The organism is Roseovarius sp., from assembly GCF_040223625.1.
Classification (GTDB): Bacteria; Pseudomonadota; Alphaproteobacteria; order Rhodobacterales; family Rhodobacteraceae; genus Roseovarius.
Map to the genome: position 1 here is coordinate 1 of NZ_JAVKFX010000013.1, position 96,415 is coordinate 96,415.

88 protein-coding genes and 1 pseudogene are annotated in these 96,415 nt (G+C 63.2%); 46 read left to right on the forward strand and 43 right to left on the reverse strand.

Annotation, left to right across the window (positions count from 1 at the left end; all coding sequences use genetic code 11):
• Nucleotides 1-774: BapA/Bap/LapF family prefix-like domain-containing protein (locus tag RLN94_RS03650; RefSeq protein ID WP_502949477.1), on the reverse strand; the 774-nt coding region annotated here is incomplete at its 3' end.
• 564 nt (nt 775-1,338) lie between these two features.
• Here RLN94_RS03650 and RLN94_RS03655 point away from each other — a divergent pair.
• From RLN94_RS03655 to RLN94_RS03670, 4 genes are all read left to right on the forward strand, one after another.
• Nucleotides 1,339-2,835, forward strand: coding sequence for an ATP-binding response regulator (locus RLN94_RS03655; RefSeq protein WP_350132034.1), 1,497 nt, complete (start codon nt 1,339-1,341; stop codon nt 2,833-2,835).
• A 211-nt stretch (nt 2,836-3,046) separates the two neighbouring features.
• Nucleotides 3,047-3,682: a LuxR C-terminal-related transcriptional regulator gene (locus tag RLN94_RS03660; RefSeq protein ID WP_350132037.1), complete on the forward strand. Its 636-nt coding sequence runs from the start codon at nt 3,047-3,049 to the stop codon at nt 3,680-3,682.
• Between the two features lie 175 nt (nt 3,683-3,857).
• Entirely contained in the window at nt 3,858-5,021 is a 1,164-nt protein-coding gene (locus tag RLN94_RS03665) for a hypothetical protein (protein WP_350132040.1), read from the forward strand.
• A 184-nt stretch (nt 5,022-5,205) separates the two neighbouring features.
• A complete protein-coding gene (locus RLN94_RS03670; RefSeq protein WP_350132043.1) occupies nt 5,206-5,331 on the forward strand; it encodes a hypothetical protein in 126 nt (41 codons plus the stop codon).
• Nucleotides 5,332-5,521: 190 nt separating this feature from the next.
• On the opposite strand, the gene RLN94_RS03675 is transcribed toward RLN94_RS03670, so the two are convergent.
• Both RLN94_RS03675 and RLN94_RS03680 read right to left on the reverse strand, forming a co-directional pair.
• Nucleotides 5,522-6,148 (reverse strand): exopolysaccharide biosynthesis protein, encoded by a 627-nt coding sequence (locus RLN94_RS03675; RefSeq protein WP_350132046.1) that lies wholly within the window; start codon nt 6,146-6,148, stop codon nt 5,522-5,524.
• Between the two features lie 5 nt (nt 6,149-6,153).
• Nucleotides 6,154-7,152: a TerC family protein gene (locus RLN94_RS03680; RefSeq protein ID WP_350132049.1), complete on the reverse strand. Its 999-nt coding sequence runs from the start codon at nt 7,150-7,152 to the stop codon at nt 6,154-6,156.
• Nucleotides 7,153-7,463: 311 nt separating this feature from the next.
• Here RLN94_RS03680 and secD point away from each other — a divergent pair, with 311 nt between their 5' ends.
• Together secD and RLN94_RS03690 are read left to right on the forward strand one after the other, a co-directional pair.
• On the forward strand, nt 7,464-9,983 hold the full coding sequence (gene secD, locus RLN94_RS03685; RefSeq protein WP_350132567.1) for a protein translocase subunit SecD: 2,520 nt from the start codon (nt 7,464-7,466) through the stop codon (nt 9,981-9,983).
• Between the two features lie 444 nt (nt 9,984-10,427).
• Nucleotides 10,428-11,510, forward strand: coding sequence for a hypothetical protein (locus RLN94_RS03690; protein WP_350158482.1), 1,083 nt, complete (start codon nt 10,428-10,430; stop codon nt 11,508-11,510).
• A 265-nt stretch (nt 11,511-11,775) separates the two neighbouring features.
• On the opposite strand, the gene RLN94_RS03695 is transcribed toward RLN94_RS03690, so the two are convergent.
• Genes RLN94_RS03695 through RLN94_RS03710 form a run of 4 tightly spaced genes read right to left on the reverse strand, consistent with a single transcriptional unit; the run spans nt 11,776 to nt 15,421 of the window.
• The gene (locus RLN94_RS03695) at nt 11,776-12,582 is read right to left on the reverse strand and encodes an NAD-dependent epimerase/dehydratase family protein (RefSeq protein WP_350132055.1); all 807 of its coding nucleotides are present in this window, start codon (nt 12,580-12,582) and stop codon (nt 11,776-11,778) included.
• A gap of 12 nt (nt 12,583-12,594) precedes the next feature.
• Entirely contained in the window at nt 12,595-13,872 is a 1,278-nt protein-coding gene (locus tag RLN94_RS03700; protein ID WP_350132058.1) for a TRAP transporter large permease, read from the reverse strand.
• Nucleotides 13,873-14,388, reverse strand: a complete 516-nt coding sequence (locus RLN94_RS03705) for a TRAP transporter small permease (RefSeq protein ID WP_350132061.1) — start codon at nt 14,386-14,388, stop codon at nt 13,873-13,875.
• A gap of 58 nt (nt 14,389-14,446) precedes the next feature.
• On the reverse strand, nt 14,447-15,421 hold the full coding sequence (locus RLN94_RS03710; RefSeq protein WP_350132063.1) for a TRAP transporter substrate-binding protein: 975 nt from the start codon (nt 15,419-15,421) through the stop codon (nt 14,447-14,449).
• A 152-nt stretch (nt 15,422-15,573) separates the two neighbouring features.
• Here RLN94_RS03710 and RLN94_RS03715 point away from each other — a divergent pair, with 152 nt between their 5' ends.
• The 4 genes from RLN94_RS03715 to RLN94_RS03730 all read left to right on the forward strand — a co-directional run bounded on the left by RLN94_RS03715 (nt 15,574) and on the right by RLN94_RS03730 (nt 19,293).
• Nucleotides 15,574-16,305, forward strand: a complete 732-nt coding sequence (locus tag RLN94_RS03715) for a FadR/GntR family transcriptional regulator (protein WP_350132065.1) — start codon at nt 15,574-15,576, stop codon at nt 16,303-16,305.
• Between the two features lie 77 nt (nt 16,306-16,382).
• A complete protein-coding gene (gene kdgD / locus RLN94_RS03720) occupies nt 16,383-17,288 on the forward strand; it encodes a 5-dehydro-4-deoxyglucarate dehydratase (protein ID WP_350132068.1) in 906 nt (301 codons plus the stop codon).
• Nucleotides 17,285-18,439 (forward strand): mandelate racemase/muconate lactonizing enzyme family protein, encoded by a 1,155-nt coding sequence (locus tag RLN94_RS03725; protein ID WP_350132071.1) that lies wholly within the window; start codon nt 17,285-17,287, stop codon nt 18,437-18,439. The genes kdgD and RLN94_RS03725 overlap by 4 nt, the downstream gene beginning before the upstream one ends.
• Nucleotides 18,440-18,441: 2 nt before the next feature.
• Nucleotides 18,442-19,293, forward strand: a complete 852-nt coding sequence (locus RLN94_RS03730; RefSeq protein ID WP_350132074.1) for an amidohydrolase family protein — start codon at nt 18,442-18,444, stop codon at nt 19,291-19,293.
• A gap of 155 nt (nt 19,294-19,448) precedes the next feature.
• Here RLN94_RS03730 and RLN94_RS03735 read toward each other — a convergent pair whose 3' ends face one another.
• Genes RLN94_RS03735 through RLN94_RS03745 form a run of 3 tightly spaced genes read right to left on the reverse strand, consistent with a single transcriptional unit; the run spans nt 19,449 to nt 22,450 of the window.
• Nucleotides 19,449-20,486: a TRAP transporter substrate-binding protein gene (locus RLN94_RS03735; RefSeq protein WP_350132077.1), complete on the reverse strand. Its 1,038-nt coding sequence runs from the start codon at nt 20,484-20,486 to the stop codon at nt 19,449-19,451.
• Between the two features lie 60 nt (nt 20,487-20,546).
• Nucleotides 20,547-21,872, reverse strand: coding sequence for a TRAP transporter large permease (locus RLN94_RS03740; RefSeq protein ID WP_350132079.1), 1,326 nt, complete (start codon nt 21,870-21,872; stop codon nt 20,547-20,549).
• On the reverse strand, nt 21,872-22,450 hold the full coding sequence (locus RLN94_RS03745; RefSeq protein WP_350132082.1) for a TRAP transporter small permease subunit: 579 nt from the start codon (nt 22,448-22,450) through the stop codon (nt 21,872-21,874). Before RLN94_RS03745 ends, RLN94_RS03740 begins: the two co-directional genes overlap by 1 nt.
• Before the next feature lie 376 nt (nt 22,451-22,826).
• Between RLN94_RS03745 and RLN94_RS03750 the strand changes: the two genes are divergently transcribed.
• A complete protein-coding gene (locus RLN94_RS03750; protein WP_350132085.1) occupies nt 22,827-23,690 on the forward strand; it encodes a MurR/RpiR family transcriptional regulator in 864 nt (287 codons plus the stop codon).
• 26 nt (nt 23,691-23,716) lie between these two features.
• Here RLN94_RS03750 and RLN94_RS03755 read toward each other — a convergent pair whose 3' ends face one another.
• Genes RLN94_RS03755 through RLN94_RS03770 form a run of 4 tightly spaced genes read right to left on the reverse strand, consistent with a single transcriptional unit; the run spans nt 23,717 to nt 27,973 of the window.
• Entirely contained in the window at nt 23,717-25,039 is a 1,323-nt protein-coding gene (locus RLN94_RS03755) for a TRAP transporter large permease (RefSeq protein ID WP_350132087.1), read from the reverse strand.
• A complete protein-coding gene (locus tag RLN94_RS03760) occupies nt 25,039-25,539 on the reverse strand; it encodes a TRAP transporter small permease subunit (RefSeq protein ID WP_350132090.1) in 501 nt (166 codons plus the stop codon). Before RLN94_RS03760 ends, RLN94_RS03755 begins: the two co-directional genes overlap by 1 nt.
• A gap of 60 nt (nt 25,540-25,599) precedes the next feature.
• A complete protein-coding gene (dctP, locus tag RLN94_RS03765) occupies nt 25,600-26,640 on the reverse strand; it encodes a TRAP transporter substrate-binding protein DctP (RefSeq protein ID WP_350132093.1) in 1,041 nt (346 codons plus the stop codon).
• 25 nt (nt 26,641-26,665) lie between these two features.
• A complete protein-coding gene (locus RLN94_RS03770; RefSeq protein WP_350132096.1) occupies nt 26,666-27,973 on the reverse strand; it encodes a hydroxymethylglutaryl-CoA reductase, degradative in 1,308 nt (435 codons plus the stop codon).
• 112 nt (nt 27,974-28,085) lie between these two features.
• Here RLN94_RS03770 and RLN94_RS03775 point away from each other — a divergent pair, with 112 nt between their 5' ends.
• A complete protein-coding gene (locus RLN94_RS03775) occupies nt 28,086-29,426 on the forward strand; it encodes an aminotransferase-like domain-containing protein (RefSeq protein ID WP_350132098.1) in 1,341 nt (446 codons plus the stop codon).
• A 171-nt stretch (nt 29,427-29,597) separates the two neighbouring features.
• On the opposite strand, the gene RLN94_RS03780 is transcribed toward RLN94_RS03775, so the two are convergent.
• On the reverse strand, nt 29,598-30,521 hold the full coding sequence (locus tag RLN94_RS03780) for an AraC family transcriptional regulator (RefSeq protein ID WP_350132100.1): 924 nt from the start codon (nt 30,519-30,521) through the stop codon (nt 29,598-29,600).
• A 502-nt stretch (nt 30,522-31,023) separates the two neighbouring features.
• Between RLN94_RS03780 and RLN94_RS03785 the strand changes: the two genes are divergently transcribed.
• The 14 genes from RLN94_RS03785 (at nt 31,024) to RLN94_RS03850 (ending at nt 44,883) form a co-directional block, all read left to right on the forward strand.
• The gene (locus RLN94_RS03785; protein WP_350132103.1) at nt 31,024-31,860 is read left to right on the forward strand and encodes an alpha/beta fold hydrolase; all 837 of its coding nucleotides are present in this window, start codon (nt 31,024-31,026) and stop codon (nt 31,858-31,860) included.
• A 119-nt stretch (nt 31,861-31,979) separates the two neighbouring features.
• Nucleotides 31,980-32,372 (forward strand): RidA family protein, encoded by a 393-nt coding sequence (locus RLN94_RS03790; RefSeq protein WP_350132107.1) that lies wholly within the window; start codon nt 31,980-31,982, stop codon nt 32,370-32,372.
• Nucleotides 32,373-32,440: 68 nt separating this feature from the next.
• Entirely contained in the window at nt 32,441-33,136 is a 696-nt protein-coding gene (locus RLN94_RS03795; RefSeq protein WP_350132110.1) for a hydrolase, read from the forward strand.
• A gap of 287 nt (nt 33,137-33,423) precedes the next feature.
• Nucleotides 33,424-35,277 carry an amidohydrolase gene (locus tag RLN94_RS03800; protein WP_350132113.1) on the forward strand — a complete coding sequence of 618 codons (1,854 nt, stop codon included), beginning with the start codon at nt 33,424-33,426 and terminating at the stop codon, nt 35,275-35,277.
• A 13-nt stretch (nt 35,278-35,290) separates the two neighbouring features.
• On the forward strand, nt 35,291-35,533 hold the full coding sequence (locus tag RLN94_RS03805; protein WP_350132115.1) for a XapX domain-containing protein: 243 nt from the start codon (nt 35,291-35,293) through the stop codon (nt 35,531-35,533).
• Complete coding sequence (locus RLN94_RS03810) at nt 35,530-36,348, forward strand: efflux RND transporter periplasmic adaptor subunit (RefSeq protein ID WP_350132118.1); 819 nt, start codon at nt 35,530-35,532, stop codon at nt 36,346-36,348. The genes RLN94_RS03805 and RLN94_RS03810 overlap by 4 nt, the downstream gene beginning before the upstream one ends.
• 82 nt (nt 36,349-36,430) lie before the next feature.
• Complete coding sequence (locus RLN94_RS03815; protein ID WP_350132121.1) at nt 36,431-37,396, forward strand: pirin family protein; 966 nt, start codon at nt 36,431-36,433, stop codon at nt 37,394-37,396.
• A gap of 52 nt (nt 37,397-37,448) precedes the next feature.
• Nucleotides 37,449-38,117, forward strand: a complete 669-nt coding sequence (locus RLN94_RS03820) for an MOSC domain-containing protein (RefSeq protein ID WP_350132124.1) — start codon at nt 37,449-37,451, stop codon at nt 38,115-38,117.
• 471 nt (nt 38,118-38,588) lie between these two features.
• The gene (locus RLN94_RS03825; protein WP_350132126.1) at nt 38,589-40,178 is read left to right on the forward strand and encodes an MFS transporter; all 1,590 of its coding nucleotides are present in this window, start codon (nt 38,589-38,591) and stop codon (nt 40,176-40,178) included.
• A 63-nt stretch (nt 40,179-40,241) separates the two neighbouring features.
• Nucleotides 40,242-40,862 (forward strand): glutathione S-transferase family protein, encoded by a 621-nt coding sequence (locus tag RLN94_RS03830; protein WP_350132129.1) that lies wholly within the window; start codon nt 40,242-40,244, stop codon nt 40,860-40,862.
• A gap of 27 nt (nt 40,863-40,889) precedes the next feature.
• The gene (locus tag RLN94_RS03835; protein ID WP_350132132.1) at nt 40,890-42,410 is read left to right on the forward strand and encodes a VOC family protein; all 1,521 of its coding nucleotides are present in this window, start codon (nt 40,890-40,892) and stop codon (nt 42,408-42,410) included.
• Nucleotides 42,411-42,691: 281 nt separating this feature from the next.
• Nucleotides 42,692-43,459 (forward strand): amino acid ABC transporter substrate-binding protein, encoded by a 768-nt coding sequence (locus tag RLN94_RS03840; protein WP_350132135.1) that lies wholly within the window; start codon nt 42,692-42,694, stop codon nt 43,457-43,459.
• A gap of 3 nt (nt 43,460-43,462) precedes the next feature.
• Nucleotides 43,463-44,137, forward strand: coding sequence for an amino acid ABC transporter permease (locus RLN94_RS03845; RefSeq protein ID WP_350132138.1), 675 nt, complete (start codon nt 43,463-43,465; stop codon nt 44,135-44,137).
• A complete protein-coding gene (locus RLN94_RS03850) occupies nt 44,134-44,883 on the forward strand; it encodes an amino acid ABC transporter ATP-binding protein (protein WP_350132140.1) in 750 nt (249 codons plus the stop codon). The genes RLN94_RS03845 and RLN94_RS03850 overlap by 4 nt, the downstream gene beginning before the upstream one ends.
• Before the next feature lie 129 nt (nt 44,884-45,012).
• Here the strand turns inward: RLN94_RS03850 and RLN94_RS03855 are convergent, their stop codons facing one another.
• Both RLN94_RS03855 and RLN94_RS03860 read right to left on the reverse strand, forming a co-directional pair.
• The gene (locus tag RLN94_RS03855) at nt 45,013-46,476 is read right to left on the reverse strand and encodes a catalase (RefSeq protein WP_350132143.1); all 1,464 of its coding nucleotides are present in this window, start codon (nt 46,474-46,476) and stop codon (nt 45,013-45,015) included.
• Between the two features lie 582 nt (nt 46,477-47,058).
• Complete coding sequence (locus RLN94_RS03860) at nt 47,059-47,685, reverse strand: TetR-like C-terminal domain-containing protein (RefSeq protein WP_350132146.1); 627 nt, start codon at nt 47,683-47,685, stop codon at nt 47,059-47,061.
• A gap of 274 nt (nt 47,686-47,959) precedes the next feature.
• Here RLN94_RS03860 and RLN94_RS03865 point away from each other — a divergent pair, with 274 nt between their 5' ends.
• Nucleotides 47,960-48,901 carry a helix-turn-helix domain-containing protein gene (locus tag RLN94_RS03865; protein WP_350158691.1) on the forward strand — a complete coding sequence of 314 codons (942 nt, stop codon included), beginning with the start codon at nt 47,960-47,962 and terminating at the stop codon, nt 48,899-48,901.
• Nucleotides 48,898-49,803, forward strand: coding sequence for a helix-turn-helix domain-containing protein (locus tag RLN94_RS03870; RefSeq protein ID WP_350132152.1), 906 nt, complete (start codon nt 48,898-48,900; stop codon nt 49,801-49,803). Before RLN94_RS03865 ends, RLN94_RS03870 begins: the two co-directional genes overlap by 4 nt.
• 242 nt (nt 49,804-50,045) lie before the next feature.
• Here the strand turns inward: RLN94_RS03870 and RLN94_RS03875 are convergent, their stop codons facing one another.
• Both RLN94_RS03875 and RLN94_RS03880 read right to left on the reverse strand, forming a co-directional pair.
• Nucleotides 50,046-50,678 carry a LysE family translocator gene (locus tag RLN94_RS03875; protein ID WP_350132155.1) on the reverse strand — a complete coding sequence of 211 codons (633 nt, stop codon included), beginning with the start codon at nt 50,676-50,678 and terminating at the stop codon, nt 50,046-50,048.
• A gap of 106 nt (nt 50,679-50,784) precedes the next feature.
• Complete coding sequence (locus RLN94_RS03880; protein WP_350132157.1) at nt 50,785-51,435, reverse strand: hydrolase; 651 nt, start codon at nt 51,433-51,435, stop codon at nt 50,785-50,787.
• A 331-nt stretch (nt 51,436-51,766) separates the two neighbouring features.
• Between RLN94_RS03880 and RLN94_RS03885 the strand changes: the two genes are divergently transcribed.
• The 6 genes from RLN94_RS03885 to RLN94_RS03910 all read left to right on the forward strand — a co-directional run bounded on the left by RLN94_RS03885 (nt 51,767) and on the right by RLN94_RS03910 (nt 59,156).
• Entirely contained in the window at nt 51,767-52,750 is a 984-nt protein-coding gene (locus RLN94_RS03885) for a zinc-dependent alcohol dehydrogenase family protein (RefSeq protein WP_350132160.1), read from the forward strand.
• 102 nt (nt 52,751-52,852) lie between these two features.
• Nucleotides 52,853-53,185 carry an antibiotic biosynthesis monooxygenase family protein gene (locus RLN94_RS03890; RefSeq protein WP_350132162.1) on the forward strand — a complete coding sequence of 111 codons (333 nt, stop codon included), beginning with the start codon at nt 52,853-52,855 and terminating at the stop codon, nt 53,183-53,185.
• Nucleotides 53,186-53,390: 205 nt separating this feature from the next.
• Entirely contained in the window at nt 53,391-55,046 is a 1,656-nt protein-coding gene (locus RLN94_RS03895; RefSeq protein ID WP_350132165.1) for an acetolactate synthase large subunit, read from the forward strand.
• 52 nt (nt 55,047-55,098) lie between these two features.
• Nucleotides 55,099-56,481: an aldehyde dehydrogenase family protein gene (locus RLN94_RS03900; RefSeq protein ID WP_350132167.1), complete on the forward strand. Its 1,383-nt coding sequence runs from the start codon at nt 55,099-55,101 to the stop codon at nt 56,479-56,481.
• An 86-nt stretch (nt 56,482-56,567) separates the two neighbouring features.
• Nucleotides 56,568-57,584, forward strand: coding sequence for a zinc-binding alcohol dehydrogenase family protein (locus tag RLN94_RS03905; RefSeq protein WP_350132570.1), 1,017 nt, complete (start codon nt 56,568-56,570; stop codon nt 57,582-57,584).
• Between the two features lie 210 nt (nt 57,585-57,794).
• A complete protein-coding gene (locus RLN94_RS03910) occupies nt 57,795-59,156 on the forward strand; it encodes an MATE family efflux transporter (protein WP_350132170.1) in 1,362 nt (453 codons plus the stop codon).
• Between the two features lie 11 nt (nt 59,157-59,167).
• On the opposite strand, the gene RLN94_RS03915 is transcribed toward RLN94_RS03910, so the two are convergent.
• From RLN94_RS03915 to RLN94_RS03945, 7 genes are all read right to left on the reverse strand, one after another.
• A complete protein-coding gene (locus RLN94_RS03915) occupies nt 59,168-59,875 on the reverse strand; it encodes a sugar phosphate nucleotidyltransferase (RefSeq protein ID WP_350132173.1) in 708 nt (235 codons plus the stop codon).
• 10 nt (nt 59,876-59,885) lie between these two features.
• A complete protein-coding gene (locus tag RLN94_RS03920; protein ID WP_350132176.1) occupies nt 59,886-60,884 on the reverse strand; it encodes an SDR family NAD(P)-dependent oxidoreductase in 999 nt (332 codons plus the stop codon).
• On the reverse strand, nt 60,881-61,777 hold the full coding sequence (locus tag RLN94_RS03925) for an NAD-dependent epimerase/dehydratase family protein (protein ID WP_350132179.1): 897 nt from the start codon (nt 61,775-61,777) through the stop codon (nt 60,881-60,883). Before RLN94_RS03925 ends, RLN94_RS03920 begins: the two co-directional genes overlap by 4 nt.
• A 57-nt stretch (nt 61,778-61,834) precedes the next feature.
• Complete coding sequence (locus tag RLN94_RS03930; RefSeq protein ID WP_350159000.1) at nt 61,835-62,683, reverse strand: hypothetical protein; 849 nt, start codon at nt 62,681-62,683, stop codon at nt 61,835-61,837.
• A gap of 363 nt (nt 62,684-63,046) precedes the next feature.
• Nucleotides 63,047-64,018: a TIGR03571 family LLM class oxidoreductase gene (locus RLN94_RS03935; protein WP_350132184.1), complete on the reverse strand. Its 972-nt coding sequence runs from the start codon at nt 64,016-64,018 to the stop codon at nt 63,047-63,049.
• Between the two features lie 249 nt (nt 64,019-64,267).
• Complete coding sequence (locus RLN94_RS03940; protein WP_350132574.1) at nt 64,268-65,707, reverse strand: M20/M25/M40 family metallo-hydrolase; 1,440 nt, start codon at nt 65,705-65,707, stop codon at nt 64,268-64,270.
• A gap of 39 nt (nt 65,708-65,746) precedes the next feature.
• Nucleotides 65,747-66,943, reverse strand: coding sequence for a trans-sulfuration enzyme family protein (locus RLN94_RS03945; RefSeq protein WP_350132187.1), 1,197 nt, complete (start codon nt 66,941-66,943; stop codon nt 65,747-65,749).
• A gap of 103 nt (nt 66,944-67,046) precedes the next feature.
• Between RLN94_RS03945 and RLN94_RS03950 the strand changes: the two genes are divergently transcribed.
• A complete protein-coding gene (locus RLN94_RS03950) occupies nt 67,047-67,958 on the forward strand; it encodes a LysR substrate-binding domain-containing protein (protein ID WP_350132190.1) in 912 nt (303 codons plus the stop codon).
• An 8-nt stretch (nt 67,959-67,966) separates the two neighbouring features.
• On the opposite strand, the gene RLN94_RS03955 is transcribed toward RLN94_RS03950, so the two are convergent.
• The 4 genes from RLN94_RS03955 to RLN94_RS03970 all read right to left on the reverse strand — a co-directional run bounded on the left by RLN94_RS03955 (nt 67,967) and on the right by RLN94_RS03970 (nt 71,652).
• Nucleotides 67,967-68,752, reverse strand: a complete 786-nt coding sequence (locus RLN94_RS03955; RefSeq protein WP_350132193.1) for an amino acid ABC transporter ATP-binding protein — start codon at nt 68,750-68,752, stop codon at nt 67,967-67,969.
• Nucleotides 68,730-69,644 carry an amino acid ABC transporter permease gene (locus tag RLN94_RS03960; RefSeq protein ID WP_350132196.1) on the reverse strand — a complete coding sequence of 305 codons (915 nt, stop codon included), beginning with the start codon at nt 69,642-69,644 and terminating at the stop codon, nt 68,730-68,732. Before RLN94_RS03960 ends, RLN94_RS03955 begins: the two co-directional genes overlap by 23 nt.
• 1 nt (nt 69,645) lies before the next feature.
• A complete protein-coding gene (locus tag RLN94_RS03965) occupies nt 69,646-70,548 on the reverse strand; it encodes a transporter substrate-binding domain-containing protein (RefSeq protein WP_350158998.1) in 903 nt (300 codons plus the stop codon).
• A gap of 246 nt (nt 70,549-70,794) precedes the next feature.
• The gene (locus RLN94_RS03970) at nt 70,795-71,652 is read right to left on the reverse strand and encodes a phytanoyl-CoA dioxygenase family protein (protein WP_350132202.1); all 858 of its coding nucleotides are present in this window, start codon (nt 71,650-71,652) and stop codon (nt 70,795-70,797) included.
• Between the two features lie 87 nt (nt 71,653-71,739).
• Here RLN94_RS03970 and RLN94_RS03975 point away from each other — a divergent pair, with 87 nt between their 5' ends.
• Nucleotides 71,740-72,627, forward strand: coding sequence for a LysR family transcriptional regulator (locus RLN94_RS03975; protein ID WP_350132205.1), 888 nt, complete (start codon nt 71,740-71,742; stop codon nt 72,625-72,627).
• 58 nt (nt 72,628-72,685) lie between these two features.
• On the opposite strand, the gene RLN94_RS03980 is transcribed toward RLN94_RS03975, so the two are convergent.
• Nucleotides 72,686-73,366 carry a glycosyltransferase family 2 protein gene (locus tag RLN94_RS03980; protein WP_350132207.1) on the reverse strand — a complete coding sequence of 227 codons (681 nt, stop codon included), beginning with the start codon at nt 73,364-73,366 and terminating at the stop codon, nt 72,686-72,688.
• Nucleotides 73,367-73,532: 166 nt separating this feature from the next.
• On the opposite strand from RLN94_RS03980, the gene RLN94_RS03985 reads away from it, so the two are divergent.
• On the forward strand, nt 73,533-75,149 hold the full coding sequence (locus RLN94_RS03985; RefSeq protein WP_350132210.1) for an ABC transporter substrate-binding protein: 1,617 nt from the start codon (nt 73,533-73,535) through the stop codon (nt 75,147-75,149).
• A 49-nt stretch (nt 75,150-75,198) separates the two neighbouring features.
• Nucleotides 75,199-76,098, forward strand: coding sequence for an FkbM family methyltransferase (locus RLN94_RS03990; protein ID WP_350132213.1), 900 nt, complete (start codon nt 75,199-75,201; stop codon nt 76,096-76,098).
• Between the two features lie 66 nt (nt 76,099-76,164).
• On the opposite strand, the gene RLN94_RS03995 is transcribed toward RLN94_RS03990, so the two are convergent.
• The 9 genes and pseudogenes from RLN94_RS03995 to RLN94_RS04030 form a co-directional block, all read right to left on the reverse strand.
• The gene (locus tag RLN94_RS03995) at nt 76,165-76,869 is read right to left on the reverse strand and encodes an ABC transporter ATP-binding protein (protein ID WP_350132216.1); all 705 of its coding nucleotides are present in this window, start codon (nt 76,867-76,869) and stop codon (nt 76,165-76,167) included.
• Entirely contained in the window at nt 76,859-77,092 is a 234-nt protein-coding gene (locus RLN94_RS22215) for an ABC transporter ATP-binding protein C-terminal domain-containing protein (protein WP_502949475.1), read from the reverse strand. The genes RLN94_RS03995 and RLN94_RS22215 overlap by 11 nt, the downstream gene beginning before the upstream one ends.
• A 6-nt stretch (nt 77,093-77,098) precedes the next feature.
• A pseudogene (locus RLN94_RS22220) lies at nt 77,099-77,545 on the reverse strand (ATP-binding cassette domain-containing protein); the annotation flags it as partial.
• A gap of 71 nt (nt 77,546-77,616) precedes the next feature.
• Complete coding sequence (locus RLN94_RS04005; protein WP_350132220.1) at nt 77,617-78,621, reverse strand: branched-chain amino acid ABC transporter permease; 1,005 nt, start codon at nt 78,619-78,621, stop codon at nt 77,617-77,619.
• Nucleotides 78,622-79,542, reverse strand: coding sequence for a branched-chain amino acid ABC transporter permease (locus RLN94_RS04010; RefSeq protein ID WP_350132223.1), 921 nt, complete (start codon nt 79,540-79,542; stop codon nt 78,622-78,624).
• Between the two features lie 139 nt (nt 79,543-79,681).
• On the reverse strand, nt 79,682-80,863 hold the full coding sequence (locus tag RLN94_RS04015) for an ABC transporter substrate-binding protein (protein WP_350132226.1): 1,182 nt from the start codon (nt 80,861-80,863) through the stop codon (nt 79,682-79,684).
• Nucleotides 80,864-81,094: 231 nt separating this feature from the next.
• Nucleotides 81,095-82,339, reverse strand: a complete 1,245-nt coding sequence (locus RLN94_RS04020; RefSeq protein ID WP_350132229.1) for a c-type cytochrome — start codon at nt 82,337-82,339, stop codon at nt 81,095-81,097.
• A complete protein-coding gene (locus RLN94_RS04025; protein ID WP_350132232.1) occupies nt 82,339-82,899 on the reverse strand; it encodes a (2Fe-2S)-binding protein in 561 nt (186 codons plus the stop codon). The genes RLN94_RS04020 and RLN94_RS04025 overlap by 1 nt, the downstream gene beginning before the upstream one ends.
• Nucleotides 82,896-85,535: a xanthine dehydrogenase family protein molybdopterin-binding subunit gene (locus RLN94_RS04030; protein ID WP_350158996.1), complete on the reverse strand. Its 2,640-nt coding sequence runs from the start codon at nt 85,533-85,535 to the stop codon at nt 82,896-82,898. Before RLN94_RS04030 ends, RLN94_RS04025 begins: the two co-directional genes overlap by 4 nt.
• 531 nt (nt 85,536-86,066) lie before the next feature.
• Between RLN94_RS04030 and RLN94_RS04035 the strand changes: the two genes are divergently transcribed.
• The 3 genes from RLN94_RS04035 to RLN94_RS04045 all read left to right on the forward strand — a co-directional run bounded on the left by RLN94_RS04035 (nt 86,067) and on the right by RLN94_RS04045 (nt 88,871).
• Nucleotides 86,067-87,284 (forward strand): ABC transporter substrate-binding protein, encoded by a 1,218-nt coding sequence (locus tag RLN94_RS04035; protein WP_350132238.1) that lies wholly within the window; start codon nt 86,067-86,069, stop codon nt 87,282-87,284.
• 83 nt (nt 87,285-87,367) lie between these two features.
• Nucleotides 87,368-88,120: an ABC transporter ATP-binding protein gene (locus tag RLN94_RS04040; RefSeq protein WP_350132241.1), complete on the forward strand. Its 753-nt coding sequence runs from the start codon at nt 87,368-87,370 to the stop codon at nt 88,118-88,120.
• Nucleotides 88,113-88,871 carry an ABC transporter ATP-binding protein gene (locus tag RLN94_RS04045; protein ID WP_350132244.1) on the forward strand — a complete coding sequence of 253 codons (759 nt, stop codon included), beginning with the start codon at nt 88,113-88,115 and terminating at the stop codon, nt 88,869-88,871. Before RLN94_RS04040 ends, RLN94_RS04045 begins: the two co-directional genes overlap by 8 nt.
• A gap of 6 nt (nt 88,872-88,877) precedes the next feature.
• Here the strand turns inward: RLN94_RS04045 and RLN94_RS04050 are convergent, their stop codons facing one another.
• A complete protein-coding gene (locus RLN94_RS04050; protein WP_350132246.1) occupies nt 88,878-89,729 on the reverse strand; it encodes a helix-turn-helix transcriptional regulator in 852 nt (283 codons plus the stop codon).
• 101 nt (nt 89,730-89,830) lie between these two features.
• Between RLN94_RS04050 and RLN94_RS04055 the strand changes: the two genes are divergently transcribed.
• From RLN94_RS04055 to RLN94_RS04075, 5 genes are read left to right on the forward strand one after another with little or no spacing between them, the layout of a single operon-like run.
• Nucleotides 89,831-90,721, forward strand: coding sequence for a branched-chain amino acid ABC transporter permease (locus RLN94_RS04055; RefSeq protein ID WP_350132249.1), 891 nt, complete (start codon nt 89,831-89,833; stop codon nt 90,719-90,721).
• Nucleotide 90,722: 1 nt separating this feature from the next.
• Nucleotides 90,723-91,706 carry a branched-chain amino acid ABC transporter permease gene (locus tag RLN94_RS04060; protein WP_350132252.1) on the forward strand — a complete coding sequence of 328 codons (984 nt, stop codon included), beginning with the start codon at nt 90,723-90,725 and terminating at the stop codon, nt 91,704-91,706.
• Nucleotides 91,693-92,526 carry a phosphoenolpyruvate hydrolase family protein gene (locus RLN94_RS04065; protein WP_350132255.1) on the forward strand — a complete coding sequence of 278 codons (834 nt, stop codon included), beginning with the start codon at nt 91,693-91,695 and terminating at the stop codon, nt 92,524-92,526. The genes RLN94_RS04060 and RLN94_RS04065 overlap by 14 nt, the downstream gene beginning before the upstream one ends.
• Before the next feature lie 19 nt (nt 92,527-92,545).
• Complete coding sequence (locus tag RLN94_RS04070; RefSeq protein WP_350132258.1) at nt 92,546-92,995, forward strand: SRPBCC family protein; 450 nt, start codon at nt 92,546-92,548, stop codon at nt 92,993-92,995.
• Nucleotides 92,992-94,200, forward strand: coding sequence for a Tm-1-like ATP-binding domain-containing protein (locus tag RLN94_RS04075; RefSeq protein ID WP_350132261.1), 1,209 nt, complete (start codon nt 92,992-92,994; stop codon nt 94,198-94,200). Before RLN94_RS04070 ends, RLN94_RS04075 begins: the two co-directional genes overlap by 4 nt.
• A gap of 232 nt (nt 94,201-94,432) precedes the next feature.
• Here RLN94_RS04075 and RLN94_RS04080 read toward each other — a convergent pair whose 3' ends face one another.
• Entirely contained in the window at nt 94,433-95,923 is a 1,491-nt protein-coding gene (locus RLN94_RS04080) for a tripartite tricarboxylate transporter permease (protein WP_350132264.1), read from the reverse strand.
• Nucleotides 95,924-95,968: 45 nt separating this feature from the next.
• The coding region (locus RLN94_RS04085; protein WP_350168575.1) for a tripartite tricarboxylate transporter TctB family protein at nt 95,969-96,415 on the reverse strand (447 nt) is incomplete at its 5' end.

Sequence of the window (96,415 nt, forward strand, 5' to 3'; positions counted from 1 at the left end):
GGGATCAGTCGGGTCCGTCGGATCGGTCGGGTCCGTGGGATCGGTCGGGTCCGTCGGATCGGTCGGGTCCGTGGGATCGGTCGGGTCCGTGGGATCAGTCGGGTCCGTGGGATCGGTCGGGTCCGTCGGATCGGTCGGGTCCGTCGGATCGGTCGGGTCCGTAGGATCAGTCGGGTCCGTCGGATCGGTCGGGTCCGTCGGATCGGTCGGGTCCGTCGGGTCCGTCGGATCGGTCGGGTCCGTAGGATCCGTCGGGTCCGTGGGATCGGTCGGGTCCGTGGGATCGGGCGGGTCCGTGGGATCGGTCGGGTCCGTGGGATCGGTCGGGTCCGTCGGATCGGTCGGGTCCGTCGGATCGGTCGGGTCCGTGGGATCGGTCGGGAAAGGGAATCCCGTTCCACCTCCGCCACTGCTGCCACCGCCGCCCGTCAGGAGCAGGCCGCCCCCGATCAGGGCTGCAGCGCCGGCTGCCAGGGCTTCGTCGTTTTCGCCGAACATGGCACCCGCGCCCGAATCGGATGTGCCGCCGTCTTCAGCCAGCGTACCCTCGCCTTCTGCCGTGTTGCCGAAACTGTACGGCCCGTCGATCAGGGTAACCGTACTTTTCTGGCCATCCGCGCCCTGAACGAAGAAGTCTCGAATGACGACCTCGTCGCCATTGACTTTCTTGACGATCAGATCGTCGCCAACGCGAACGAACCTCTCCACCTCTTCCCTGGTCAGGCTAAGGTTAAATTCCTTCGGCCTGTCGGCCGTCAACACAAGTCTCGCCATCTGTTGTTACCTCGTCAGAATGTTGTTCTCTGCGGCAGGAGATCGGGGGCAGGCATTGCCGGCCGGACCCAGCCAAGTGAATCGTCGGTCTTCAGGCCTTTCCCTCGCACTGCCCCCGATCTTCCTTTCGGCAACACCGCCGAAATTCCAGTCTTTCGCTACCACGCATCACTTTAGTGGAGAGCATACAGCCTTAAGTATGTATTGCCGACTTTTGGTCGCCTGTGTCAACGAAACAGATCGGGGAACCGACAGGTTTCCGCGGAAAAACATTTAAGTCATTGAAATATATAAAACATATATGCCACTGTGGGGGAGTTGTTCCTCGGGGGGCTTCGCAACATTTCCCGTGGAAACAGGCCACTGATCACAAATCGAAAACTATCCTCGAAAAAGTGGCTTCCCATGCTGATCGATTTGCCTATGACACGTACCCCAAAAGCGAATCCCCGCTTACAGGGTGGCCCTTCCCGAAAGGTCCGCTAGACTATCAGAATGCAGGACTTGTTTGGCGATCCGAGATGTCGGTCTGATAAAATGGTTACGATGCAGGAACCTACTGGTATGACGCACGACCATACGAAAGATACGGGGTCGGACCAAACCTCCCATTCGCGGGCGATTGCCGCTCATGACATTCGAAACGAGCTGCAGACCATTCTGGCAATCAGCGACCTGATGGTCGAGGAGTCCAGCATGGACACGCTGTCGGCAACGCGGATCGGACAGGCCGCCGAGCGGGCGCTGACATTGGTGAACGGCATTCTTACCGCCACGCGTGCCGCGCATGACAGTACAAGAGACGCCCTGACGGCATTCCGCATCGCCGCGCGCGTGGCCGAGATTGCGGACCGGATGACCCCTCTGGCCGCCAGGAATGGGAATGATATTGCGCTCGAGGTGACAGCCCCCGACAGAGCCGTGATGGGCCGGATCGACCTGATCGACACGATCGTTCAGAACCTGCTGAGCAACGCCATCAAGTTCACCTCGAACGGCACAATTCGGGTCGTTCTGCACGACGATACCGCCCCGGGCGGGCAGGACAGCACCATCACGCTGTCGGTCGAGGACACCGGACAGGGAATGTCTCAGGACGCGCTTGCGCACTTGTTCGAACCTTATGGGAACGGCCGGGCCGACATCGCCAAGCCGAAAGGGTTTGGCATCGGCACCTACGCGATCGGCGAGGCCGTCAAGGCACTGGGGGGAACCCTCGACGTCGAAAGCACGGTCGGGGTAGGGTCACGTTTCACCATCACGTTTTCGATGCCGATCGCCGAGGCCGAAGAAGTCGAGGACCGCTCGCAGCCCGGGCAAGATGCCGGCGCATCGATGATGAACGCGCGGGTCCTGGTTGTCGACGACAATCCGGTGAACCTCGACCTGTTCGTGAAATCATTGTCAGGCCGGGTGGCGCTCGTCACCCCGGCCTCGAGCGGCGCCGCCGCCCTGGAATGCGTGCGGACCTCGGATGTTGCCTATGACCTTGTTCTGGCCGACCTCAACATGCCGGAAACGGATGGCTTTGCGCTTGCAATCGAACTCGCCCGCTTGGGGAACATGGCGCCCTGTCGGATCGCGGCTCTGACGGCCGATACCGATGAAGAGTGCCGGCTCGCATGCGAGGCGATCGGCACGACGTCGATCATTCAGAAACCGGTTCGCCCGGAAAAGCTTCGTGAGCGTGTGCGCGAAATCATCGGCGCTTGTGCAAGCCAGGGTTTCACCGGACCGCGCGACCTGCTGAACGCGCGAGTTGCCGACGACCTGCGCGAGGAGTTCGGGACGCAAGCAGCCACGTCGATGATGCGCCGTGCTTTGGACGAAGCCGAGCGGCTGCATTCGAAGTTGTCGCAAGCAACCGACCATCCGCCGGATCGGTGCCTGATCCACTCTGCCATCGGCTCGGCAGGGATGACCGGGCTGGCCCGCGTCGATTTTGCGCTACGCGTGGTACAGGCAATATCGAAAATCAGGGAAACCGGCAGTGCGGCCTTCTCGGCGGCACTCGCCTTGTTGAAAGAGGAAATAACTCACACGAAAGAGGAGTTGCGTTAACGATCCGTTAATATCATTATGGTCGGTGTGCGCGCGGAAGAACAAAGCGTGACACTTGGCCGCACCGTGCTGGGACCAGTACAGTGTAGGCAGTGGAACTTTGTCCGACATAGTGTGTTAAGGTTCATCCCCGTCACTTGACTTAGATCACATCCAAGGAAATTGCCGGCTCGTTAACAGTCGAATGTAGCCGGTAAGTGAAGTGTGAAAAATGAACAACGCCCTGAATGGAAAGATCCGCATACTCGTTGCGGATGACCATGACATGATACTCGAAATGATCGAGATGTTTCTGGCTCAGACCGGAGATTTCGAGATACATACCGCGCTTTCACTGACGGGCGCGCTGGACGAGATTAAGCAGAACGGCGCTTTCGATGTCGTGCTGCTCGACTTCATCATGCCGGGCATGAAGGGGGTTCTGGGCCTCGAAAAAGCGATCAAGGCGAATGACGGCAAGCCGGTCGCCATCATTACCGGCAACCCTTCGGGCAGGAATGTAAACGATATCGTCAGCGCGGGCGCGGCCGGCATCGTGCTGAAGACAACACCCATGCGAACCCTTGCCAATGCGCTCCGCTTCATGGCTGCGGGGGAGCAGTACATCCCTCGCGAAGTCACCATAGACCGCGAACAGGCGCTCGATGACGCGAATGCGCTTCTGTCCAGGAAAGAGTCCGAGGTCTTGTCGCATCTCGTCGAAGGTCTGTCGAACCGCGAGATTGGCGAGGCCCTGAAGCTGGCCGAGCCGACGATCAAAATGCATGTCCGTTCCATCTGCGCCAAGCTGGAAGCGAAGAACCGGACACAGGCTGTTCTTCGATCGAAAGAGCTTGGGCTGTACTGAGGTTGCCATGATACATTGGCGCGGGACATGTGACCCGGGCCTTGTGACGGGTCGCACGTTGGTAGCAGCCGAGACATCGTTTCGGCAGCACAGGCCGACTTACGACGGTATGATCTTGCGCGTTTTGCCCATTTGATGTTCCTTGTCGTCAACGAGATCACGCACAGGGGCCGCGATGACAAGCCGCGACGACATCAAGGGGTTGACCTTCGACGTTCTGAAATCGCGGGCCAGAAAATATGCCGCCGAGAAAGAGCACCTGAAAGCGGCCGTCGCCTACGATATGGCGGGACAGCTGCAACCGGACAGCGACGCCAAGCTGTTTCAGGCGATCCAGTTGAAACACGCCGGGGAGATCGAGAAATCAGCCACGGCGTACAAGCTGTTCCTTCAAAAAAAGCCCGATCACTTCGACGGATGGTGCAGCTACGGCGTCATGATGAAACAGAACGAGCGCTACGAGGAGGCTGTCGAAGCGCTCGAAAAGGCGTTGGCGCTGAAGGAAGACGCCGCAGCCCGCAACGCCTTCGTCACTTCACTCTGGCGTTTGGGCCGGTATGACGAGGCAACGCGAGAGGGCATGATCAACCTCAGGCTCAAGGACAGGATTGCCTTCGAACGGTTCGGTGCCTCCCCCTTCAAGGATGTCGCTCTGCAGGATCGGAGGCCGACATTCGCCCCGGATCGGCCCACACGAAACATCATTGCCTTTTCGCTGTGGGGGGACGATCCGACCTACGTATCCGGGGCTATCGTGAACGCCCAGATTGCCCCGCACATCTACGTGGGTTGGACGGCCCGGTTTTACTGTGACGAGACCGTCCCGGAGGATGCGCGCGCCGAACTGCAGAAGTACGGGGCGCAGGTCGTTCTCCTGCAGGAGCCGGAGTTTCAGAAGATCCGGCCGATGTGGCGATTTCTGGCATCCGACGATCCGAACGTCGACTATTTCGTCTGTCGCGATGCGGACTCCCGATTGAACGTACAGGAATTCCTCGCCGTGGACGAATGGCTGAGGTCCGGCAAACGGTTCCACGTCATGCGAGACCATATATATCACATGGAACTCATTCTCGCAGGAATGTGGGGCGGGGTGGCAGGCGTGCTGCCAAACATGCGGGAGAGCCTGAGCAGGGCCACGAACTATTTCGATAACCGCTTCGGCGATCAGGCGTTTCTGATGGACGTGGTGTGGCCCATGGTCAAGGCGGACCTATGCACGCACGACAGCGTTTACGGGTTTCCCGACGGTGGCGATTTCCCCGGCGAGTACCGACTTCCCGGCATGATTCACGTCGGCGGGGCGGTCAAGTCGATGAAACACTGGCGATCGGCCTGAACCAGTCGTTTGGCGGCGGGCCCGATGGTGCGCGTCGGCGAGATAAGCAATTGTGTCATTGTTTACGGATCGCGGACACAGATGTTCCGGATTGGGGCGGCAATCATGTTTTTGGATGTAAGTATGTGTGATACATACCTTAGTATGTATAACGGACTAAAGATAACCCATCGGAGGCCGCACCATGGTTCTTGAAATTTTCCTCGCCGCCGCTGTCATAGGTACAATCACAGGAAACTCGGCCCTGCGCCAGATCAAGCAATACCGCAGCTGGTCAGAGCGACTGCAAGCCATGAACGCGAGCGCCTGAAGCGTTCCGCGAAACCCGTGGCACGGCAGTGTCGGAGGGATGCGCATGCGAGCGCACTTCGCCACCCCCTACCCTGCCGGGATGAGCAGACCCAATCGCTTTGGTACTTTCGAGTACCCGAGAATCAATTCCCCTGAGAGGCACTCGGTTCTGCCGCCTCAAACGCGCCGTCACCAGCTCGCGTCGCGTGTCATCTGAACAGAAGTTCCAGGACCGCAAAACCCCCAAGCAGGACCATGCCGGTGACAAATGCGGCCGAGAACAGGGTAAGGAGCAGCCCTGCCGCGAACCAGCACCCGTCGCGCTCGCTCAGGCCGAGCGCTAGCATGATGATCGACAATGCCGGAAGTCCATTGGCAAAGGGGATCGGAAGAAAGAGGAACACGGCAAGGATCAGGGTCGCGACGCCGATGAGGCGCTCGGCCAGCAGGTAGGAGCTCGGCCACCAGCGAGGGCGCGCGAGACGTTCGATGCGTTCGACACATGGCACGGAAACCGCGACGATCCGCTCGAACGACGTGCGCTCGATGGCGCGGTCGGCGACGAAACGCGGAAGCCACACGTCCGGTCGTCCGAGGACCAGTTGCACGGCAAGGAACATCAGCGGCACCGCGGTGAAGACCGACGAGCCGGGGATGAAGAGAAAGACGTTCGGGGCCGCGAAGATCACCATGAGCGGTGCGAAGCTGCGGTCGCGAAGGGCGCTGACGATGTCGCCAATCGAGACCCGTGCACGTTCTCCTGCCGAAAGGTCTCGCAGCACCTCGGACAGCTTCCGGCCAGGTCGGCGGTTCAGAAGAGATGTCGGGGCATCCATACCAGTCATTCTGACTGCACAGGTTTGGCCGATGCGGGCTCTGGCTGGCGGGTTTTCCAAAGCGACAGTGCGATGCCACCGATCAACAGCGTCGCGGTAACACCGAGGGAAATCACGGCAGGCAGCTTCTCGATCCCCAGAAGCTCCGCTCCGATCACCTTGGCGCCGATCAGGACCAGAACCAGCGATACGGCGGTTTTCAGGTAGACGAAGCGGTGCATCATGGCCGACAGCGCAAAGTAGAGCGCCCGCAGGCCGAGAATGGCGAAAATGTTCGAGGTGTAGACAATGTAGGGATCCGTCGTGATCGCAAAGATGGCGGGAATCGAGTCGACTGCGAAGATCACGTCAGCCAGTTCGACCATGACCAGCGCCAGAAAGAGCGGCGTGACAAAGAGCGCGCTGGTCCCCGTGGCACCAATTGGCTGCCGCACGAAGAACCGTCCGCCGAACAGCCCGGCGGTCACGTTGAACCGACGCCGCATGACGCGAAGGATCGGGTTTTGGGCCACGTCATACTCCGTGTCCCCGTCGCGCAGCATCTTGACACCGGTGAAGATCAGGAACGCTGCGAAGATCAGGAGAACCCACTCGAACCGCTCGACCACCGCCGCGCCGACGCCGATCATGATGCCGCGCAGGATGATTACGCCGAGAATGCCATAGACAAGGACCCTGTGCTGATAGGCACGCGGCACCCCGAAATAGGCAAATATCATCGCGATGACGAAGATGTTGTCCATCGCGAGGCTTTTCTCGACGACAAACCCGGTAAGGTAAAGAAGTGCGGCCCTCTCCCCCATGACCTGCCAGATCCAGAGTGAGAACAGGAGGCCGATACTTACGTAAAAGGCCGACAGAGCCAGGCTTTCACGCACACCGATCTCGTGGTCTTTCCGATGCAGCACGCCAAGATCGAAGACCAGGAGCGCGACGACGAGGGTCAGGAACAGGGCCCAGCTCCAAAGCGGTTTCCCGAGAAAGTCGAGCGTCAGCAGATCCAAGGTCAAGCTCCAGAATTGACCCGCTCGCAGAGGCGGTCAGAGACGGCAACCCTTTTGGGTCGGCGCAAGATCGGAACCCGAGCCCACGTCAAATGGGATTGGTCGTAATTCGGACAAGCCCTCTGCCGAAACAATATTTTTTCAGCGATCTATTGAACGGCAGATCGGCAGTACAGATTTCTGCCGGGCCCGCCGCAGACCATCCACGGCCGCCCTTTTGCGCCCGCGTCTTGCATCCTTCGACGGACGGTCGTTACGCGCCGGCCATTCGGGGCGCCTGAGGATTTATCTTGAAGATACCAGTCTGGCGGTTGGTCGCTTACATGATCGTCATCCTGATCGGGTTGGCGATCGCCCTTCCGAGCTTCCTACCGCGCGGGACCGCTCGCACGCTTTCCGACTGGCTACCAGACCGCCCTGTTTCACTCGGGCTCGACCTGCGCGGCGGCGCATCGCTGACGCTCAGGGCCGACGAAGCGGCTCTCGCCGATGAAATGCTGGCCGATGCGCGCGCCGAGATTGGCGAGGCGCTTGAAACCGACGGCCTTGCGGCCCGATTGGCGATCGAGGGCCGGGAATTGGTGATCGGCCCGCGCGAGGAGGGTAGGCCGTTATCCGCGCTCAGTTCCACGGTCGAGGGCGCAATCCCCACCTTCCGACACGGCACGCTCGGCGCTTCGGAGCCCGCGTTCACGATTGTCGAGACTGAGGCTGGCATGCTGCGCCTAACGCTGCGCGATGCGGCGCTGGAGGCCGCGCAAGCGGATGCCATGGCCCAGAGCATCGAGGTCGTGCGCAAGCGCGTGGACGAGGCTGGCGTAGCGGAACCCTCGATCCAGCGACTTGGAACGGACCGCATCCTGGTACAGATGCCGGGCGTGAGCGATCCATCCGCCTTGCGTGCGCTGCTCGGCAGCACGGCGCAATTGACGTTCCATCGATTGGCGCCTGATCCGGGCGATGGGGCCCCGCTCGGGGCCGATGCCCTCCGGCTGTCGATGGCCGATGGCTCAGGTTCTGTCGTGGTCGAGGCGCAACCCGCACTGGACGGAAAGCGGCTTGCCGATGCCTCCGCGGCGTTCAATCCCGAGACCGGCGCACCAGTGGTGCATTTCCGCTTCGACACCCAGGGAGCCGTCGTTTTCGGAGAATTGACCCAAGCGCTCGTCGGCAAGCCTTTCGCCATCGTGCTTGACGGCGAGGTGCTGAGCGCACCCGTCATTCGTGAACCGATCCTTGGCGGGTCGGGGGAAATCAGCGGCGACTTCTCGGTCGAGGAAACGACGACGCTATCGGCGCTGCTGCGGGCGGGCGCGCTTCCCGTGCCGCTGGAAGTCATCGAGGAACGTACCGTCGGTGCCGACCTGGGCACCGATGCAATCGCGGATGGGCTCTGGACGGGGCTGGCCGGCTTTGGCCTCGTCGCGACGGTCTTGATCCTGATCTATGGCGGTTGGGGTGTCGTTGCCACCGGCGCGCTGCTCCTGAACGTCGTCCTGACGATCGCCGCGCTGACTGTTTTGGGCGCCACGCTGACCCTGCCGGGCATCGCGGGCCTGATCCTCGGCATGGGCCTTGCCGTGGATGCGAACGTCCTCGTCAACGAACGCATCCGCGAGGAGACCGCCCGCGGCAAGCGCGCGGCCTCGGCCGTTCAGGCCGGTTTCGACCGTGCCTACCGCGCTATTCTCGACTCGAACCTGACCACGCTCATTGCAACGGCACTGCTCTTCTGGCTCGGCTCGGGACCGGTCCAGGGCTTTGCGGTGACAATGGGCCTTGGCATTCTGATATCGCTCTTCACCGCCGTCACGGTGGTGCGCTCAGCCATGGACATCTACCTGCGCATCCGCAAGCCGAAGACCTTCGATATCAAGGCGCCGCTCGGGTTCCTGCGCTCTAAAACGACGCCTGCGTTCCGCTTCATGCGGTTGCGCTTCGCGGGGCTGGGCCTTTCGGCCCTCCTCTCGATCGCCTCGCTCGTCCTCTTCGTTGCCCCTGGCCTCAATTACGGCGTCGATTTTCGTGGCGGCACTCTGGTCGAGGCGCATTTCAGCACTGCACCCGACATGGCGAGCATCCGAACCTCGGTCGAGGCCTTGGACCTCGGCGACGTGTCGCTTCAGCAATCCGACGGCGACCGAAGCCTGCTGATCCGGGTCGAAGAACAGCCGGGCGGTGAAGCTGCACAGACCCGTGCCGCCGACATGGTGCGCGCTGCGGTCACTGCCGAAGCGCCGGACGCCAGTTTCGAGCGCGTCGAGATCGTCGGCCCACGGGTGAGCGCCGAGCTTGCCGTCGCCGGCATCCTGGCGGTGGGCGCCGCGAGCGTCGCGATGCTGATCTACATCTGGGCGCGGTTCGACTGGCCCTTCGCCGTGGGCGCCATCGCGACGCTGGTCCTCGACATCACGAAAACTGTCGGTTTCTTTGCCCTGACGGGGCTCGACTTCGGGCTCACCGCCATCGCGGCGCTGCTGACGCTCATCGGCTATTCGGTCAACGACAAGGTGGTGGTTTACGACCGGATGCGTGAGAATATCGATCTCTACCCGACCATGCCGCTCCGCGAACTGATCGATCTTTCGATCAACCAGACCCTTGCGCGGTCGCTCTATACCTCCGTCACGGCACTTGTTGCGATGCTGCCGATGGCGATCTGGGGCGGTACGGCAGTGCAGAGCTTCGCGATCCCCATGGTCTTCGGCATCGTCATAGCTGCCGGCTCGTCCGTTTTCATCGCAGCGCCCATCCTGCTCTTCCTCGGCGATTGGCGGTCGCGCAAATCCACCGGCGCGACAGCGTCGGCCGCAGAACGCTTCCCGACCTGACCACAATTTGCCTCAGCATACTCCTCGATCCACATCTCGTTCAGCGCGGAGTGCCGCCGCCACTCATGGCCCAACTTCAAATTGAACGGCGCCACTACTCTCGCCAAGTGTCGCGATCGTTGCACCGCAACGGCGCGCCCTCGCCCTGGCTGCCACGCCGGTTATGCCTGGTGCGCTTGAACCGTCCGATCTGCTGTGTTCCGGCCGTTGGCGTGTCCGCGGGCTCCTTTCGCTTCGAAAATGCTTGTTCAAATGGCATAATCGGTCGATTCTATCGTCAGAACGCAGCCACCTGAGGAATGTCCGCCAAGAGCACACCAATCCGCGGGCACTAATGCCCCGCCTGACCCGCAACCGAACCAGAGAAAGGCCCTACAGATGTCACGTAACACTTCCCTGCTCCTGTCCTGCCTTATCGTGCTTGCCGCGCCTGCCGGGGCCGAAGTGCTGTCGAACACCAATCCCAGCATCCGCAACAACCTGTGCGTCGGGCTGGATTGCGACGTCAGCGAAAGCTTCAATGGCAATTTCAACCAATTGGAAATCAAGGCGAACAGCACACGTCTCGTGTTTGAAGATACATCATCCAGCTCGGGCTTTCCCACAGTCGACTGGGCGATCCAGGCCAATGACAGGTTTACCAGTGGCGAGGATCAGCTAATGTTCGTCGACCTCGGAACCGGCGCCGAAATCCTGACGATCAAGTCCGGCGCGCCGACCTCGACGATGGTTCTGGACGATACCGGCCGGGTGAGCCTCGGAACCGAATTGCCCCTGGCCGATCTGCATGTGGTCTCCAACGACACCGCAAAGATCCGACTGGAGGAAACCATTTCCGGCGCCGACTGGGAAGTCTCCGTCGGCAATACCGGCATCGGCTTTTACGAGCGCAATGCCACCTCCTTCCCGTTCTTCGTGGAAAACAACGCGCCGAACGGCGCGTTCTGGATCGAGGATACCGGCAATGTCGGCGTGGGCACCAGCAACCCCGCTGCGCCGCTGCATGTCGTGGACAGCGCCAGTTTCAGTTTCTTCCGGATCACGGCAACCGGGGCGGCTACCAACGATTCGGTCGACGTGGTCTTTACCGAGGGGCCGCTGGGCACCGGGCAGCTGCGCTACAACATCGTCGACGGCGACAACCAGGAAATGTCGCTAGATGCCAGCGGCAACATGATCCTCGCGGGCACGCTGACCACCCACGGCCCGGCCTGTGATGCCGGTTGCGACCGGGTGTTCACCGAGCGGCAGATCATCCCCGCGAAAGACTATGCGGCCCGAATGTGGGCCGATGGCCATCTGCCACATGTGGGGCCAACCGGGCCAAACGCCCCCTTCAACATGACGGAAAAGATGGGCGGGATGCTGAACGCGCTGGAGCACGCGCACATCTATATCGAAGACCTGCACCAGCAGAACGCAGCGCAAGGGGCGCAGATCGCGCAGATGAAGGCTGACCACGACCGCCAAATAGCGGCGCTGACCGCGATGGTCGAAGACCTCGCGAGAAAAGTGGCGGTCGACTGAACCGGACGCGCATTTGACAAGGCAGGCCTTGGCCATGGTGCCAGAGGCACCCGGGCTTGTGGGCAGTTGATCCAGTCCATGCCGCGCCCGGATGGCAAGAAATTACCCGTCTAAGCGGTTAAGATCCTACCTGAAAATCCATCCGCCTGGCGAGGATGCTCTACGTCCTGTTCCCGTTGTCACTCAGGATGGTGACACGGGTTGGATCTTGTCCGACAGCACCATCGGCCTGGATCGACTAGGCCCACTTTCGTTCCCGCTCCGGTCACTTGGCATCGCCGCTCTTGTAGATCGGTTCGGCAGTGAATTTGCCGCCCTGGTAGACGCTTTCGGGGGCGTTCCTTGGCGGACACGGAGCGGCGGCTTCGATTTCGGCGCGGAAGTCTTCGGAATTGTCCTTGGGCCGCCAGCCGATCAGCCGCGCGGTTTCGGTGTTCCACCAGCCTTCGTCATTGTCTGACACGCCCCAGATGATCGGGCATCCCAGCATGGGGACACGGAACACGCATTCGATCAAGCTGACGAAATCATCGGGCGACATCCACGTGGCCAGCATCCGCCGGTCCCGTGGTTTTTCAAAGCACGATCCGATGCGGATCAGCGCGGTCTCCTGCCCAAACTTGGAGTGATAGAGCGAGGCCATCGCCTCTCCGAAACATTTGGAGACGCCGTACAGACCATCGGGCTTCTGCGGGGCGGTGGTGTCGATCACCTCGTCCTGACGGTAGTAGCCGATGGCGTGATTGGACGAAGCAAACAGGATGCGCGGCATCCCGTGGGCGCGTGCGGCCTCGTACAGGTTGTAGACACCGGTGATATTGCCGCGCTGGATCTGCTTCCACGGCCGTTCGACCGAGACGCCGCCCAGATGCAGGATGCCGTCGCAATCCCTGACCAGATCATGCACTGCGGCCTCGTCCCCCAGATCGCAGGTCACGGTCTCTTCGCCCGGTCCGGCGGGCCCAAGATCCTCGATATCGGACAGGCGCAGCACGTCGGCCATATGGCCCAGGCGCGCCCGCGCCAGCCGGCCAAGGTTTCCGGCCGCGCCGGTGATGAGCAGTCGTTTCAAAGCGTCAGCTCCTTACTTCAACAGGTTGGGAAGGGTCATCGAGAAGGCCGGTACATAGGTCACCAGCAACAGCGCGAAGAGGATCGCACAGTAGAACGGCCAGATCGTGCGCACCGCCTGCTCGATCCGGATGCCGCCGACCACGCATCCGACAAAGAGGCATGCCCCGACAGGCGGTGTACAGAGCCCAAGGCCGAGGTTCATCATCATGATGACGCCGAACTGGGCCGGATCCATGCCGAGCCCCGTGACCACCGGCAGGAAGATCGGCGTGCAGATCAGGATCAGCGCGGCCATATCCATCACCATGCCCAGAACCAGCAGCGTCAAGTTCAGAAGCAGCAGGATCACGATCGGGTTCGACGAGATCGAGGTGACGAATTCAGCGAGGTTGTCCGGCACCCGGTACAGAGCGAGCAGGTAGGCAAAGGAAGATGCGGTAGCCACGAGGATCATCACGAGTGCGGTCGTGCGCACCGCCGACCGGACGGCCAGCTTGAAGCCGGGCCAGCTGAGTTCCCGGTAGACGATAGTGGTTACCAAGATCGCCCAGATTGCTCCGAAGGCACCGGATTCCGTCACGGTCATGACTCCCGACAGCACGCCGCCGACAATGATCACCGCGGTCATCAGACCGGGGATCGCGGCAGCAAAACTGATCAGAAGGGCGTGCCAGCCGGGAAACTCCTCGGACGGATAGCCGCGGCGCACGGCGATGTACCAGGCGACGACGCCAAGACACAGGCACATCAGGATGCCCGGCACGATCCCCGCCAGGAACAGCTGCGATACGGACACGCCCCCCGCCGCGACCGCATAGAGTATCATGTTGTGCGACGGCGGAATGACCACCCCCGCGACCGAGGATGTGACGGTCACATTGACCGCATAATCCGCGTCATACCCCTTCTCCTTCATGACAGGCATCAGGATCGACCCGAGCGCCGAGGTGTCCGCAACCGCGGATCCGGAGATACCGCCGAACAGCATGGAGGAGGTGACGTTCACCACGCCCAAGCCGCCGCGCGATTTCCCCACGACCGAGGCCGCAAGCCGTACCAGGCGGGCCGCGATACCCCCCTGCATCATCAGTTCGCCGGCGAAAATGAAGAACGGGATGGCCAGCAGGGAAAAGACAGAGATGCCCGACATGATCCTCTGAAATCCGATGAACAGCGGCAGGCCTTCGAAAAGGAACCCTCCCACCGTGGCGAGGCCGAGGGCAAAGGCAACCGGCATGCCCGAGATCAGGCCAAGGGCAAAGATGCCGAAAAGGATAAACAGGCCCATTCAGTGCTCCGTTGTGTCTTGGCCACGCAGCAGCATTGCGAGGTGATAGAGGGAATACGACGCGCTCAGCACACCGCAGATCGCCATTGGCACCGCGCGCCAGCCCTCCGCGATGGCCAGCATCGGGATGCGGCGCCGCCATGTCTTCTCAGCCAACTCAAACCCGTACCAAGCCAGGTAGACGGCAAAGATCAGCACGCCGATCAAGGCCAGCCAGCGCAGGGGGATTCGGAAGATCGGCGGCAACATTTCACGGACAAAGTTGATGGACAGATGCGCCTTGTTCCAGACGCCGGCGGCGCCGCCGAGGAAGGTGATCCAGACGACCAGAAGAAGTGCGGCCTGCTCCACCCAGGTCGGGGTATCGTTCAGGATATACCGCCCGAAGACGAGCCAACCGAAGATCAGGATCAGCGTGACCAGTTGAATCCCCGCGATCGTGATGCAGATCCGGGCGGTCAGGTCGAGAAACCGGAAGATCGGGTCGCGTTGGTCAGGTGATGTGTCAGAAATCATCCGGGGCTCCGAACATGAATACCCCGGCCGCGATCCGGCCGGGGTACGATGGCTGACGTCAGCTGCTGGACTGGATGTCCTTGATCAGATCTTCCAGGTCCGGGTTGGCCTCGATGAAGCCTTCGTAGACTGGCCCCATGGCGTCCTGGAACGCTGCGGGATCCTTGACCTCGTTGATCTTCACACCGGCCGCTTCGACCTTTTCGCGGCTTTTCAACTCGCGCTCGGCCCAAAGCTCGCGCTGTTCCTGCGCGGCGTTGACGGCGGCCTCCTTCACGATGGCCTTGTCCTCTTCCGACAGGCTGTCCCAAGTCGCGGTCGACACGCAGAGACATTCGGGGATGATCAGGTGGTTGGTAATCGAATAGTACTTCGCCACTTCGTAGTCGTTCGAGCTGTCGTAGGAGGGATAATTGTTCTCCGCACCGTCGATCACGCCTGTCTTCAGGGACTGGTAGACTTCGCCATAGGCCATGGGGGTGGCGTTGCCGCCAAGCATGTCGACCATCTGAACATAGAGGTCGTTGTTCATGACGCGGAACTTCATGCCCTCGACGTCTTCGGGGGTCTCGATTGCCTGCTTGGTATTGTAGAAGGACCGCGATCCGCTGTCGAACCAGGACAGCGCAACCAGCCCCTCTTCGGCCAGCGCGTCCGAGAACCGCTCGCCGATTTCGCCGTCCATAACGACATGCATGTGATCGACGTCCTTGAAGATGAAGGGCAGCGACAGGACGTTTGTTGCCGACACGATCTGACCCATGGGGCCCATGTTGAAGTTGGCGAAATCCAGCCCACCGTTGCGGACCTGTTCGATGGCGTCCGGCTGATCGCCCAGAACCCCGTTGTGATAGACCTGCGGCTCGACCCTGCCATCGGTTTTTTCGGCCACTTCCTTCGCAAAGCTCTCAAGGGCGATGGAGTTGGGGTAATCTTCGGGGTGGATGTTCCAGCCGCGCCAGGACTCGGCAAAGGCAGGAACAGCGGTCAGGGCTGCGATGGCGCCGCTCAGGGCGATCCGGGTGAATGTCATTTTCTCCTCCCATTTGGTCAGGCGGATTGGCCGCCGGCACCGGAGGTATGAAGAATCATCATACAAATTGTCAACACATAAGATGCATCTGGCGAATATTTGACAAATTGTCCGAAATTCAGCTTATGGTCACTGACGGGAAGGATCATGGCATGACAAAGACTCCACTCAAAAACACTTCATCTGGCGGCAGGCGCAATCTGGTGTCCGAAGTTACCGCCGGGCTGCGCGGTCGGATCGAAAGCGGTGAGTTCGAAGTGGGGGATCGCCTTCCTTCGGAAGCTCAACTTACCGAGGCGTTTTCGGTATCGCGTACCGTTGTTCGCGAAGCGATCGCCGCACTGCGCGCGGATGGATTGGTTGAGCCGCGTCAAGGTGCCGGTGTCTTTGTACAAGAGCCCTCGGCCAGCATTCAACGCTCCTTTCAGATCGTCGATATGGACAAGATTTCCTCAATTGTAGAGATGCTTGAGTTCCGAACGGCCGTCGAGATGGAGGCTGCGGCGCTGGCTGCCACGCGTCGATCTCCCGCCCAGGAAGAAGAAATCTACGAAGCCGAGGCCGAGATCCGCGCGCTGGCCCAGAGGGGCGAGGCCACGACTGAAGCCGATTTCCGCCTGCACCGGGCCATCGCCACGGCCGCCAACAACCCGCGCTTTGCGGAATTCCTCGACCTGATGGGACAATCCGTGATCCCGCGCTCCGCGCTCAAGGCCCGCGGCGAACAGCGCAGCCCGGACAGCTACATCAATCTGATCTCGGACGAGCATCGCGCAATCGCCGATGCGATTGCAGCCGGTGACGCGGAGGCGGCACGGGATGCGATGCGGCGTCACCTGAAGGGAAGCCAGCAGAGATATCGGAACATGCTGCGCAGACCCTAAAATACATCATACAGATTGTTGACACTCATCTGGTGTCTCGGGTAGCTCTGGGGCCGAACCGAATACCGGAGAACATCATGGACCCGCAAAACCTCAAGACTTCACTGGGCTCAGGCCTTCTGTCCTTTCCCGTGACCCCTTTTGGCGCCGGTGGCGCCTTTGACCGTGCGGTCTATGAAGATCACGTCGGCTGGCTGTCGAGCTATCCCGCCGCGACGCTTTTTGCCGCCGGCGGCACGGGGGAGTTCTTTTCCCTCAAACCTTCCGAGATCCCGGAGATCGTGCAGGCCGCCAAAGCCAGCGCGGGCGATGTGCCGATCGTCTCGGGCTGCGGCTATGGCACCGAGCTCGCCGTCGAAATCGCGCAATCCGCCGAGAAGGCCGGCGCCGACGGCATTCTGCTGATCCCGCACTACCTGATCGACGCACCGCAGGAGGGACTTTACGCTCACGTCAAGAGGGTCTGTGACTCGATCGGGATCGGGGTCATGGTCTATAATCGCGACAATTCCATCCTGATGCCCGACACGCTGGCGCGCCTCTGCGACGACTGCCCCAACCTGATCGGGTTCAAGGACGGGTCGGGCGATATCGGGCTGGTCCGGCAAGTGACGGCAAAAATGGGCGACAGGCTGATGTATCTGGGCGGGATGCCGACGGCCGAGCTGTTTGCCGAAGCCTATCTGGGCGCGGGCTTCAGCACGTATTCCTCGGCAGTGTTCAACTTTGTTCCCGGCCTTGCCGTCGAATTCTACGATGCTTTGCGCGCCGGCAACCGCAGCCGTTGCGAAGAGATCCTGAACGAGTTCTTCTATCCCTTCATGGCGATCCGCAACCGCTGCAAGGGATATGCCGTATCCGCGATCAAGGCCGGCGTCCGTCTGCAGGGGTTCGAGGTCGGGCCAGTGCGGTCCCCGCTGACGGATCTGGACGAGGTGGAGACGGGCATGTTGGCGGAGCTGATTGCGCCGTACAAACGATGAAACCGGCACAGAAGATGAAGATCGAGGCCGTTCGCACTCACCTACTGGAACACCGGCTCGATACGGCGTTCGAAAGCGCCTCGATGCGGTTCGACCGTCGGCAACATCTACTGGTCGAGATCATCTGCGATGACGGCACGGTGGGCTGGGGCGAATGCCTTGGGCCGGCCAAGGCCAACCGTGCCGTGGTCGAGACCTATGCCAGCTGGCTGATCGGGATGGACGCGCTTGAGACCGAAAAGATCTGGGCCGTGCTTTACAATGCGATGCGCGATCAGGGCCAGCGCGGTCTGACCGTCACTGCGCTGTCGGGAATCGACGTGGCGCTGTGGGACATCAAGGGCAGGCACTTCGGTGTGCCGGTCTCGACCCTTCTGGGCGGACGGTTCCGCGACCATGTCCGCGCCTATGCCACCGGCGCCTTCAAGCGCGACGGCGTCGACCGGGCGGCCGACAATGCCGAAGAGGCCACGCGCCACCGCGCCGCCGGATTCCACGCCATGAAGATCAAGATCGGCTTTGGCTATGAGGAAGACATTGCCGTCATCCGCGCCGTGCGCGACGCCATGGGCCCGGACATGCGGCTGATGATCGACGGCAATCATGGCTTTGACACGCTCGAGGCGATCCGTGTTGGTCGCGCCGCCGCCGACTATGGCGTCGATTGGTTCGAGGAACCCGTGACCCCCGAACATCTGGCCGCCTATCGTGAAATCCGCGCGAAGCAGCCCATCCCGGTAGCGGGGGGCGAAACCTGGCACACAAGATGGGGGATGCGCGCGCCGGTGGAAACCCGCTGCGTCGATATCCTTCAGCCCGATCTCTGCGGGTGTGGCGGGTTCAGCGAGATGAAACGCATCGCCGATCTGGCCGCGCTGCACAATATCCGCGTGGTTCCCCATGTCTGGGGGACAGCGGTGCAGATCGCCGCCTCGCTTCAGTTCATTGCGGCAATGGTGCCCAACCCCGTCCGAGTGAACCCTGTCGAGCCGATACTGGAGTTCGACCGCACCGAAAACCCCTTCCGGCAGGCCGTCGTGATCCGTCCGATCGAGCACGAGGGCGGTGTGGTCGCCATCCCCGACGGCCCCGGCCTGGGGGTGGAGATCAACCGAGACGCCCTGCGCGACTTTGCCCCCAAGGAGGCCTGACCATGGATCGCAAACTGACCGGCGTCCCGCCCGCCATCCGCCTGCCCGAAGGGGCCATCGACACGCAATGCCACATGTATCTGCCCGGGTTCCCCGCCCTGCCCGGCGGGCCCGGGAATCCGCCCGATCCGTTGCCGACGCCGGACATGTACCTGCAGATGGCCGACTGGATCGGCATTTCCCGCATGGTGGTCACGCAAGGCAATGCGCAGCAGGGCGACAATTCGTGCCTTCTGGCATGTCTCGACCAGCTTGGTGACCGGGCCCGTGGTGTGGCCGTGATCGACCGCGACACGCCTCAGGCCGAACTCGACCGCCTGTCCGCTGCCGGCATCGTCGGCGCGCGGATCATGGACCTGCCGGGCGGGGCCGTCGGTCTCGAGCAACTGGAAGAGGTCGACGCCAAGGCCGCGAGCCAGGGCTGGGTTCTGGCGGTACAGTTCGACGGTTCGGACATTCTCGACCATGAACAGCGCCTTGCCGGTCTGAAAAGCAACTGGATCTTGGATCATCACGGCAAGTTCTTTAAAGGCGCCACCCCCGAAAATGCGCAGGCGGATGCCCTGCGACGCCTGATCGACGGTGGCCGCTGCTGGTACAAGCTGGCGGGCTGCTACGAAAGCTCCCGGTCCGGCGGTCCGGACTATGCCGACATTGCCGCCATGACCCGCGCCATGGCCGCCCATGCGCCGGATCGGCTGATCTGGGGCACCAACTGGCCGCACAACCTGGCGAAGACCTCGGCGGATTATCCCGACGACGCGGATTTGACAGATACAGTACTGGGCTGGCTGGACGAGGATACGATGCTACGCACGGTTCGCGACACGCCAGCGGCGCTTTTCGGGTTCTGAAACCCTACGATCCGCTTGAGTGCTACGGTTCGACCATCTTCCGAGGAGGTTGTCGTTGGTACATTCGATGGGACGACGGACGTTTCTCGGCCGAGGCACCAGCCGTGATGTGAATGGAGCGCCTTGGGAAAGGCGCTCCGTAGGTGCGGACTGACTTACTCGAAATTGTAGGGCACGCCGGCCTGGTTGATGACCGAGTTGTACTCGCGGAAGATGCCGACGATCTTCTCGTGAACTTCGCCTTCCTGGGCGATCTCGTCCCAGAATTCCTTTGCGGCGTTCTCGACCTCGGCCCACTCGGACGCGGGCACCGACCGCAGTTCCAGCTTGTCACCGTTAGCACGCAGCGCGGCCTCGCCGCCCCAATACCATTGGTTGCGATAGGTATGCCCGGCTTCGACCCCCGCCATGACGACGGATTTCAGGTGATCGGGCAGTTCGGCCCAACGCTCCTGATTGGCGAACCACGATCCGATCCAGGCGCCGGAGATATTGTTGGTCAGGAAGTAGTCGGTCACGTCGGCCCAGCCCACCGTGTAGTCTTCGGTGATGCCTGACCATGCCATGCCATCAAGCTCGCCGGTCTGTACGGCGACCTCGGCGTCCTCGTAGGGAATATTCACCGGTACCACACCGAACTTGGCAAGGAAGCGGCCGGCGGTCGGGAACGTATAGAGCTTCAGCCCGTCGAGATCGTCGACTGACGTGATTTCCTTCTTGGTATTGAAGTTACACGGGTCCTGTCCCGCCGCCGACAGCCATTGCACACCGACCTTGCCATATTCCTCGCGCCAGATATCGGCGAGGCCATACTGGTTGAACAGCACGGGCACGTCGAGGATATGCTTCGTGGCGAAGGGGAAATAGCCGCCGAAGACCCGGAGAGGGGTGGGAGACGCCATCGAGTCGTCATCCGAATGGACGCCGTCGATCGTGCCACGCTGCAACGCCTGGAAAAGTTCGCCGGTGGGAACGATCTGATCGGCATAGAACAGTTCGATCTCAAGCTCGCCGTTGGAATTGGCGTTGATATAATCGATGGCCGGTTTGGTCACCTGTTCGCCAAGGGCACTGCCGGCATAGGTCTGGAAGCGCCACTTGATCGCATTTTGCGCCTTGACGATTGCCGGCGTTGCCAGCGTCGCAGGCACAGCCACACCGGCCGCCCTCAAAAAATTGCGTCTGGTCGTCATCTTTAAACCCTCTCTGTTTGGTTCGCTTGTTCGTCCGCCCTGTGACCAAGGTCTCTTTAATTAATTTCCATAGACGTACCCCGGCAGCCACAGGGCGATTTCGGGGAAAATCATGATCGTCGTCAGTGCCACCACCATCACCAACACGAAAGGCAGGATCGAGGTGTAGATATCCTTCAGCGTGATTTCTGGCGGCGCCATCGCGCGCATCAGGAACAGGTTGTAGCCGAAGGGCGGCGTCATGTAGGCGATCTGCGTAGTGATCGTGTATAGCACACCATACCAGATCAGGTCGAAGCCCAAAGCCCCGACTAGCGGCACGTAGAGCGGCGCCACGATCACAAGCATGGCAGTGTCGTCAAGAAACGTGCCCATGATTATGAAAGACAGCTGCATCAGGATCAGGATCATCCAGGGGCTGAGGCCCATCTGTTCCGTGAATAGGCTCTCAATTGCCTTGACCGCACCCAGCCCGTCGAAGACCGAGCCGAACGCCAGCGCTGCCAGGATGATCCACATGAACATGCAGGAGATGCCGAGTGTCTTTCGTACCGATGTCTCGAACACCTGCCGGGTCATGCGGCCCTTGAGCACGGCCGCAAGCAAAGCGGCAATCGCGCCGATGGCCGAGGATTCCACCAGCGACGTCCAGCCGTTGACGAAAGGCACCATCATGGCGAAGAAGATGAAAAGCGGTAAGAACCCTGCCCCCAGTAGCCGGATCTTTTCGTCCATCGGGATATCGCGCTCTTCCTTGGGCAGGATCGGTCCGAGCTGAGGATTCAGGCGGCAGCGGATCACGATATAGATCACGAACATGCCCGCCATCATCAAGCCAGGCAGAACCCCGGCCAGCCAAAGCTGGCCCACCGGTTGTCGCGCAATCATGGCATACAGCACCAGCACGACCGAAGGTGGCACCAGAATGCCAAGCGAGGACCCGGCCTGTATTACCCCGGTCACCATCCGCTTGTCATACCCCCGTTTCAGCAGCTCGGGCAGCGCGATGGTCGCGCCGATGGCCATGCCCGCAACCGATAGCCCGTTCATGGCGGAGATCAGAACCATAAGCCCGATCGTGCCGACGGCCAGACCGCCCGAGAGCCCCCCCATCCACACATGGAACATGCGATAAAGATCATCGGCGATGCGGCTTTCGGACAGAATATAGCCCATGAAGATGAACATCGGCAGCGTCAGGAGCGGATACCAGTTCATCAGCTTGACTGCCGCCGAAAAGCCGAGGTCATACCCCCCCCTGTCGCCCCAGAGGAAGAACGCCGCGACCACGGCCACGAAACCGATGGCGCCGAATACACGCTGTCCCGTCAGCAGCATCAGCATCATCGAGGCGAACATCAGCGCGGCGATGGCTTCGTATGACATCAGGCGTTCGTCTCCGTGGCACCGGGGGCACTTTCGTCCACGTCTTTCGGCCCCATGTCATGCCCCTTGAGCCTGAGAATGTCCTTGAAGAATTCGCTGGTCGCCTGAAGCAGCATCAGGAAAATACCGAACACCATGATCGTCTTGATCGGCCACATATAGGGGCGCCATGCGCTGGAACTGCGCTCGCCGCCGTATTTGAAGGAATACATCAGGCTGTCCCATCCGCCCCAGAGCAGGAATGCCAGGTAGACGATCAGGAACAGCACGGTAAAGGCATCCGCCTGCGCCTTGCGCCGCTCGCTCCACTCGCCATAGAGAAGGTCCATGCGCACGTTCGAACCCATCTGGATCGAATAGGGCCCGCCGAGGATGAAATACGCGACCATCGCAAACTGCGCCATCTCGAGCGTCCAGAGCGAGGGGTTGATCTGCACGCCCAGATCGCTTCCGACCTTGGTGAAGGTCGACCACAGCAGGATCGCCATCATCACGAATATCCCGTACATCACGATGCGCCCGACCCAGCGGTTCATGCGATCGACCCACTTGACGTATGAGAACATCAACCCGGTCATGCGGATGCGGCCTGTAGGTCAGGAGAAGGGGTGAGCACTCCAACCAGGGGCTTTCGCGACAGGCTCCGAACCTTCATCTCGGCCCCCATGTCCAACACCTCATGAGAATAGCGATCATTCCCGGCCGGTCCGAGCGGGCTGAGGGCAGCAGGAAAGACGACGCTGGAAAGTTCGCAGGCAAGACAAGCCGGTACCTTCCCGCGCGCGTTCAAAACGGCCGCAGGCGATCCACCTTCAGCCGTCAGAATCCGGTATGGTTTCGATCCGCTCACACCGCCACTTTAGGGTTGGCCACGCAAAAGCTGTCAAGAAAATTATGTAGACGGCGCTACAACCCTTATTTACCCTGTAACAAACGCTTCAAGAGAGAGCGCAGGTGAGACATTCCAAAATCCTGAAGGATAGACTCAAGGACAAGGCCAGCAGACTCACCCCGGCTGAACGATTGCTGTCCGACACTCTTCTGAAGGATTACCCCATGTCCGGGCTGCAATCGATAACCAAGCTTGCGGAGGCCGCGGGCGTTTCGACCCCGAGTGTGATCAGGCTGGCGCGAAAACTGGGTTTCGACGGTTTCCCCGAAATGCAGGCTGCGCTGCGCGAAGAAGCGTCGGCCCAGATAAAGAAGCCTATCCTGAAGCGGGAGGGGTGGCCGGAGGGGCGAAAGGACTCCCCTGATTTCCGCAATTTCGCCGAAACGGTATTCGAGAATCTCGACCAGACGATCGCGCGGCTTGATCCTGCGACCTTCAACGCCCTGGCCAAGGCGCTGGCGGATACGCAACGCAACATCTATCTTCTGGGCGGTCGCATCACGCGATCGAACGCAGATTACTTCTTCAACCATCTGCAGATCATACGACCCGGCGTTACGCTGCTGTCTCAATCTCCGAATGTCTGGCCACAATATCTTATCGACATGGGCCCAAGCTCGGTTCTCGTGATCTTCGACATTCGCCGTTACGAGGCCGATCTTGCGCGGCTTGCGGATCTGGCCAAGCAAAGGGGCGTCGTTATCGTCCTGTTCACCGACCAATGGGGTTCGCCTATCTCCACATCGGCGGACCACGTGATCAACGCGATGGTCGAGGTGCCTTCCAGTTGGGACTCGACGCTTGGCATAAATCTGATCGTGGAGGCGTTGATCGCAGCCATTCAGACACAACGTCTGGAAAAGGCGCGCGACCGGATCGAAGCACTGGAGGACATGTTCCGCTCCACCTGCATATTCCGCAAGTGAACCTTCCGCAGGTCGCGAGGGCGAGGCTACCTTGCGTTTCGGCTCAACGCCTCCGGCAGCCATGTCACGAGGTCAGGGAAGATCGCGAACAGGATCAGCACCGCCACCTGGATCAGGAAGAACGGTATGACACCTCGATAAACCTGACCGATGCCGATACCTTCGGGCAGCACGCCCTTGAGGTAGAATAGCGTATAGCCGAAGGGCGGCGTGATATAGGCCATCTGCGCGGTAATCATGAACAGCACCCCGAACCAGAGCAGATCGAAGTCCAGCGCCGCCACGATCGGCAGGAAGACCGGCACGCAGAGCAGGATGATGCCGATCTCGTCGAGAAACAGGCCTAGGAAGATCAGCACCAGAACCATCGCCCCCAGAATGACCCATCGCGACGCGTCGAGCGTTTCGACGAAGTTCAGCAGCGAATCCGCCCCGCCCGTGGCCACGAAGACCGAGATGAAGGCCCTTGCGCCGATGGTGATCCAAAGGATCATCGCGGTTACCCGCAGGGTATCGGTTGCCGCGTCGGAGAGCATCGGCAGGGACAGGCGGCGTGTCACCACGGCAGAGGCGGCGGCGCCCAGCACTCCGACCGCCGCGGCCTCCGTGGGTGTGGCGATGCCGGCATAGATCGACCCGAGCACGCCCACCACCACCAGCCCCGGCAGGATGAGCGCCTTGAGCTTGGAGAGTTTCACACGCAGAGGGAGCGAAACAGTGTCTGTCGGGATGGGCGCCAGCGAAGGGTTGAGCCAGGTGCGGACGAGCACGTAGAGGGCGTAGCTGGCTGCGAGGATCAGGCCCGGCACGATGCCGGCGGCGAACATCTTGCCGATCGAGATCTGCGCGGTGATCGCGTAGACGATCGTCACCACCGAGGGCGGGATCAGGATCCCGAGCGTGCCGCCCGCGCAGATGGCCCCCAGCGCCAGCGGCGGATGGTACCCGCGCGACAGCATGGAAGGCAGGGCGAGGATGCCCATGGCCGCGACCGCCGCGCCGACCACGCCGGTCATGGCTGCGAGGATGGTGCAGATGGCGATGGTGCCCACCGCGAGCCCGCCGTTGACGCCCGAGAACCAAGCCTCCATCGCGTCGTAGAGCGCGTCGATGATCGCCGATTTCTGCAGGATCGAGGCCATCAGCACGTAGAGCGGAATGGCCATCAGCGCCTCGGAGGTCATCGTGTCGAAGGTGTTGAGCACCGCCACGATCAGCGCCGAGGGCCCCCAGAGCAGGATCGTCGAGATGAAGGCGATGGCGCCCAGCACGAAGGCCAGCCCCGCGCCGGACAGCATGAACACCACCAGCGAGGTGAACATGAAGAGCAAGATCAGCGAACTTTCCATCACGCGGCTTCGGGGGGTTCGGTGGGCCGGGAGATCAGGACGAGCTCGGCCAGCGCCTGAAGCACAAGCAGCAGCGCGGCCAGCGGCAGGAAGGCCTTGGCGGGCCAGACGACCGGGTTCCACGCCGAATAGCTGGTCTCGCCGTAGGTGAAGGATTGCAGCACGAGAGGCACGCTGAACCATAGCAGGATGGCCCCGAAGGCCGCCGCCAGCAGGAAGCCGACAATTTTCAGGACTGCGGCGAGCCAGCCGGTGGCCTTTTCGGAGACGATATCGACCGCCACATGCCCGCCCAGATGCAGCAGGTAGGGCCCGCCGAGCAGGAAGAACGGCCCGAAGACGAGCGTGGCCAGTTCCGGCGCCCAGGAGGTGGGCGCTTGCAGGAGATAGCGCGACAGCACTTCCCAGAGCATCAGGAGGACGATGCCGTAGACCAGCCACTTGGCCAGCGAGAACATCAGCCGGTTCAGCGCGGTCACGCTCCGGGCGAGGGCAATCATGAGGTCATCTCCGAGGCTTGCGAGGGCCGCGCCGATGGCCGGCGCGGCCACCGTCTGGTATCAGAGCAGGCGAAGCTCTTCCATCAGCGACATCTGGCTTTCCATCATGCGCTTGGCGAGTTCGTCGTCGCCCGCGGCCTTCTTCCAGCTTTCCACGGCCGAGGCGCGGGCCTGGGTCACGTCTTCGGCCGCGAAATCGACGATCTCGACGCCGGCTTCGCGGTACTTCTCGAGGTACTCGCCGTTGTCGACGATGATGTTCTGGCGCAGGGCGCCGGAGACTTCGCGTGCCGCCACTTCGAGCGCCGCCTTCTGCTGGTCGTCGAGCTGGTCATAGGCGGCGGTGTTGGCGACATAGGCCGTCGCGGTCGAGGGTTGATGCACGCCGGGCAGGATCAGGTACTTGGCGACCTCGTGCAGGCCTTCCTCGTAATTGGCCTTGATGTCGCCGCGGTCGGCGAAGTCGATCAGCCCCTTGTCGAGGGCCGAGTAGACCTCGGCCGTGGGCAGCGGCGAGACGGAGACGCCGAAATCGGCCATCACGGCGGCGGCGAGGCCCACGAACCGGCCCTTGAGACCGTCCATGTCGGCAATGCTGCGGATCTCGACCTTGGAATGGATCGGCTCTTCGCCATAGACCGTCGGGGCGACATAGGTCAGGCCTGCGGGGGCGTAGCTTTCACGGGCCATTTCGAGCCCGTCGCGTTCGTAGAACCATGCCTCGTACTGGTCCGCCTCGGGGAAACCGAAGGGAACGGTCGAGGAGAACCCGTGCGCCTTGATCTTGCCGGCAGTGTAGCCGTCGAAGGTTTTCATCATCTGGAAGGCGCCGCCACGTACGGCGTCGAAGGCCTGGGCCGCGGGCACGATTTGGCCACCGGAAAACGGCGTGATCTCGAGCGAGCCGCCGGTCAGCTGCTTCACCCGTTCGCAGAACTTCTCCTCGTAGAGCATGGGCGTCGTGCCGCCGCCCCATAGCGCCTGCATGCGCCACTGGGTGGTGCCCTGCGCGCGGACAGCGCTGGCCGACACGATAGCGGGTGCCGCCAGTGCGCTGGCAGCGGTCAGACGCAGCATGTGGCGTCGTGTGGTATTGGTCATGATGTGTATCCTCCCTTGGATGGTTTTATGCGCTGCCGTCCAGCACCTGTTTTGCCCGACCGACACTGATGTCGCCCGCAGCTACGATGGCCTTGGCCACCCTGTCGATATCCGGCCCACTGGCGCCGGCGGTGATCGCGATATTGCGGGCGTGCAGGGCCATGTGCCCGCGTTGTATCCCCTCCGTGGACAGCGCGCGCAACGCAGCCATGTTCTGCGCCAGTCCCACTGCGGCGATCACCTCGGCCAGTTGCTTCGCGGACGTGATCTTCATCAGCTCGAGCGCCGCCTGCGCCGCCGGATGCGTCCGTGTCGCCCCGCCGACGATACCAACCGCCATGGGCATCTCCAACGTCCCGACAAGCGCGCCGTCCCGTGCGACCTCCCAGGTCGTGAGCGACGTGTAACGGCCCGAGCGCGCGGCATAGGCATGCGCCCCGGCCTCGACCGCCCGCCAGTCATTGCCGGTGGCCACGACCACCGGATCGATCCCGTTCATGATGCCCTTGTTGTGGGTCGCCGCGCGATAGGGGTCGACGATGGCCAGCGCACAGGCTTCGACCATGCCTTGCGCCACCTCGGCCCCCTGGAGCGACTTGGTGTCCAGCGCCTCGGGCGCCAGCCGCACGCTGGCGGTCACCAGCCTCCGATCGGCAAGATTGGACAGGATGCGCAGCCGCACCTTGCCCTTGGAAATCTCCTCGATCCTGGGGGCCAGCATCTCGGCCATGGAATTGACGGTGTTGGCGCCCATTGCGTCGCGCACGTCGACCAGAATATGCAGGACGACCATCGGGCCTATCGGGCTTTCGGCGAAAACCTCGACCTCGATCCCCTTGCAGCCGCCGCCGAGACCCACGAGCACGGTGTCGCGGGAGTTGGCCATCTCGATCAGTTCGTCCTCATGCGCCAGAAGCGCGGCGCGCGTGCCCCACGGGTCCGTCACACCGATGATCTGAACCTGCGCGCGCATGATGGGCGGGGTCGACCGGACGGTAAAACCGCCACCTGGACGCGCCAGCTTGGCCATGTAGGACGCCGCGGCCACGACCGAGGGTTCTTCCACAACCATGGGAACGAGGTAATCCTGCCCGTTGACGAGAAAATTCGTTGCCACCCCGAGCGGAAGCTCGAACTTGCCGATGACATTCTCGATCATCCCGTTGGCCACGCTGAGCCCAAGCGTACCCTCGCCCGCAAGCGCCGCCGCGCCGGCCTGATCCATCCCGGCGGCCGATACGATGGCCTTGCGCCGGTCGGCGGGCTCCATATCGCGAAGTCCACCGATGCGGGAATCGACTGCGGCCGGTGCACCGCGGTTCGGGTCTTTCATGAGTTCTCCTCCAACTTGATCCCGACCTTCCCGAAAATTGGCGGAGATGTATTGGTACAGTTTAGGAAAATAATTATATCTGTACCTACTTTATAATAGGTACAGATTGAGGATGACCCAAAGCAAGACTGAACGGATTTTCCAGACCCTCCGCCAGAGGATCGAAAGCGGCGACCTGGCCGAAGGCACGAAGCTGATGTCGCTCCGGCAAGCCTCGGATCAGTTCGGCGCCTCGAAAAACGTAATGGTCACGGTCTACGACAAGCTGGTCGCTCACGGCCTGGCCCGGTCGCGGCGCGGTTCGGGTTTCTACGTGACGCGGCTCGCACCCAGCATTGCCGAACCCACGAACCTGCGCGAGGCCAGCGATACGGTCTCGCTTCTCCACGTCCAACTCGACCGTCCCTACACGGTTCTGGCCGGCGATGGGCGACCACCGGAATCGTGGATGATGACCAGCATGCCCGCCATCACCCTGCCCGCCGGCGAAGGTGGATATGGCTCGCCCCACGGCCTTCTGGCTCTGCGTGAATGCATTGCAGCCACGCAGGTCGCGGCGGGCATCATGACCACCCCGGCCCAGATTGTCACAACCTTCGGCGCGAACAATGCGCTCGATCTCGTCATCCGCCGCTTTACCAGACCAGGGGACACCGTGCTCGTCGATGACCCGGGCTATTACCCCCTCTTCTCCAAGCTCAAGCTGTCCGAGGTGAATTTCGTCGGCATCCCCAGAACCCCCACCGGGCCCGACCCGAAGGCCCTCGAACTTGCAGCCAAAAAACACTGGGCGCGCCTGTTTTTCACCCAGTCGCTGGCCCAGAACCCCACCGGCTGCTCCATCGAATTGCCGACGGCACACGCGGTTTTGAAGGTTGCGGACCAGTGCGAGATGCTGGTGATCGACGACGACCCGTTCATCGACCTGCCCGGCGTCCGCGGCACGAGACTCGCAGCACTGGACCAGTTCCGTCGCGTGATCCAGATCGGCAGTTATTCCAAGATCCTGTCACCCTCTCTCCGGTCAGGTTATCTTATCGCCGAGCCGGAAATCGCGGCCAGCATGGCCGAGTTGAAAATGATTCTCGCCGTGAACAGCTCCAGCCACACCGAACGCCTGATTGCCGAGGCGATCCTGTCGCGCCGGTTCGAAAAGCTCAGGCTTTCGCTGCGCAAGCGGCTGGACCGCGAACGCAGGGAGGGCATGCAACAGATGGAAAGGCTCGGCTTCCGGCTTTTCGCGCCCCCGGATGACGGGCTTTATGGATATGTCCACCTTCCGGAGGGGCTCGACGACATGGAGGTCTCGCACCACGCGGCGCAGAAAGGTATTCTGCTTGCTCCGGGCAGTCTCTTCCGGGTCTCGGGCCAGTCGAACCGCCCTTCCATGCGCGTCAACTGGAGCCGTGTACAGGACAGCCGATTCTATTCCTTCCTGCGCACGCTGACCTAGTCTCGGTGAGTCATCCGAGGCATTGTGTGGATCATCAACGACTGCGAAATCGTGTTGCGACGAACCCTGGAGTTCATGGTGATCCGACCAAAATTAAAAGGCGGCCACAACGGTTAGAAAAGCCTGCTTCAACCTCGCCGAAGGCGGATCAAACATGTCGGAAGAGCCAAATCATGCAATGGCCTGTTTTTGCGTTTGTATCCTGCCCGGCTCCCGAACAGCCCGCCGATAATCGGTCGGGCTCATGCGCCTGTTCTTGAGAAAGACCCGGGCGAGCACCTGGTTCGACGAGTATCCGACCTCCAGGGCGATCTCCGTGACCGGCATCTCCGTATGCTCGAGCAGATCGCAGGCCTTTTCCATTCTCAACTGCGTCAGGTAAACCCGCGGTGGCACGCCGAGGCCCTGCTTGAACATGCGGGCGAAATGATACGGGGAAAGTTGCGCCTCGGCCGCAAGCTCCTCGAGGGTGATGTCTTCCGACAATCGGGCATGCATGAGGTCGACGCATCGTCGCTTTGCCCAGGGCGAGAGACCGCCCCTGGCCGGTTCGAGCGACGCACCGCCAAGCCGGCACAGGTGCGATATGATCTCGTATCCGGCGGCGCGGGCCAGCAGGCGTGACGGTACACCCTCGTCCGCACAGATCGCCCAGAGGCGTCTGATCGACGAGCGGATTTCCGGTGAATGGAAAGTCCCCCTGAAGACGTCCGGCCGGTCGAACACCGCCTGGCCGACATTCGCTTCGTCGAATGCGCTTTGCCAATGCGACAGGGGAAAGGCCAGGCTGCGGACCTGATGGCTGGAGCCGGCGATTATCCTGTTTTTGAAGTTTGGTGCCGCGAGGAAGAAGCCGCCCTTGTCGCTTGTGACGTCGAAGGCGCCCGCACCCAGGTCGCCACGGAAACGCGTACCGCCGTTTATGTCCTGATGCAGCACGAAATCCGGTACGGCTGGATCCGACACGTCCCCGGCCGGTTGCTCTGCCTCGAGCAGGTTGAGGACGCCGCCGGCGGATTTTCTTTCCCGCACATAGGATGCGAGATGGCCTTTTTCGTACCATTGGGCAAACGAAGCATAGGCAGGGGATGTCATCCTTGTTCGCCTCTTCTTACAGGTCGGTGAAGAAGGCGCACTTTGATGCTGCGCGCCGAGCGCTTTATTTCGGGGTCACGGTACGCTTTCCGGCATTATTCGTAAAATACCGAGTTTTTACCGACCTATTCCGAAATGATATAGGAAGCCGCTGACTGTCGCGGCATCCGCCGGCAGCCACAAGCTGCGGCCCGTTAATTTCATTCGGTGCACGCGCTGAACCCGCCGGGTGCAGTAATGCGCAAGTTCGGCACATGTGCAGCAGAACGGGCAACGCCCGGGGGGCCGGGGCCGGATAAGCTGAGCCCTATTACCCGGACACACCGCTTGTTGCAGACCGGCGACGTCCGACAAGGAGAAAGGATCACCAATGCGCAACAATGATCTGTCCCGCACGATGCTGACGCGGCGCACGGCTCTGTACTATGCCGGCGCTTTCGCCGCTGCGAGTGCTTTCTCCCTTCCAAGTCTTGCTCAGGCTCAAACCAAAGGAGATTTTGTAATGGCAGAGGTCACCACCCCCGACGGCAATCGCATTTTCTACAAGGACTGGGGCCCCAAGGACGCCCAGCCCATCGTCTTTCACCATGGCTGGCCGCTCAGCTCGGACGATTGGGATGCACAGATGCTGTTCTTCCTGTCGAAAGGGTATCGCGTGGTCGCCCATGACCGGCGCGGGCACGGCCGTTCCGAGCAGGTCGACAGCGGGCACGATATCGATCACTACGCCGCCGATGCCTTTGCTGTGGCCGAGGCGCTGGACCTGCGCAATGCGGTGCATGTCGGCCACTCCACCGGCGGCGGCGAAGTCGCGCGCTATGTCGCACGGCACGGCGAACCTGCGGGCCGGGTGGCCAAGGCCGTTCTTGTGGCCGCCATCCCGCCCCTGATGCTGCAGACCGGCGCGAACCCCGAGGGCACCCCGATGGAGGTCTTCGACGGCCTCCGCTCTGCCCTCGCTGGCAACCGCGCGCAGTTCTTCCGCGATCTGCCTGCCGGGCCGTTCTACGGGTTCAACCGCAACGGCGCGACAGTGCACGAAGGGGTCGTCCAGAACTGGTGGCGCCAGGGCATGATGGGCAGCGCCAAGGCGCATTACGACGGTATCAAGGCCTTCTCGGAGACCGACCAGACTGAGGATCTGAAGGCGATTACCGTGCCCACCCTGGTTCTGCATGGCGAGGATGACCAGATCGTGCCGATCGCGGCCTCGGCCGAGAAAGCGGTGAAACTGCTGCCCAACCCCACGCTGAAGACCTATCCCGGGTTTTCGCACGGGATGCTGACGGTCAACGCTGACGTGCTGAACGCCGACATCCTGGAATTCATCGTCGCGTGAGGCAACGGCGGGGGCGTGGCTTCGATCGCGCCCCGCAACGGTTTCCCAGAGAACTTATCCCGACGTTCCACTGCCTCGGCCGGCGAACAAGCGTCCCTCGGCGAGAAAGGATCAGACCCATGTCCAAGCGTAATGCAATCTTCCCCGCCAACCGTCACGCGCTTTACGAGGCGCACGGTTATTCCGCAGCGGTTCGCACGGGCGATCTACTGTTCGTTTCCGGCCAGGTCGGCAGCCGCGAAGACGGCACGCCGGAGCCCGATTTCCGCAGCCAGGTCGAGCTCGCCTTCAGAAATCTCGAAGCCGTACTCGCCGCCGCCGGCGCCGGCTTCGACGATGTCATCGATGTCACCACGTTCCATACCGACCCCGAGAATCAGTTCGCGTCGATCATGGAGGTGAAGAGCGGAGCCTTTCCCAAGGCGCCCTATCCGACTTGGACGGCGGTGGGCGTCAACTGGCTCGCCGGTTTCGATTTCGAGATCAAGGTGATTGCGCGAATACCGGGGTGACATCCGGCCGCGCGCCGGACCGAGAAACGAAAGACGAGAAAACAAGCAGACGTGCAAGGAGAGATCACATGAACAAGCCTGACCTGCTGACGCCCGAGAACTGCCAGATGATCTTCATCGACCACCAGCCACAGATGGCGTTCGGCGTACAGTCGATGGACCGCCAGGCCCTGAAGAACAACGTGGTGGCCCTTGCCCGGGCGGCCAGGGTGTTCGACATACCGACCACGATCACGACGGTCGAAACGGAAAGCTTCTCGGGGCACACATACCCGGAGCTGCTTGCGGTTTTTCCCGATCATCCGCTGCTCGAGCGCACCTCGATGAACTCCTGGGACGATCAGAAAGTGCGGGATGCGCTGGCGAAGAACGGTCAAAAGAATGTTATCGTGTCCGGTCTATGGACCGAGGTCTGCAACAACAGCTTCGCCTTCAGCGCGATGGCTGAGGGCGGCTACGAGATATTCATGGTCGCCGACGCCTCGGGCGGAACGTCGCAGGCGGCGCACGACTATTCGATGCAGCGCATGATCCAGGCGGGTGTCGTGCCGATGACGTGGCAGCAGGTGATGCTGGAATGGCAACGCGACTGGGCGCATCGCGATACCTATGACGCGGTGATGGACATCGTTCGGGAACACTCTGGGGCGTACGGCATGGGCGTCGATTATGCCTACACCATGGTCCACAAGGCGCCGGAGCGTGTCGAGCACGCAAAGCGCCTTGCGCCCGTGGTCGCCGGATCGGCCGCCGCCGCCGAATAACGTTCCCGCTGCGCCGGGTCCGGCGGCCGTTGCCTCCCTGCGGCCGCCCCGCTCCCACCCGGCGCATCTGGCGGGCCTGCGCCCCCCATGCGCAGGCCCGCCCTTGTTTGCCGATCGGGGAGACGAGAGCCGCGAGGACGCGAGACATGCACGAGACGAGACAGAACTCTGTACGAAACGCTTGGCCGGTCACCCGCCGGTGGGTCGCTACCACAGCTGCCGCGGCCGGGGCGTTTGGCCTCGTCGCGCCGGGCAGGGCGTGGGCGCAATCCAACGAGGAGGACGGAATGCCCGACACGATCATCAGAAACGCCCGCGTGACAACGCTGGACCCCGCCACGCCGGAGGCCGCCGCCATTGCGGTCCGCGACGGTCGCATCCTTGCGACGGGACAGGACGCCGAGATCATGCGCCTCGCCGGCGCGGACACGCAGGTGATCGACGCAGGCGGCAGGCGGGTCATCCCCGGCCTCAATGACAGCCATACGCATCTGATCCGCGGCGGGCTCAACTACAACATGGAGCTTCGGTGGGAAAACGTGCCCTCGCTCGCCGACGCACTGCGGATGCTGAAGGAACAGGCGGACCGCACCCCTGCGCCGCAATGGGTTCGTGTCGTCGGTGGCTGGTCTGAGTTCCAGTTCGCCGAGCGACGCATGCCGACGCTGGACGAGATCAACGCCGCGGCTCCCGACACACCGGTATTCATCCTGCACCTCTACGGTCGGGCCCTGATCAACCGCGCAGCGATCGAGGTGCTAGGGTTCGGGAAGGACACGCCGAACCCGCCGGGCGGCGAGATCCAGCGGGACGACCATGGAAATCCCACCGGCCTTCTTGTCGCCAGACCCTCGGCTCTGATCCTTTATTCCACCCTCGCGATGGGACCTAAGCTTCCGCTCAAGGACCAAATCAACTCCACCCGCCACTACATGCGCGAGATGAACCGGCTCGGCATCACTAGCGTGATCGACGCGGGGGGCGGCGGGCAGAATTATCCGGATGACTACGCCGTCATCCAGCAGCTCGACGACGCGGACCAGCTGACCGTCCGGATCGCCTACAACCTCTTGGCGCAGACTGCCGGTGCGGAGCTTTCGGACTATGAGCGCTGGGTGGAAATGACCGAACCCGGTTCCGGCTCGGACATGCTGCGTATGAACGGGGCGGGCGAGAACCTCACCTGGTCGGCGGCGGATTTCGAGAACTTCCTCGAACCGCGTCCCGATCTGGCCCCCACGATGGAAAGCGAGCTTGAACCAGTTGTCGAGCTACTGGCCGAGAACAAATGGCCGTTCCGTATCCATGCGACCTATGACGAGTCGATCGACCGGTTCCTGACCGTGTTCGAACGCGTGAACCAGCGCCAACCCTTCGAGACGAGGTTCATCATCGACCACGCAGAGACCGTCACGCCGCGCAACATCGAGCGCATCACGGCTCTGGGCGGCGGTATCGCCACTCAGCACCGTATGGCGTTTCAGGGCGAGTATTTCGTCGATCGCTACGGCCCACAGGCCGCGCAGGCCACCCCGCCGATCCGGCAGATGATCGAGATGGGCACGCCGGTCGGCGCCGGCACAGACGCGACCCGGGTCGCCTCCTACGATCCGTGGGTCGGACTGTACTGGATGACGACCGGCAAGACGTTGGGTGGCATGCAACTTTTCGACGAGGACAACGTGCTCACGCGCGAGGAGGCGTTGCGGATCTGGACCCACGGCTCTGCGTGGTTCTCGGGCGAGGCGGAGGTCAAGGGCGCGCTGGCGCCCGGCATGTATGCCGATCTCGCCGTGCTTTCGGCGGATTACATGAGCGTACCGTCCGAAGAAATCCGGCAGATCAACGCGGTTCTTACCATGGTCGGCGGCCGCGTCGTTCACGGCGACGGCGACTTCTCGGATCTGGCGCCGCCGCTGCCGTCGGCATCGCCGGGGTGGAGCCCCGTCGGCGCCGTACCGAGCCCGGGTGCGCGGCAGGCTGCGAAGGAAACCGGAACGCGCTTTGCCAGCGCATGTGGCTGCGGCAGCGCCTGTACACTTCACGGCCATGACCACGGCATCGCCTGGACGAACCCGATTCCGGTGAGGGATCTGAAATCCTTCTGGGCCGCCCTCGGCTGCTCCTGTTTCGCGGTCTGAGGGGGAGGACGGGATGGACTGGAAACCCTACGTGGTGTCACTGGCGATCGGGCTCGCTGTCGGGGGGCTATACGCGCTGCTCGGCACCCGATCGCCGGCACCGCCGATCATCGCGCTGCTGGGTCTGCTCGGCATGCTGGTCGGAGAGGCGGCAGTCACCTGGCTCAAGGACCGGACGACGGCGGCTCAGGCCGCGGCCGACTGTCTGCACGCCAAGCGCTTCGCCAGCCACCAGAGCGAGGATAGACGGGGATGAGGTGGCTTGTCGCGCTCCTGCTCGCCCTCGCTCAGCCGGGATATGCAGACCCCCTCGTCTTCGAAGGCCGTATCGAGGCCTCGGAGCGCGCGGTGCTGTCGAGCCGCCTGAACGGTGTCGTGGCCGAAATCCTGTTCAATGGGGGCGAGCGTGTCTCCGCCGGGCAGCCGCTGATCCGTCTCGACCCGACCGATGCCGCTCTGGCGCTCGAGATTTCCGAGGCGCGGCTTGCCGCGTCACGGGCGCGGTATGATGGGGCGACCCGCCGCACCGCCCGTCAGGAGGAAATGCACGAGCGCGGGATCACAACGGATTCTACGCTGGGCGCCGCCCGCACCGAAATGGCGATGGTCGAGGCCGAACTCGCGCTGGCCGAGGCTGAGCGGCGCCGGGCCGTCCTTGACCTCGAGCGCGTGGTCATCCGTGCCCCGATCAGCGGCCTCATCTCGCCGCCGTCGGTTTCCATTGGTGCCTTCCTCGAGGCGGAAGCCGCCCCGCCGCTTGCGACGATCGTCGCGTTCGACCCGGCGGTCGCCGCGTACCGCGCACCCTATGCCGAGCGGCTGGACTCGCTGGAAGCGACCGGCTCGCGAACGGTTGTCGAGTTGCTGGAACGCATCCGCGTGCGCCTGCGGCTGCCCGGCGACAGGGTGTATCCCGGAGAGGCGACGCCCCATGCCGCGAGTGCCGAGGTCGATGCCGAGACGGGCACTGTGACGGTGTGGGCGAAATTTCCAAACCCCGATGCGCTATTGCGGTCGGGCATGATCGTCACGGTCCTGTCCGATATCCACGGCGCGGAGGCAGAGCAGTGAACCCCGCCGCGGCCGCACCAAATCGTCTGGCGCCCCCCCAATTGCATGCTAACCTGAAACCGCCCCGAAAGGATACCAAGACATGAGCTGGAGCCCCTGCCCCGACCCCACCCTCGGTGACGCCGCGAGCGTCGATGCCGTCGAAACCGTCATCGTGCCCCGTGCCGTCGATCTTGGCGAGATGACCGTGCGACGCGCGCTGCCCTCGACCGCACGTCAGATGGTCGGGCCGTTCATCTTCTTCGACCAGATGGGACCGGCGGAGTTCCTGACCGACCAGGGGATCGACGTCCGGCCGCACCCGCATATAAACCTCGCGACGGTGACCTACCTCCTCGAGGGTGAGATCCTGCACCGCGACAGCCTCGGAACCGAGCAGACGATCCAGCCCGGCGCCGTGAACTGGATGCGGGCGGGCCGCGGGATTGTCCATTCCGAACGCACCGCGCCCGAACAGAAACGCACCGGGCAGCGGCTCTTCGGTTTGCAGACCTGGATGGCGCTGCCCGCCGCAGCCGAAGAGAGCGACGCTGCCTTCATCCACCATGGTAAAGCGGAGCTGCCCGGGATCGACGACACCGGATTGACCCTTCGCCTGATCGCGGGAGAACTGCACGGCGTACGCTCGCCGCTCGCGACGGCGTCGGAAACGCTCTACGCCCACATCGCGCTGGCGGCGGGCGGGACCTACCGGGTCGAGGCCACGCATGACGAGCGCGCGCTTTACATCCTCTCTGGTGCCGTCGCGGTAGACGGGAAATCCTATGAGCCCGGCACCCTGCTGATCCTCGCGCCGCGCGCCGAGGCCGTGGTGCGCAGCGAGAGCGACGCCCGCCTCATGCTCTTTGGCGGCGAGCCGATGGAGGGGCCTCGCTACATCTGGTGGAACTTCGTCTCATCGCGCCCCGAGCGCATCGAACAGGCCAAGGAGGAATGGCGCCGAGGACGTTTCGACACGGTGCCGGGGGACGAGGCGGATTTCATTCCGCTGCCCGAGACAGACAGGCCCCCACAACGTGCGACTGGGCGCGAGACGCTGTGTGCCTGACTGCCACCCGCTGGATTTGTCATGAACTGAAGGCAGCATGACTCCATCTTTCGTGATCGAAAACGTGTTTGCAGGGACCGTTAAAGAACGTTGGTCCGGCAAACCGCCATCGGCTATCGGGAAACAGCCGGTTCCGGGGCGTGCTCAGATTGCCATGCTGGGCCTCACCGTAGATCAACAGGCGGATTTGGAGGTGCATGGCGGACCCGACAAGGCGCTGCATCACTATCCCGCCGATCATTACGCGGCATGGCGCACGGAGCTGGGGAGAGAGGATCTCCTCCCCGGGTCCTATGGCGAAAACCTTTCGACGAACGGTCTGACCGAGAAAACGGTCTGTATCGGTGACGTCTTCAGGGTCGGGACGGCCGAGGTACAGGTCAGCCAGGGGCGCCAGCCCTGCTGGAAGCTCAATGCCCATGTGGGTGAAACGAAATTGGCCCATCTGTTCCAGAAAACCGGGCGCACGGGTTGGTACTACCGTGTTCTATTACCGGGAGAGGTGGCTGCGGGCGGTTCCCTCTCGCTGATCGAACGGCTGCATCCCGACTGGAGTGTCGAACGCGTGACCGCCGCACGTCTGACGCGCGAGGTGCGCCCAGAGGAGGCGGCGATCTTGGCCCGTTTGTCCGGAATGGCCGAGAGGTGGCGGAAGGCATTCGAGAAGATGGCAGACGGAGACGCAACAGAAGATACGCGCAGTCGGCTCGGTCACTCGTAGGCAGTTGACGCCGCTCCTTCGCCACCGTCGGCATCAAACGCACACCAGAGCCAATGTCTACAGCCCTTGACCGGCACCGCGGCGGCGTCGAGCGGCCATTTACCCGCCGGGCACAACCGGCCGGACAATTTCAACTTGGCTTGGCGCTGCAACCCGAAAATCGTTTCCGTCAGTCTTGCAATGCCTACCGACCCGACATTTGCGCGCGCAACGCCTCGAGGAGGCCGCATCGGGCTTTCTGGCCTCGCCGTTCGGGAAGGCGCAAGATCGGCACCTTTGCGGCAGCATCTGCGCCGCGCGGCAGAAGGCCGGTCGGTAACCTGGCGCTCAACTGATCCTTCACCCCTCCACTGGTCGTCGGGCTCGGAAAATCCGTCCGATCGCCCGGTCAAGCCATGGAAGACATCATGACCGAAACCATCCTGACCGTCTTTGCCGGAGCGCGCTGTCTTCCGGATACCGAACCTTGCCATGGTTGAGCCGCGGCAAGAGGAGGACACGCCCCGAAGCCCACTTAGCTATCCGGTCTTCCGGGCGCTCTGGATTGCGACCGTCGTCTCGAATGTCGGCACCTGGATGCATGACGTGGGTGCAGGGTGGCTGATGACCTCGCTGTCCCCGAGCCCGTTGCTGGTCGCCCTGGTGCAGACCGCGACGACGCTGCCGATGTTTCTTCTCGCCCTGCCGGCCGGCGCGCTGGCTGACATCGTGGACCGGCGCAGAATGTTGCTGGCGGCGCAGGTGCTCGGCCTTTTAGCGGCGATGACGCTGGCGGTCCTGACTGCGGTGGGTCTCGTCTCGCCCAGCATCCTGCTGGCCACGACTTTCGTGCTTGGCGTTGCGGCGGCGCTCAGCGCGCCAGTGTTCCAGGCGATCGTGCCGGAACTGGTGGGCAAACAGGCCCTGCCGGATGCCATCGCGCTGAACAGCCTCGGCGTCAATATCTCGCGCGCCGTGGGTCCGGCGCTTGGCGGTGTCATCGTGGCCCTGGCCGGAATCCCGGCTGTTTTCGCGCTGAACGCAGTTTCGGTTCTCGGGGTCCTCGCGGTCTTGTACTTCTGGAAGCGCCCTCAGGCCGTTCAAACCCTTCCGCCCGAGCATTTCTTCGACGCGCTGAAGGCCGGATTCCGCTATACCCGTCATTCCCCGGCGATGCGCCTTGTGCTGATCCGGGCGGTCGGGTTCTTCCTGTTCGGAAGCGCGCTGTGGGCGATGCTGCCGCTCATCGCGCGAAGCGGGCTTGGTCTGGATGCGGCTGGGTACGGCGTACTTATGGGCTGCATGGGTGCCGGCGCGGTGGCCGGGGCGATCCTGCTCAAACGATTGCGGACCCGGGTTTCCGCCAATCCGCTGTCGGTCGGGGCGACACTGCTCTTTGCGGTGTCGACGCTTGCGCTTGCGCTGGCCACCCATGCCTGGGTCGCCGGCCCGGTCCTGTTCATGGCCGGGCTGGGCTGGATCGGAATGCTGACGTCGCTGAATCTCGCCGCGCACATGGCCTCGCCGGGATGGGTCAAGGCGCGGGCTCTGGCGGTATATCTACTGACTTTTCAGGGTGCGATGACGTGCGGCAGTGTCCTGTGGGGGGCGCTTGCCACCGGCACCAGCGTGGCCACGGCCTTGATAGTCGCGGGCGTGGCGCAGGCTGTGGCCACAGTTCTGGCGATGCGCTGGCGGCTACCCCGGGGACCGGCCGCCGATCTCGCGCCCTCCCATCATTGGGCGGAGCCCGTGGTGCCGGTACAGCCGGCCGATGACCGCGGTCCGGTTCTGATCGAAATCGAGTATCGGGTCGAGCCCGCGCGGCTTGCCGCGTTCGTGGCAGCCCTGCGCCGTTTCAAGTCTGTCCGGCAGCGCGACGGGGCGATCCGGTGGGATGTGTGGGAGGATGTGGCCGAACCGGGGCGGGTCGTCGAGACATTCGTCGTGGAGAGCTGGATCGAGCACCAGCGCCAGCACGCGCGCGTGACCCGTGCAGATCAGCTGGATCAGGATATCCTCCTCGACTTCCACCTGGGCGACATGCCGCCTGTCGTCCGGCACCTGCTGCGGCCTTCGTGACCTAGGGCGGAGATGGCGACATCGCGGCCCGCTACGCGTATTTCATCCGGGAAAGGAAACCAGATGCCCACACTCTACTACGCCCCGGGAGCCTGCTCTCTGGCCCCGCACATCGCGCTCGAATGGATCGGCGCCCCCTACGACGCGGTCAAGGTGACCTTCGGTTCCAAGGAGCTTCTGGCCGTGAACCCTGCGGGTGCCGTTCCGACCTTTCGTGAGGACGATGGCTGGCTATTGACACAGGCCGGTGCAATCCTCGATTACCTGAGCCGAAAGCACCCCGAGGCCGGTCTGTCGGGCGGCGACAGCCTTCGCGCGAAAGCCGAGGCGCATCGCTGGTCCGCCTTCCTAACCTCCGACCTTCACGCCTCGTTCTGGCCGATCTTCATGCCCAGCCGCTACACGACCGAGAAGACCGATGCGGCCCGGCAGGCGGTGGTACTGGCCGGGCACAAGCTGGCTTCGAAGCAGCTTGGCGTTCTGAACCGTCAGCTCGAGAAGCAGGAATATATACTGGAAGGTGGCCGGTCGGTGATCGACGCCTATGCCTTTCCCATGATCCGCTGGGGGGCGAAACTTCTGCCTGGCGGGTTGCAGGATTTCCGCCACGTGCAGGCGCTGCATGACAGGCTCTGGACAGATCCCGCCGTGCAGAAGATCCTCGCACGCGAGGCCGGGGCGTAAACAGGTGATTTGGGGAGGAACGACCAGTTGATCAGTGGAATACATCACGTCACCGGCATCACCGCCGATGTGCAGGCCAATGTGGATTTCTATGTCGGCTTCCTTGGTCTCAAGCTGGTCAAGCGGACAGCGGGCTATGCGGATGCCGAGCAATTGCATCTGGTCTACGGCGATGGCCTTGGCAGTCCGGGCTCTCTTCTGACCTTTTTGGTATGGGAAGCCAGCGGCCGCGGGCGCACCGGCATCGGCCAGGTCCTGGAGGTTGCACTTGCGGTTTCCCCGGACTCCATCTCGGGCTGGTTGACCCGGGCGCTCGCGGCCGGGGTGCCGTTCGAGGGGCCATCGCGCGAATTCGAAGAGACGGTCCTGCGGTTCAGGGATCCAGACGGGCTGATCGTGAAACTGGTGGGCGCCGATCTGTCAGCGCCCGCGCCCCTGCCGGGGGGACCGACCCGAATTCGGGGCGTCACCGTGCTGACCGACAAGGCCCCGCAAACCGCGGAGTTCCTGACGCGGTTCGGCTACCGCTACGCGGAACGCGAGGGCCTGACGCAGCGCATGACCTCGGATACCGATGTGGTCGATGTGCGGGACGCTTCAGGATTCGTTCCCTCCGTCGCGGGGGCCGGCGTGCCTGATCACGTGGCGTTCCGGGCAGGGGATGTCGACGACGTCCGAACCTTGCGGCAATCGTTGCGCGATCACGGGCCGACCGAGGTACATGACAGGAAGTACTTCGTGTCGCTCTATGTCCGGGATCCGGCCGGAATCCTGTTGGAATACGCGACGGACGGCCCCGGCATGACCATCGACGAAACGCCGGATGCGCTAGGCCGAAGGCTGTTCTTTCCGCCGCAGGAGGCGAGCCGCGCCCAGAACCTCGAGGCCATGCTCCCGCAATTCTCGTTGCCGGGCGAAGAGCGGTTCCCTGTCCGGAAGCTGCCCTTCGTTCACCGCTTCAACCGGCCGGACCATCCGGACGGCACGACCCTGGTATTGCTGCACGGAACCGGCGGAAACGAGGCCGACCTCATGCCGCTCGCGCGCCGCATCGCCCCGCGCGCGACGCTGCTGGGCGTACGGGGCCGGGCCATAGAGGAAGAGGTAAATCGCTGGTTCCGGCGCTTCGGCGCAACTACGTTCGACCAGGCCGATATCCGCAGCGAGGCCGCGGCCTTTGCGGCATTCGTGGAAGGTGCGGTGACGGGGTACGGGATAGATGCGGGCAAGTTGTCCTTTCTCGGCTATTCCAACGGCGCGAACTTCCTGGCAGCCGTCATGCAGCTTTATCCTTCCGCCGTGCGTCGTGCCGTTCTGCTTCGCGGCGTCCAGGTCCTCGACCCGTCTCCGGCAGCGGATCTTTCGGGAACCCACGTGTTGATGCTGGATGGACGGGACAGCGTTCGTGAAGGGGCAAGGCTGGCCGACGAACTCGGCGCGCGCGGTGCGCATGTGGACACCAGAACGGTGCCGGGCGGACATGAACTGACCGGTGCGGACACGACCGAGGCGGCCGACTGGCTTGAACAGGGCGAGCCGGGCCCATGACCCGTCAAGGGTGTCTGGTCGCCTTGCCTGCCTTGCTGTGGATGCATATCCGCTCTGATCGTCGGAATTGCAGGCGCTTTCGGCGACTTCCATGCAGGACAGTTGTTCCGGTTCCCGACACTTCCTTGGCGAATGTTTCGATGTCCGGGCCCAAACCCGGCGACCCGTTCCGGTTTCGCCCGTGTCCGGGGATAACGGGCCCTGATTGCCGGGGGCTCTTGTGTCTGTACCCACGGGCGGACATGTCTGGCTTGGTTGCCGTCAACAGGGAGTTTCCCACCATGAAAAACTTGCTTCACTCCGCCATTCTGGCCAGCCTGATCACCGCTTCCGTTCATGCGGCCCAAGCAGAAGACGCCAGTCTGACCGTCGGCATGTCCGGCGGTTATTTCCCCTTCACCTTCGTGCGGCAGGACGTGCTGCAAGGGTTCGAGGTCGATGTCATGAACGCGGTGGGCGAGGTCGCAGACCTGGAAATCCAGTTCGAGACCATGTCCTTTTCCGGGCTGGTCGGGGCGCTTGATGCGGGCCGGATCGACACCATCGCCAACCAGATCACCATCACGCCGGAGCGCGAGGCGAAATTCGCCTTTACCGCGCCCTATGTGATCGACGGCGCCCAGGTGGTGACCCGCAAGGGCAATGACGCCATCGCAGGGGTCGAGGATCTGCGCGGCAAGATCGTGGCCGTGAACCTCGGCTCGAACTTCGAGCAATTGCTGCGCGATCTGCCGTTTGCGGACGAAGTCGAGATCAGGACCTACGAAAGCAACATCGAACAGGACACCGCGCTTGGCCGTGTCGATGCCTTCGTGATGGACCGGGTTTCCTCGGCTCAGGTGATCAAGGAGAGTCCGCTGCCGCTGCAATTGGCCGGCGAACCCTTTTCGGAAATCCGCAACGCACTGCCGTTTCGAGATGACGACGAGGGCCGTGCCCTGCGCGACAAGGTCGATGCCGCGCTTGCCGAGCTGCGCGAGGACGGGACGCTGACCGAGATTTCGGAAAAGTGGTTCGGGACCGATATTACTTCGTCTGCGGCGGAGTAATTCATGCAGGGGCTCGACATCGGATACATGATCGGGCTGGTACCAGTGATTCTGAGCTACGTGCCGCTCACTCTGGCCATGGCCTCGGCGGCCATGATCTGTGCGCTGGTGTTGGCGGCCTTGCTGGCTGTCGAACGGGTGGCACGTGTGCCGGTGCTTGACCGGCTTGTGATGCTTTTCATCAGCTTCTTTCGGGGCACACCCCTGCTGGTTCAGCTATTCCTGTTCTATTACGGGCTGCCCCAAGTGCTGCCCGTGTTGACCAGGATCGACGGGGTCACAGCGGCGATACTGGGCCTGACGCTGCATTTCGCGGCCTACATGGCGGAATCGATCCGCGCCGCGATCGTCGGCGTGGACCGCAGCCAGTGGGAGGCGGCCCAGTCCATCGGCATGACCCAACGACAGCTCATGCAGCGCATCGTCCTGCCGCAGGCGGCACGTGTGGCGGCACCGACGCTGGTCAACTACTTCATCGACATGCTCAAGGGGACCTCTCTGGCCTTTACTCTCGGTGTGACCGAGATGATGGGCGCCGCCCAGAAGGAGGCCGCCGGCAGCTTCCTTTATTTCGAGGCCTTCCTCGTGGTGGCGGTGATCTACTGGGGCATGGTCGAGGCGCTCAACCAGGGACAGAAGGCCCTGGAAACCCAACTCAACAAGGCGTACGCCCGATGACATCGACGAGCGGAATATCGGTCCGGGGGTTGACCAAGACGTTCGGCGGAAAACCGGTCCTGGATGGCATCGACCTCGACGTTGCGGCGGGTGAGCGGGTGGTGGTCATCGGCCCGTCGGGCACCGGGAAATCGACGCTTCTGCGCTGCCTTAACTACCTCGACCGGCCCGATGCGGGCCGGATCACCATCGGCGACCTGTCGGTGGATGCCGCCCAGGCGCGCAAGTCCGAGATCCTGGGCCTGCGGCGGCGCACCGGGTTCGTGTTCCAGAACTACGCGCTCTTTGCCCACAAGACAGCCTTGGAGAACATCTTGGAGGCGCTGGTGACCGTGCAGCGCCTGCCCCGGGCCGAGGCCGTCGCGCGTGCCCGCGCCGTGCTTGCCGAGACCGGGCTTGCCGAAAAGGCCGACAGCTATCCGGCAGCCCTTTCCGGCGGCCAGCAGCAACGGGTGGGGATCGGCCGCGCCATGGCACTGGGCGCGGAGCTTCTGCTGTTCGACGAGCCGACGTCGGCGCTGGATCCGGAACTGGTGGGCGAAGTGCTCGACCTGATGCGCCGTGTGGCGGAACAGAGACAAACGCTGCTCGTGGTCACCCATGAGATGCAGTTCGCCCGGGAGATCGCCGACCGCATTCTGTTCATGCATAGCGGCAAGATCGTGGAGCAGGGCACACCGTCCCAGATCCTCGACGCGCCGCAGGATGAGCGGCTCCGGCGGTTCCTGGCCCGGACAGGCGGGTGATCCAGTGAGGCCGTCGAGACCGAACCTCCTATCGTTCCTCTGACGATTCCAAGAGTACTTTAGGGACAGGCGGGTTCGGTTCTCGGGCTCCACTCCGTTCATGCCACCGCTGCCCGTCCCGTCCTGGCTTCAAAATTGCGGGTCCACCGCGTCCAGTGCCGCGCAAACGCCCTCGCCGAACTCCGGATGGACCTGCTGAAACAGGCGCACCTGCCGCTCGGCGATATCGACCGGGATTCCGCGCATGGATTCGGCGATGTTGTCAAAGAGCCGGGCCCGCTGTCCCCGGTCGAAGAGCAGGAACAGCGCGCGCGGCTGCGTGAAATCATCTATGCTGTCGTGATAATCGAACCGGCCCGCAGGCCCCTGCAGATCAAGCGGAGGTTCGGCGAATGACGCGTCCTGCTGTGGTCCGCCGAAGCTGTTGGGCTCGTAATAGGCATCGGGGTTCGGCGCGGGGTCGAAAAAGCGCATCGCCCCGTCCTTGTGATAATGATGCACCGGGCAGCGGGGTCGGTTGACCGGCAGCGCCTCGTAGTGGGTGCCAAGCCGATAGCGATGGGCGTCCGCGTAGGTGAATATCCTGCCTTGCAGCATCCGGTCGGGCGAGTGGCCGATCCCCCGCACGACGTTCGACGGGCTGAAGGCAAGCTGTTCGATCTCGGCAAAGTAGTTGTCGGGATTGCGGTTGAGTTCCAGCACGCCGATCTCGATCGGCGGAAAATCCGCATGGGGCCAGACCTTCGTCAGGTCGAACGGGTTGAACGGGAACGTCTGCGCCTGGTTCTGTGTCATGACCTGAACCTGCACGGTCCATTGCGGGAACTCTCCCGCATCTATTGCGCCGAACAGGGCTTCCTGACAGCCTTCGCGGGTTCGACCGATGACCTGTTGCGCTTCGGCGTTGGTGTAGTGGCGATGGCCCTGGCGGGTCTTGAAGTGGAACTTGACCCAGACCCGTGTGCCGTTGCTTGACCAGAGGCTGTAGGCATGGCTGCCATAGCCGTTCATGTGGATCGGGCTGACGGGAAGACCGCGGTCGGAGAAGAGTATCGTAATCTGGTGAAGGCTTTCTGGAGTGAGTGACAAGAAGTCCCATATCGCGGTGGCCGATCGCAGATTGGTCCGGGGGTGGCGCTTTTGCGTATGGATGAAGTCGGGGAACTTCATCGGGTCGCGCAGGAAGAAGACCGGGGTGTTGTTGCCGACCAGGTCCCAGTTGCCTTCGCCCGTATAGAACTTGAGCGCGAAGCCACGCACGTCGCGTTCGTGATCCGCGGCTCCCGTTTCGCCGGCCATAGTCGAGAATCGCGCGATCATCGGCGTCTCGGCGCCGGGTTGCAGCACGGCCGCGCAGGTCAGATGCGATATATCGTTCGTGATCCGCAGCACGCCATGTGCGCCCCACCCCTTGGCATGGACAACGCGCTCGGGAATCCGCTCGCGGTTCAGGTGGGCGAGCTTCTCGATCAACTGCCAGTCCTGCATCAGAACCGGTCCACGCATCCCGGCGGTGAGACTGTTCTGGTTATCGGCGATGGGCGCGCCGGCGGTGGTCGTCAAACGTGGGGGCAGAGTATCCTTGGCGGTCATGGTCAGTCCTGTTCGTGCCGGCGACGGGGTTCACCGGCTTTTTTTGTACGACAAGCCTCGATCAAACAGGCTGGCAGCCATGCGGGAGCGAGACCCTGCTATGTGAGAGTTACGGTGAGGGCAGAAAGGCCTCGCGCTAACAGATGCTGGCGGGCGGATACCGCGGTTGCGGTTTGAGATGCGGAGGTTCGGTCAGCGGCTGACGCAGCAGGCGCGGCCGGTGTCTTGGGCCCGGGCTATTCCGCCGCTGCCCCAAGCTGTCGGTTCACGTCGACCACTCCAGCAGGCGTCCACCGATTTCTCCGGCGCCAGGGAGGAACGCCGCGACGATACCGCTGAAGCCGGGGTCTTTGACTACTAAGCGTTTTCAGAGCGGTCATGAGTGGAGTCCGTTATATGAATGCCCGATGCCGTCGCCGAAGTGGCCAGGATAGGCCCGCGGCCCGAAAACCAGCCGTCTCGCGTCTATTGATCCGTTTACCCCCTGGGCCGTCGGCATGAGCAGATTAGCCGGCAGTGTCGCAGATGCGTCGCAAGGCTTGCTGCGATGGCACCGTTCTTGCGGACGGGTTCACCCATCGCCTAACGGCTGATGCAACATGCCCTGATACCGGCCTCCACGACCACGACATGCTTTTCGAGGTCGGCCAGTGTGGTTGATACCCCCCGATTGATCATGCTCATGTAAAGCGGCCCGACGAGGTAATCGAGCGCGAGCTCCCTGTCGAGATGGGCGTCGAGTTCGTTCCGGGCGATGGCCCGGTCCAGCAGCCGATTTCCGAATTGCCGGCGAACCGACACGATTCGATCCAGCAAGGGCGACAGTTCGCTGGATCGCAGGCGTTCTGCCACCATATCCGCAATGACCCGGCGTGCCAGCGGATGTCGCAGGACCGTGATGGTGGCGCGAAGGTATGCCCGGATGTCCTCCTCAAGGGAATCCTGCTCCGTGAAGCCCGACCACATGACCTCGACGTTGCGGATCGCATCGCAGGAAAATTCGAGTTTCGAAGGCCAACGCCGATAGATCGCCGCCTTGCCGGCGCCCGCCCGTGCCGCGACGTTTTCAAGGCTTATTCGCGTATAGCCGGTTTCGGCCCATTCCTCGAAAAGCGCCCTGAACAGCGAGTTCGTCAGTTCCGGGCGGATTATCGCAGCTCCACTCGGCTTTCGCTTTCTATTTTTACGGTCGACACACTTGCGTTCCATCCGGGAACCCTCCAATATGAATGGAACGGTAGCGTCTCGACCAGCCCGTGAAAAGGTATCAAAGCCGCGCCATCTGATCGGTTACTGCCCCACCCTGCAACGCAAACGTGCAGTTGCAGGTGGCGGGACACAAGGCTGCTGTTGGCGTTTATTTCCAGTTTGCATGACCAGTGAACGACCGGGCTTTTACGAACGCAATGCAATGATCCTGGGCAGGGAAAGGCAGCGGTGACACCCTGGCCGCAAGATGATGACAAGCATTGGAGAAACGGGCGTGCCTGCCTATCCGTCATATGCCCAATGGTACAGCGAAGGGCCACGTTCGGTTCATCTGCGCGCGATGAAATCGTCGGGCGGCATGCTCAGCATGCTGGAAACCACCCAACCGGCCGGGGATATGTCCGTGCCGGCCGTGGCGGATTTCGTGTTGTACCAGGATCTTCAAGGAGGCACCCGTTTCAACGCCAACCACGGTGGCGGGGATTTCGGCGGCACGACCGAAAAGGGCGGCGTTTATCCCGCCGCGCCGAATTTCTCCCTTACGTCGAAAGTGGCCACGCCACACCACCTTCGCTCGTTCGCCTTCCCGGTGACGCAGTGGCAAGGTGTGCTGGATGAATCCGCCGAGGGGCGGTTTTCGTTTGAGGGCCTGCGAATATTCCGCGGGGAGGTCGCAACGCCGGTCATCCGAGCGGCGCTTAGGAACCTTTGGGCCCTGAGCGAAGACGAGGGGGCGACCTCTCTCCTACTGGCACGGGCGGCCGGTTGCGAGATCCTCGCCGAACTCTGCCGCATGGGTGGCACGCCGTTCGCCCCGGTCAAGGGCGGCCTTGCGCCTTGGGCAGAACGCCGCTGTGTCGACCTGATGCGGGCGCGGTTATCGGAGGATATCAGCCTCGACGAGTTGGCAGCGGAAGCGCGGCTCTCACCCTTCCATTTCGCCCGGAGCTTCAAACAGAGCTTCGGCATGCCGCCCCGGCTCTACCTGACACGACTGAGGCTGGAGAAAGCCTGCGAGCTTCTTGAACACACCGCTCTCGGCATCACGGAAATAGCCCTGGAGGTCGGGTATTCCTCGAACCAGGTGCTTGCCCGAGTGTTCTTCAAGCATATGCGCGTGACCCCTTCCGAATATCGCAAGGCGGTATGTGAGCCTGCGCGCCAAACCCGGTTTCCCATGGGCGCGGGTCGCACAGCGTCGGAGACAAAGGGATGACCGTCCCCGACTTCTCGGCGTCCGCCCGATGGTATCGGGAGGGACACTGCGGCTACCATCTTCGCACGATGAAGTCCGCGGGCAGAATCCTCGATCTTCTCGAGATTGAGCGGCCGGGCGGGGACATGTCCCGTTCAGGCCTGCCCGATCTCGTGCTGGTCCAGGACCTGCGCGGCGGCAGCCGCGTCAGCGATTGCCTGGGTGGGGGGCGATTTGACGTGAAGAGCCGAAAAGGCGCGCTGTTTCTCGGGGCGCCGAACTTCGCCCTGACGTCCAATGTCGATATCGGTCACCAGATGCGCGTGGTGGCATTTCCCCTGGCGCATTGGCAGAACATGCTCGACGAAGCTGTCGACGGAGCGTTTTCTTTCGAACTTGCACATGTCTATGACGGGATGTTCGAATCTCCGGCCATCCGGTCAGCGTTGCGGAAGCTCTGGGCCCTCTGGGCCGAAGAGGGTGAACCCACGCACATGCTGACGCGCGCTGCGGGCTGCGAGATCCTCGCCGAACTCTGCCGCTTGGGCGGGGTGCCGTTTGCGCCGGCCAGAGGCGGCCTTGCTCCCTGGGCCGAGCGCCGCGCGCTCGACCTGATGCACTCGCGACTATCCGAAGACATCAGCCTCGACGAACTGGCAACCGAGGCGCGCCTTTCGCCGTTCCATTTCGCCCGCATGTTCAAGCATAGCCTCGGCGTCCCGCCCCGGGTCTATCTGACCCGGCTGAGAATGGAGAAGGCCTGCGAACTTCTGGAGCACACGGATCTTCCGATCACGCAGATTGCGCTGGCGGTCGGATATTCTTCGAACCAGGTACTCTCGCGTGTCTTTTTCAAACAGATGCGCATGAGCCCCTCCGACTACCGCCGTGCCGTTCGGGATCCCGGGCGTTCCATCCCGTGACCGCTCAGGGCGCCGCTTGCAGACACGCGACGATCGTCAGGGAGCGGCGCGCGCTTCGTCCGGATCGATCTCGAATTCCAGCGTTTTGGACGGATGGAAAGCTCAGGCTCACGTCGAAGGCAGGATAGGATACGTCCATTTTCAAACCGGTCGGGAAAAGGCCGGAAGTCATGTGTTGGTGTCTCCTTTGAGGTGGCGGAATGTCTGGCCCGTTCGAGCGGCGGCGCCGGTTTTGGAATGCATCACCCGGCCGTCAACGCGGACCAAATCATCAGCAGCCCGAAGGCGACGAAGATGAAACCGGTCAGCATCTGTCTGCGCCGGGCATGTTCCGGTCTGCGCAGCAGCCGAACGACGTGCCGGGCGCCGATCGCGTAACCGCCTAGGATGACGAACTTCACGGCGACGAATGTCGAAACCAGAAGAGCAAGCACCGCCGGCCCGCTGCCGGCCGGAATGAACTGGGGGAACAGGGCGGCGAAGAAGAGAACGGCCTTTGGATTGCTAATCCCAACTCCGAACGAGTGAAGCCAGAGGGCCGTGCCGCTTTGCGAATGCGGCGCCTTGGAAGCTGATGAACCCGCCGGAACTCGCGCTGGGCGAAGGAAGGTCCAGCCGAGCCACAGGATGTAAAGCGCGCCCGCGAGCCTGAGGGCGAGAAAGGCCGACGGATGGGCTTCGAGCAGCGTGCTCAACCCCAGGACCGACAGCGTGGCCAGCATTGCGATGGCGAGCAGGTCGCCACTCAGGGCACCAAGCGCGCGGCGCCACCCGTGGGCGACGGCATTGTTCACGATGAACAGCGTGGACGGACCGGGGGTTGCCGTCTGAACTGCACTCACGATCAGGAAGGTAAGATAGGGTGAAAAATCCATTGTTTACCTGTAGCAGGGGCCGGACCGGATCGCGGCGCTTGGGGTGGAATAAGGGGATGGCGAGAAGGGTCCGGGTGCAGGTCCAGCCGCCATCCCCGGCCAAGGGTCAGGCGTTTTCCGGCACCGGCGTATTGAGCAGTTGCTGCTCCCAGAGATAGGCGATGGCGCTGCCGCCAAGGTGATCCCTGAGGGCGTCGTTCAGGTTGGTCGCCGTCTCGGCCCGCGCCCAATCGCGCTGCCATTCCGACGCAAGTGCCAGCCAGGTCATCATGTTGATGCCGGCCGCGATCATGCGCTGGATCGCGACCTCGTGCGCCTCGACCGAGGTGCCGCCGGATGCATCGGTGATCACGGTCACGTCCCAGCCCTCGCCCGCCGCCTGGATCGCCGGCATCGCCACGCAGATCTCGGTCCAGAGGCCTGCGATGATCAGTTGCTTGCGTCCCGTCGCCTTGACCGCGTCCACGACCTTCGGATCCTCCCAGGTGTTGATCGTCGTGCGGTCGATGACCTCCTGATCCGGGAACACTTCGGTGACATGGGGGAAGATGTCGCCGCCGCGGGCGGCGATCACGCTGGTCAGGATCGTGGGAACACCGAACACCTTGGCCACCTTGGCCAGCGCGGTCGTGTTGTTCACGACCATATGCGGGTCGTGACTGTTCAGGTTGGCAAGCTGGTAGGGCTGGTGGTCGATCAGAACGAGGACCGAATCTTCTGGACGAAGAAGCGAGTCGAGGCCGTTTCGGAATTTCATGGAGTTTTTCCTTTCATCCAAGGGGGAAGCTTCTGTTGGCTGAACCTAGAGAAGCTGGCCACGCAGCGCGGCGCGGAAGCTGCCGCGAGGGTGCCGATCTTGCTGTCATGTTGATCTTGCCGCTTTTGGTGGAACTGGCTGCCGAGTTCGTAGCCTCCCGCAATGGACAGCAAGCAAGGTTCAAACCGAGCAAGTTCCGCACCGCGCGACCTTGGAGCCATTGCTAAGGTTCCAGAGCAAAGGCCCGGGATATTGAACGAAGCCCTAATGCACTTTCGCCAAGCGGAACTCGCAAGAGTTACATCAATTCATCTGAAACTGGAGAAGAATAATGCAAGCAATCAGCCTCCCCCGGTTCGGCGGCCCCGACGCATTCGCACTGTCAGAATTCGAGACCCCGACGGCCGGCGCCGGAGAGGTGCTGGTCCGGGTCCATGCGACCTCGATTAACCCGCTGGATTATCAGGTGCGCCGCGGAGACTATGCCGATCTGGTGCCATTGCCGGCGATCACCGGCCACGATGTCTCGGGCGTCGTGGAGGCCGTTGGCTCGGGCGTGACGTCGTTCAAGCCCGGCGATGCCGTCTGGTACACACCGCAGATTTTCGGCGGCCCCGGCAGCTACGCCGAGTATCACGTCGCGAGCGAGGCGATCGTCGGCCGCAAGCCGGAAGGTCTCACCCATCTGGAGGCCGCCAGCCTCAGCCTCGTGGGCGGCACTGTCTGGGAAGCGTTGTTCACGCGGGCGGTCCTACGCCTCGGTGAATCGATCCTCGTCCACGGTGCGGCCGGCGGCGTGGGGCACGTGGCCGTACAGGCCGCCAAGGCAACGGGCGCGTTCGTCTTCGCGACGGCCTCGGGCTATGACGCCGACTTCGTGCGCGGTCTCGGCGCCGATGTGGTCATCGATTATCGCACCGAAAATTACGTGGAGATCGTCAACCGCGAGACCGACGGCGCTGGCGTGGACGTCATCCTCGACACGATCGGTGGCGACACGCTCGAACGCAGCCCGCACGTGCTGGCCCAACTTGGCCGGATCGTCTCGATCGTCGACATTGCCCAGCCACAGAATCTGATCGAGGCCTGGGGCCGCAACGCCAGTTACCATTTCGTCTTCACGCGCCAGAACCGGGGGAAACTTGACGAGCTTGCAACCCTTGTTGCCCGTGGACAGCTGAAGCCCCATGTCGGCAAGATTTATCCCCTCGCCGGTATTCCCGACGCCCATGCCGATCTGGAGCGCCCGCGCAATGGCATTCGGGGCAAGATCGGGATCGCCGTCGTCGACGAGACCAGGGCCAATAAAACTTGAGCCCTCGCTCTGTCCGCGGGGGAACCATCGCCCGCGGGGCCGGAAAGAGCTCATGCCCGGCCATCAAAGACGCCGGCAGACATATACCGAAGGAAAATCATCATGGTAATTGAAATCGCGAACTTCCCACTGGCACCCAGAAAGACCGAGGCATTCTTCAATGCGATGGACCAGGCGGCCGTGCTACTGCGCGCTGCGGAGGGTTACCTCGGCCACACTGTCGGCATTGGCGTCGAGTCGCCGGAAACCGCAACCCTTATCGTCGCCTGGCGCAGCTACGCCGATCATGTCGAGCAGTTCGAGCCGAGCGAGCCGCATGAACAGTTTATCGGCATGCTGGATGGGCTCTACGAAGGAGAGATCAGCGTCGTTCATGTCGAGGCCGAATCTCCGCAACGGCCTTTATCGCTGTCGATGTCTCAGAATGACGACTAGGTTCGGGGCAAGATCGGCACCGTTGCCGCGACTTGCGCCCCGCGCTGGTCGTGACCATTTGCTAGAATGCCCGGGCATCGTGGATGGGATTATGGATCAGCCGAAGCTTCATGTTTCGCTGCCCGGCCGCGAGTTGGCGGTTCGTCTGGACCGTCAGGTCGTCCGCGCATGATCTGTCAAAACCGTCAACATATGGATTGAAGCAATGCCTAAAGGGTCGGACCTGTTTGTCGCAGCACTGGAAAACGAGGGGGTAGACCGGGTCTTCGGCGTCCCCGGCGAGGAAAACCTCGACATCGTGGAGTCGCTGCGCACCTCCAAGATCGAGCTGATCCTGACACGGCATGAACAGGCAGCCGCCTTCATGGCGGCGACGCATGGGCGATTGACCGGCAGGCCCGGCGTCTGCCTCGCCACGTTGGGCCCCGGCGCCCTGAACCTGTCGACCGGCGCGGCCTATGCCCATCTGGGCGCAATGCCAATGATTCTCATTACGGGGCAGAAGCCGGTGATGAGCGCCAAGCAGGCCCGGTTCCAGATCGTCGATATCGTTGCCTCGATGAAGCCGCTGACCAAGATGACGCGCCAGATCCTGAGCCCGGCCGCCATCCCCGCGACGGTGCGGGATGCGTTTCGCGTTGCGACCGAGGAAAGGCCTGGGCCCGTGCATCTCGAACTTCCGGAAGACGTGGCGGCCGCGGATGCCGAAAACGCCGCAGTCATTCCGCGCCACTCACAGCACCGTCCGGTCGCCGGGGCAGCCGCGCTCGACAGTGCCGCAGAGATGATCCTTGCCGCCCGGAAGCCGCTTGTCATGATCGGCGCGGCCGGCAACCGGCCCGCGCTGATCGAGCCGCTCTCCCGCTTCGTCTCGCGTACCCGGTTGCCGTTCTTCAATACCCAGATGGGCAAGGGCGCTGTGAACGGGGGCTCCAATCTCTACATGGGAACCGCCGCGCTGTCGGAAGGTGACTATGTTCACGAAGCCATCGAACGGGCCGACCTGATCGTCGCCATCGGCCACGACACGATCGAGAAGCCACCCTTCCTGATGAAGAGCGAGGGCGGGCCCAAAGTCGTGCATGTCGGATATGAATCCGCGACGGTCGAACAGGTCTATCATCCTGATATCGAGGTGATCGGCGACATCGGCGCATCTGTCGACGGTCTTGGAGAGCGGCTGGAGGACAGGCTGACACCCGACGAGGGGATGGCCGAACTGCGGCAGAGAATACTGGCCCGGCTAAACGACCGCGCCGAGGAGGATCGCTTCCCGGTGACACCTCAACGGTTCGTCCACGATGTGCGGCAGGTCATGCCGGAAGACGGCATAGTCTGCCTCGACAACGGCATGTACAAGATCTGGTTCGCCCGCAATTACCGCACCCACGTCGCCAATACGCTGCTGCTCGACAATGCGCTCGCCACCATGGGGGCTGGGCTTCCCTCGGCGATCATGGCGGCGATGCTTCATCCCCACCGCCGGGTGATGGCTGTCTGCGGCGATGGTGGCTTCATGATGAATTCTCAGGAGATGGAGACGGCAGTAAGGCTCGGGTTGAACCTTGTCGTCGTCATCCTGAACGACAATGCCTACGGGATGATCAGATGGAAGCAGTCGGTAGACGGCTTTCCTGATTTCGGAATGAGTTTCGGCAACCCCGATTTCGTGCGCTATGCCGAGGCCTATGGCGCAAAGGGCTCCCGCGTCGGGGCGATCGAAGAGCTGGCGCCGACGCTCGAGGCCGCCTTTACCGGCGGCGGGGTCCATCTGATCGATGTGCCGATCGATTATTCGGAAAACACCCGAGTTCTGGTCGACGAGCTGCGCAACCGCACGCCGGATGTGGAATGTTCATGACACGTTTTTGCGATCCCGGAACGCAGCTTCCGAACATCCGAGGAGATCGGACATGCTGAATGTCGTGCAAGCATTCGACCGTGTGCAATTCGCGGAAATCGACACCAACGATGCCGCCGCGTTGGAGCGCAAGCTGCACGCTGCGGAGCGCCTCTTCGAGGATCGCGATGGCTGGCTCAAGCCTCACCAGAGGATCGCGGTTCTGCGGAAGCTGGCCGCGCTGATGGAGGGGAAGCGCGATCACCTCGCCATGCAGATTGCCCGCGAGGGCGGCAAACCCCTGCCCGATGCCATCGTCGAGACCAGTCGCGCCATCGATGGCGTCCACAATGCCGCCGACGAGCTGCGCAACTTCGCCGGGCGGGAAATCCCGATGGGCCTTTCGGCTGCGGCAGAGAACCGCTGGGCTTTCACCACGAAGGAGCCCATCGGCATCGTCGCGGCAATCTCTGCCTTCAACCACCCGCTGAACCTGATCGTCCATCAGGTTGTACCGGCTATCGCGACCGGCTGCCCGGTGATCGTAAAGCCCGCCAGTGCCACACCGCTGTCCTGTCTCGACTTCGTGGCCCTGGTCCACGAGGCCGGCCTGCCCGAGCACTGGTGCCAGACTTTCGTCACCCAGGACAACAATCTTGCCGAGAAGCTGGCGACCGACAGCCGGGTCGCCTTCCTGAGTTTCATCGGCTCGGCCCGGGTCGGCTGGTCGCTGCACGGCAAGCTTGCGCCGGGCACGCGGTCGGCACTGGAACATGGCGGCGCGGCACCGGCCATCATCGACCGCAGTGCCGATCTCGATAAGGTCATCGAACCGATCGTCAAGGGCGGTTACTACCATGCCGGCCAGGTCTGCGTGTCAACACAGCGCATCTACGTCCACGACGACATCGCCGACGAGTTCACGCAACGCCTGGTCGCCCGCGTCGATAAGCTGCGCACCGCCGATCCGACCCTCAAGGATACCGAGGTCGGGCCACTGATCCAGCCGCGCGAGGCTGACCGAGTCGCCGAATGGATCGCGGAGGCGGTGTCGGACGGAGCGGTTATCGCGACCGGCGGCGAACGCCTCTCCGAGACCACACTGAGGCCGGCGGTGCTGCTCGATCCGGCTCCTGACGCGAAGGTGTCCAGGCTGGAGGTCTTCGGCCCGGTTGTGGCGGTCAGCCGCTATGCCGATCTCGACGACGCCACTCGCCGCGCCAACGCCCTGCCCACCGCCTTTCAGGCCAGCATCTTCGCGCAGGACATCGAAATCGCCATGCGCGCGGCCAACCGTCTCGATGCATCGGCAGTCATGATCAACGACCCGACGGCCTTCCGAACCGACTGGATGCCCTTCGCCGGTCGCAGGGAGTCTGGATACGGCACCGGCGGCATCCCCTACACCATGCGCGACATGACGCAGGAAAAGATGATCCTGATGCAGAAGAGCTGAGGGCGGATGAGCCCGTCCACTGGCCGCCCGAGGCGGCATTACAAACCCGAACGAGGAACACCATGACCCAGATGCCTGCCGCAACCATGAAGTCTGTCGCGCTCACACGTTATTTGCCGATCGACGATCCGCAGGCGTTGATCGACGTGGAGCTTCCTCGCCCGACACCACAAGGCCGCGACCTGCTGGTCGAGGTGCGTGCCGTCGCTGTGAACCCCGTCGACACCAAGGTTCGCGCGCCCAAGGACAAGGTCGAGGAGAGCCCGCGCGTCATCGGCTACGACGCTGCCGGTATCGTCGCGGAGGTGGGGCCCGATGTAACGCTGTTCCGCCCTGGGGACGAGGTCTTTTACGCCGGCGATATAACCCGCCCCGGCACCAATCAGCAGTTCCACCTGGTCGACGAACGCATCGTCGGGCGCAAGCCCCGCACGCTGGGCTTTGCCGAGGCTGCCGCCCTGCCGCTGACCTCGATCACCGCTTACGAGGCGATGTACGACCGGCTGGGCATCGACCGGGACGGCGGCTCGGCTGGGGAAACCATCCTGATGTTCGGCGGCGCCGGCGGGGTCGGTTCCATCGCCATCCAGCTGGCGAAACGCAGCGGCCTGACCGTGATCGCCACCGCATCGCGGACCGAGACCATCGAGTGGGCCCTGTCGCTCGGTGCCGACCATACGGTCAACCATCGGGGAGACGTGGTTGCAGAGGTCCGCGCGCTCGGGTTCACCCATGTCGACCATATCGCGATCTTCAATGACATGCGCCACTGGGACGCAGCGGTCGAGTTGATCCGGCCCCAAGGCGGGATCGTGGCGATCAACGAGGTCGATCATTTACTGTCGATGGACGTGATGATGACCAAGGCCGCCGCCCTGCACTGGGAATTCATGTTTGCCCGTGCGATGCACCAGACCCCGGGCATGATCGAGCAGCACAACCTGCTGAACTTCGTCGCCGACGAGATCGACGCGGGCCGCTTGCGAACCACTCTCGCCGAGGTGCTCTCACCCATCGACGCGGCCACCTTGCGCGAGGCGCACAGGCGGATCGAAACCGGCACAACCCGCGGCAAGATCGTCATCGAAGGCTTCCCGTCGTGACACTTTCAGCACCTTGGCTTTTCATGTGGCCAATATGCGCGCCAAAATCCGCGTGACCCTGGTCCGCCTACCGTTTCGTTTTCCTGCAGATTTGCACAGGGTCTGCGCCGGCGGTGCAGTTGTCTTAACCGAAGAATATTGTATTTCCTGTCTGATCTTGCGTGGAGCACTCTCTTGACTGACGTCGTCGCCCGATTCGTAGAAGGCAACATGATGCGGCATGTTTCGACCATGTCGCTCACCTCCAGCATCGGTCTGATGGCGATCTTTGCCGTTGACCTGATCGACGTGTTCTTCATTTCCATGCTCGGGCGGGACGCGCTTGCCGCCGCAGCGGGGTATGCCAGCGTGGTGATGTTCTTCGCCAGCGCGGTCAATATCGGACTTTCGGTCGCGGCCGGCACCCTGGTGGCAAATTCGCTGGGCGCCCGGCAGGACGTTCCGGCGCGGGAACATGCGTTCAGCGCCAGCATGTTCGCCATCGCCTTCGGCATTCTTATTCCGCTTCTGACATTGCCGAACATCGACCGGATCCTCGACCTTCTGGGGGCCTCGGGGGAGGTGGCGGAGCGGGCTGCGGATTACCTCTGGATCATCCTGCCAACGACCGTTTTTTCCGGGCTAGGCATGACCACGGTGGCGGTATTGCGGGCATACGGTGACGGGCGGCGCGCGATGATGCCGTCTCTGACCGGGGCGCTGGTGAACGGCGTGCTCGACCCGATCTTCATCTTCTCTCTCGGACTGGGGCTCGAAGGGGCGGCCTGGGCCACGGTCGCGGCGCGGTTCGCGACGATGCTCATGGCGCTATGGCCCGCCATCCGGCTGTACAACGGGTTCGCGGTGCCGCGGACGGGTTGCTTTCTATACGACATCCGCGAGGGGATGCAGATCGCCGTGCCGGCCATCCTCGCCACCGTCGCCACACCGGTGGGCACCGCCATCGTCACGCGCGAAATGGCCAAGTACGGGACGGACGCCGTGGCGGGCATGGCGGTGATCAACCGGATGATCCCGGTGGTGTTCGCCGTGGTGCTGGCGCTGTCGGGCTCGATCGGGCCGATCATGGGACAGAATTTCGGCGCCGGGCGGAATGATCGGGTCCGCGAAGCCTTCTTCGACGGTGTCATCTTTGCGGGGATTTACGTCCTCTCCGTATCGCTGCTCTTGTTCCTGTTCCGGGGTCAGATCGCCGATTTCTTCGGCGCCAAGAGCGAGGCGCGGGAGCTTATCCTGCTTTTCTGCTGGCCGCTGGCGCTGGCCAGTTTCTTCAACGCGGTCATCTTCGTGGCGAGCGCGTCATTCAACAACCTCGGGCATCCGGGTTATGCAACCTGGGTCAACTGGGGGCGTCAGACGCTGGGCACTTTGCCACTCGTGCTGATCGGGGGAGCGTTCTACGGGGCGGCGGGTGTGCTGATCGGCCAGGCGATCGGGGGGATCATCTTTGCCGTTATCGCTGGATGGCTGAGCCTGTGGATGATCACCGAGCAGGCGCATCCCCTGAAGCAACTGACCTGCCGCTTCCAACTGCAGCGACGCATGCACGAGATGTATCACAAGGTGGCGTGAACTTTGGCTCGCTAGGCGAGGAAGGCGTCGGGATCCTGTGCGAACTCCTGCTGGGCGCGTTCGTATTCGCCAGGGTTGCCGATGTCGATCCAGCGGCAGGGCGCGGTGAAGCCGGAGACCTTCTCGCCCCGCTCGATGAGCCGCAACACCAGCGAGGGGGCGTCGAGATGAACCCCGGGTTCGACGAGGGACTTCGCGAGGGGTGAATAGACGTAAATACCCATGCTGGCCGCATAGGACATTTTCGGCTTCTCGTCGTAGCCCGTGATGTTGTCGGCCGCATCCAGCGACAGAACCCCCAGCTGGATCTGCACCTCGGTAGAAACCACGCCCACAGTGAGGCAGGCGCCGGTATCGAGATGGTGCTGCATCATCGCGTTGAGATCGATCGTCGAGAGCAGGTCGCCATTCATCACGAAGAACGGCTCGTCCAGCCCGTCGATGCCGCCGATGGCGCCGGCGGTGCCGAGCGGTTCGTCTTCCATGTGGTAGGTGACGTTCATCCGGTTGGAGATGGGATTCTGCGCAAGGTAGGTCTGGATCAGGCTGCCGAGATAGCCGATCGCGATGACCACGTCTGTCACTCCGGCCTTTTCCAGCCTTCGCAGGATGATCTCGAGGATCGGCAGTTCGCCGATTGGCAACAGGGGCTTGGGCAGGACAGACGTATAGGGGCGCATCCGGAGGCCCTTTCCCCCGGCAAGGATCACGGCTTTCATGCGGGCCTCCTCAAATCTGGTAACGGTCGACCGAGAGGGCATCGAGATGCGCCTCGATCCATTCTGCGGTACGGGCCAGCCCGTCAGCGAGCGTGACCTGCGGGCGCCAGCCCAACAGCGCTTCGGCGCGGGCGGTGGAGGCGATGAGGCGGTTGACTTCGCTTTTCTCGGGGCGGGTGCGGTCGGACTGGTTGGCGATTATGCGGGGCGACTTGCCCAGCAGGGTGCAAATTTCCTGTACCAGATCTCCGATGCTGATTTCCACGCCGGTTCCAAGTTGCACCACCTCGCCCACGGTGTCGGGGGTTTCGGCGATGCGCATGGCGCCCGCCACCGTATCCTCGACGAAAAGCATGTCGCGAGTGGGGTGGAGTGATCCAAGGCGGACCTCGTCGCCGCGCAGGGCCTGGCCGATGATGGTGGGGATGATGGCGCGGGCGGGCTGGCGCGGGCCATAGGTGTTGAAGGGGCGGCAGATCGCGACCGGAGTGCCGAAAGACCGGTGGTAACTGAGGCCAAGCTGATCTGCGGCGATCTTGCTGGCGGAATAGGGCGACTGGCCCTGAAGCGGATGGTCCTCGTCGATGGGGGAGTATTGTGCGGTGCCGTAGACCTCGCTGGTGGAGAACAGCACCACCTTCGAGGCACCCGAGGCCCGCGCCGCCTCCAGCACGTTGGTGGTGCCCATCACGTTGGTCTGCACCACGTCGACCGGGTGGACATAGGAGTAGGGGATGCCGATATGCGCCGCGAGGTGAAAGATCACGTCGCAGCCGGCGGCGGCCGCCGTCACGCCGGCGGGATCTTTGAGGTCGCCCATGATGAAGCGCATCCCGGCACGCAGCTCGGCGTCCATCTGGCCCACCGCGCCGCCAAGGCCGCGCGAGGAATAGCGGGTGAAGATCACCACCTCGGCCCCTGCCCGGGCCAGAGCCTCGGACAGGAAACTTCCGATGAACCCCGCGCCGCCGGTGACGAGCACCCGTTTGCCGTTCCAGAAATCCGTCATGTCTTTGCCTTTGCCCCCTGGTTGACAAGTACTGCGTCCATGGCCCGCGTGAGCGCGGTATCGAAATCGAAGCGCGGGTGCCAGCCGGTCCGCTCCACGAGCCGGGCCGGATCGCCGTAGCAGATGTCGCAGCCCGCTTCGTCTCTGGCGTCGGCCCTGCTGATCCACGAGGCGCCAATGCGAGCGCCGATCGTGTCGAGCAGGTCGCGAATACGGGTGGGCCGCCCGGTCGCGACGTTCAGGATCTCGCCCGCCGCCCCGTGACGCGCCATCGCGATGAGCGCGTCGGCGGCATCTTCGACATCCATGAAATCTCGCACCGCGTGGACCGGCCCGACCTCGTATCGCCCGCCACGTGCGGCGATGGCCTTTTCGATGAACACCCGCGGGGCCAGATGGCCCGGCTGCCCGGCTCCCAAAAGGTTGAAGACCACCGCGGTCTGGATATCGTGGCCCGCGCGTGCATGGGCCGCACGCCCCAGTTCCAGCGCTGCGAGCTTTGCACGCCCGTAATCCGAGACCGGGCGCCAGGGATCGTCCTCGCCCGTGGCGCGGTCGCGGGCAGCGCCGGTGCCGTAGATCGCGGCCGACCCTACCAGGACCAGCCGGGGCGCATTACGAACGCGGCCGAGCGCCTCGATCCAGGTTCGGGTCAGTGCAAGGTTGAGGGCGACATCGCCGCGCCCGGGCACCACGCCCGCAGCGTCGATGGCGAACGCCGGCTGCATCTGGTCGAGATAGGTGGCTAAGGCGCCGGCGCAATCGGGGCCGAAGATGGTGCGCGGAGCCGCGACGGTCTCGAGGTTCCATGCCTGGGCCCGGGCCATGATCGCCTGCCCGATGAACCCGGTCGAACCGGTCACCAGAAGCTTCGCTTTATCGGCATGGCTCACGGTGCGGGCCTTTCCAGCATGTTGTCCCCCTGCCCCGCACGGTTCCCCATGTGCCGTTTACCCTGCGACGGCCGCGGCGTCCTCCGGCGGGCGTGCGACGTAAATCTGCGCATAGAAATGGCCCGTGGTCTCGAAGCCAGAGGTATCGTGGCCCGCAGCGCGGGCGATATCAATTGCCCGGGCCTGTTCGGACAGGCTGTCGAAGCGCCGGTGTGGAAAGGGACGGCCGAGGGTTTCCACCACGAGGCCATGATCGCGCAGCAGGTCGAACGCCGCCTTGCGTTCGTTGCCGCGCACGGGCGAAGTGACGATCCAGGGCCGCTTCCCGGCGGTGGCGCGCAACAGGCGCTCCAGAGCGGCAGGCATCAGGTGCGCGACACTGCCACATTCGATGATCAGGTCGATGCTCGACAGGGTCTCGGCCAGGCCCTTGGAGGGCTCCGCATGTTCAAGATCCTCGTCGAAGGCGTGATCGAACAGGCCGATGGCGTGCCCGTAGGCGACCGCGTTGCCCGCAACGTCGATCCCGGTGAAGCGCGCGCCTCGGTAGCTTTCCGGAAGGTCCGCGAGCCAGGCCGCATCGCGGCGGATCAACTCTTCCGCGGTCAGATTGTCAAACTCGGGATCCTCGTAACGATCCAGAAAGGCTTCGGCCGAGACGTCGTGGCGGACAAGGGCGCTGACGATGCCGTAGCTGCTGGCGAAGTCGAGCACGTTCGGCGCCCGAAGTCCGCGCTTGTGACACAGGTCATCGAGCAGGCGGCGGAACACCGGCACCGCGTGGGCGTGGTTGCTGTAGCATAGCGATCTCAGCATCCGGTAATAGGCCCTGCAATCGGGTTGATTGTAGGTGTCGTCGAACAGAGTGACGAAATTCGTTCGACGTTCTGGAAGGTTGAGAGACATCAGACAAACCTGTTTGGAATAATGTTCCGCCTGCACGGGTCTGTTGAACTTGCAGGCTTTTTGAAGGGCATTCAATTGTCAACGTGCTCGACTCGCTTGTGAACCTTTTGGACCACGACGGCGGCGCCAGCAATCCCAATGCTAATCTGTGGTCCTGTCGATTGACAGGGTTTCGTGGTTACCCCTCATGCAGAGCGTCTGCTCAAGCGGGACCAGGCTAGCCAGTTTCGAGGCATCTCACGTTGCCGGTACTGCTGTGCATGTGCCGGATTTGCGCATTCGGCAACCCGCCGCCCGAGCCACGGGGCCAACGGGGCGTACGCGATGCCAACCGGGTCCGGCGGGCGCGATGGCCTAACGTCGTCACCGAGGCTCGCCTCGTGCAATCGGCGACAGCCGTGCAAGAACGTCGCGAACGTCCATGCGACTGAACCGGAGATTGAACGCCACGTGATGAACTCCGATCCCGTGAAGGGTGTTCAGCATACGCTCGAGATGGTGAACGCCCATTCTATATCCCAGATGTATCGGCTCAGGTGGCGCATCGGAGCGCTCTGCAAGGTCAAGATAAAGAGATTGGACCACCGGCTTGATCGGTGTGCCGGCTGCGGTCAGGCGGTGCCACTCGGCAACGACCCGTTCCTGTTGTGCAGGCGGCCTAGGATAGGTGACCCAACCGTCCGTGTGATCGGCCAGCCAGTCGAGCGGTTGACCGCTATTCCCGGTACCCAGCAGGGGAAGACGGCCATGCAACGGTTTCGGGACAAGATCTCCACCCCGAATGGAACCGTACCGCCCGCTTACATAGGTCGGAAAGGATTTGCCGAGCAGCTCCTGCAGGTACAGCAGCGCATCCCGAAACAGCTCCGCGCGCTCGCCGCGATTCCGCCCGTAGGCCAGATACACGAGGGGGCGATCGCCTGATGCGATGCCCAGAACAAGCCGCCCATTAGAGAGATGATCGAGAGATGCCGCCTGTTTTGCGACGTCGATCGGATGATGCAATGGCAGAATAACCGATCCGGTCGCCAGGGCGATCTCGCTGGTATGGGCCGCCACCGTGGCCAGCCATACGAAGGGGTCATAGATTTGCCCGAGGTCGCCAAAGCTGGGGTCGTCGAGGGGAACATCGCGTGCCCACAGCGCCGAGAAGCCGAGAGCTTCGGCCTCCTTCGCAAGTTCGATCTGGTCTTTCATGGCCGGCCTCGGCCCGTCGAAAGCCTCGATGGGAAAGAAAAGACCAAGCGTCGTACGGTCCCTATGGAACATGCGATTGAAGCCGGGGCCGAACCGGGCGTCCGCCTCATCAAGCGCAAATCGAGAGTGTTTCATCATGCCTCGCTCCATCCGCCATTCACCCTGATCACGACCAGTCCGAAGTCGGGCCGCTAGCAAACGATCCTACGGCACCGCCCTGGGAATACGTTGCGGCCGATGCGGCATAGGTGCCGATATTGCGCCAAATCCAAGTTATCGCTGCCCGTGGTCGGATCTGAAATCACCAGCATCGGCGCCATGCCCAGCCAAACGCCAGGCGGTGCAATCGCCGACTGCCCCAGTACCATCCGCCCGTTTTCCAAGGTGTCAGGCCGTCGCGTCGACCACGATCTCGCCGAGAATACGGATCCAGCTTCTTGTGCCGCGGTGAAAACGCTCGACGTCATAATGCTCGTCAGGCGCATGGATCGCGTCGCTTTCCAGGATGAAACCCAGCACCACACAATCCAGGCCCAACCCGTCATTGAGCGCGCCGACCAAGGGTATGGCCCCGCCCGTGCCCTTCAGCACCGGGGGCCGGCCCCACTCTGCCTCGAGCCCGCGTGCCGCGGCGGCCAGGAACGGGTTGGTTTCGGACAGGTGCACGGCAGCATTGCCCTCCGGCCCGTCGAACGCGACATGGCAGCCTTCGGGGACACGTTCCGACACGAACTTGCGGAACCGGGTCCGGATCGTTTCCGGGCTCTGCCCGGCCACGAGCCGGAAGGTCAGCCGCGCCGTGGCCGAGCCGGGCAGCACCGAACGCCCCCCCGGCCCCTGATTACCCCCCGTGATGCCGTTGAAATCGGCGGCGGGCCGGCCCCACATCGCCTCCAACGCGGTATAGCCGTCCTCTATGACGCCTCCGGCAAGACTGACCTCGCCCGTACCGTCAAATTCGGCCGACAGCTCGCGCCAACGCTTGCGCTGACTTTCCGTCAGATCGATGACGCCATCATAAAAACCGTCAATCGCCACCCGCCCCCTTTCGTCGTGAAGCGAGGCCAGAATCTTGCTGAGAATACGGATCGGATTGGCGGCAGCCGCCCCGTAGTGACCGGAATGCAGATCGGGGTTCGGCGCAAGGATCGTCATCGTTTCATGCACCAGCCCCTTGAGCTGCGTGGTGATCGAGGGCCGGGTCGGCGACCACATGTCGCTGTCACAGATGAACGCAACATCGCAATCTAACGCCTCGCGGTGCTCTTCGAGAAAGGCGCCAAGGCTGGGAGACCCCATTTCCTCTTCCCCTTCCAGCAGGATGACAATCTCCGCCGGAAAGGCGCCGTTGGCGGTTTTCCATGCGCGCAGTGCCTCTATGAACGACCAAAGCTGGCTCTTGCTGTCCGATGCCCCGCGCCCGTAGAACCGGCGCACGCCATCCTCTTCGACGATCTCGGGCGCAAAGGGCTCGTGGGTCCATGCCTCGCGCGGGGTGACGGGCTGTACATCATAATGCCCGTAGAAGAGCAGCCGTTTGTCACCCTCCGCCGGCCCCTCGGACCGCGCCAGGACAAAGGGATTACAGGCCGTTTCCACGACGCGGGAGGCAAAGCCGATCTCCGTCAGCACCTCGTCCAGCCAGGAGGCGGCACGGGCGATACCCGCCTTGCCCGCGTCTTCGCCCGAAACGGACGGGATTGAAATCAGTTCCAGCAGGGCCGCGACCGAGCTTTCGAGATTGGCGTCTACCTCCTTCAGCGCGCGTTCAGTTTTCGACACGTCAAACTTCCTTTCTGCGGAACATTGGCGGGACGGGGGCCGCACCAAGGCGCCGGCCGCCTGTAGGTCTCGTCAGCCAGCCCGTCACTCTGCCGCATCTCCGGCCGCACTGAGCCGCGCCAGCGCGGACAGCATCCGCTGAAGATCCTCCCAAAGCTCGTCTTCGTCCTCCAGCCCGATCGAGAGCCGCAGGATCACGTCGGGTTCCTGCCAGCGGGTGGCACTCCGGTTGCCGCCAATCGACATCGGCGCGGCAAGGCTGCGCGTGCCGCCCCAAGAGGCGCCAATTGCGAACAGGCGCAGGTGATCCAGCGCGGGCCAGACATGCGGCGCGACGGTTTCGGGAAAGGTCACGGAAAAGACACCGCTGCTGCCCAGGAAATCCCGCTTGAATATCTCGTGCCCCGGCATCGTTGGAAGACCCGGAAACAGCACCCTGCCGATCACCGGATCGCCGGAGAGCCGCTCGGCAAACCTATGTGCCACGGCACTGCAATGCCGCAGGCGCGTTGCCAGCGTCTCGAACCCTCTCAGGACAAGGGAGGCATCATCCGGAGAGGCCCCTATACCCATGCGGCCGATCATCTCCTTTACCGGTTGCGCCAGATCGGCGTCGCGGACGGAGATCGCCCCCATCAGCACATCCGAATGACCGGACACGTATTTCGTAAGCGCCTCGGTGACGATGTCCGCCCCGAGCGCCAGCGGCTTCAGGTTCAGCGGCGTGGCCCAAGTGTTGTCCACCCCCAGCAGGGCCCCGGCCTTGTGAGCCAATGCCGCTGCCTCTGGAATATCCATCAGTTCCATCGTCGTGGAGCCGGGGCTTTCACACCATACGAGCCGTGTTTCGCGCCGAATGCGCGCCTGCAGATCGGCAAGATCCGTCGGGTCGAAAAACTCGATCGTGATCCCCATTCTCACCAGATCCGACAGGGCGAAGTCCCGCATCGGCGGATAAACCGTGTCGGCCAGCAGAAGATGGTCTCCCTTGTTCAGGAACGCCATTGCCGCCAACGCGTTTGCCGCCTGCCCGGACGGCGCCAGGAACGTGCGTGCCGCCTGTTCGAGTTGTGTCAGTTTTTCTTCCAGCGTCCGCGTCGTCGGCGTACCGTAAAGGCCGTAGGAATACCCTTTCTCGCCGCGCTCGCCCCGTTCGGCATATGCGGCCGCATCCTCGAAAAGGATCGTCGACGCGCGATGAACACCGATGCCGACCGGATCAAAACCCTCCGTCGCCACACGTGGGGTCAGAACACATCGAGTCAGATCGCTGGTTGCCATTGAGTACTTTCCTTCTCCAACGCCTGCTCGCTGTATGCGTTGACGTTATTGCCGTTGTAGGTATTATTCCGTTTTGTTCTTGCTTGCCCGGAGGCCCTGAAACATGAACCTGCGTCAGATCGAGGTGTTTCGGGCCGTCGTCACCAGCGGCACGACATCCCGCGCCGCCGAAGTTCTGAGGGTTTCGCAACCCTCCGTCAGCAAGACGATCCAGGATCTCGAACGGTCGATCGGGTTCCCTGTCTTTGACCGGGTGAAGGGCCGCCTGCGGCCGACCGCCGAGGGGCAGCTTTTCTTCCGCGAGGTCGAGCACGCCTTCGCGGGGCTTGCGTATCTTCGGGGCGCCGCCGCGCGAATTCGCGATTTCGGGTCTGGCGAGCTGCGTGTCGCTTCGCTCTCGGCGTTGTCGACCAACCTGGTCCCCCGCGCATTGGCGACCCTGGTGCCGAAGAACCCGGGCGTCGCGATCACGTTTCAGGCACGCATGTCCTCGGTGGTCAGGGATCTCGTTGCGTCCGGGCAATTCGATATCGGGGTGGTGGCCGACGAGATCGACAAGACCGGCGTCGAGGTCCGCCCCTTTGCCCGCTTCCGCGCGTGGCTCGCGATCCCCGAGGGACATCCGCTTGAAGCCCGTGACGTGATCCGTCCTGCCGACCTCGTCAACGAGCCATTCATTGCGCTTTCGCCCGAGGACACCACGCGCCAGCAGGCCGAAACGGCCCTCGCGGCGGAAGGTGTGAAGCTCAGCATCATTCTTGAAACGCCCTATGCCACGACGATCTGCGCAATGGTGGCGGCGGGCCTTGGCGTGGGATTGGTCGATCCCCTTACCGCCGAGCCGTTCGAAGGGCGCGGTATGGTTCTGCGTCCTTTCGAGCCCGAAGTTCATTTCCGGACTCTTTTGATCCTTCCGCCGCATCGTCCCGCGCCGCGGATCGTCGAGGATTTCATCGTCGAGCTGTTCCACGCCCTGCAAGAGACCGGGAAGATAAGCGACGGCTTCACCTGCTGACACCATAGCTAGAGCACCTTTGACAGGAACGCCTGGGTGCGCACGTTCTTCGGCGCTTCCAGCATCTGCTTCGGCCGCCCCTCTTCGACGATCGTGCCATGATCCATGAAAACCAGGTGGTCGCCGACCTCGCGGGCAAAACCGATCTCGTGCGTGACCAGCATCATCGTCATGCCCGACGCCACGAGATCCTTGATCACATCCAGCACTTCCCCGACAAGTTCAGGATCAAGCGCCGAGGTCGGTTCGTCGAAAAGCATCACTTCCGGCTCCATCGCAAGCGCACGCGCGATTGCAACACGCTGCTGCTGCCCGCCGGAAAGCTGGCTGGGATACCTGTCGGCCAGATCGGCAAGTCCGACCCGCGCAAGAAGATCCCTCCCCTGGCTCCGCGCCCTGGCCTTGGCAATTCCCTTCACGTGCACGGGCCCCTCGATGACGTTTCCAAGTGCGGTCATGTGCGGAAACAGGTTGAACCGCTGAAACACCATGCCGGTCAGCCGGCGCTGCCTGTCGATGGCACGCGGCGAAAGCTCGTGAAGACGGCCGTTGCGTTCGTCGTAGCCTTGCAGCGTGCCACCGATCCGGATGCGCCCGGCCGAAATCTGCTCGATCTGGTTGATACACCGCAGAAGCGTCGACTTGCCCGATCCCGAAGGGCCAATCGCCACACAGACCTCCCCCTTGGCGATGGTAAGATCGACACCACGCAAGGCGTGGTAATCGCCGAAGAACTTGTGGATTCCCTCGATGGAGACGGCGGCGGCGCGATCAGGTGTGGCGTGTCTGCACAAAATCCTGCCCCCTTCCGAAATGACGTTCCAGGTAGAACTGGCCGATCATCATCACCGAGGTAATGACCAGGTACCAGAATGCGGCGACCATGAGCATCGGCACGGGAAGGTAGATCCGGTTCGCGATGGCACTGGTGGCGAACATCAGGTCCAACGTGAACGGTACGGCAAGGACAAGCGCGGTGCCCTTCAGCATGCCGATCGTTTCGTTGCCCGTCGGCGGTATGATGGTCCGCAACGCCTGGGGCAGCAGAATACGCCACCAAATGCGCCCTCTCGACATTCCAATGGCCTGTGCGGCCTCGGTCTGCCCACGGTCTATGGCGCGAAACCCCGCCCGGAAGATCTCGGCCAGGTAAGCGCTTTCGCACAATCCAAGCCCGAGTATCGCGGCCACGCCGGCCGTAACTACCCAGTCGGTCGGTACGCCGATGATTTCAGGGCCGAACGGAACGGAGATCGACAGGCGGGGAAACAGGACCGCAAACAGTCCCCAGAATAACAGCTGCGTGTAAAGCGGCGTTCCGCGAAAGAACCAGATCCACAGCCACGAGACCGTCCTCAGGATCGGGTTGTCACTGTCACGCATCAGGACGAGGAAACCGGCACAGACGATAGCTACCAGCATGGCGACCACGGTCAGGACCAGCGTCCAGCCCACGCCAGCCATCACCGTTGGCGCAAAGAGATACTCCCAGAATACGCTCCAGTGGAAGTTCGGATTGACGATGACGCCGTGCACCACCTGCATGACGACGACCGCCAAGAGGGCCACTGCAAGCCAGCGTCCGGGGTGGCGGCGTGGCACCACTTCGTTCAACTGCACCTGTTGTTTTTCGTCGCGGGGGACCTCATCGCCTGGCGACCCCATGGATGTCGTGACGGAAGCCATATCAGTTCGACACTTCCGGGTTGATCACCGACTCGTCGACAAGAAATTGAGTTACGCCCCAGAACTTGTAGATATCGGCATAGACGCCTTCATCGATCAAGTGGTTCAGCGTGTCCGCGATCAACTGGGTCAGTTCCATATCTTCCTTAGTCACGGCGATACCGTTCAGGCCGCGTTTGCCCATCGGCTCGACGGGCTCGAGGTTTTCAAGCCTTCCGCCGCTCTGCTTCACGGCATAGGCCGCCGTGCCGCCCCCGGTCGCGGTGGCATCGGCGCCGCCTGCCGCGACGCGGGTGATCGCCTCCGTCTGCACGGAGAACGGCAATTTCGTGATCTCGGGCTTGCCCGCGTCCAGGCAGGCCTGGTTGTCCAGGTCCAGGTGCTTTTCGTAGTAGGTGCCCGACATGATGGCGACCTTGGCGCCGCAGTAATCCGCCGGATCGAAATTGGTGGGGTTCCCGGCCCGGACGACCCAAAGGCCCTGCGTGTCCGAGTACGACACGAAATTCACCACCTTCATGCGCTCGTTCGTGATCGAGAAGGCATTCAGCCCGATATCGTATTTCGACCCGAGGGCTGGCAGGATCGAAGGAAAGGGCGCCGTGCGCGATTCGTATTCGAGCCCGAGCACCTTCGCGATCGCACGGCCGACATCGATGTCGATCCCCTGCGGCGTTTGACCGTCATCGCCTGCGAGGAATTCCCATGGGGCATAGGCATTGTCAGCCCCCCCGACAAGAACGCCCCGCGTCGCAATCTTCTCCGGCACCCGCTCGGAGAGTTCCGGCACCGCCTCAAGCCCGGACAGGTCGAAAGCCTGGGCAAGCCCGGCCGCGGGCGGAAGGGCCACCGCCGCGACGAGGGCTGCGGTGTATCGGAATCGAGTTCGAAAGAAATTTCTCATCTGGTTTCCCCTTGTTGGACGCATCGAGGCGCTCTGTTCATTTGACTTGGTTCACACGGTTCGTGCGACATGGATGAGGATATGGCCACGGCTGGTATTCGTCCAATACTAGCTTTTGGGCCAACTCTTCATGGAAGTTATAATATTGTCTCGCCCACGAACGTCGACGCGGCACGGCCCGGAATGGCCATGCCGCGTCATGTCAGAGGAAGGTCAGAGGCAACCCCGTCAAGCGGCGTTACCCGCTCAGGCGTCGCGTTCCCACAGAACCGGGAAGAGCGGATGGTCCATCGGCGCCCCCGCCGGCAGCTCTTTCTCGAGCCCCGGAAAGGCCGGCGATGTCGTCCAGTTGCGTGGCGCATGGCGGATGTCATCCCCCAGGAACCTGACCGAAAGCACCCGGCGCCGACAGTTTCCGACACCTGCCGCGGCATGAAGCGTCAGCATATGGAAGAACACGGCATCGCCCGGCTCCAGCGCCCAGCCCCGGATATCGAACGCCGAACGGTCCGCCTCGATATCCGGCAGGTTCTGAAGGCTTCCCTCTGGAAACCACTTCGCTTCGTTCGACATGAAGGTGCGCGGCATCAGCCACGGCCCGGTATGCGTGCCGGCCACGAATTCAAGCGTGGACTCGCGGGAAACCGGGTCCATCGGGGCCCACATGGAACAGTTCTGCATTCCGTCGATGTTGTAATAGGGCTGATCCTGGTGCCAGGGCGTGCGGGCGCTTGTGTTGGGCTCCTTGACCAGCAGGTGATCGTGATAAAGCCGCGTCTTCCGTGAGCCCATCAACCGCCCGGCAACCTCCCCGATCCCCGTCTTGAAGATCAGGTCGTGATACTGCGGATTTTCCTGCCAGTTGCAGAAATCCTCCAGAAAGTAACCGGGATCGCCGGGCGCGCTCGCCACTTTCGCCCTCGGACTCGGCGTCGCGACATTCGCATCTATGCCCCGACGGCCGGTCTCGACCTCCTCAGGTGTGAACAAGCCCCGAATGCAGACAACGCCGTCGCGCTGAAATTCGGCAATCTCCTTCTCAGTGATCCTCGGCCGGTGCCCGGCCTCCTGCAGGTCGACCCCGATTGCGTTGCTATCTGGCATTTCAGTATCCTCTCGGTTCATGACCCTGCCACGATAAGAGCTTTTGGCTATAGAGTTTATTATTGATTTGCGATACTCGCATAGAACATGCCTATACCTTTCAGCTTTCGCCAGCTCGAATACTTTATTGCCGTCGCCGAGCATGGAAGCGTCACGGAAGCGGCACAGCGCTGTAATGTCTCCCAACCGTCCGTGTCCGCGGCCGTTGCCGAACTCGAACGGTTGCTGGGGCGGAAACTTTTTCACCGAAAAACCGGCCACGGTCTCGTCATCACCGCCGCGGGCCGGCAACTTCTGATCGACGCAAGGACGACCCTCGCCGCAGCGGGCGCGATCGGCGCTAATCGAAACGCGGCGGAAGAGATTACCGTAGCCTGCTTCCGCGATCTCGGTGCAATTTACCTGCCTCGTCTGCTAACCCGTTTCGCCGCTACCCGCGAGGGGCTGGGCTTTCGGATTCTCGATGCTGACCTCGCCGATATCCGTGGCCTGATCCTAGACGGGCGGTGCGAACTCGGCCTGACCTACGATACCGGTCTCGACCGACATGAGTTGAAAACCACCTCTATCGACAGGCTCTCGCCACACGTCCTTTTGCCAAGATCACATCGACTTTCCGATCGCTCCTCGGTAGCGCTCCATGATCTCAAGCAGGACCGGGTGATCCTGGAGAATTATCCCTCGACCATCTCTTTCTTCCTGCCATTCCTGGCGAAACTCGGGAAAAGCGAGCGCGACTGCCAGTTGGCTCCCAGTTTCGAAATGCAGCGCAGTCTCGTCGCAAACGGATGGGGCATCGGGTTTTCCTATGCCCATCCCGCGCCGGATATTGCCCATGACGGCTCGGAACTCGTGTGCCGGCCGTTAAGCCCTCCGGAACCCGCTCTTGACGTGGTGTTCGTCCATCTCGGGACGCAAACCCTGTCCCGCCCCGCCCAAGAATTTCTGGAATTCGTTCAGGCACATCCTGCGTGATGGGAAAATCGTCCAGGCTTGCAGGACGCCCAGTGCCTTGCCCCCGTCGGCGGACAACTCAGGTGCCTTTATCCGCCTCCCTGATTTGACGTGCATAGTGCTGAAGGAAAAGCTGGAGGATATTCTCGGCCATCAGGTTGTAATGCTCGACGTTGCGCGGGTCATGGCCGATCTGACCGATCTCGACCTCGACCACCTCCTTGCCTGCCATGTGCACTCGGAGCATCACGTCGATATCGGCCGCGTTCGTATCAACCAGCGCGTCAAGATCGATCAGGTCGCGGTTCAACAGGTAGAGGCCGGAATTCACCGCCCGAACATGACGCAGCCCCGGAAAGATCTGCCTGATCGCCGGCCGTACCAGCAGCCGAGTCATCGGCATGTCGTCGTTGGGATCCTGCCACTTGCCCTTGACCAGCCCGACACCGGGCTCTCGCGCCTCGGCCAGCATCAGCACGAGCTTGGGGTCGAACTTTTCCAGATCGGCGTCGAGCTTCATCACCCATGGGTATTTCGCCGCGGCATAACCGGTCTTGAGCGCGCGGCCCATTCCAAGTTCGGGTTCCTCGACCACCACCGCGCCGGCACTGGCAGCAACCTTGGCGGTGTCGTCCCACGAGGCGGTATCGACGACCACGACCTCGCGCACGCACGGCAGGTTGATGACCGCGGTCACGATCTTGCCGACGGTGTCGCCCTCATTGCGGGCGGGAATGACAATCGAAACTCCATCAGGCATTGCGGAATCGTTCCTGTCCAGATTGCCGTGTCGCAGACTTGTGGCAAATGCCGGCCCGGTTTACAATCTGATCAGTAGGCTGCTGACGGTAATCTGATTTGTGTGTCAGCGCGCATTCACGAACGCCAAGGTGACAGAAATGCGACGCAACGAGGCACGAGAACAAGTGCGGCCTATTGTCGAGGATCTGGCCCGCCAGGCCCGCCAGGGGGCGATGCCCCGACGCGAGTTCCTGGCACTGGCCAGCACGTTTGGCGCGTCCGCAACCGCGGCCTACGGCCTGCTCGGGCTCTCGGCCCCGGTCGCACGGGCCGAAGCGGCGTCGAAACGCGGCGGCGTGCTGCGCCTCGGTAGCCGGGTGATCGAGATCAGCGACCCACGCAAGTTCGCCAAGACCGAGCAGGGCAACCTCGCGCGCACCTTCTGCGAACCGCTCGTCCGCTGGGAATACGATGCCACCTTCGCGCCGGTCCTGCTGGAAAGCTGGGAGGTCAGCGACGACGCCAGGACCTACACGCTCACCGTCCGCCCGGGGGTGACATGGACCAATGGCGATACGCTGACCGTGGAAGACGTGATCCACAACCTGCGCCGCTGGTGCGACCGCGGCGCCGAGGGCAACTCGATGGCGTCGCGCATGGCGGCGCTGACGGATCCGGCCACCGGCAAGATGGACGAGGGCCGCATCGAACGTGTCGATGACATGACCGTACGCCTCAACCTGCCGCGGCCCGACGTCACGCTCATTGCCGGGCTGGTCGATTACCCTGCCCTTCTGGTGCACCGCAGCTTCGACGACGACAGCAGCCTGATGACCACGCCACTGGGCACCGGCCCGTTCGAGCTCGTGTCAGTGGAGGTGGAGTTCAAGGCGGTGGTCAAGCGGCGCGAACAGGGCCGGTGGTGGGGCGGCGAGGCGCATCTGGACGGGGTGGAATTCATCGACATGGGCGCCGACCCGGCCGGGATGGTGGCCGCCTTCGATGCGGGAGATATCGATGCCAACGAGGATACGCCGCCAGATTTCACCGCACCGCTTGATGCCCTGGGGCTGACGCGGCAGGACCGGACCACCGCCAACACCCTTGTCGCGCGGATGCGGGTGGATGCGCCGCCATATGATGACCCGAAACTCCGGCGCGCGATCCAGAAGACGGTGGATAACCGCATCGTGCTGGCGCTGGGGGTCGATGGCGACGGCGCACTGGCCGAGAACCACCATGTCTCGCCCTCTCATCCCGAATACGCCGATCTGCCCCCGTTCGAGGCCGACGCGGCCGAGGGCTACGCCATGGCGTCGGAGGCCGGGCACGCGGCCACCGAGATCGATATCGTTTCGATCGACGGCGACTGGCGCACCATGACCACCGACGCGATCGCCGCGATCCTGCGCGAGGCGGGTTTCAACGTGCGCCGCACCATCGTGGCGGGACAGACCTACTGGAACGCGTGGAACGAATATCCCTTCAGCACGACGGCCTGGGGCGGGCGTCCGCTGGGCGTTCAGGTGCTGTCGCTGGCGTACAGATCCGGCCAGCCGTGGAACGAAACCGGCTTTTCCGACCCCGAGTTCGACGCGCTGCTGGACGAGGCAATGGCCACGCCCGACCCCGAAGCGCGGCGCCCGGTGATGGCGCGTCTTCAGACCATCCTGCGCGAAAGCGGTATCATCATCCAGCCCTACTGGCGCAACCAGACCATGCACCACGACCCCAAGGTGCACAACTTCAGCCGCGAAAGGTATCGCGAACTCCACCTCCATGACGTCTGGATCGACGCCTGATGCCAAGGCTCATCACGTCTGGTCCCCCGAAGGCATAACCGGGCGACCAATGCAGGAAAGACGCGACCTGACATTCACCGGCCCGAGCGCGCGGCTGCAATATATCCTGCTGATGGGCCTCTTCAGGCTGGCGGTATCGCGGGGACTTTACGGACGCTTCGCAAGGGCGCTGGGGCGGGTGTTCAGCCCGGACAACCGGGCCCTGCTCAGCATTGACGGGGCTCCACCCTTTCCGATTTCCCTCGACGACGGGTACTGGACCCGCTTCGCCCTCTGGAACACGCAGTACGAGCCCGAGATCGCCCGGGTCCTGACAGCCGCGGCGGGGCAGGCAGCGATCTTTTGCGATTGCGGCGCCAACAAGGGTTACTGGACGCTGCGGGCCGCGCCGCTGTTCGACCGGGTGATTGCGGCGGAGGCGGCCGAAGCCACCTTTGCCGAGCTAGAGGCGAATGCGGGGCACCTGCCGAACGTGGCCCTGCACCGGGTGGCCATCCACTCCGTTTCAGGCGAGCGTCTGAGCTTTGTGAACGTGGCAAACAGTCATGCGTCGGCCCGGCTGTTGACCGGGGATGGACCCGGTCGGGGTGACACGGTCGAAACGGTCGAGACGCGGCGTATCGACGACCTTCTTCCCACCGGCGCCCCCGCGCTGATCAAGCTCGACGTGGAGGGCGCGGAGGTACCTGCACTGGAGGGGGCCGCCCGCGCATTGCGCGAGGGAGCGGTGCTGATCTACGAGGACCATGGCAGCGACCCGACCTGCGCGCCCAGCCGGTATCTCCTCAGCAACCCGGATGTCTGTCTCCTGTTCTGCGACGACGGCTTTCGTCAGGTGACATCGGTCGATCAGGTGCGCGCGCTCAAGACTGACCGGTACAAGGGGTACAACTTTCTGGCGGCCTACAAGAATTCTGCCCTCTTGGCCGCAATTTCAGAACGGTTTTGACGGGTTATCAGAGGCAATCAGCGCACCAATAGCCCGGCTCGTTTGAACCTGTTTGGCTCCGTGGTCTCAGACTCCCAGGTATCGGTGCGCCGCAGCGCTATCCCGCGACAAGTCTTGCGAGGTGCCCGACCATACCACACGCCCTTTTTCCAGAATGTAATGGCGGTCGGCTACGCGCACGAGATGCGCAAGGTTCTTGTCGATCAACAAGATGGCCTGGCGCTCGGCTTTCAGGTCCTGGATCACTTGCCAGATCTGATCTCGAACAAGGGGGGCGAGGCCTTCCGTCGCCTCGTCGAGGATCAGAAGGCGAGGATTGGTCATCAAGGCGCGGGCGATAGCGAGCATTTGCTGCTCGCCGCCGGACAGCAACGCACCCGCCTGCGCACGGCGTTCACCCAACCGAGGAAAGAGATCAAAAACGCGACGTGTCGTCCATGGTCGCGCCGCACCCAGGGGATTCGCGGCCGTTGCCACAAGGTTTTCGTGAACCGTCAGCGTCGGAAAAATCTCGCGCCCTTCCGGCGCCAGCCCGATGCCGCACTGCGCGATGCGGAACGGGCTCAGGCCAACAATGGTTCGCCCACCGAACATAACCTCACCCCTGGCAGGGCGCGTCAGCCCCATGATCGACCGGATGGTGGTCGTCTTGCCCATGCCATTGCGCCCCATCAGGGTGACGACTTCGCCCTCGCCCACCTGAAAATCGACCCCGAACAGCACCTGACTGCGACCGTAGAAGGTTTCCACGCCGCTCACGTCAAGAAGCATCGCCGTCGTCCCCCAGATAGGCCTCGCGCACCGCTGGGTCGCGGCGCACCGCATCGGACGAGCCGCTGGCGATGGCCCGGCCATAGACCAGCACGGTCACCCTGTCCGCAAGGGCGAAGACCGCATCCATGTCGTGCTCGACCAGAAGGATGGGCAGCTCGCCCCGCATGTCCTTCAGCAACTGAACCATTATGGCGCTTTCTTCCGTGCCCATACCGGCCATGGGCTCGTCGAGCAAAAGAAGACGGGGCTCGAGGGCCAGCGCCATCGCGAATTCAAGCTGCCGTTGCTGTCCGTGCGCAAGATCGGCCGCCAGCTGCGATGCCACGTGACCCAGGCCGACGCGGCTCAAAAGGGCCATCGCCCGGTCGTCAAGCGACCGGTCGCCGGCCGCACGGCGCAGAAAGGCGGCGCCGCGCGTCACCCTGGTCTGTACCACCGTGGCCACATTCTCCAGCGCGGTATATTCCGGAAAGACAGAGGTGATCTGGTACGAGCGCGCAATCCCCGCCCGCGCCCGCTTGGCGGCCGACAGGCGGGTGATGTCACGGCCGAAGTAATGGATATGGCCCCCATCCGGCTCTATCTCCCCAGACAACTGCTTCATCAACGTCGACTTTCCGGCGCCATTCGGCCCGATCAGGGCGTGCAATTCCCCCGGCATCACCTCGAACGACAGGTCGTCGGTCACCACCAGCGCGCCGAACCGTTTGGCCAGCTTCTTCAGTCGCAGGACGGACGTATCGCTCATTGACCCTCTCTCCGGGCCAGAAGGCCGTAAATGCCGCGGCGATTGAACAGCATCACGATGATCAGCAGCGGTCCGAAAACGATGCGCCAGTGCTCGCTCAGCAATTCGAGGCCCAGCGCGTCGAAGAGGACCGGCAGATACTCTTCCATGAGCAGGAAGGCGGCCGCGCCCAGCAACGGTCCTCCCAGCGTTCCGGTGCCACCCAGGATGACCATGAAAAGCAACTCGCCCGATCGCGTCCAATGGTGAAGGTCCGGGCTGACGTAACTGGCCTGGTTGGCCAACAGCGCCCCGGCCAGCCCCGCCCCTGCCCCGGCGATCCCGTATATCGCCAGCTTGTGCAGGTAGGTGTTGCACCCCAGCGTGATCATCCGCGCCTCGTTCTGCCGGATCGCGCCCAGCGCCCGGCCAAAACGAGACCCGACAAGATGGCGGCAAAACAGCCAGAACCCCGCCAGTACGATCAGGCAAAGATAGAAGAACAGCCACTCGTTGCTCAGATCGAGCCAGGCCAGGCGGTTCGGCCCGGCATACATGAAAAGCCCGTCATCGCCGCCATACCGTTCCAGCGACACGGTAAAGAAGAATACCATCTGCCCGAAGGCCAGCGAAATCATGATGAAGTAGATGCCACTCGTGCGCAGGCTGAGAGCCCCGAGAACAAGCGCCACCACGCCCGAGGTCAATACCGCCAGCGGCACGCTGATCAGCGCCTGAGCCGTCCCCGGGAGGCCGAAAATGGTACTGCCCTCCGCCGCGTGCGCCGACAGGATGGCCACCACGTAGGCCCCGATACCCAGATAGGCGGCATGCCCGAGGCTGACCAATCCGACATATCCCACCAACAGGTTGAGGCTGATTGCGGCCACCGCGTAGATGAGGATGCGGCTGATGCCGGGAACGAGATAGGCATTATCCATTGCCGCCGTCATCGGCGGGAACAGCGCCAACAACGCAAAAATCGTGATCGTCACGTACTTCAGTTGCCCGGAATTCAGCATCTAATGTGTCCCCGCCGAAGGAAACAACCCTCTCGGGCGCACGACGAGGATCAGCGCCATCAACAGGTAGATGCTCATCGACGACAACGCCGCGCCCATCCCCGACGCTTCAGCCGGCGGAAGAACCAGACCGAAAAGATCGCGCAGGAAAGCCCGCCCCATCGTATCGACAAGCCCGACCAGCAAGGCACCGACCAGCGCACCGCGCACCGAGCCGATGCCACCAATCACCACCACCACGAAGGCCAGGATCAGCACGCTTTCCCCCATGCCGACCTGAACCGACACGAGCGGCCCGGCAAAGGCTCCGGCGATCCCCGCAAGCACCGAACCCGCTGCAAAGAGCAGCGTATAAAGGGCAGAGATGTTCACGCCCAACGCCCCGACCATCTCGCGGTTGGTCGATCCTGCGCGGATCAGCATGCCGACGCGTGTCCGTGAAATCAGAAGCCAAAGCCCCACGGCACTCAGCAGTCCCAACCCGATCACGGCCAGGCGATAGACCGGGTAGGGAATGCCCGGAAGGATCTCTATCGTTCCCGAGAACAGCGGCGGGAGGTCCATGAACAGCGGGGTGCGCCCCCAGATCATCGTAACCGCCTCATTGACGAAAAGGATCAGCCCGAAAGTCACCAGAACCTGATCGAGATGATCGCGGCGGTAGAGCGGGCGCATCAGCAGGAACTCGATCAGGGCCCCGGCCAGCGCCGCCGCCAGCGCGGCGGCCAGCAGGCTGAGCAGCCACGATCCTGACGCCATCATGACCGTGGCGGCGGTATAGGCGCCTATCATGTAAAGCGATCCATGCGCGAGGTTGATCACCCCCATGATGCCGAAGATCAGGGTGAGCCCAGCCGAGACCAGGAACAGGAAAACCCCCAGCTGTATGCCGTTTAGCAGCTGTTCGACGAAAAGGAGCATGGCTCTTCCCCATGGTGACCGGCTGACATGCGTGCCTGCGCGGCCCGGGCGTGAAAGACAATCTTCGGTCGCCCCCCGATTGGCGGGTACATGCCCGCGGGGGCCGATCCGGGCCGGGGTCAGGTTGCCTGCGGCGGCGTCAATCCATCGCGCACGCGTCACCGTAAGCATCGCCATGATCCGTGACGATCGTTTCGGTTGTCACCAGCTCAAGGTCCCCCGCATCCGATTGCTGCACTTCCAGAAGGTACCACGTCTGCCTTGGGTGCTGATTGGCCGCGAACACGAACTCCCCCCGGACACTGTCGAAGTCGGCAGCGCGCATCGCCTCGCGGAACGCTTCAGCATCCTCGGTCACCTTGCCACCGGTTTTCTGCAGCGCGCTGGCGATCAGGCGGGCCGTGTCATACCCCTGCGCCGCCCAGGGCGTGGGCGCGCGGTCATAGGCGTCGCGATAGGCTTCGCTGAACTGCTTGTTCGCCGCATTGTCGAGGTCTTCGTTCCAGAACGACGTGGCCTGCATTCCGAGCGCCGCCTCGCCCACGCCGGCAAGGATGCGTGCCTCCATCGACACCATGGGAGCGATGATCGGCGTCTGATCCATCAGCCCGGCCTGCGAGTATTGCTTGAGAAAATTGATCCCCATGCCGCCGGGCAGGAAGTAGAACAGCACCGCCGGATCGTCCGACCGGATTCGCGCAATCTCGGCGGCATAGTCGGTCTGCCCCAGCTGGGTGTAAATCTCGTCGACGATCTCGCCCTTGAAATGCCGCTTGAAACCGGCCACCGCGTCTTTGCCCGCCTGGTAGTTCGGCACCATGACCACGGCCGACCCATAGCCCGCGTTGTTGGCGGCGATGGCGGCCGTCTCGTGCATGGCGTCGTTCTGCCATGAAACCACGAAATAGTTCTCGTCGCAGCCCGCACCGGCCAGTTGCGACGGCCCGGCATTCGAGGCAACGTAAAAGCGCCCGTTCTTGAGCGCGATCGGCGCCACGACGGGCTGTACGTTCGAAAAGATCACACCGGTCAGAATGTCGGCATCATCACGCCGAACCATCCGCTCGGCGATCTGCTTGGCATTGCCCGGATTGAGGCCGTCATCCTCGACCATAAGCTCGACCGGCACACCGCCCAGCTTGCCCTCCTCCTGGTCGATTGCAAGCTGGAAACCGTCACGCATATCCTCGCCCAGATAGCCCGGCGGGCCCGACAGCGTCGTAATTAGGCCGATCTTGACCGGCTCCGCCTCCTGCGCTGACGCAATAGAGGCGGCCAGAACTGAAACGAGCGCCACGAGGCGCGTCAGGCATTTGGACATGTCTCTCTCCCTAGAATGATGCGGCTTGACCGAAAAATGATCACATCACATCCACAGCTTGACCAGATTGCGAGCCTTGAACAGCCCATGCGGTTCATAATTCTGCACAGCGGAATTATGAGAAACGGGCGTGAGACAAACGCCGCCAAGCGGCGATGGCAAAGGGCTGTTCTTGCACGGGTGATGTCGGAGCAGGCTGACGAACTGGGAAACCAGCCGGCAAGGCCCCCCCTACATCGCGCCCACCCCCCAGCGATCACGGAGATATTCCGTAAGGGCTTCCAATTCGCTGTCTTCGAGCGTCGCTTCGAACGCGGGCATCTCCTGCATCCGGAGGTGCCCGCTCAGGCTTCTGGCGGGGATGCCTTCGCGGATCACGCGTTGCAGGTTGAGGGGATTATCCAGCATCAGCGTGGTGTTCCCGACCATGGCGACCGAGCCGAATGGCTGGCCTTCGCCTTCGCTGCCATGGCATCCGGCGCAAAGCCCCATGTAAAGCCCGTGGCCCTCAGGATGCGCGTCCACGGCGGCAGGTTCGGACGGAGGGCTGGCGGGATCCGGCATATCCTCTGCAAGATAGGTCGCCACCGCCTCTATGTCGCGTGCGGGCAGGTACTTGGTCGAGTGACTGAGAACGGGGAACATGCGGAATGTCATCACGCCCTGGGGCGAGAGGCCGGTCGACAGGAACTGCCCCAGATTCTCCCTGGTCCAGCCGCGACGGGCCAGCCCCTGTGGCGTGATGTCGGGGGCCACCGCTCCTTCGATCACCGTGCCGCCAAGGTGGTCATCCGTCTTGGCAAAGGCCAGGTTGCGTGGCGTGTGGCATTCTCCGCAATGGCCCAGCACGTCGACCAGATACGGTCCGCGCCGGTCTTCGGCCAGGTCTTCGCCGCCCGACAGTCCCGGCCCCGGGTCTTCCGGCGGGTCGGGCCGGTAGATGAGGTTCCAGAATGCGATCAGCGGCCGCAGGTTGAACGGGAAGACCATTTCGGCCGGCCTGTTCGGCTTCTCCACCGGGTCCTGAGCCATCAGATAGACATAGAGCGCGTCGATATCCGCGCGCGACACTGCGTGGTAGGACGTGTAGGGCATCGCCGGGTAAAGCCGCCGCTCGCCCGGAGCGATGCCGTAGACCATGGCGCGATACATATCGTCGGCCGTATAGTTGCCGATGCCGTTTGTCTCCGACGGGGTGATGTTCGTGCCGTAGACCGTTCCCATCGGCGTTTCCATCGGCGTTCCACCGGCAAAGGAAAGGCCGTCCTCGCTTTCGTGACAAGCGGCGCAATCCCCGGCCTTGGCCACGTACTCGCCCAAGGCGTACATCTCGGCTTCCGCCTCTTCATCGAGCGCTTCGAGATCACGGCTGGCCGGCGGCACCGGTCCTGCCCCGGTGAACCCGAAGAAGATCACCAAGCCTGTCACGAGGCCGAGCAGGACCAGCCCGGCGAGGATGCGGAGCAGGGTCCGCATCAGCTTTCCTCCGCCCGCTCGACGCCGGTCGTCAGGCCGGGCGTGGCGAGGATCACGTCACGGGTCGCTTCGAGGTAACGGACATAGCCGGTACAGCGGCATATGTTTTCGTTGAGCGCCGCCAGCACGACATCCTCCACGTCCTCGACGGGTACGGGATCGACCTCGAGCCGCTCGACCAGGGCCTGCGCGGCGGAGACGAAACCGGGCGTGCAAAACGAGCACTGGAAGGAGAAATGATCGAGGAACGCCTGCTGCACAGGCGTGATCGCCGTGACGTTGACCTCGTCGTCGCGCTCGGCATGGCCTTCGACGGTCCGGAAGGCGCGCCCGTTGGCCCAGGCTACCCCGGTGATACAGGCCGGCAGCGCCCGCGGGCCCCGCGGGCCGTCATGGATCACAGCGCAGGCCCGGCAGACTCCCTGCCCGCAGCCATAGCGCGTGCCGGTCAGGTTGAGGTATTCCTGCAGGAATTCCAGAAGCATCAGGTCCTCCGGAACCTCCACCGGTTCGGTCTCCGTGCCGTTGATCGTCATCGAGACGGTCATCAGGGCGCTCATGCCGTCACCTCCTTGATCCGTTCAGGGGTTATCGGCGTGCGGTGGAACCGGTGGCCGATCGCATGATGCACCGCGTTGCCGATAGCCGCCACGACCGGGATCATCACCACCTCGGCGATGCCTTTCGGCGGGTCGGTCGGCGATAGCGGGTCAAGCACGGTGGCGCTCTGCGCCCAGACCGCGACATCCTCGGCCCGGGGCAGCCGGTATCGGTTGAAGTTCCACGTGCCGTTACCGGGACCGTCCTCGTACAGCGGCATCTCCTCGTAAAGCGCGTGGCCGATGCCCATGGCGATCCCGCCCTGCAACTGCCCCGAGACAAGCTCGGGCACGATCTGCCGGCCGCATTCCAGCCAGGACCGGTGGTTGAGAACGCGCACCTCGCCCGATCCGGGATTCACCGAAAGCTCGACCAGCGTCGCACAGGGGGCATAGTAGGTCACTGCCGCATTGTTGCGCTGCACCGGCGGATAGTCGACGCGGCGGCGCGGCTGGAAGGCATAGCCGCCCTCTGTCATCGCCGAGCGCTTGTCGTCTCCCGCGCCCTCGCCCCATCTGACCGAGAGCGCGTCGATCGGCGCCTCGAACCGCGTGCCTTCGACCTCGAACTCGGCCCGCGCCCAAGCCCATCGGTTGAACGTATGAACGGTCACGCCGGTGATATAGCCCCGCTCGTGGGCACGCCGCGCCAGATCCTCAAGCGGCAACGGGTTCAGGCCGCCGGCCACCAAGTGACCATCGCGCCATTCGGCCTCTTCCCGGCGCACGTGTAACGGGCCGGCCTGCCCGCCGCCGATCCCCTCTTGCCAGAAACTGAGCGCGGCTTTCCAGAGGCCCAGTTCAAACAGCAGCCTGGCGGCTTCCGTGGTGGCGTGCGTGAAGTAATAGGCAGAATTCGACGCACTTCTGGGCGAGGTGATCCGCGGCACCCATCGCGGATTCTCCGCAAATCCGTCCTGGGTTTCCTGGCTCATCGTGTAGGGTTCGTCATTGGCTTCGAGAGGCAGGCTGGGCCAGTCCGTCACCGCGAAATCCACGCTGTCGGCCGGTTTGCCCAGATGCGGCTCGGTCATCAGCATCTGCGACGTCGTGGCCCCACAGCCGATCTCCGAGGCCACGTGGCGCATGTGCAAATGGCCTTCAGGCGAAAGTTCGAGTTGCACCAGCGCCGCCTCGGCCCCGGTGCCGTAATCCTTCTGCACGCAGGAGAAGCCGACGCCGTAGCGATAGCCCGGGTTCTCGGCCTCGAATGCCTTTTTGCGCTCGGCCCGTTCGGTCCAGATCGGATCGGCCGCGGCGGCCTCGAGCATCTCGTCGGCCCGCAGCGCCCCACCCGGGATGGCACCCTGGGTGTTCTTGTCGCCCGAGTGGAACACGTTGATCCGGCGCAGCTCGATCGGGTCGCGGCCCAGGTCCTCGGCCACCTCGTCGACCAGCAATTCCATCGCCACCATGCTTTGCAGAGTGCCGTAGCCGCGCATCGAGCCGGCGGTGGGCGCGCGCGAGGCGTCGACCTGAACGGCAAGGTCGCTTTTTGGCAGGTAATAGACCGATTGCAGCGCTGTCGCCGAGACCTGGCCGACAGAGGGGCTGAAGTTCTTCACACCGCCGCCATCGGCACGCTGATCGGCGGCGAGGCTGCGGAATTCACCGGTTTCGCGGTCAACGGCAAGGGTGATGTCCGTGTCGAACGGATGCCGCTTCAGCGCGCTCTGGAAATGTTCCCAACGGTCAAGGGCGAGCCGCACCGGGCGCCCGTCGCCATACAGAGCAGTCATGGCGACGTAATAGGGGAACACGTGGTGCTCTTTCTGGCCATACCCCACCGTATAGCCGGGGTGGAAGCGCAGCTCGTCAAGTTCGAAGCGGCTGGCGCTGACCATCTTCTCGATGTGATCGGCGTTGGTCCAGGGCGACTGGGTGCCGGTCACCACGTGCAGCGTTCCGTTCGCGGAATCGTACCAAGCATTGCCGTTATCCGGTTCAAGGGCCGCCGGATCGACATATTGCGACCGGTATGATCGGCGATATACCTTCCAGCCCTCCGGGGGATCGTCGAGTTCGGCACGCAAGTCTCCAGCCAAGGCCATCGCCTTGGCACCGGCTTCGCCGTTCCGGTCGGGCGAGGGCCAGTCGGGTTTACCATCGGTGAACTCGGCAAAGATTGGTGCGTTCTTCAACGGAGAGAAGCGGTCTTCGGCGTCGCGCGTGTCGCCGCCGATCCGGACGTAACGGGTCGCGCCATAGGGGGTTCGCTCCGGTGGCTCGGCCGCATCCCCCCAGACAAGGGCGTCCTCGTTGAACCGGAGCCGGGACTTGGCCGCACGAAAGCGACCGTAGTCGTGGTAGATCAGCACCGCCACAGGTTGCCCGAGATAGGTCGGCACCTCACCCGCCGCCAAGAAAAAAGCGCCGTAGAAATCGGCCTCGACCATCTCGACGCCGTCGCGGCGCAGTGTCTCGTCAGTGATCATCACATCGGGCTGAAGCGCCTCGCCCAGCGGGTCGAGGGTGACGCCCTCGAACACCCGATCGGCACGCGGAACCCTGATGAAGAACGCGTGCGACTGTTCGTCGGGCCAGTCGGGCATGTCCCTTGCACGGATATCAACGGCAAACACTTTCTCACCCGTCACCTTCGGGATGCCATCCTGACGAAAGCGGACTTTTCCATCCTCACGCCAGCCCGGAGACTGAAACTGCCGCTCGTTCTGCAAGCCCGCAAGTGCTTCGTTGAGAGGTGTCACACAGATGGCCGCAGCGCTGGCACCTGCTTTCAAAAATCCCCGCCGCGAAAATTGATCCATTCCAGCCTCCCGGTGATCAACGCGACGTGCCCGGATCTCGTTCCAAAATTAATTATCGTTCCGTTGTTACACGCCGCAATTCGGACCGTTGGTGCCGGCGCCGCTCTGTGTGGGCCTGTCGCGCGACCGGGCATCTGCATTGACCAAGCCCCTTGCGAACCTCGGGGTCGCCTAAAGGACGGCGGCCTGTCCGAGTGGAGATGCGTTCGACTTGGTCCGACCGGTACCGGCTTCGGCCAAGATGTGTGTTTTCGATATGTTATCTTGCGTAATGCACATTGTGACAAGGCCACGAGACGGTAAGATAGTGGAAAACACTACTATACCCATACCAGATTCCAACCTGAGGAGGAGGAAAGAATGCGTGGAACGATTGGGCGTCTGCTGGCGTCATGTGCCTGTGTCACCGCCGCTGCGGCAGCACAGGCCGAGGTCTCGGACGATGTCGTCCGGATCGGTGTCTTGACCGACATGAGCGGCATCTACAGCGATCTCGCCGGGGAGGGCGCGGTCGAAGCGGTGCGCATGGCGGCCGAGGATTTCGGTGGCGAAGTGCTCGGCGCCCCGATCGAGGTGATCTTCTCGGACCACCTCAATCAGGCCGACACGGCGGCCGCCAAGGCCCGTGAGTGGTTCGACGTGGAAGGCGTCGACATGATCAACGACCTCTCCAACTCCGGCGCGGCCCTGGCCGTGGCGGCGGTCGCGAAAGAGGCCAAGCGGCACATCATCGTCAACGGCGCCTCGAATATCGGCATCACCAACGACATGTGCTCGCCCTATGCGATCCACTATGCCTACGATGCCTATTCCCTTGCCCACGGCACCGGCAAGGCGGTGGTCGAGGATGGCGGACTGACATGGTTCTTCCTGACCGTCGATTTCGCCTTCGGCATCGGGCTGGAAGAACAGGTCACAGAGGTGGTCGAGGCCGCCGGCGGCGAGGTACTGGGCTCCGCCCGCCATCCGCTGTCGGCCAGCGACTTCTCGTCCTACATGCTCAACGCCCAGTCCTCGGGCGCCGAGATCATCGGCATCGCCTCGACCGGGGGCGACGCAGTCAACGCGATCAACGCCGCCGCCGAGTTCGGCCTGACCCAGAACCAGACGCTGGCGGCGCTGCTGCTGTGGCTAAACGATGTCCATTCCATCGGGCTCGAAGCCGCACAGGGGCTGATGCTCACCAACGCATGGTACTGGGACATGAACGAAGGCTCGCGCGAGTTCGCACAGCGCTATTTCGAGCGGGTCGGTTCGATGCCCAACATGAGCCAGGCGGCGAACTACTCGTCCACCATGCATTACCTGAAGGCCATCGAAAAGGCCGGCACCGATGACCCCGATGCCGTGTCCGAGGCGATGCGCTCCATGCCGATCAATGACTTCTTCGCAAGCAACGGATCCGTCCGCGAGGATGGCCGCATGATGCACGACATGTATCTCTGGCAGGTCAAGACGCCCGAGGAATCCGAGGGTGAATGGGACTATCTCAAGCCGGTTTCCACCATCCCGGCCGAAGAGGCGTTCCGCCCGCTCGATCAGAGCACCTGCTACCTCGTGACCGGCGACAACAGCTGATCGCACAGCCCCCGAAAGGCTGGCAAGGCCGGGCCACCGCCGCGTGGCCCGGTATCCCCATTCCCCCCGTGCGAGACTGACCCATGACCGACACCGTGCTAGAAGCGAAGGGCCTCACTAAGACCTTTGGCGCCTTTGCCGCCGTCGGCGGCGTCGATCTTGCGCTGCGCCACGGCAGCATTCATGCCCTGATCGGCCCCAACGGGGCGGGCAAGACCACCTGCTTCAACCTTCTGACCAAATTCCTGACGCCCAGTTCGGGCACCATCCACTTTCATGGCCGCGACATCACGGCGCTCGACCCCGGCACCATCGCGCGGATGGGGCTGGTGCGGTCGTTCCAGATTTCCGCCGTCTTCAACAGCATGACGGCGCTGGAGAACGTGATGCTCGCCCTGCAACGCAAACGCGGCGAATCCTACGATTTCTGGACCCGGAAATCCGCCCTCGCCGGCAATCGCGCGGCTGCGATGGAGCACCTCGACAGTGTCGGCATCGCCGACCTCGCCGGGGTGGTGGCCGGCGACCTGTCCTATGGCCACAGGCGCGCGCTCGAGATCGCCACCACGCTCGCACTTGAACCCGAGGTGATCCTGCTCGACGAACCCACAGCAGGCATGGGGCTCGAGGATGTCGACCGCATCACCCGCCTGATCCACGATGCCGCAAAGGGCCGTTCTGTCCTGATGGTCGAGCACAATCTCGGTATCGTCTCCGAAATCTGCGACGAGGTGACAGTGCTGGCCCGGGGGCGTATCCTGGCACAGGGCGATTATGCCAGCATCGCCGCGAACGACGAGGTCATCGAGGCCTACCTGGGGGGAAGCCATGTCTGAGGCGCAGACCGAAACCACACGGGCCGGGGGCGCACAGGCTGAAACCACCTCCCGTTCCGTGCTTGACATCTCGGATCTGCAGGCCTGGTACGGCCCAAGCCGGGCGCTGCAGGATATCGCCCTCACCGTGCGCGCCGGCGAGCTGGTAACGATGCTCGGCCGCAACGGTGCGGGCAAGACCACGACCCTGCGGGCCGTTGTCGGCATGGTCCCCCGCCGGGCCGGGTCGATCATCATCAACGGCACCGAGACCATCGCCCTGCCGTCGCACCGGATCGCCCGCACCGCCATCGCCTTCTGCCCCGAAGACAGGGGCATCTACGCCAGCCTCACGGCAGAGGAAAACCTTGTCCTGCCGCCCGTCGTGGCCGCGGGCGGCATGAGTGTCGAGGAAATCCTCACGCTGTTCCCCGGCCTGCGCAACCGGATGAAAAGCCCCGGGACCAAGCTGTCGGGTGGCGAACAGCAGATGCTGGCCATCGGCCGCATCCTGCGAACCGGCGCGCGCCTCCTGTTGCTGGACGAGCCGACCGAGGGGCTGGCCCCCGTGGTGGTCCAGCAGATCGGCGCCGCCATCGCAGGCCTCAAGTCGCGCGGCTACACTATCCTGATGGTCGAACAGAACGTGCGCTTCGCCTCCACCGTGGCCGACCGGCACTACGTCATCGACCGCGGGCATGTGGCCGAAACCTTCGACAACGCCACCCTTCTGGCCGATTTCGACCGGATCAGCGCGCGGCTCAGCGCCTGACCCGCCTCAGCCCCGCCGGGCCGCAGCCGGCGTGCGCCGACGCTGAAAGCGTGAGGGCCGGAACCCGGTCATCCGCTTGAAGGCATTCGAAAAGGCGAACGGGTTCTGATAGCCCACCTCGAAGGCCACATCCTCCACCCTCTTGTCCGTCGTGGCCAGCACCTGGGCCGCCTGCTGCACCCGCAGATAGGTCAACTGCTGCATCGGGCTGCGCCCCAACCGGGTCTGGCACAGGCGGCGCAGATGCTCTCCGCTGATCCCGGCGATCACCGCCAACTGGTCAAGCGTCCAGGGATGGCCGAGGTCGGCCGTGACCTCGGCCCAAAGCTTGCTGAGCCGTTCCTCGTTGCGCAGCGGCTCCGTGTAGCGCTTCACGTAATGCTCGATCAGGTCGATCCAGAGCGCCGTCGCCGCGATGTCGCCGCCGCTGTTGACCTCGTGGTACAGGCCCAGGATGGCATCCGACAGCGGCTTGGGGTCCACCCGGGTGATCAGCGGCGTCATCCCCTCGATCGCGGACCGGGGGGATTGCGGCATGTAGCGGACCCAGCAATATTGCCACCGCTTGTTCTGCACCGCGTGAAAGGCGTGCAGAACATGGGCCGGGGCGAGGGTCACCATCCCGGCACGGTGCGGCCGCCAGCGTCCGTCCAGCAGCATGCGCCCTTCCCCACCCAGGCAGGCGTGCAGGTAGGCGCCACTGAGGTTCGTCCGGACCACCTTGTAGGGCGGCGCAGCATCGCCCACGCCCACATGAGACACCAGCCGCCGGGCCAGCAGCGGGCAGTCTTCCGCGCGGACGATCTGCTGATGCGTGTCGTCGCCGACGATGTGGGTTTCAGATAGTTCATCGTGCATGGCGGCTATTGTTTCGGCGTTTGCCGAAACAGTAAAGTCGGTAACAGTAAAAGAACGGCGCGCCGGGTCGCGCTGCCAGGGGCGGTCGAGTGGGAGGGCCGATGATCGAAATTTTCGGCGTGCCGCTTGTCGCACTGACTGGGCAGATCATGCTCGGGATCGTCAACGGCGCCTTCTATGCTGTCCTGAGCCTCGGGCTCGCCATCATCTTCGGTATCGTCAAGGTCGTGAACTTCGCCCATGGCGCTTTCTTCATGATGGGCGCGTTCCTGTCGTTCCTGCTGCTCGACACCCTCGGGGTCGGTTACTGGGGCGCGATCTTCATCGCGCCACTGCTCGTCGGAGGGCTGGGAATCGTCGCCGAAAGGCTGCTGTTGCGCCGCATCTACGGGCTCGACCCGATCTACGGACTGCTCCTGACCTTCGGGATGGTCCTGGTGATCGAGGGCGGATTCACCGTTGCCTTCGGATCATCCGGCCAGATCTACGCCGCACCCGACCAACTGCGCGGAGCGGTGAACCTAGGGTTCATGTTCATGCCGATATACCGGCTTTTCGTGATCGGCGCGGCGGTGGCAATCTGCGTGACCACGTGGCTGGTGATCGAGCGGACCTCGATGGGCGCCAAGTTGCGCGCGGCGACCGAACGGCCGCAGCTCACCCAGGCATTCGGTATCAACGTACCGCTGCTGATGACCCTGACATACGGCGCCGGCGTGGCGTTGGCCGCGCTCGCCGGGGTCCTGGCGGCGCCGATCCAGAACGTCAGCCCGTCGATGGGCTCGGAACTGGTGATCATCGTCTTCGCCATCGTCGTGATCGGCGGGCTGGGCTCGGTCTCGGGCGCGGCGATCACCGGGCTGATGCTGGGCGTGGTCGAGGGGCTGACCAAGGTGTTCTATTCCGAGGCATCGACCATCATCGTCTTCCTGATCATGGCGATCGTGCTGCTGGTCCGTCCCGCCGGCCTCTTCGGCCGCGAGGAGGGCTGAGATGGGTCGCACGCTTCTCCTCGCACTGGCCGCGGTGCTGCTGCTTGGCCTCGTCCTCGTGCCATTTTACCCGCAGGTGATCTACCCGGTCTTCGTGATGCGGGTGATGTGCCTGGCGCTTTTCGCCTGCGCCTTCAACATCCTGCTGGGTCACACCGGAATCCTGTCCTTCGGCCACGCGGCCTTTTTCGGCAGCGCCGCCTATTTCTGCGGCTACATGCTCAAGGAACAAGGGCTGTCGCCCGAAATCGGCCTGCTCACCGGGGTGGGAAGCGCGGCGCTGATGGGGGCGATCTTCGGGGCGCTGGCGACACGGCGCTCGGGCATCTACCTCGCCATGATCACGCTGGCGCTGTCGCAACTGGTCTACTTCCTCTTCCTCCGTCTGCCCTGGACCCATGCCGAGGACGGGATGCAGCAAATCCCCCGCGGCCTGTTCCTGGGCGTGTTCGACCTGCGCAACGATCTGACGCTCTATTTCGTCGTCATGGTCCTCACACTGGCCGGGCTGGCCCTCATCCACCGCATCGTGCATTCCCCCTTCGGCGAGGTGCTGCGCGCCATCCGCGAACACGAACCGCGGGCGAAATCGCTGGGCTTCCCGGTGGCCCGTTACAAGATCCTCGCGTTCACCCTCTCGGCGGCGCTTTCCGGCCTTGCCGGGTCGCTCAAGGTGATCATCTACCAGGTCGCCTCCCTCCGCGACGTGCATTGGAGCATGTCGGGCGACGTCATCCTGATGACGCTGTTGGGGGGCATGAACTCGGTCTTCGGCCCGGCTCTGGGCGCGGCGCTGATCTCGGCGCTCTACCATTACTTCGATGCGCTCGGCGGTTGGGTGACCATCGCCGTCGGCGGCATCTTCATCGGTTGCGTGCTGCTGTTCCGCAGGGGGATCGTGGGCGAAGTCCACGCGCTCCTGTCGGACCGCCGCGCCGCCAAGGTTTCCCATGACGAAAAGGACAACGAAAATGCCACGAATTGACCGCTCCAAGATTCTGGAGCGCCTGAACAGGCAGATCGCCGACGGGATACCGGTCGTGGGCGGCGGCGCGGGCACCGGCATTTCCGCCAAAAGCGAAGAGGCCGGCGGCATCGACCTGATCATCCTCTACAATTCCGGCCGCTACCGCATGGCCGGGCGCGCCTCCTCGGCGGGGCTGCTGGCCTATGGCAACGCCAACGAGATCGTCAAGGAAATGGCGCTCGAGGTGCTGCCCGTCTGCAAGCACACCCCGGTCATCGCCGGCGTCAACGGCACCGATCCCTTCGTGATCATGCCCAAGTTCCTGCGCGAGCTGAAGGAGCTGGGCTTTTCCGGCGTCCAGAACTTCCCCACGGTGGGCATCATCGACGGCACTTTCCGTGTCAGCCTCGAGGAAACCGGCATCAACTACGCCTCCGAGGTCGACATGGTCGCCCAGGCGCACGAGCTTGACCTGCTGACAACCCCTTACGTCTTCGATCCGGATCAGGCCACCGACATGGCCAGGGCCGGCGCAGACATCATCGTGCCGCATATGGGCGTCACCACCGGCGGCACCATCGGCGCCTCCACCTCGAAAACGCTGGAGGAATCGGTGCGTCTGATCGACGCCTGCGCCGAGGCCGCCAGAAAGGTCCGCAAGGAGATCATCATCATCGCCCATGGCGGCCCCATCGCCACCCCGGATGACGTGGCCTTCATTCTGGAACACAGTGAACACTGCAACGGCTTCTACGGCGCCTCAAGCGTCGAGCGTCTGCCGGTTGAGACCGCGATCAAGTCGAATATCGAGGCGTTCAAGGCGCTGAAACTGAAATAGGTCATCAAGGGAGGAGACCATGGCCAGAGTATACATCAGCGCCGTCATCGACGCGCCGATTGAAGAGGCTTGGGCGGTGCTGCGCGATTTCAACGCGCTGCCGCGCTATCACCGCTTCTTCAGCAAAAGCGAGATCGAGGATGGCCTGCCGTCCGACAAGATCGGTTGCGTGCGCAACTTCCACACCCATGACGGCGGCCATATCCGCGAGCAGCTGCTGACGCTGTCGGACCGCGAATATCGCTGCTGCTACTGCATTCTCGAGGCCACCCTGCCCGTCCGCAACTACGTCTCGGAAATGACGCTCAAACCGATCACCGAAACCGGCCAGACCTTCGGCGAATGGTGGGCCGAGTACGAGGTGGATGAGGCCGACGCGTCCGAGGTCCACCAAACCGTCTCCGACACGTTCCGCTTCGCCTTCGAGGGCACCGAGGACGTGATCCACGGGCGCGAGGTCCGGCGGTGACAAGCGGCCGCGTCTACGTCGTCGGCACCTTCGACACCAAGGCCGAGGAGCTTACCTATGTCGCGCGACTGGTGGCCGAGACCGGCATCGCCGTGACCACCGTCGATGTCGGCACCACGGAGAGTTCGGCCGAGGCCGACATTGCCGCGCATGACGTGGCATCCCACCATCCGGAAGGCGGCGCTTGCGTGCTGAAGGCGGGCGACCGTGGAAAGGCGGTCATGGCGATGTCCGAAGCGCTGACCCGGTTCATCGCCACGCGCACAGACCTGGCCGGGATCGTCGGGCTCGGTGGCTCGGGGGGCACGTCTCTGATCGCCCCGGCCATGCGCGCCCTGCCGCTGGGTGTCCCCAAGCTCATGGTGTCGACCGTCGCCTCCGGCGACACGTCCGGCTATGTCGGTGTTTCGGACATGACGATGATGTTCCCGGTAACGGATATCGCCGGGCTGAACACGGTTTCGCGGCGCATACTGGCAAATGCGGCGCACGCCATTGCCGGCATGGCCGCGCGCGCCGGGACCGGCGCCACCGGCGACACGCGCCCCGCCCTCGCCCTGTCCATGTTCGGCGTGACGACGAAAGCCGTCCAGCAGCTTCGCGCACGGCTCGACGATGAATTCGACTGCATCGTCTTCCATGCCAACGGGGCCGGCGGCAGGGCGCTGGAGGCCATCGGCGACAGCGGCATGATCTCGGCCATCGTCGATGTCACTACCACCGAGGTCGCGGATCACCTGATGGGGGGCATATGTTCCGCCGGGCCGGAGCGTTTCGACGTGCTGGCGCGGACCGGTACTCCGTGGATAGGGTCCTGCGGCGCACTCGACATGGTCAATTTCGGCCCGCGCGAGACGGTGCCGCAGCGGTATGAGGACCGGCAATTCTTCATTCACAACGCCAACATCACCCTCATGCGCACGACCCCGGACGAAAACGAGGAAATGGCGCGCTGGCTGGCGGCCAAGCTGAACGCCTCGCCCGGTCCCGTGGATCTCGTCCTGCCGCTGGGCGGTGTCTCCGCGCTCGACGCACCGGGCGAAGCCTTCTGGAACCCCGAGGCAGACGAGATGCTGTTCGAGACGCTGGAGGCTGCGTTCGACCGGTCGGAAACGCACCAGCTCCACCGGCTCGAGGCCCATATCAACGACCCGGTCTTCGCCGACTTCGTCGAGCGTCTCGTACGCGACCGCCGGAAGCGATAGCCTCTGACCCGTGCAGCCGTGTGGCACAGTCTCGCCGCGGCATGATACGCAGGCTCTCGGTTCCGGACGAGACCAGATCGAACTGCTCAGCGAGGGGCGCGAAACCCACCCTCCATCGCTTCATGCGAGGCGCAGCACCTGGTCGATCACGTATTCCGTCTGCTCGACCGATTGGCCCGGGCACATGGGAAGGCTGATGACCTCGCTCGCAAGTCGCTCGGCGTAGCGGGCCTCACCGCCCGGTCCGATTCCTCGCGCGGCGCAAGTAGCGGAGCAATGGCCAAAGCAGAATACCTGCAGTGACGACAAAGAGGACGAGAGCAATCGGGCGCTCGAAGAAGGCCAGGAAATTGCCGCGCGTCAACACCAACCCCTGGCGAAGCGACTGCTCGATCATCGGGCTGAGGACCATGCCGATAACGAAGGGCGCCACCGGCATGCCGCCCAATCGCATGAACACCCCCGCGACGCCGGCGCCCAGCGCGATCCAGACGTCGAGCATGTTGCCGCGCACACCATAGGCGCCGAGAGTCGAGACGATCAGCACCATGGCGATGAGCAGCGGCTCGGGGATGCGCAGGACCTGGGTGAAGAGCGGCGCGCCGAGGGCGCCGGTGGCGAACATGATCAGGTTGATGACGATCAGCAGGGCGAAGATCGCGTAGACCAGTTCGATGTTCTGGGTGAACAGCTGCGGGCCCGGCGTGACGCCCTGGATGATCAGCGCGCCCAGCATCACGGCGGTCACCGGATCGCCCGGCACGCCCAGCGCCAGCGTCGGCACGAGGGCCGAGCCGGTCACGGCGTTGTTGGCGCTTTCGCAGGCGACGAGGCCGTCGGGCTCTCCCTTGCCGAAATTGTCGCGGCGTTTCGAGGTGCGGCGCGCCTCCGAGTAGGCGATGAAGGCCGCGGTGGCCGCGCCGGTACCCGGCAGTGCGCCCACGAAACAGCCGACCACCGAGCCGCGCGCCAGCATGCCGAGGCGGCTGCGCCATTCTTTCAGCGGCGGCAGGCGGAAGCCCACGCGGATCTTTTCGCGGGCGGCGGAGGGGTCGAGCCGGGCCGCGCGCAGAAACATCTCGGAATAGGCGAAGAGGCCGACGATAACCGGGATCAGGGTAATGCCGGCGCTGAGCTCGAAACTGTCGAAGGTGAATCGCAGGTCGCCGGTGACCGGGTCGGCGCCGATGGTGGCGACCAGCAGGCCGCAGGCGCCCGACAGCAGGCCCGGCACCATGGCGCCGGCAGAGACGCCGGCAATGCAGGTCAGGGCGAAGAGACCGAGGGCGAAATACTCGATCGGGGTGAAATTGAGCGAGAAGGCCGCGAGCCACGAGCCCGCCAGCATCAGCACGAGGACAGAGAACAGCCCACCCAGCGTCGAGGCCGAGGTGACCCAGCCGATGGCGATGTCGGCATCGCCGCGACGGGCCATGGGAAAGCCTTCCATCGCGGTGGCCGCCGATTGCGGCGTGCCGGGCGTGTTGAGGATGATGGCGGTGATCGAGCCGCCATAGACCGAGCCGCAATAGACCCCGAGCATCAGCGCCAGCGCCGGCACCTGCGGCATCGAGAAGGTGAAGGGCAGCACCATGGTCAGCCCGACCACCGAGCCGAGGCCCGGCAGGACGCCGACGAGGACGCCCACCACCGTGCCCGCGACCATGCAGAGCAGCGCCAGCGGCGTGGCGATCTCGCCCAGGGTTCCGAGGATCAGGTCCATGCGTTTGGTCCTTCGTCTTGGGGTACGGTGTTTGCGGGCATGGGTTCAGAACCCGTCGAACCACGGCGAGCGCGGCAGGATGATGAGGAAGGCGTTCTCGAACAGGTACCAGACCGAGAGGCAGAAGACCGCCGCGACGAGGGCGGTGACGGCCAGGCGCCGATAGCCCAAGAAGAGCGGCGTGAGGCAGGCGAAGAGCAGGCTGGAGATCAAAAAACCCGCCAGCGACAGGCCCAGCGCATAGGCCGCGACGGCGAGGATCAGCCCCGCCGCCCGGCGCAGACCCGCACCCGCGGGCACGGGTTCCTCCGTCGGCACCGGGCGCAGGACCATCAGCAGGCCCAGCAGCGCCACGGCGGCGAGGATGAAGCGCGGGTAGAAGAACGGCCCCCGGCCCTGGCTGGCGCGGGCGAAGGCACTGATTTCCGCGAAGGTCTGCGAGAACAGCAGCGCGGCCAGGGCGAGGATCGCCAGGGCCACGCCGATCGCGAT

What these genes read in the sequence shown, in the direction of transcription:
- RLN94_RS03655 (WP_350132034.1), top strand. Translation starts at nt 1,339, where the DNA reads ATGACGCACGACCATACGAAAGATACGGGGTCGGACCAAACCTCCCAT.
- RLN94_RS03660 (WP_350132037.1), top strand. Translation starts at nt 3,047, where the DNA reads ATGAACAACGCCCTGAATGGAAAGATCCGCATACTCGTTGCGGATGAC.
- RLN94_RS03665 (WP_350132040.1), top strand. Translation starts at nt 3,858, where the DNA reads ATGACAAGCCGCGACGACATCAAGGGGTTGACCTTCGACGTTCTGAAA.
- RLN94_RS03670 (WP_350132043.1), top strand. Translation starts at nt 5,206, where the DNA reads ATGGTTCTTGAAATTTTCCTCGCCGCCGCTGTCATAGGTACAATCACA.
- RLN94_RS03675 (WP_350132046.1), bottom strand. Translation starts at nt 6,148, where the DNA reads ATGGATGCCCCGACATCTCTTCTGAACCGCCGACCTGGCCGGAAGCTG.
- RLN94_RS03700 (WP_350132058.1), bottom strand. Translation starts at nt 13,872, where the DNA reads ATGGGCCTGTTTATCCTTTTCGGCATCTTTGCCCTTGGCCTGATCTCG.
- RLN94_RS03705 (WP_350132061.1), bottom strand. Translation starts at nt 14,388, where the DNA reads ATGATTTCTGACACATCACCTGACCAACGCGACCCGATCTTCCGGTTT.
- RLN94_RS03710 (WP_350132063.1), bottom strand. Translation starts at nt 15,421, where the DNA reads ATGACATTCACCCGGATCGCCCTGAGCGGCGCCATCGCAGCCCTGACC.
- RLN94_RS03715 (WP_350132065.1), top strand. Translation starts at nt 15,574, where the DNA reads ATGACAAAGACTCCACTCAAAAACACTTCATCTGGCGGCAGGCGCAAT.
- kdgD (WP_350132068.1), top strand. Translation starts at nt 16,383, where the DNA reads ATGGACCCGCAAAACCTCAAGACTTCACTGGGCTCAGGCCTTCTGTCC.
- RLN94_RS03725 (WP_350132071.1), top strand. Translation starts at nt 17,285, where the DNA reads ATGAAACCGGCACAGAAGATGAAGATCGAGGCCGTTCGCACTCACCTA.
- RLN94_RS03730 (WP_350132074.1), top strand. Translation starts at nt 18,442, where the DNA reads ATGGATCGCAAACTGACCGGCGTCCCGCCCGCCATCCGCCTGCCCGAA.
- RLN94_RS03735 (WP_350132077.1), bottom strand. Translation starts at nt 20,486, where the DNA reads ATGACGACCAGACGCAATTTTTTGAGGGCGGCCGGTGTGGCTGTGCCT.
- RLN94_RS03740 (WP_350132079.1), bottom strand. Translation starts at nt 21,872, where the DNA reads ATGTCATACGAAGCCATCGCCGCGCTGATGTTCGCCTCGATGATGCTG.
- RLN94_RS03745 (WP_350132082.1), bottom strand. Translation starts at nt 22,450, where the DNA reads ATGACCGGGTTGATGTTCTCATACGTCAAGTGGGTCGATCGCATGAAC.
- RLN94_RS03755 (WP_350132087.1), bottom strand. Translation starts at nt 25,039, where the DNA reads ATGGAAAGTTCGCTGATCTTGCTCTTCATGTTCACCTCGCTGGTGGTG.
- RLN94_RS03760 (WP_350132090.1), bottom strand. Translation starts at nt 25,539, where the DNA reads ATGATTGCCCTCGCCCGGAGCGTGACCGCGCTGAACCGGCTGATGTTC.
- dctP (WP_350132093.1), bottom strand. Translation starts at nt 26,640, where the DNA reads ATGACCAATACCACACGACGCCACATGCTGCGTCTGACCGCTGCCAGC.
- RLN94_RS03770 (WP_350132096.1), bottom strand. Translation starts at nt 27,973, where the DNA reads ATGAAAGACCCGAACCGCGGTGCACCGGCCGCAGTCGATTCCCGCATC.
- RLN94_RS03775 (WP_350132098.1), top strand. Translation starts at nt 28,086, where the DNA reads ATGACCCAAAGCAAGACTGAACGGATTTTCCAGACCCTCCGCCAGAGG.
- RLN94_RS03780 (WP_350132100.1), bottom strand. Translation starts at nt 30,521, where the DNA reads ATGACATCCCCTGCCTATGCTTCGTTTGCCCAATGGTACGAAAAAGGC.
- RLN94_RS03785 (WP_350132103.1), top strand. Translation starts at nt 31,024, where the DNA reads ATGGCAGAGGTCACCACCCCCGACGGCAATCGCATTTTCTACAAGGAC.
- RLN94_RS03790 (WP_350132107.1), top strand. Translation starts at nt 31,980, where the DNA reads ATGTCCAAGCGTAATGCAATCTTCCCCGCCAACCGTCACGCGCTTTAC.
- RLN94_RS03795 (WP_350132110.1), top strand. Translation starts at nt 32,441, where the DNA reads ATGAACAAGCCTGACCTGCTGACGCCCGAGAACTGCCAGATGATCTTC.
- RLN94_RS03800 (WP_350132113.1), top strand. Translation starts at nt 33,424, where the DNA reads ATGCCCGACACGATCATCAGAAACGCCCGCGTGACAACGCTGGACCCC.
- RLN94_RS03805 (WP_350132115.1), top strand. Translation starts at nt 35,291, where the DNA reads ATGGACTGGAAACCCTACGTGGTGTCACTGGCGATCGGGCTCGCTGTC.
- RLN94_RS03810 (WP_350132118.1), top strand. Translation starts at nt 35,530, where the DNA reads ATGAGGTGGCTTGTCGCGCTCCTGCTCGCCCTCGCTCAGCCGGGATAT.
- RLN94_RS03815 (WP_350132121.1), top strand. Translation starts at nt 36,431, where the DNA reads ATGAGCTGGAGCCCCTGCCCCGACCCCACCCTCGGTGACGCCGCGAGC.
- RLN94_RS03825 (WP_350132126.1), top strand. Translation starts at nt 38,589, where the DNA reads ATGGTTGAGCCGCGGCAAGAGGAGGACACGCCCCGAAGCCCACTTAGC.
- RLN94_RS03830 (WP_350132129.1), top strand. Translation starts at nt 40,242, where the DNA reads ATGCCCACACTCTACTACGCCCCGGGAGCCTGCTCTCTGGCCCCGCAC.
- RLN94_RS03840 (WP_350132135.1), top strand. Translation starts at nt 42,692, where the DNA reads ATGAAAAACTTGCTTCACTCCGCCATTCTGGCCAGCCTGATCACCGCT.
- RLN94_RS03845 (WP_350132138.1), top strand. Translation starts at nt 43,463, where the DNA reads ATGCAGGGGCTCGACATCGGATACATGATCGGGCTGGTACCAGTGATT.
- RLN94_RS03850 (WP_350132140.1), top strand. Translation starts at nt 44,134, where the DNA reads ATGACATCGACGAGCGGAATATCGGTCCGGGGGTTGACCAAGACGTTC.
- RLN94_RS03855 (WP_350132143.1), bottom strand. Translation starts at nt 46,476, where the DNA reads ATGACCGCCAAGGATACTCTGCCCCCACGTTTGACGACCACCGCCGGC.
- RLN94_RS03860 (WP_350132146.1), bottom strand. Translation starts at nt 47,685, where the DNA reads ATGGAACGCAAGTGTGTCGACCGTAAAAATAGAAAGCGAAAGCCGAGT.
- RLN94_RS03870 (WP_350132152.1), top strand. Translation starts at nt 48,898, where the DNA reads ATGACCGTCCCCGACTTCTCGGCGTCCGCCCGATGGTATCGGGAGGGA.
- RLN94_RS03875 (WP_350132155.1), bottom strand. Translation starts at nt 50,678, where the DNA reads ATGGATTTTTCACCCTATCTTACCTTCCTGATCGTGAGTGCAGTTCAG.
- RLN94_RS03880 (WP_350132157.1), bottom strand. Translation starts at nt 51,435, where the DNA reads ATGAAATTCCGAAACGGCCTCGACTCGCTTCTTCGTCCAGAAGATTCG.
- RLN94_RS03885 (WP_350132160.1), top strand. Translation starts at nt 51,767, where the DNA reads ATGCAAGCAATCAGCCTCCCCCGGTTCGGCGGCCCCGACGCATTCGCA.
- RLN94_RS03890 (WP_350132162.1), top strand. Translation starts at nt 52,853, where the DNA reads ATGGTAATTGAAATCGCGAACTTCCCACTGGCACCCAGAAAGACCGAG.
- RLN94_RS03895 (WP_350132165.1), top strand. Translation starts at nt 53,391, where the DNA reads ATGCCTAAAGGGTCGGACCTGTTTGTCGCAGCACTGGAAAACGAGGGG.
- RLN94_RS03900 (WP_350132167.1), top strand. Translation starts at nt 55,099, where the DNA reads ATGCTGAATGTCGTGCAAGCATTCGACCGTGTGCAATTCGCGGAAATC.
- RLN94_RS03905 (WP_350132570.1), top strand. Translation starts at nt 56,568, where the DNA reads ATGAAGTCTGTCGCGCTCACACGTTATTTGCCGATCGACGATCCGCAG.
- RLN94_RS03910 (WP_350132170.1), top strand. Translation starts at nt 57,795, where the DNA reads ATGATGCGGCATGTTTCGACCATGTCGCTCACCTCCAGCATCGGTCTG.
- RLN94_RS03915 (WP_350132173.1), bottom strand. Translation starts at nt 59,875, where the DNA reads ATGAAAGCCGTGATCCTTGCCGGGGGAAAGGGCCTCCGGATGCGCCCC.
- RLN94_RS03920 (WP_350132176.1), bottom strand. Translation starts at nt 60,884, where the DNA reads ATGACGGATTTCTGGAACGGCAAACGGGTGCTCGTCACCGGCGGCGCG.
- RLN94_RS03930 (WP_350159000.1), bottom strand. Translation starts at nt 62,683, where the DNA reads ATGTCTCTCAACCTTCCAGAACGTCGAACGAATTTCGTCACTCTGTTC.
- RLN94_RS03935 (WP_350132184.1), bottom strand. Translation starts at nt 64,018, where the DNA reads ATGATGAAACACTCTCGATTTGCGCTTGATGAGGCGGACGCCCGGTTC.
- RLN94_RS03945 (WP_350132187.1), bottom strand. Translation starts at nt 66,943, where the DNA reads ATGGCAACCAGCGATCTGACTCGATGTGTTCTGACCCCACGTGTGGCG.
- RLN94_RS03950 (WP_350132190.1), top strand. Translation starts at nt 67,047, where the DNA reads ATGAACCTGCGTCAGATCGAGGTGTTTCGGGCCGTCGTCACCAGCGGC.
- RLN94_RS03960 (WP_350132196.1), bottom strand. Translation starts at nt 69,644, where the DNA reads ATGGCTTCCGTCACGACATCCATGGGGTCGCCAGGCGATGAGGTCCCC.
- RLN94_RS03965 (WP_350158998.1), bottom strand. Translation starts at nt 70,548, where the DNA reads ATGAGAAATTTCTTTCGAACTCGATTCCGATACACCGCAGCCCTCGTC.
- RLN94_RS03970 (WP_350132202.1), bottom strand. Translation starts at nt 71,652, where the DNA reads ATGCCAGATAGCAACGCAATCGGGGTCGACCTGCAGGAGGCCGGGCAC.
- RLN94_RS03975 (WP_350132205.1), top strand. Translation starts at nt 71,740, where the DNA reads ATGCCTATACCTTTCAGCTTTCGCCAGCTCGAATACTTTATTGCCGTC.
- RLN94_RS03980 (WP_350132207.1), bottom strand. Translation starts at nt 73,366, where the DNA reads ATGCCTGATGGAGTTTCGATTGTCATTCCCGCCCGCAATGAGGGCGAC.
- RLN94_RS03990 (WP_350132213.1), top strand. Translation starts at nt 75,199, where the DNA reads ATGCAGGAAAGACGCGACCTGACATTCACCGGCCCGAGCGCGCGGCTG.
- RLN94_RS03995 (WP_350132216.1), bottom strand. Translation starts at nt 76,869, where the DNA reads ATGCTTCTTGACGTGAGCGGCGTGGAAACCTTCTACGGTCGCAGTCAG.
- RLN94_RS22215 (WP_502949475.1), bottom strand. Translation starts at nt 77,092, where the DNA reads ATGGCCGGTATGGGCACGGAAGAAAGCGCCATAATGGTTCAGTTGCTG.
- RLN94_RS04005 (WP_350132220.1), bottom strand. Translation starts at nt 78,621, where the DNA reads ATGCTGAATTCCGGGCAACTGAAGTACGTGACGATCACGATTTTTGCG.
- RLN94_RS04010 (WP_350132223.1), bottom strand. Translation starts at nt 79,542, where the DNA reads ATGCTCCTTTTCGTCGAACAGCTGCTAAACGGCATACAGCTGGGGGTT.
- RLN94_RS04015 (WP_350132226.1), bottom strand. Translation starts at nt 80,863, where the DNA reads ATGTCCAAATGCCTGACGCGCCTCGTGGCGCTCGTTTCAGTTCTGGCC.
- RLN94_RS04020 (WP_350132229.1), bottom strand. Translation starts at nt 82,339, where the DNA reads ATGCGGACCCTGCTCCGCATCCTCGCCGGGCTGGTCCTGCTCGGCCTC.
- RLN94_RS04025 (WP_350132232.1), bottom strand. Translation starts at nt 82,899, where the DNA reads ATGAGCGCCCTGATGACCGTCTCGATGACGATCAACGGCACGGAGACC.
- RLN94_RS04035 (WP_350132238.1), top strand. Translation starts at nt 86,067, where the DNA reads ATGCGTGGAACGATTGGGCGTCTGCTGGCGTCATGTGCCTGTGTCACC.
- RLN94_RS04040 (WP_350132241.1), top strand. Translation starts at nt 87,368, where the DNA reads ATGACCGACACCGTGCTAGAAGCGAAGGGCCTCACTAAGACCTTTGGC.
- RLN94_RS04045 (WP_350132244.1), top strand. Translation starts at nt 88,113, where the DNA reads ATGTCTGAGGCGCAGACCGAAACCACACGGGCCGGGGGCGCACAGGCT.
- RLN94_RS04050 (WP_350132246.1), bottom strand. Translation starts at nt 89,729, where the DNA reads ATGCACGATGAACTATCTGAAACCCACATCGTCGGCGACGACACGCAT.
- RLN94_RS04055 (WP_350132249.1), top strand. Translation starts at nt 89,831, where the DNA reads ATGATCGAAATTTTCGGCGTGCCGCTTGTCGCACTGACTGGGCAGATC.
- RLN94_RS04060 (WP_350132252.1), top strand. Translation starts at nt 90,723, where the DNA reads ATGGGTCGCACGCTTCTCCTCGCACTGGCCGCGGTGCTGCTGCTTGGC.
- RLN94_RS04065 (WP_350132255.1), top strand. Translation starts at nt 91,693, where the DNA reads ATGCCACGAATTGACCGCTCCAAGATTCTGGAGCGCCTGAACAGGCAG.
- RLN94_RS04070 (WP_350132258.1), top strand. Translation starts at nt 92,546, where the DNA reads ATGGCCAGAGTATACATCAGCGCCGTCATCGACGCGCCGATTGAAGAG.
- RLN94_RS04080 (WP_350132264.1), bottom strand. Translation starts at nt 95,923, where the DNA reads ATGGACCTGATCCTCGGAACCCTGGGCGAGATCGCCACGCCGCTGGCG.